This window comes from Streptomyces sp. NBC_00448 (assembly GCF_036014115.1).
Taxonomy (GTDB): Bacteria; Actinomycetota; Actinomycetes; order Streptomycetales; family Streptomycetaceae; genus Actinacidiphila.
In genome coordinates this window covers 2,235,001-2,348,222 of record NZ_CP107913.1, presented here as the reverse complement: position 1 = coordinate 2,348,222, position 113,222 = coordinate 2,235,001, and the positions used below count along the sequence as shown (strand labels likewise).

Genomic DNA, 113,222 nt, shown 5'->3' with positions numbered 1-113,222 from the left:
GTCAGAGCGGCTCGGCCGCGCCGGTCATGAGCGGCTGCCGCGCAGGGACGACAGGACCAGGCGGCCGTAGCGGGTGGTGAGCGCGGCCGCCGTCGCGGCGAGCGAGGCGGCCAGCGCCACCACCAGATCGGTGGCGCTGGTGTCGCCGAGCACCTGGAGGACGGCCAGCGCGGTGGACACCGGGAGGCCCAGCACCGTCAGCACGCCGAGCGCCCCGGCGATCTGCTGGCTCTCCTGGTTCTGCGCGAGCCGCGCGTAGTCCGCGGCCTCGGCGAGGATCTGCGCGAAGCGCTCCGGCAGCCGGTACCTGGCGTGGAACGCGAGCAGCAGGTGGTTGACCGGGCCGTGCGCGCTGAGGTGCTGGCGCCAGTAGGTGCTCCGGAAGACCGCGATACGGCGTTCCAGGTCGGTGACGCGGCGGGCCAGGCCCGCATCGCCGAACACCGCGGAGAGGTCGTCGGTCAACTCGTCGATGTGGTTGCGCTGGGCGGTGCCCAGCAGCAGCGCGTCGAGGTAGGTGCCGCGGGCGTTGCCGAGCGCGTACTCGTAGAAGTCCCCCGGGCCGGTGTCCGGGCGGTGCCCCAGGAACGCGGCGCCCTGGCGCAGCACCAGCGCGCTCCAGTCCGCGGAGATCCGGTTCACCTCCGCCCGCATGGCGTCCAGCGACTCCGGTGCCGGCGGCAGATCCGTCGGGGTGGCGCGCGACGCGAGCGCGTGCAGCAACAGGTCCGCCGCGAGGGGCAGTTCGGCGGTGCCGGGGTCCCGCATCACCCGGGTGAGGGCGGCGGGCGGCGTCAGGAACGCGACGGTGTACGGGCGGGCCAGTGCGAACGGCCCCGCCGGGACCTCCGGGTCGGCGACGCCCGCGAGGAGCGTCGCCGGGGCGAACGGTCCTTGCAGCGGGTCCGGGGCGGTCTCCCCGCGCCTCCTGCCGAGGGCGCGCAGCAGCGGCAGCAGGGGGGCGCCGGTCACCGTGAAGTGCAGTACGGCCAGGGCCTGTTCGGGGGAGCGGGAGCTGGGGGTGCGGAGCAGTTCCATCCCGTCCAGGCGCATCGGACCCTGGACGGGGGCCGGGTCCGTACGGGTGTGCCACCGGCGGTCGTACATGGCGCGGCCGGCCGAGGCCGTGAACAGCCTTCGCCGCGCGGCTTCTTCCGCGGCCGCGCTGTGGTCCGCGATCGGAAGGGGGCCCTTCGGCCACGGCGGGTCCGCCGCCAACCGCACCGGCAGCAGCACCGCCAGCGTCTGCCGGGTGCCCTCCGCCGCCACGAACGCACGCGTCAACTCTTCGTTCCAGCCCCCCGACTCACTCACCCCCACAGCGTCGCCCCCCGCTCCCGCCCATGCAACCGGCCCGCGGGCCCAGCCTCCGCGGCGAGTTCGCCGGACCGTGGGCCGGTGGGGGCTTGTCGCGCGGTTCCTCCCCCAGAGCTTCGCCTGGGAGGTACCCCCGGCGCCGCCGGATGGTGAACGTCTTCCGCGGTGGTGAGCCGTGCGGGCTCAGGCGGGCGGTAGCGGCCAGGTGGGGACATTGAGGGTGATCAGGGACGCGCCGGGAGGGGTGAGGCGGAGCTCGGTGAGGGCGCAGTTGTGGAGGCCGGGGAAGACCCGGCGGTAGGTGCTTTCGGGGAGGCCGAGGAGGCGGCAGAGGACCAGGCGGAAGAGGGTGTTGTGGGCGACGACGAGGACACGGTGCCCGGGGTGGTCATGGGGGATGCGCAGAAGCGCGGCGGCGCCGCGGGCCGCGGCGGAGCGGGGGTCCTCGCCGGAAGGGAAGGGGTGGGCTGCGGGATCGTCGAGGAAGGCGTCCACCTCGCGGGGGTGGGAGGCGCGGAGCTCGCCCAGGGTGCGGCCCTCGGCGACGCCGAAGTCGACCTCCAGCAGGTCCGGTTCGACGACGGGAACGATCCCGGTGGCCCGCGCCGCGGGCTCGGCGGTGCGCCGGGCACGGGACAGCGGGGACGTGAGGATGGCGTCGAGCCCGGCGCCCGCCGCCCATGCCCCGAGCGCCTCGGCCTGTTCGAGCCCGAGCGGGGTGAGCGCGATGTCGCTGACCCCGGTGTAGCGGTTCTCCTCGTGCCAGACGGTCTCACCGTGCCGGGTGAGGAAAAGGGTCGTGGCGGCGGTGGTCATCCGTGCTCCCGTGCGTAGGCGGCCGTCTCCGTGGGGAGCCAGCCGCGGCGTTCCCATTCGTCCACGAGCGCCACGAAGGGCTCGTCGAACCGCCGGCTCACCTCGGGCCGCGGTTCAAGTGTCGTACGCAGCCGCACCATCGGCCGTAGGTCCGACCACGCCGCCGGCTCGGAGTCGCCCGCGGATCGGACGCCGTGCGCGGCGAGCACGGCCATCCCGAGGGCCGAGTCGGCCTGTTCGGGAATGGTGGCCGGCCGGCCGAGCACATCGGCGCGCAACTGGTTCCAGTACGCGCTGCCGGTGGCGCCCCCGGTGAAGGCGACCGGCCCCTCGATCCGGGCGCCCAACTGCCGTACGTAGGAGAGGCAGAGGCGTTCCACGAACGCCACGCCCTGCAGGAGGGAGGCGTGCAGGTCGCCGTCGTCGGCGGGGGTGCCCAGGGTGAAGGGCTCGGCGTCGGGCGCCAGGAACGGGAAGCGCTCGCCGTGCGAGACGAGGGGGTAGGAGAGCACGCTCGCCGGCTCGTGCGCGGCGGCGGCCCGGTCCAGCCGGGCCAGGTCGGCCCCGGGGAACGCCCGGGCCAGCGCGCCGGCGCCGACGCTGGAGGCGCCGCCCGGGAGCCAGTTGCCGTCTGCCGAGCGGTGGTTGTAGAGCACGCCGGCCGGGTCCGCGAGCGGGCGCGCCGTGACGCCCTTGATGACGAGGGTGGTGCCGAGAACGGTGTTCCACTGCCCGATGTCCCAGGCGCCCGAGCCGAGTTGGGCCGCGCAGCCGTCCGTCATCCCGGCGACGACCGGGGTGCCCTCGGCGAGTCCGGTCAGGCCGGCCGCCTCGGCGCAGACGGTGCCGAGTACGGTGCCGGGGGCCACCACCGGCGGGAAGTCCAGTCCGGACAGGCCCAGTTGCTCGTGGACCGCGCGGGGCCAGCTGCGGCCGTGCAGGTCGTATCCGGTCTTGAGGGCGTGGCTGGAGTCGGTCGGCACCGGGTGCCCGACCAGCCGGGTGGTGACGAAGTCCGCCTGGTGGCAGACCCGGGCGCCCCGGAGCGCCGCCGGGTCGCCGCCGCCTTGGCGGACGAGCCGGAGCACCTTCGCCAGCGCCCAGCTCGGCTGGATGCGGTAGCCGAGGGCGTCCCACACATCGGCGGCGGTCTCCTGGGCGTGGCGCGCCTCGGCGGCGGCCCGGCTGTCGTCGTACATCAGCGCGGCGGTCACCGGGGTGCCGCGGGAGTCCGTGAGCAGGACGGTGCCGGAGGTGCCGCACACCGCCAGGCCCCGCACCCGCGCGGGCTCCAGCGGGCGCAGCGTCGCGCGGACCGCCGCGCCGACGCCGTCCCACCAGTCGGAGGGGAGCTGTTCGTGACGGTCGCCGTCCCGGGTGCCGGTGAGCGGGGCGGAGCCCCGGCCGAGCACCCGGCCGTCGCCCGTCACGGCGAGGGCCCGTACGCCCTGCGTCCCGAGGTCGATCCCCAGCCACAGGTCCTGGTCGGGTGTGTCCGTCACGGGCTCCGGTCCTCTCGTTGGTCGTGCGGTGGCGGCGGGGCGCTTTTCACACCGTGACCACAGCCCCGGTCGGGTGCCTGCCCGCGGGGTGCCAGCGGGTTCCCATCTCGGCTCTCACCTGGTGAGAGACCGCCGGGTGGGTCACTCGACGGGTTGACCTGACGGCCGCCGGTAGTGAACACTGCCGAACGTTACATCAGCATTGAATGTTATATCCACAGTGCAGACTGTTATTGTCGGGTCGACGGATCGGAACAGGGCCGAGGGATGTCACAGGACAAGAACCGCCGGGGGCCGTCGCAGCGGCGCCGCGAGCTGTCGGACCATGTGCTGGCCGAGGGCTCGGTCTCCGCGTCCGATCTGGCCGAGCGGTTCGGGGTGAGTCTGATGACCATCTACCGCGACATCGACGAGCTGGAGCGGGAAGGCATCCTGCGCAAGTTCCGCGGCGGGGTCACGGTCCAGCCGTCCGGCGTCTTCGAGAGCAACGTGGCGTTCCGCAAGAAGACGATGCGGGCCGAGAAGGCGGCGGTCGCGGCGAAGGCGGCGACGCTGATCGAGCCCGGCATGTCCGTCATGATCGACGACTCCACCACCGCGCTGGAACTCGCCCGGCTGCTGCCCGGCATAGAACCGCTGACCGTGGTCACCAACTTCCTCGAAGCGCTCAACCTGCTCGCCGACGAACGCGGGCTGCACCTGATGGCGCTCGGCGGCGACTACGACCGGCTGCACGACTCGTTCCTCGGCGTGCCCTGCGTGGAGGCGGTCGAGGCGCTGCGGGTGGACCTGTGCTTCGTCTCCACCTCGTCGGTGTACGGCGACTACGCCTTCCACCAGGAGCAGCGGATCGTGGCGGTCAAGCGCGCGATGCTCAAGGCGGCCAACCGCAGCGTGCTGATGATCGACCACTCCAAGCTGGGGCGCACCGCGCTGCACCGGCTGGCCCCGCTGACCACCTTCGACCTCATCCTGATCGACGACCGCACCCCGCCCGACGTCCTGCGTTCCCTCGACGACAGCGGCGTCCCCTACGAGACCGCTCCGACCCCGGCATGAAGGAGACCTCGGCCATGAGAATCCTCGCAGCGGGCGACCACTTCGTCGCTCCCGACCTGTTCACCCGGGAGCTGACCGCCGAGATCGGCACCGGTCACTCCATCGACGAACTGCGGCTGCCGTGGCCGCTCACCCCCTTCGGCCGGGTCGCCGAGGTCGACGAGGCGTCGGGTGACGAGGACACCATGGTCACCGCGTTGCGCGGGGCGCAGGTGTGCGTCACCCAGATGGCGCCGGTGACCCGGAAGATCCTCGAAGGCGCCCCCGATCTGCGGCTGGTGGTGATCGGCAGGGGCGGCCCGGTGAACGTCAACCTCGAAGCGGCGAAGGAGCACGGCGTCCAGGTCTGCAACACCCCCGGGCGCAACGCGGCCGCCACCGCCGAGTACACCGTCGGGATGATGCTCGCGGCGATGCGCCGCATCCCCGAGACGTCCGCCGCGCTCGCCGCCGGGCGCTGGGCCGGCGAGTTCTACACGTACGACAACTGCGGGCCGGGGCTCGACGGTGCGACCGTCGGGCTGATCGGGTGCGGGGCCGTCGGCAGCCGGGTGGCGCGCGCCCTGACCGCGCTCGGCGCGCGGGTGCGGCTGTACGACCCGTATGCCGACGAGCGGGTGCTGCGCGAGTCCGGTGAGCCCGTCGCCGACCTGGACGACCTGCTGCGCGGCTCCGACGTGGTGTCGCTGCACGCGCGGCTGACACCGGAGACCCGCGGGCTGCTCGGTGCGCGCGAGCTGGCGCTGCTGCCGGAGGGCGCGGTCGTCGTCAACTGCGCGCGGGGCGCGCTGCTGGACGAGGACGCGCTCTGCGACGCCCTGGAGTCGGGGCGGCTGGCGGCGGCGGGGCTCGACGTGTTCGCGGTGGAGCCCCCGCCGTCGGACTCGCGGCTGCGGACCGCGCCCCGGCTGGTCATGACGCCCCACCTGGCCGGTGCCAACACCTCCGTCGCGCACAACGCGGCGAGGATCGCGGCCGCGGAGGTGGGGCGGTTCCTGCGGGGCGAGCCGCTCGCGCACCGCGTCGTGTGAGGCGCTCGCGGCGGGTCTGCGGCGGCGTGGCTCCTGTCGTGTGACGTCCGGGCCGCGGGCTTTGGCCCCCTGACTCCGGCCGCTTGGGTCGCGCTTGCCTCGCTCGCCGTTCGCGCCGTTCGCGTCGCTTGAAGCTTGCGCTGCTTGAAGTTCTCGCCACTTCAAGTTCTCGTCCCCTGATGGTGTTTCAGCCGAAGGTCTTTCAGTCGAGGGAAGGAACGCACGGTGTTCGTCGGACTGGACATGGGAACCTCCGTCGTCAAAGCGGCGGCCTTCGCCGATGACGGCGCGACCCTGCGCGTCGAATCGATGCCGATCTCGCTCGGCGGGCAGGGGGAACACGTCGAGCAGGACGTCGAGGAGGTGGTGCGCGCCGCCACGGGTGTCCTCGCCGCGGTCAGCGAAGGCCAGGCGCCCGCGCTCGTCGCCATCACCGGCCAGGGCGACGGGCTGTGGCTGGTCGACGCCGAGGGCCGGGCCGTACGCCCCGCCATGTCCTGGATGGACGGCCGGGCCGGCGGGCTGGTGGCCGGCTGGATGGCGGACGGCACCGCCGGGCGGCTCTACCGGCGCACCGGCAACGTGCTCTTCCCCGGCTCGCCCGGGCCGCTGCTGGCCTGGCTCGACCGCCACGAACCGCGGTCCCTCGACGCGGCCACCACCGCCGCCTGCTGCAAGGACGTCGTCCACCTGCGGCTGACCGGTGAGCGCGGCACCGACCTGTCCGACGCGTCGGTGCCCTTCCTGGACCCGCGCACCCGCACCTACGCCCCCGAAGCGCTCGCCGACCTCGGCCTCGGCCACCGTGCCGGCCTGCTGCCGCCGATCGCCGCGACCCTGCCGTACGGGCAGGCGCGCGGGCACATCGCGGGCCTGCCGGACGGCACCCCCGTCACCGGCGGCCCCTACGACCTGCCGGCCTCGGCGACGGGCGCCGGGGTGACCGAGCCGGGGGACGGGCTGCTCATCGTCGGCACGACCCTGGCCTGCCAGGTCGTCGTCGAGCGCGTCGCCCTCGACGAGGACCCGGTCGGCTTCCACCTCGCCACGGTCCGGCCGGACCGCCACATGCGGGCACTGCCGGCAATGACCGGCACCGTCGCGCTCGACTGGGTGCTCGGCCTCACCGGCACGACCCACGACCAGCTCTCCGAACTGCTCGACGCCACCCCGCGCGGCGCCCGGGGCGTCGCCGCGCTGCCCTACCTGTCGCCGTCGGGCGAACGCGCGCCCTTCGTCGACCCCACCGCCCGCGCCGAGTTCACCGGTCTCGACCTGCGGGCCACCCGCGCGGACCTGGTCCGTGCCATGTGCGAGGCGATCGCCTTCGCCGCCCGGCACTGCCTCGAAGCGGCCGGCCTGACCGGCCGGTTGGCGGTCTGCGGCGGCGGTGCCCGCAACCCCGCGTGGCTGCGCCTGTTCGCCGACGTGCTGGGCCGCCCGCTGCGGGTCGCGCGGGGACCCGAACCGGGCGCGCGCGGGGCGGTGTTGGCGGGTGTCGCCGCCCACGGGGACACCCTCGGGCGGGAGTTGGACGTGGCGCGGTGGACGGCCCCCGAAGCGGTGATCGACCCGGACCCGGTGGGCGTCGCCTACTACGAACACGCCTACGCGGACTACCTGTTCCGCGTCGAGAGCGCCCGCAACCGCTGGCCCGGCCCGGCGGACGCCAGGGGAGCCGGCCGCCCCTGAGCGCCCGTCCGGTCGTACGGCCCCGCCCGGGCGCGGTCGGGCGGGGCCGGGCGGGGCCGTCGGGCGTGCCTGCCGAGCGGCGCCCTCACAGCGCGAGAGGCCGGTAGGTCAGCGCCTGGTCGACCACCTGCGCGGCGGTCGGCTCGGGCCCCTCAGGCCAGAAGACCAAGCCGGAGACGTAGCCACTCGGGCAGCCCGTCGAGCGTGGCCGTTACCTTGGTGACTCACCTGATCGGACCGACCCCCCGAGGCCCGGTGAGGAGGCGGACGGGGCCCAGGAGGCCGGAGACGCGTTGGCCGGGGAAGACGAAGTGGGTGGGTCCTGCGGCGTCGAGGTGGGGGGCGAGGGTGCCGAACACGGTGACCTCCAGGGTGTGGGGGCCCGGGGCCGCCGTCATTGGGGGCAGGTCGAAGACGTAAGGGGAGCAGATCCGTACGCCGGCGGGGACGCCGTCGACGGACACCTCCGCGGTGCCGCGCACGCGGCCGAGGTCGAGGGTGACCGGGCCGCCCGCGGCGTGGGGCGGTAGGTGCACGGTGCGGCGGTAGCGGACGCCGCCGCTGTACTCGGCGAGGCCGCGGGACTCCCAGTCGCCGACCCTGATCCGGCCGAGGCCGACCTCGCAGCGCAGCGGCCCGGCGAGGGCGGCCCCGCCTTCGTGGCCCGGGTCCGGCTCCAGCCGCAGAGCGGCGCAGCGTACGCCCGTGGGGGCCTCGCCGCCGGCCAGATGGACGGTCAGGGTGTGCGGGCCGGCGCCGCCCGCGGTGCTGCCGCGCTCCTCGCCGTCCACGAACACGGTGGCGCCGCCGTGCACCTCCACCGTCAACCGCGTTGCGCCGGGAGGCAGTTCGCACCACAGCCACTCCACCGACGGCCGGCCGCCCGGCACGGCGAACCCGACGGATACCACGCTGCCGTCGTCGGCGTCCGGGTCCAGCCAGGCGGCACCGGGCAGCGGGTGGGGCCTGCGGCGCAGGTGCAGGGCCGAAGGATCGCCCGCCGGCGCACGGCGTACCACCGACGGCACCCGCTCGCCGTCGCGTTCCGCCCACCACGTGGCATCGCTGTGCGCGGTCGCGAAGAGGGCCGAGGCGTCGTCGTGGCAGACCGCGTCCACCAGGACGGCGAGCTCGTCGCCGCCCGCGCTCTCCACCACGATCTCGTTGTCGCCCGCCCGCAGGGCCGCGGCCACGTCATGGCGCCGCACGCGCGGCACGGCGTGCTCGGCGTACGGGTCGAAACCGCCCTGCCGGCCCACCACTTGACCGTTGACCCGCAGCACGCACCGGCCCCGCGCGGCGACCTGCACCACGGCGCGCGCGGGCGGCCGGGACAGCGACAGCGTCGTGCCGACCCGTACGGTGCCGGAGCCCGCCCCGTCCTCGCCCGCACGCGCGCCCTCACCCGCTCCCGCACCCGTACCCGTGGCGCCCTCGACCGCCGTGCCGGGGGCGGCAGTCGCGGCGATCCACTCGGGTCGCCGGTACCGTGCCGCGTCCCGTACGAGCGCCACGTGCGCCCGCAGATCCGCGTCCTGATCCGGGGTCAGATCCAGCTCCAGGAGCTGCCGGCCGGGCTCCAACCGCACGCGGCCCAGGGCGAGATGGCCGCCGTCGTCCAGGGCGACGGGGCGTCCTGCCAGCCGGACCGACTTCGCGGCGGCGGCGCCGATCGCGAGGTGGCCGTCGAAGGCATCGGCGAGCAGCAGGTCGACGGCCACCCGCCGGGTCGCCCCCGCGGGCGTCGGGCCGATGTGGAGGAACTCCTCGGGCACGTGGCCCTTGGGGCCCAGCACCTCGCGGTGCACCGGGTCCTTGTGGATGCCGCGGGAGTCGGACCACTCCAGGGTCCGGACGGTCTGCCCGTCGGCGCCGCGCAGGACGGCGTGCGGCCCGAACGTGGCGTGCGCGGACGGCTCGGCCGGCACCGCGGCGCTCCCCGGCGCCGCCCACCCGTCGCGTACGCCGTCCTCGCCGGGGCCTTCCACCCGGTGGCGGAAGGTGCGCAGTTCGGTGCGGGCCGGGCCGACCGGCCGGGCCGCGGGGCGGTCGAAGTCGCCCCAGGTGTTGTCGGCCGTCGGCACGAGCCGCATGTCCCAGTCCGCGTCGTCGGGGATCGCGAGCACCTCGCCGCCCCGCGCGGTGACATCGGCAGGCGCCGACTCCCGCGGCAGGTGCCGGAGTGCGCGACCGGCGGGGAGGACCAGCACCGCGGCCGGCCCGGCGTCGAAGGGCACCTCGACCTCGTGGCACCCCGGCTCGCCGGGGACCGCCGTGACCGGCAGGGTGCGGGGCGAACCGCCGAACGGGTCGACCAGCAGGGCGAGTTCGGCCGGTTCGGGGAGCCGGACCCGGACCCGCGCGGTGCGCGCGTAGCGGCCGGGGTCGAAGTCGTAGCGCGCGTCGAGCCAGCCCAGCGCGGCCCCGCGCGCGTCGGGCGCGGCGACGGCCGCCATGGTCGCGCGCGGAGCGGCCGCCGTCAGGAACACCACGGCCGTCTCCGCCACTTGGCGGGCGAGCGCGGGGACCGTCGCCTCGACGACCGGACCCGGCCCGTGCGGCAGATCGGCCAGCAGGTCGGCCGCGGGCACGCACACCGCGCGGCCGTCCGCGAAGCACGCCCGCAGCGCGTCGAGCGCGGTATCGGCGCCCGCGCCGACCACCTCCTCGGGCACCGCCCCCACGGCGACCAGCCGCCCGCCGGCCGCCGCGAACTCCACCAACTTCCGTGCCGTTTCCGCTTCGAGGACGGTGCAAGCGGGCAGCAGGAGCGTCGCGTACCGCTCCTCGGCGACGCACAGCCGGGTGCCGTCCGGCTCGCCGCCGCGCACCGTCGCCCGCGCGAGGGAGGAGTCGTCGATGACGTCGGCGTCGCGGCCGAGCAGGTCGAGCACCCCCGGCCTGGTGCGGAACCAGGTCATGTCGCCGACGAGTTCGAGGTACGTCTCCTGCGCGCGGGCCGCGGCGGCCGAGACGCCGTCCAGGGCGGTGCCGGCCTGCGCGGTCGTGGTGGGCAGCAGCACCGCGACGTCGCACAGGTGGTGGCCCAGGCTCAGGATCGCGCAGAGCCGGGTCACCGCGTCGGCGAAGACCCGGTGGTGGCGCCAGTACGGCTGGCGCCAGTCGGTGCCCGGCGGCGCCCACTCCCACCAGCCGCCCTTGGTCGTGTAGTACACCGCGTGCGGGTTGTAGAGGGTCGCGCCGGCGCGCAGCCACGGCAGCAGCCAGTCGAACGTCTCCTCCAGCGTGCCGCCCCACCCGGTGGAGTGGAACGCCTCGATCCAGGTGCGCCGGCCCCCGTACAGGTGGGCGAGCGAGGAGTGGATACGGGCGTCGCCGTGGTGGTCGGAGCCCGGCGCGGAGAACCAGCGGTGGGTCCTGGCGTAGTCGGCGTACAACTCGACCCCGCCGACCGGGTGTCCGGCGCGGGCGGGGTCCTGCTGGTCGCAGCCGACGAGCAGCCCGTGCCGCTCGTGCCAGCCGGCGAGCGGCCGGAAGAACGCCTCCTCGGCCGCCTCCGCCCGGGTCAGCTGGTAGTCGCGCCGTATCCGACCGGCGTCCGGGCGCGCGCTGTCCGCGTACAGCGCGTCCAGGTGCGGTACGAGGTCGTAGCCGCGCCGGCGCCGGAAGTCCGCGGCGAATCCGGCCGACCAGGTGGGCAGGGACGGCAGTTCGTCCTGGAACGAGCCGACGACCACGGTGCCGAGCCGGTCGCCCAGCCGCCGCTCGAAGGCGCCGTGCACCCGGTCGAGCAGCGCGGCGCACGCCTCGGTGCCGAGGTAGTCGAAGCCGCGCGCCACATGGTGGTGGAGTGTCAGCCGCCAGCGGCCGGGTCCCGGCGGCCGGATCGTCCGGCCGTCGACGGCGAGCGGGACGGCGGGGCCGGTCACCTCGCCTGCCTCGTCCAGCGGTTCCGCGTGGCCGCCGACCGGCTGCCCTTGCGGCGGGCAGCCCAGCTCGCCCTCGCTGTCGACGACCGCGCGTACCCGCGCCAGCGCGCGCCCGGCGTAGCGCGGCTGCTCGTCGACGAGGCGCGCCTGCAGATCGGCGCCGGAGAAGCCCAACTGGTCGTAGAACCAGAGGAACACGCCCAGTGCGGCCGCGTCCGCGCAGACGCCGTCGAGCAGCGCCCACCAGGCGTCGGTCATGAACGCCGGGTCGTCGGCGTCGGACCCGAACAGCGGTCCCGAGGGCGCCAGGTTGAGGATGACCAGGTTGAACACCCCGCCCTCGGCGAAGCGTTGGAGCTGCGCCCGCAACCGGGCCCGGTCCAGCCGCTCCCCGCTCCACCACCAGATGGCGGTGGGCGAGAAGGCTCTGGGTGGTTCGGCGAGGATCGCGGCGATGTCCGCCGGGAGAGCGTCAGCCCTTGAGACCACCTGCGAACCCCTTGATCACATAGCGCTGGAGGAAGAGGAAGATGACGAGGATCGGCAGCGCGGCGAGCACCAGACCGGCGAAGACCAGGCCGTAGTCGGAGACGTACTGGCCCACGAACGAGAAGATCGCCACCGGCACGGTCTCCTTGCCGGAGCCGCCCAGGTACAGCAGCGGGGTGAAGAAGTCGTTCCAGATGAAGACCGCGTTCAGGATGATCACGGTGCCGGTGATCGGCCGCAGCAGCGGGAAGACGATCCGGGTGAACGCCTGCCGGTGGTCGCAGCCGTCGATCAGCGCGGCCTGCGCGTAGTCCCGCGGCAGCGCCCGGATGAAGCCGGTGTAGAGGAAGACGGTGAACGGCATCTGGATGCCGGTGTAGAAGAGGATCATGCCCTGGTAGGTGCCGAGCCAGCCGAGGTCGTCGACCAGCTTGTACAGCGGGATCATGCCGAGCTGGAACGGGAGGATGATCCCCAGCAGGAACAGGACGTACAGCCCGTAGCCGAGGCCGCTCGCGCACCGCGCCAGGTAGTACGCGCCGGTCGATCCGATCACGATGAGCAGCAGCAGGCTGACGGCGGTGATGATCGCGCTGTTCACCAGGGCGGACCCGAGGGACGCCGACGACCAGGCGTTGTCGAAGTTGTGGAAGGTCGGCGAAGTCGGCGGCGACAGCGGCGAGTCGGCGATCTGCGACGGGCTCTTCAGGGCGAGCGTGAGCAGGGCGTACACCGGGAACAGGAAGACGACCGCGGTCGCGATCATCACCAGTTCCAGGAGGTAACGCCCGTAGCCGGGACGCCGTTTGCGGCGCGCGGTGGCGGGGCGCTCGGCCCCGGTGCTGACCCCGCCGGCCGTGACGGTACTCACGCGGTGACCTCCCGGGCGCGCAGATAGCGGAGTTGGACCAGCGAGACGGCGGCCACGAACAGCGCGAGGACCAGCGCCACTGCCGTGCTGTAGCCGAACTTCCCGTACACGAAGGCTTCCTTGTAGAGCACCGTGGACAGCGTCTCGCTCGACGTGCCGGGTCCGCCGTTGGTCGCGGCGTACACCTGGTCGAAGAGCTTCAGGCCGCCGATGGTCGACAGCATCAGGTTGACGGTCAGCGCGGGCGCCAGCAGCGGCCAGGTGACGTAGCGGAACCGCTGCCAGCTGCCCGCGCCGTCGATCCGCGCCGCCTCCAGGAGCTCGGCCGGCACGTCCTGGAGCCCGGCCAGGAAGATCACCATCGAGTACCCGGCGTACTGCCACACCACCATCGCGGCCACCGACCACAGCGTGATCGACGGGTTGCCCAGCCAGTCCTGGCGCAGGCTGCCGAGGCCGACCGCGCCGAGGATGCCGTTGAGGCCCGCGCCGTTGTCGGGGTTGTAGACGTACTTCCACAGGAACGCCACCATCACCGGGCTGACCACGGCGGGCGCGAAGAAGACCACCCGCAGCAGCGTCCTGGACCTGATGTTGGCGTTCACGCCGAGCGCCAGCAGCAGCCCGATGAGGTTCTGCACGACGACGATCGCGACGGTGAGCAGCAGCGTGTTGGTGATGGACTGCAGGGCGCGGTCGTCGCCGAGCAGGGTGTGGAAGTTGGCGAGGCCGACGAACGAGAACGACCCGATGCCGGACCAGTCGGTGAACGCGTAGACCACGCCGGCGATGCTCGGGTAGAGCACCACGAGCGCGTACACGGCCAGCGCGGGCACGACGAAGATCCACGGCGGTACGGTCGGGTCGCGGCGGCCGGGCCGGGGCAGTGCGACGCGCGGTGCCTTCACGACTTCTTCCCGTAGGCCTTGTCCATCTGTGCCAGGGCGCCCTTGACGTCGGTCTTGCCGGCGAGCAGGTCCTGCACGGCGGCGAAGTGGGCCGGCTGCACTTCGGCGTTGGGCCAGCGCTGGTCCATGAACGGCACGGCGTGGTCGGCGTCGATGATCGGCAGGAACTCCGACAGCACCGGATCGATCTTGGTGCTGGAGTCGCGGGAGAAGGGGATGGCGGAGACGTCCGCCGCCCAGGCGTTGATGTTCTCCTGCTTGCCGAGGAACTCGATGAACGCCTTGCCCTTGGCCGCGTTCTTCGCCCGCGCCGACACCCCCAGCCCTACCACGATGCCCGCCGGTATCCACAGGTTCGCCGCGTCGTCCCCGCCGGGGAAGGGGAACATGCCCAGGTCGTCGGGGGACTTGGCGGCCTGCCGGAAGTTGGACAGCACCGAGGACACCTGCACGGCCATGGCCGCCTTGCCGGTGGCGACCATCGAGGTCTGCTGCTCGAACGTGGTGCCGTCGGGGTGGTCGTTGAAGAAGCCCCGCTTCTGCAGGTCCTGGTACTTGCCCATCGCGTCGGCCCAGCCCGAGCCGACGAACGTCGCCTTCCCCGACGCCATCTGGTCGTCGAAGGTGGGGTCCTTGGCGTAGACGGCGTTGGGGACCAGCGCGTAGGTGATCAGCTGGGTGACCCAGGGCGTCTGCGCGCCGAGCGCCAGCGGCACGACGCCCTTGGACTTCAACGTGCCGCACACGTCGAGCAGTTCGGCCCAGGTCTTGGGCGGGGTCACCCCGGCGTCGGCGAACACCTTCTTGTTGTAGATGGCGCCGATGACGCTGCTGCCCGCCGAGTACAGATAGGTCTTGCCGTCGTGGCGGTAGGCGGCGTCGAAGCTCTTCGGGATGGTCCTGGTCCACGCCTGGTCGTCGAGGTCGGTCAGCAGGTCGGCCTTCGCCAGCTCGACCATGGACATCGCGCTGCCGCTGCCGGGGTAGAGCACGTGCACGTCGGGGGCGTTGCCGCCGGCGAGCTGGGTGCGGACCACCGTCTGCACCTGGTCGGTGGGCGCGAAGGAGGTGCTGAACGAGACGCCGGTGTGGCTCTTGCGGTAGGCGGCGATCAGGTCCGTGATCGGCTTCTGCTCGTCGGCGACACCGACCACCCGTATCTTGCCGCCGGAGCCGCCCGAACCCGAGCACGCCGTGAGGACCGAAGGGAGCGCGGCCGCGGCCGCGACCCCACCGCCGACGCGGAGCAGTCCTCGGCGGCTCACCGTGCCCCGGTCGGGCTGACTGCGGGAACCCGTGCTCATGGTGTGTCCTCCTCCTGGGGACCGGCGGACGTGGGCGCCGCCGGAGAGAATGCCGCGGTGAAGTGGTAGGAACCCGAGGCCACTTGGTAGCGGGCGTGGCCGGGGCCGGTGTCGATCAGCGTGGAGTGGGCGCCGTCCTCGGGCGCCGCGGCGAGTTCGCGGACCGAGCGCGGATCGGTGGTGGGTACGAAGACCTCGGCGGTGGCGCCGGGCGGCACCTGCACGCGCAGGGTCAGGCGCTCGCCCTCGCGCCGCCAGGCGGCCGCGACGGTGCCCCGCGCCGACTCGTAGCGGGCGCTCGCGTGGCCGAGCGCGCCGGGGCGGGGCCGGATGCGCAGCCGCCGGTAGGCGACGGAGTCCGCGTTCTGGTCCACACCGGCGACGCCCCGGTAGAGCCATTCGCCGATGGAGCCGAGCGCGTAGTGGTTGAAGGAGTTCATCGCCGGGGCCCGGAAGCCGCCTTCGGGCGTCCAGCCGTCCCAGCGCTCCCAGATGGTGGTGGCGCCGTGCCGCAACGGGAAGAGCCACGACGGCACTTCCGTGCGGCGCAGCAGCGCATGGGCCAGATCCGCGCGCCCGTACGCGTCGAGTACGGGGGCGGCGAGCGCCACCCCGACGAAGCCGGTCTGCAGGGCGGGCCCGGCCGCCTCGACGAGTTCGGCGAGCCGGCGGGCCGCGCCGTCCGCCAGGTGCTCGGGCAGCAGGCCGAAGGCGAGCGCGACCAGGTAGCCGGTCTGAGTGTCGCCCGCCAGCCGCACCTGCCCGGCGGGGCGCGGGGAGTCCTCGGCGGTCTCGGCTCGCCCGGCTGGTGCAGCGCCTTCGGCGTCCCCGGCGGTGACGAAACGTGCCACGAACGCCGCTCTGATGCCGGCCGCCAGCCGGTGGTGCTCCTGCGCCACGTCGTGGTGGCCCAGGGCCTCGGCGGCCAGTGCGGTGAGCCGGGTGCTGTGCGCGAAGTACGCGGTGGCGACGACCCCACGCGGGGTGGGGACGCCGGGGGCGAGCCAGTCCGAGAAGTGCGGGCCCACCCGGTGCCGCCAGATCAGGTCGGGGTTGTGCCGGTGGATCAGGGCGACCCAGGCGCGCATCCCGTCCAGCGCGCGGGAGAGGAACCGCGGGTCGCCGTAGGTGCGGTACAGGTGCCACGGCACGACCACGCCCGCGTCGGCCCAGCCGGGCGCCCCCTCGTCGGCGACGCCGGCCAGCCGCGGCGCGACGTTGGTGAAGCCGCCGTCGGGCGTCCGCGCGTCATCGATGTCGCGCAGCCACTTGGTGAAGAAGGCCGCCACGTCCGCGTTGAGCGCCGCTGTGGGGAGGAAGACCTGTGCGTCGGCCAGCCAGCCGAGCCGCTCGTCACGCTGCGGGCAATCGGTGGGCACGCTCACGAAGTTGGAGCGCTGGCCCCACTCCACGCAGGCGTGCAGCCGGCGGATGTCCGGGTCCGAGCAGTCGAAGGAGCCCGTCCACGCGGTGTCGCTGTGCAGGGCGACGGCCAGCACGGCGTCCGCACGCAGATCCGGTATGCCGCTGATCTCCGCGTAGCGGAAGCCGTGGTAGGTGAACCGCGGCTCGAACGTACGGTGGCGGCGCCCGTCGCCGATCAGGACGTCCGTGGCCGCGGCCGTGCGCAGGTTGGCGGTGTACAGGCGCTGCTTGTCGTCCAGCACCTCGGCGTGCCGGACGACCACCCGGGCGCCGGCGGCGAGGTCGTCGACCCGGAGGCGTATCCGCCCGGCGAGGTTCTGGCCGAAGTCGACGAGGTGCGTGCCGGGGGAGACGCGGGTGACGGACAGCGGCCGGATCTCGGCCATCGCCCGCACGGGTTCGTCGACGGACGCCACCAGCAGCCGGTGGTCGGCGTCCACGACCAGGGCCGGCGACCAGCCGTCGTCGTCGTATCCGGGCGACTCCCAGCCGTCGACGGCCTGTCGCAGGTCGTGGCACTCGCCCATCAGCAGATCGGCGTACCGGATCGCCCCGGTGCGGGTGACCCAGGTGTCGTCGGTGACGACGGTGCGGACGCTGCCGTCGGCGTGGGTGAGGTGCAGTTCGGCGAGGAACTGCGGGAACGTGCCGTAGTGCGCGCCCGCCCGGCGCGGTTCGAAGCCGACGAAGCCGCTCCACCAGCCGTCGGCGAGCGTCGCGGCCAGCACGTTCTCGCCCGGGCCGACCAACTCCGTGACGTCGTAAGTCTGGTACTGCACGCGGCGGGTGTAGTCGGTCCAGCCCGGGGCGAGTTCGGCGTCGCCGACGCGGGTGCCGTTGAGGCGTACCTCGTACAGGCCGCGCGCGCTGACGTAGAGCCTGGCGCGGACCAAGGGGGACGCGGCGGGGGCGTCCGCGGGGTGCGCCGCGCCCGGGAAGGCCCGCCGCAGCAGCGGGCAGGGGGCCAGACCGTGGTCGTCCAGGGCGAGTTCGCCCTCGGTCGGGGCGTCCATCACGGCGATCGGGTTCGGGTCGTGGGTGATCCACGAAGCCCGCCACGCAGGTTCGCCGGGGCGGCTGCGGTCCGCCGCTCGCGACGGCACCGTCATCCCGGTCTCGAACCAGGAGACCGCGCCGGCGGGTTCCTCGCCGGCCGAGGCCGCCCCCGACCACACCTCGACCCGCCAGTGGTAGCGGGTCCTCGGGCGCAGGGCGGGTCCCGCGTAGCCGGCGGCGATCGCCGAGGGGTCCTCCACCCGGCCGCTGTCCCATAGGAGTTGACCACCCTCGGCCAGTGCTTCGGGCCGTTCGGCGACGCGGACCCGGTAGCCGACGGGCGCGTCGCCCCGCAGGTCCGACGCCAGCCGCCACGACAGCAGCGGGGCGGGTTCGTCGATGCCGAGGGGGGTGGTGCGGTGGTCGCACCGCAGGGCGTACGGCCGCAGTGCGGGCACAGGCACGTCCTCCTCTCACACCATCTACGGCGTGAAGATGATCATCCGTGAATGTGAAAACTAACGTCGATTCTGTGGCGTGGAGACTATGAGCCCCTCGCGAGGGGTGTCAAGAGTCCCGTCGGACCCCCGGTCAACCGCCCCCTTTCCGTGACCCACCCCTCACCCGCACCGCTTCGACCGGCGCCACCACGTAAGCGGCGCACCCTTGTGAAGCACGGCCCCTCGGTGATATTCGCGGCGTGATTACCACACGAATGAACGTGAAATCGTCCACGCCCGCGCCCCCGCGCCGTCCGGGTGTGGGGGCTCTCCGCGGAGGGAGCTGGGCATCCAGGGGCGCGGGGAACTGCGCGCTCAGCCACGTGCCGGGCTGAGCCGGGCCGCCGGCCAAGCCCCCGCGGCGGGGTCGCCGGACCACCGGCCGGTGGCGCTGAGCGTGCCGTGTTGCGCACGACCCGCGGGGGTCCGCCACCACGGCGCGTCGCCCGGTTCAGCCCGGCGGCAAGCCACCCGTGTTCGTCGGGCCGTCATCGTGGAAAGGAACCCTGAGGGGAAGGACGGTGGTCGGGGGATGTACTCGATCGACGCTTTGCGCACCGCGGCCGACGGATACCGCTACCTGGACGAGGGCGGCCACGTGTACCTGGACCACACGGGTGCGGGCCTGCCCGCGCGGGCCCAACTGTGGGCCCACGCGGAACGCATCACGACCGGCTGCTACGGCAACCCGCACTCGGTCAGCCCCGCCTCCGCGGCCTCGGGCGAACTCGTGGAGCGCGCGCGACGCAGGGTGCTGGCCCACTTCGACGCGGACCCGTCCGAGTACGCGGTCGTGTTCACGGCGAACGCGACCGGGGCGTGCCGGCTCGTCGGCGAGGCGTACCCGTTCGCACCGGGCACCCGGTTGGTGCTGACACTGGACAACCACAACTCGGTCAACGGCCTGCGGGAGTACGCCAGAAGCCGCGGCGCCGACACGGTCTACGTACCGCTGCGGGCGCCCCGCCTCGGGGTGGACGCGGAGGCGATGGACGCGGTGCTGGCCACCCCGCCGCCGGGCGGCGGCCTGCTGGCGTACCCGGCGCAGAGCAACTTCAGCGGCGTACGGCACTCGCTGGAGTGGGTCACCCGGGCGAAGGCGGCGGGTTGGGACGTGCTGCTCGACGCGGCCGCCTACGTGCCGACCAACCACCTGGACCTGTCCGCGGTGCACCCGGACTTCGTCGCGGTGAGCTGGTACAAGGTCTTCGGCTACCCGACCGGCGTCGGCTGCCTGCTCGCCCGCCGGGACGCGCTCGCCCGGCTGCGCCGCCCCTGGTTCTCCGGCGGCACCATCCACGTCGCGAGCGCGCAGGGCCAGTGGCACCACATGGCCGACGGGGAGGCCGCGTTCGAGGACGGCACTGTCAACTACCTGAGCATTCCCGACATCGAGTTCGGCCTGGACTGGGTACGGGCGATCGGCACCGACGCGATCCACCGCCATGTCACCGCGCTCACCGCGGAGTTGCTGACCGGGCTGGCCGCGCTGCGGCACACCGGCGGCGGACCGCTGGCCCGCTTCTACGGCCCGCCCGACACCGAGGACCGCGGCGGCACCGTGGCACTCAACCTGCTCGACCCGGCCGGGACGGTCATCGACGAGCGGATCGTCGCCCGCGACAGCGCCGCCCGCCGGATCTCGCTGCGCACCGGCTGCTTCTGCAACCCCGGCACCGGGGAGGCCGCGTTCGCGATCGACCGGCACACCCTGGGCGGCGCGGTGCGCACCGCCACCGGCACCATCGACGACTACCTCGGCCGGCTCGGCCTGCCCTCCGGCGGCGCGGTCCGGGTCTCCCTCGGCCTGTCCTCCAGCCGCACGGACGTCGAGGCCTTCCTGGACTTCGTGGCCACCGGCTACCGCGACCACACCCCGGACCCGGGCGGACTCAGCCCTCGGCTGGTGTGCTGAGCGCGACCGCGGGCACCGGGGCCGCCCGGGGCGCCGGCCGGCCGACGGTACGGCACCGGCCGGCCAGCACCGCCCACGCGCCGGCCAGGAACAGTGCGGTGAACCCCGCCAGCAGCAGCCAGTCCACCCACACCGCGCGCCCGAACGAGTTCCCGTACGACGCCAGCAGCGGCGGGCCCAGCGGCGAGGAGCCGTGCGCCCACAGCCCCGGCAGCCCGATCCCGCCGCCCAGCCCCTCGAACGCCCACCGGTTGGTCATCGCCGCGCTCAACACCCGCCCGGCCCAGGCCATTTGTGGCACCGGCACGAAGGCGCCGGAGAACAGCACCTGCGGGAAGCACAGCAGCGGCAGCATCAGCGTCGCCTGCTGCGGCTCGGCCACCGACGCCGACGCCAGCAGCCCGAGCGCCAGCGCCGCGGCCGACGCCAGCAGCACCGTGGTGAACAGCGAGCCGTACGTGTCCCAGCCGGCCGCCGGCAGCCGGTCGAGGCCGCGCAGCACCGCGAGCAGCAGCGCGTCCGCCCCGGCCAGCACCGGCATCAGCAGCGCGGCCTTCGACAGCAGGTACGGGCCCAGCCGCAGCGCGGTGAGCCGCTCCCTGCGCACCACGGGCAGTTCCGTACTGACCTGGAGCAGGCCGTAGGTCAGCCCGAAGAAGAAGCCGCCGAACGCGATCCAGAACAGGATCATCGCCGCGGAACCCGGGCTGGGCGCGGCCGGGTCGAAGGCGCCCGGGCGGAAGAGCAGCGCGAACATCGCGGCGATCACCACCGGTGAACCCACCACCACGGCGGCGGTCAACCGGCTGCGCAGCATCAACTCGGTGCTGCGGCGGGTCAGCAGCCACCACTGGCCGACCGCGCCGAGCGGCCGATCCGGGTCCGGGCTGAGCTTCGGGCCGAGGTTCGGGTCGGGGTGCGGGTCCGGGTTCAGGTTCAGGTCCGGGTCCGTGGCCAGGCCCGGGTCCGACGTTCGGCCGGCGGACTCGGCCGGCAACTCCCTTGCCACGGGGCCGGGTTCGGGCAGCTCCGGCAGCTCGCGCGCGCCCCGGCGGGCCACCGCCGCGTACACCTCCTCGACCGTGGGCACCGCGAACGCCCGCGTCAGGTCCTGCGGGCGACCGAGGTAGCCGGGGTGGCCGTCGGGGGTGAGGAAGAGCACCCGGTCGCAGCGGGCGAGGTCGGCGGGTGCGTGCGTGGTCAGCACGACCGTCACCCCCTCGCCGGCCAAGTCCCGCAGGGTCCGCATGAGTTCGGCGCCGGTCGCCGGGTCGAGCCCGGTGGTCGGCTCGTCCAGGAACAGCACCCGCGGCCGGGTCAGCAACTCCACCGCGATACAGGCCCTGCGCCGCTCGCCCTCGCTCAGCGTCCGCACCCGCTGGGTGGCCCGCGCGGACAGCCCGACCGCGGCCATCGCGCCGTCCACCGCCGCGGTACGCCGTTCCGGGCCGGCGGCCGCCGGCATCCGCAGCCGGGCCGCGTAGGACAGCGCCCGCACCAGCGGGAGGTCCTCGTGCATGACGTTGCCGTGCGGCAGGTAGCCCAGCGCGGGCCGCAGCCCCGCCGGGTCGGCGCCGTCGTGCAGCACCCGGCCGCGCGACGGCAGCCGGATGCCGGCCAGGATCTCCAGCAGGGTGGTCTTGCCCGACCCGCTGCCACCGGCCAGCGCCAGCACCTCGCCCGGCGCGACCGCCAGGTGCACCCCGCTCAGCGTCTCCCGCCCGCCGCGCACCCGCTGCCCCACGCCGTACGCCGCCACCTCGAGACCGATCCCGCCGGTACGGCCGGTGCCGCCCATCGCGCCGCCCCCGCCCGTCTCGGCCATGCCACCCGCGTCGCCCATGCCGCCCGCCTCGCGCCTCGCCCGCCGTCCGGTTCCGCTTCCCGGTCCTGCGGTCCCGTCCCGGAGTCCGGTCCCGCACTCCGTCGGATTCCTACCCCCGGGCGGCACGTAGCGTACGCGAGGCGGGCCGGTGGGCGAGCCGGAGACAGCGGGCCGGCGACCGGTCCTGACGGCCGTGCGGTGCGGTGCCGGGCGGCGGCGTACGGGCCCGGGTCACCGGAGGCGCGGTGAACGGTGTCCCGCGGATGGATGAATACTGTGGGCCGTTGATGATCCACCGACTCGCGGGTACGGGGAGGCGGCGCCGTCGCAATACGCTGGTCCCGCGCGGCCGTTCCGAGCCGCGGCCGAATCTGCCGGGCCCGTGTGGCCGCCGGCGCGGGCCGTTGCGGCGGTGCGCCGCGCCGCCGCCTTGCCCGTATCCTCGCCCTCTCAGCCGAATGGGAGCCCGCACGATGTCCGCAAGTCCCCTTGCCCTGCCACCGGTACGGCTGCTGCCCGCGGACGTGCTCGCCCGGCAGGCGCTGGCCGCGCCGCTGCTGGACCGCGCGCTGCGGCTGACCCGGTGGGCCGGGGAGCAGCGCCGTGTCGACGGCATGGGTGAACTGCTGGACGACGAACTCACCTCCGCCGTGAAGGCGTTGGGCCTGACCGGTGACGAGGGACCGCTCGACGCCTTGCAGGCGTGGGGTGTTGCCGTGGACACCGGGCTGCTCGTGCTGGAGATCGAGGAGGAGGCCGAGGAGTCCACTCCGCCCGGCGAGGCGGCCGGGCAGGCGGTGCCCGGTGAGGTGTACGCGCGGATCGGCCAGGGTGGCGCGGCGGACGGCGCGGACCCGTACGACGTGCTCGACCTGTGGCTCGGCGCGGTGGAGTGCGCGCTGGCCGAGACCACCGCGCCCGACTACGACAACCTGCTCGGGGACCCGGACGGCGACGGCGAGGCGATCAGCCCCGAGGAGGCCGACCGGGAGGCCGAGGAGGAGGCCGAACTCCTCGACGCGGCACTGGTCAACCTGTACGCGCTGTCGGCGCTGGAGGTGGCGGACGCGGAGACCGGGGGAGCGAGCGCGGAGCCCGCGGGTGCGGACGGGGACGGTGCGCGGGACGGCCGGGCCGTGCCGCTGCCCGTGCTCGCGGCCTCCCTGGTGCTCCCCGACGAGATGGAGCAGCCCAGCGAGGCCGTCCTCGAAGAGGTCACCGCCGTCATGCTGCGGCTGGACGAGCACTTCCGGCTGCTGGAGGCCACCGGCCTGGTGGCGTACACGCCGATGGACGAGGCGCTGATCGAGGAGGCCGACGACGAGGGCGTCGCGGCGCTGGGCGAGCCGGACGACGACGAGATCGCCCGCTACGGCGCGGTCCGGCTGACCCCGCTCGGCGTGTACGGCGTGCGAGAGCGGCTCGCCGACGCGGGGGCGTACGCGCCCGTGCTCGGTGACCTCGCGGAGGCCGGCGCGGACGAACTGCTCGGCGCGCTCGGCTCCTACCCGGACCATGCGGTGCGGATCGAGGCGGAGGCGTGGCTCGCCCGGCGCGAACCGGCCGCCGCGGCAGCGGAGTTGCTCGCCGCCGCGAAGGGGGACGGCGCGGACGGGCCCACCCGGCGGCTGGTCTGCCAGCAGGTGCTCGCGGTGCTCGGCGCCGAGGCCGAACCCGCGGTCCGCGACGTCCTCGACGACCCGCACCTCGGCGGACTCGCCCGGGTCTGGCTCACCGAGCGGCACGCGCCCGACGTCCCCGCGCCCACCACCGACATGGTCTACTGGCTCACCATCGACACCGTCGCGGCCCAACTCGCCGCCGACGGCGACTCCGACGAACTCGCCGCCCTCATCACCGAACTCATCGCCCGGCACGAGGAGTTCTTCGCCGACGCCTGGCGCGTCGAGCACCCCGCCACCGCCGCCGTCCTCGAAGCGATCGGCCGCCTCCACCCCGACCGCCCCACCGCCAAGGCCTCCCGCAAGGCAGCCTTCAAGGCCCGCTCCCGGTCCCGCAGCTAGGGCTTTTCGGTCCCTGGCTCCGGGGTTCGTGCCCCGGGCCGGGAGGCGGGTGCGCCGGGTACGAGCCAGGCGGGCAGTGCGGCGGCGACCGCCGAGACGAACAGCCGGCGGTCGCGGGGCGCGGGCAGGGAGATCCACGCCTCGACGACGCCGGCCTCGCCGTGGGCCACGAAGCGGCTGTGGGCCTCGGTGCGCCAGGCGACGGACCCCTCGCCGTCGGGCAGGAGATGCGGGTCGCGTGCGAGGAGGGCGTGCACGGACGCGGTGAAGTGATCGACGAGCAGGCGGTACAGGATCGCACTGCGCTGCCCGGCGAGCCCCGCGGTGTACAGGGCGTCGTGGCGCTCCAGGTGGTCGGCCAGTTCGTTCGACGCGCGCTCCCAGATCTCGTCCGCGGGCAGCCGGGCGGCGACGGTGTCGGCGATCCAGTTCGCCCGGATGCGGTCCAGTTCCGCGTACAGCACCTCCTCGAGGACGTGCGCGGGGCTCGCGGCGTGCTTGTAGAAGGTGGTGCGGTTGACCCGCGCGGCGCGCACCAGGTCCGCCACCGCGATCTCCTCCACCGGTTGCCGCGACGCCAGCAGCAGCACGGCCTCGCGCAGCCGCTGCCGGGTCCGCAGCACCCGGACGTCGACGGTATCCGAGGCGGCGGAACCCTCGGGGGCGGGGCTTTCGGCGCCGGGCGGCGAGGACGCCGAGGGTCGAGGGCGCTGCGAGGACTCCGAGGCTCGCGGCGGCTGAGAAGGCTGCGAAGGCGTGTGCGGCAAGGGCTCCGGCATACCGGGAGTGTAGCCCGCACCGTACCTGACAAGCGCTGATCGACAGGTGTCTCTTTTCTTTTCGGCTCATCGGTGCCACACTTCGAACATGGCGGCGCTGCCTGCGACCACTTCGCGGGGGCTCCCCATCGACCGCGTCCGCGCCGACACTCGCCGAGCCCACCGGCCCCGCGCGGCCTACTTCCCGGTGCCGCCCACCCGGCGGCTCCGACGGTCCGCACACGAAAGAAGCACCATCATGAAGGCATCCGTCACCAAGGGCCTGGGGCAGGGTTTCGTCGTCGAGGAGGTCGAACTCGCCGCCCCGATCGGGCACGAGGTCCGCGTCCAGGTACGGGCCTCCGGCCTGTGTCACTCCGACCTCAGCGTCGCCACCTTCATCGGCGGCGAGTTCCCCGTCGTGCTCGGCCACGAGGTGGCGGGTGTCGTCACCGCGACCGGTCCGGACGTCACGCAGGTGAAGACCGGCGACCATGTCGTCGGCAGCCTGATCCAGTACTGCGGCTCCTGCGTGAACTGCCTCAGCGGTCGTACGCACATCTGCCTGCACCCCGAGTACACGCTGCGCGCCCCCGAGGAGGCGCCCCGGCTGTCCTGGAACGGCGCTCCGGTCGCGCAGGGCATGGGCCTGGGCGGCTTCGCCCAGGAGACGCTCGTCCACGAGAACCAACTCGCCGTCATACCCGACGAGATGCCCTGGGCGCCCGCCGCGCTCATCGGCTGCGGCGTGCTCACCGGCGCCGGCGCCGTGCTGAACAGCGCGAACGTCCAGCACGGCGAGACCGTCGTGGTGATGGGCGCCGGCGGCGTCGGCATGAACGCGGTCAGCGGCGCCCGGCTCGCCGGCGCCGGGAAGATCATCGTGACCGACATCGAGGACGGCAAGCTGGAGCGCGCCAGGGCCTTCGGCGCCACGCACGTCGTCAACTCCCGCGAGACGGACCCGGTCGAGGCGGTCCGCGACATCACCGGCGGGGGCGCCCACCACGTGTTCGACTTCGTCGGCGCCCGCCCGGTGACGGCGCAGGGCCTGCGGATGCTCGGCAGCGGCGGCGGCCTCTACCTCATCGGTGTCGCCGGCAACGACGCGGGCGTCGAGGTCGCCACGATGGCGGCGCTGGGCGGCTCGCAGAAGGTGCAGGGCGTCTACATGGGGTCCTCCCACCTCAAGCGGGACATTCCGTTCTACGCCTCGATGTACCTCCAGGGCCGGATGAACCTCGACGACCTGGTCTCCAAGGAGATCGGCCTGGCCGACATCGAGAAGGGCTACGAGGCGCTGAAGGACGGCACGACCGCGCGCGTGGTCATCACCGACCTGTCCTGACCGGGGGCGAGCCGTCCTGACCGGGGGCGATCGGGGCACGGCCTGTGCCGCGCCCACCCCGCGGGACTCCGCCCCCGGGCCTCCGCCTCCCTCCCCCCGTGGTGAGGGAGGCGGAACGTTCCGGTCGGCCGCCGCCGAGGCGGAACGTTACGGCTAGCAGCCGTTCAGGACCGAGCTGATCGCGGACTTCTCCGCGCTGTCCACGGACAGGCCGTAGTAGTGCTTGACCTGCACGTAGGCGCGCAGGTAGGTGCACTGGTAGGACGCCTGGGGCAGCCACTCCGCCGGGTCGTCGTCACCCTTGGAGCGGTTGGAGTGCGCGGAGACCGCGACGAGTTGGGGGCGGGTGGTGTCGTTGGCGAACGCCTGGCGCTGCGCGGTGGTCCACGCCCACGCGCCGGAGTCCCACGCCTCGGAGAGCGGCACGAGGTGGTCGATGTCGAAGGTCGACGGATCGGTGGTCGTGACACCGTCGTACGGGCTGGTCCAACTGCCGGAAGTGGCCTTGCAGGCGCTGTCGGTCACGACGCCGGAGCCGTCCCGCTTGATGACGTACTCCCGGGTGTCGCAGGTCCCGGAGATCGTGATCCAGGTCGGGAACAGGCTGCGGTCGTACGTCGACGCGTGCGTCTCGGGCGTCGCGGTCATCTCGGAGAGGTACGTGCGCGCCGTGGAGGCGGCGATGGGCGTCGGCAGCGCGGCCTGCGCGGTGCCGCTGCCGGTGAGGAGGATCGTGGCCGCGAGCACGACGGCCCCGGCTGACGCGCAAACGCCGCGCAGGAGACGGGTTTTGGGCATGGCTGAGCGCTCCCGTGACTAGAGGGTCGGAAGGTGCGGGGGAGTTGCCCCTCCAGCGTCCCGGTCTCCGGTCTATGCGGGTAGACAGCCGGCGGTAAATTTTAGGTGACCATGACATTTTGTTCGCCGACGGCATGGCAACGGCCCGGTTCCGTACGGGAACCGGGCCGTGTGTTCGAACGCCAGGGCCCTGCCGCGGAGTTGCGGCAGCCGATCCGGGGTCGGGGCGCGCGGCCGGCGCCCCTCCCGTCGTGCTGCTAGAGCGCGGCCGCGCCCGGCTCGACCATCGCCTTCGCGGTGCGCCCGTCCGCGAAGGTGCCGAGCGCCGTCATCTCCCACTCGCCGGAGTTCTGCTTGACCATCTTGGCCATCAGCACCCCGCGCCGCGCCTCCCCGTGGGTGAGGTCGAAGCGCACCATCTCCTCGCCGGTGACGGCGTCGAAGAGCCGGCAGTACGCCTTCGCGACCTTGTTGAACTTCTGCCCGCTGTAGGAGTTGACGGTGAAGACCAGGCCGGTGGCGTTCGCCGGGAGCGCGCCGAGGTTGATGGAGATGACCTCGTCGTCACCGGAGCCGGCGCCGGTCAGGTTGTCCCCGGCGTGCTGGACCGCGCCGCCCAGGACGCTCAACTTGCCGAAGTAGCAGGTGGCGAGGTGCTCGCGCTGCGGCCCGTAGACGATGACCGAGGCGTCCAGGTCGATGGCCCGGCCGCCGAACGCGGGCTCCCAGCCCAGCCCCATCCTGACCGTCGACAGCACCGGGCGGCCCGCCTTGACCAGCGAGACCGACTGGTTCTTCTGCAGGTTCACCCGGCCCTTGTCGAGGCTGATCTTGCCGGCGCCCGGAGCGGCCGCCGGGGGAGCAGGCGGCGTCGCAGCGGGCGGCGGCGGGAACTGCGCGGCGGGCGCGCCCGCGGGCGGCGGCGGCAGATGCGCGGCGGGCGGGCCGGAAGGGGGCGCGCCGAAGGGCGCCGCCGGGGGCGCAGGCGGTGCGGGCGGAGCCGCGGGAGTGGGAGGTGCGACCGGCTGCGCGGCCGGGGCCGCGGGCTCCTCGACGCTCACCCCGAAGTCGGTGGCGATCCCGGCCAGTCCGTTCGCGTACCCCTGGCCCACCGCGCGGACCTTCCAGGCGCCGCCGCGCCGGTAGACCTCGACGACGACCAGCGCTGTCTCCGGGCCGAGCCCGGACGGCTCGAACGTGGCGACCACGGAGCCGTCGCTGCCGCGGACGGTCGCGGTCGGGGTGGTGCCGGCGAAGACCCCGCCGCCGTCGATGCTGGCGGTCACCACGATCTTGTCGATCTCGGCGGGCACCGCCGCGGTGTCGACCTCGATCGAGTCGGGCGCGGAGCGGCCGCCCGAGTGGTGGGTCACCCCGGGGCCCTCGGGCTGGTTGTAGAAGACGAAGTCGTCGTCCGAGCGCACCTTGCCGTCAGCGGTCAGGAGCAGACCCGAGACGTCGAGCCGCACGGGTGCGGAGACGTCCACCACCACTCGGGGTACGGAGAGCGGCACATTCGAGCCAGGCGTCATTGCGGTCATGTCCTAGGTAACGACAAATCCCTCGTCACGGTTCCATGGCCGGGCGGCCCGGCGGGGCCGCCGTTCCTCCCGTACCCGCGCCCTCGCCCGCACCCGTAGCCGCCCCCGCGGGCCCTCCCGTACCCGGGCCCTCGCCCGCTGCCGCTCGCCGCCCGACAGCAGCCGGCCGCCCCGCCGACCGCGTGCCCGGGCGGACCTGCCTGCCCCGGTGGCGGGCCTGCGTTCCCCGGCGGGCCCGCCGGCAGGGTGCTACTTGTGGTGGTTCCACGGCCCCTTGTCCATGACCACCCTGACCTCCTCCGGCCCCTTGCGCATCAGGCCGCCGCGCTGGAGCCGCAGCGTCGGCCGGCTCTCGGAGTCGGGGCTCGAGTACAGCTCCAGGGCGTGGACGACCACGGCGTCCGGGGCGTTCTCGATCATGCCGGGCACGCAGGTGTACACCAGGTCGTCGTCACTGGCGTTCTCCGCCGCGATGACGACCCTGTCGCCGGCCGTCCCGTTGTCGATCTCCAGGGTGACGCCGTAGCGGAAGAACGAGCCGGTGCCGTTGGACTGCGCCGAGTACGCCACCGGCACCACCGCGCGGATCGTGTCGTTGAGGGCGATCTCGATGACCTCCTCGGCCGTGCCCTGGTGATCGCGGCCGACGTCGCCCAGGTGCTTGACCGCCCCGTCGGCGGTGCTCATCTGCGGCGGGACGTCGTCGGCGCCGAAGGTGGCGACGTGCTCGACGGTGCCGTTCGTTCTCAGTATCAGGGCGTGCAGGTCGTAGTCCGTACTGCTGTCCCAGCGCATCCGGGCGGTGATTCCGGAGGACTTGGCCAGCGGGACCGGGGCGTCGCCCTTCTTCATGTTGATCATGGGAGTCCTGTTCCGACGGGCGGGCGTCGCGCTCGTACCGGGTGATCCGTTCGACCGCGACCTGACTCCGGAACCGTAGGACATCGGCGGATTCCCTGGAACAGGTGGGTACATGGGGGATATCCGCCGCGTCGGGCGAACCGTCCCCGCCGCGCCGGGCGAGCCGTCCCCGCCGCGCCGGCGAACCGTCCCCGTGTCCGGCGGGGCCCGGGCTCCGCCCGGTCAGTGCGGCCAGATCGGCGGGTCCGTGCAGAAGGCGCCGCCGAGGTTCGCCTGCGCGGGGTTGTCCGGGTCCAACTCGCCCTGCTCGGCGACGAGTCGCGCGGCGAACACCTCGGAGTCGTCCTGCGGTTCGTAGCCCAGCGCCCGCGCCGACCCGAGGTCCCACCACAGGCGGGTGTTGGCGGAGGAGCCGTAGACGACGGTGTGCCCGGGGGTGCCCGCGCTCAGCGCCGCGTGGAAGAGCCGGGCGCCGTCGGCGGGGCTCATCCAGACCGACAGCATCCGTACGTTCGCCGGTTCGGGGAAGCAGGAGCCGATCCGGACCGAGACCGTGTCGATGCCGTGCAGGTCGGCGTAGAGCTGGGCCAGGTCCTCCCCGAAGCACTTGGACAGCCCGTAGAAGGTGTCGGGGCGGCGCGGCGTGTCGACCGGGATCAGCGGGTCGCCGTCCTGCGGGCGCGGGGTGAAGCCGACCGCGTGGTTGCTGGAGGCGAAGACGACCCGGGGCGCCGCGCTCCCGGTGCGGAGCCCTTCCTCGCGGACCGCCTCGTAGAGGTTGTGCGTGCCCTGGATGTTCGCCGCCAGGATCTTGTCGAAGGTGGACTCCAGCGAGATGCCGGCCAGGTGCAGCACCGCGTCCACCCCGCGCGCGGCCGCGCGCAGCGCGTCGCGGTCGGCGAGGTCGGCGGTGATCGCCGTGCGCCCCTCGGGCTCGCCCGGCACCGGCTCGATCGGCTGGACGTCGAAGAGCCGCAGGTCGTAGCCGTATGACGGCAGCAGGCCGCGCATCAGGGTGCCCAGGCCGCCGGCGGCGCCGGTGAGCAGGACGGTACGAGGAGCGGGCATGGTGGTCCTCCTGGTTCGACGACGGGCTTCGGGCGGTGGCTCCGGGCGGTGTCCCCGGCTGCCGGGGCCACCGCTGGTGCGGGCGGTGCGGGCGAGACCAGAGAAGTATATCCATGAATGCAGTTCAGATACATAGACGTCTTGCGTTGTTCGACGCGCCGTTCGCGGACTGCTCGCTCGCTTGACCCGCGCCGGGAATCTCGCCTAGCGTGGCAGCGTTCATGAATATAGACATGATTCACGAGGGCGCACATCACGCCCACCGGCTCCGAGGGGGACCCCCGATGACCTCGCCCGCACTCGCCGAGCGACTTGACGGTCTGCTGTTCTTTCCCGTGACGGCGTTCGACGCGGACGGCTCGCTCGACCTCGGCGCCTTCCGCGCCCATGTGCGGCAGGGCGTCGAGGCCGGAGCGGCGGCCGCCTTCGTCTGCTGCGGCACGGGTGAGTTCCACGCGCTGGCCCCCGAGGAGTTCGGCGCCTGCGTGGCCGCGGCCGTCGAGGAGGTGGCCGGCCGGGTGCCGGTGGTGGCCGGCGCCGGATACGGCACCGCGCTCGCCCTGCAGTACGCCGCCATCGCCGAACGGGCCGGCGCCGACGGCCTGCTCGCCATGCCGCCCTACCTGGTGCTGGCCGACCAGGAGGGACTGCTGCGCCACTACACCGCGCTCGCCGCGGGCACCGGCCTGGACGTCATCGTCTACCAGCGCGACAACGCCGTCTTCACCCCCGAGACCGTGGTCGAGCTCGCCCGGGTGCCGAACATCATCGGCCTCAAGGACGGGATCGGCGACCTCGACCTCATGCAGCGGATCATCAGCACCGTCCGCACCGAACTGCCCGGCCACGACTTCCTGTACTTCAACGGCCTGCCCACCGCCGAACTCACCGGCCTCGCCTACCGCGGCATCGGCGTGACCCTCTACTCCTCGGCGGTGTACGCCTTCTCGCCCGAGATCGCGCTCGCCTTCCACCGCGCGCTCACCACCGGCGACGACGCCACCGTCGGCAAGCTGCTCGACGGCTTCTACCGCCCGCTGGTCAACCTCCGCAACCAGGGCCGGGGTTACGCGGTCTCGCTGGTCAAGGCGGGCGTACGGCTGCGGGGGCTGGACGTCGGCGAGGTACGGCCGCCGCTGTCCGAGCCCGCCCCGGCGCACGTCAAGGAACTGGGCGAACTCATCGAGCGCGGCCTGGCGCTGGTCGGCGAGCACTGACATGGCCGCCGCCGACACGCCCCCCGCGGGCCCCTCCGTACCCGCCGGCCCGTCCGCCCCCGGCGAGCCCTCCGCCGGTTCGCCCGCCGCCACGGCCGCCACCATGAAGACCTCCGCCTTCCTCTACCCCTGGGACGTCGTCGGCGACCCGGCCGCCGCCGACCGGGTCGCCGCGCTCGGCGTTCGCCAGGTCACCCTCGCCGCCGCCTACCACTCCACCCGCGCCCTGACCCCGCGCCACCCCGGGCGCCGTGTCGTCACCGCCGAGCACGCCGCCGTGCTCTACCCGCCCGACGCCGAGCGCTGGCGGTCGCACGCCCTGCGCCCGTACCCCGCGGGCACCTGGACGGACGGAGACCAGGACGCCTACGGCACGGCCGCGGCGGCGCTGGCGGCCGCGGGTCTCGACGTGCACACCTGGGTGGTGCTCGCCCACAACTCCCGTATGGGCGCCGAACATCCGGACAGCAGCGTGGTCAACGCGTACGGCGACCGCTACCCGTGGGCGCCGTGCATCGCCCAACCCGCCGTCCGCGCCCACCTGGTGGAACTGGCCGCCGAAGCCGCGCCCCGGCCCGGCGCCCGCGGCACCGAGCTGGAATCCCTCGGCTGGTACGGCCTGGCGCACCTGCACGCCCACGACAAGATCGGCGGCGTGCCGCTCGGCGACGCGGCCCAGTACCTGATGTCGCTCTGCTTCTGCCCGCACTGCCGCGAAGGGTACGCCGGGCTCGGCGCCGATCCGGACCGGCTCGCCGCCGCGGTCCGCGCCGCGCTGGCACCCGCCTGGGCGGGCGGCGCCACCGGCACCGGAACGGACGCCGGATCGGACGGTATCGAGCGGCTGCTGGGTGCCGAGTTCACCGCGCTGACGTTGAACTGGCGTACCCGCACGGCCGGTTCGCTCCAGGCCGAGGCGATCGCCGCGGTCCGGGCGGCGGCCGGCCCCGGCTTCCAGGTGCTGATGCACGCCGACCCGGTGCCGTACCGCTGCGGGGCCAACGCCGGTGTCGATCCCGCGCACATCCTCGGCCACGCCGACGGTCTGGTACTGCCCTGCACCGGCGGGCCGGCCGCGCGCGAGGCGGTCCTCGCGCCGCTCGCCGCGCACCGCCGCGAACACACCGTGCTCGCCGCGAACTTCACGGTCGTGGCCGGCATGGGCGGCAGCCCCCGCACCCTCGCCGCCGACGCGGCGCACGCCGCGGAACTGGGCGCCACCGAACTGCGGCTCTACCACGCGGGTCTGGCGAGCGACGCGGACCTCGTGGCGGTACGGGCGGCGCTGCGGCCGTAGCACCGTACCCGGCGCGGCCCCCGGGGTGTGTCCGGAGCTGGTTCGAGGGGAGTTTCGCCAGGCTCTTCCCGGGGTGTCTTCCGGGGCGCGGCGATCATGGGGGTACCGCCGCGCCCCGGAACCTCCGCCCCCGGCTGGGGCAGGAGGGTCCGTGCGTACCCAAGTCGCCACCGGGGCGCAGGGGGTTGCCGTGGCGGTACAAATATTTCCGGCCGATGTCGCGACCGGACACCGGACGCTCAGAAGGCGCCGCTGGACGAGGCCGGTCCGGCGGCGCCGCCGGCGGTGACGGTGTAGCGGTCGGCCGTGGTGGCGCGGTCGCGCGAGGCGTGGTTGAACTGGCCCGCGAACGTGTACGTGCCCGGCGGCAGCGTCTGGTCGGGGTTGAGCGTCCAGCGGTAGACCAGGTCGCCGCCGCTCGTCGAGACCGTGGTGGTGATCCCGGTCGCCGAGGTGTAGGAGCTGTTGTCGCTGACCCCGCCCGACCGGCCGGAGACGCGCAGTTCCACGGTGAGCGAGGTGAGCGCCACCGTGCTGGTGAGGTTGACGTCGTCCTCGGTCCAGTACGGGTTGCTGTTCGGGTCGACGCTGCCGTTGGACGTCACACCGCCGCTGCCGGCGGCGGGCGCGGACGGGGTGGAGCCGCCGGGGGCCGCGGGCGCGCCGCTCGCGCTGCCGGACGTCGGGCCGGCGGCCGAGCCCGAGGCGTGGCCGGGGGTGTGCCGGGTGCCCGGCGCGGAGTGGCCGGGCCGCGCGTGCTTCTCGGTCGTGCGGGAGCGGGCGGCCGAACCTGAGGTGGCCGACTCCGCGGGCTGCGGCCGCGGCCTCGCGGAGGTCGCGGCGCCGGACGTCACCGCGTCCCGCCCCGGCGTGCCGTCGCCGCCGACCGCGCCCACCGCGAGGCCGCCGATGGCGATCGCGCCGGCCACGGCCGCCGCCACCGCGGTCACCCGCATCCAGGCGGCGGGGGAGTGCTCCCGCGCCGCCGCCGTCGCCGCCGTTGCCGCGGCCAGGTCGGCCGGCTCACAGCCGGGCGTGGCGATCGCGCGCTCCACCCGGGCCAGCATCCGTTCGCGGTCCGGCCGGTGCGCGTCCGCCGCCTCGCGCAGGCGTTGCGGCAGTTGCGGCAGTTGGGCCATCACATTCCCCGTCCCGTGTGCGTACGCGGGCGTGTCGCGGGATTCGTCGACCCCAGTATCCGCGCCGTCGCGCTTCGTTCCGCGTCGGCCCCCGCCGCGGGAGCGCTCCCGCCGGCCGCCGCACTTCCCCCCGTGAGTCCCCGCCGCCCCCCGGCGGGCGCTTCACCGTCCGAGCGGACGGTGGCCAACTCGCCTTTCGCGGTGGGCTGTTGGTCGGCCAGGAGAGTGGTGCCCGGCGCGCCGTCGGCTGCTGCCTCCGCCGGTGTTGCCGGTGCCGTAGCCGTAGCCGTAGCCGTTGCTGTCGCCGCCTCCGACGCTGCGACCTCCGACGCTGCCGCGGTCGCCACGGCCGCGGTCATCGGTGCCGCCGTGGCTTCCGCGGGCGGTCCGAACGCCCCTGCGGTGGGGGGTGGTTGACCGGTGTGCACGCCGCCGGCCGCGGCGAGTCGGCCGCCGACGGTGGGGGCCGGTGCGGGCGCGGGGGCCGGGGCACGCGGCGCCGGCGCACCGGGCGCGGCCGGGCCGGCATCCGGCGCACCGCCGGACAGGGCGACCGCCGCCGTCGGCCGGCCCGTCGCCGGGTCCGGGCCGTGCGGCGCCGCCGGCGGTTCGGCCGGCTGGGCCAGCAGCCGCTCCAACTCCGCCACCCCGCGCGAGGTCTGGCTCTTCACGGTGCCCACCGAGATGCCCAGCGCCTCGGCCGTGTCCTTCTCCGACAGGTCGAACGCGTGCCGCAGCACCACGCACGCCCGTTTGCGGAACGGCAGCCGCTGGAGCGCCTCGCGCAGGTCCAGCACCGCGGGCACGTCGGGCTGCTCCACGACCCGTTCGGTGCGCTGGGACCAGAACAGGGCGACCCGGCGCCGCTCCCGGACCGCGCTGCGGATGCGCGAGCGCGCCAGGTTGGCCACCACGCCCCGCGCGTACGCCGCCGGGTGGTCGGCCCCCTGCACCCGGTCCCAGTGCCGCCACAACGCCACCAGCGCGTCCGCCGCGAGATCGTCGGCCGCGTCCGCCTCGCCCGTCAACAGGTGTGCGAGGCGGGCGAGTTCGGCGTAGTGCCGCTCGAAGAACGCGTGGAATGCGGCCGCGTCGTCGTCGGCCCCGCCGCCGTGCTCGACGGACATGCCCACGGTCACCTCTTCCTGCCCGGACCTCCCCGCCACGGCGCGGCGAGAGCGTAGCAGCGGGACAGGGCCGTGGGCAGAGGTCAGGAACCGGCGATTTCGCGCTTCCCCGACCGTTCGACGCGGGTGATGATCTCCAGGTCGAACTCGCCGCTCGCGGTCTCCGGGCGGGAGCGCAGGTACGTGCGGATTCCCTCGATCAACTCCGCGCGCTCGCCCGGTTCGAGGGTCAACGTGTGCGAGTGGGTCGCGATCGTGTCGACCATCGAGTCGGCGGTGCGCCGCTGCCGGTGCGGGAAGTACGCGTGCTCGACCGGGAACAGCTCCGGGTGCGGCTGGATGCCGCGACCCGGGCTCCAGTCGATGAACGACGTACGGCTGAGCGCCACCTTGCCCAGGCCGGCGATCCACTCCACCCGGTCGTCGTCGGCGTTCCACAGCGCGGCCAGCACCCCGCCCGGCCGCAGCACCCTGCTGATCTCGGGCAGCGCGCGGCTCTGGTCGAACCAGTGCAGCGCCTGCCCGACGATCACCGCGTCCACGGACGCGTTCGGCAGCGGGATCTCCTCCGCGCCCGCCTGATGGGTCGTCAACGTCGGCAAGTACGAACGCAGTTCGCCGAGCATCTCCGGGTCCGGCTCCACCGCGGTCACCCGGTGCCCGAGCGCGGCCGCCACCGCGCTCAACTTCCCCGTGCCGGCGCCCAGGTCCAGCACGTCCAACGTCCCACCCTCCGCCCCCAGTCCACTGGCCAGCGCCGGTTCCAGCGCCCACTTCACCCCGTTCACGGGGTAGTCGGGCCGGTGCGCGGCATACGCGGCCGCCGCCGCCCCGAAGGACCTCGCGCGTCGCGCGATCAGAGCGGGATCGTAGGGGCCGTCACGATCGGTTCGGGCCTCGCCCGCGGTGTCGGTAGCCATACCCCGAATCTACGGCGCCCCCCTCCCCCCCGTGGGGCACCTTTGTCCGTCGCACCCGTTGCGGCGCGCCGCCGGCGGACGCGGTTACCCGTACCCCCCGCGCCCCACGCCACAGGCTCACTTCACTGCGGGTCGGCATCGGCGTGCCTGGCCCAGTCCTCTTGTGCGTCCACCAGGGCGGGGCGGACCTCCCGGTCGAGGCGGTTCGCGACCCATCGGAACGTGGCGGCGAGCCGTGTCAGGTCCTGCGGGCCGAGGTCGGTGAGCCAACTGTCCCCGCACAGGTGCAGGTTGACCAGCGGGGTGCGGGGTTCGGGTGCTTCGGCGTACGGGTTGCAGTCGAGCGTGCAGGAGAAGGCTTCCTCGGCGACGGGTCCCGGGGCCGGGCTGGTGGCGCAGTAGACGGGGACCGTGCGTCCCGGGAAGCGCCGGGTGAGATGGATGTCGGCGAGCCGGTCCTCCCAGGCGCCGGGGGGTACGTTGTGCTCGCTCGGGTCGTTCCCGGCCCACCCGGGCAGATGCCCGGTGAGGGTGCGCCCGTCGGTGGCGGTGAGGGTCCACCGGCGCGGTGCGGTGGGTAAGGCCGAGGGTCCGGTCGTAGCGGAAGAGGTCTTACGGGTCTGCATCTCGTTCCTTGTCGATTCTTGTGGTGCGGCCGGGTTCAGGCGGGCTGAGTTGGTTGCCGTTGCGGCGCGTGCTCCTCCAGCGCGGTGCGGAGGAAGTTCAGCGATTCGGTGGGCGTGAGGGCGGTATCCCGCAGCAAGTCGTACGCCAGGCGCAGCGGTTCGACGTCCTCGGGTTCCTCGACGAGGTGGCCGCTCCAACTGCTCTGCGTGTAGGCGACGGTGCGGCCGTCCTGGAAGAAGATCAGTTCCAGGCAGCTGCGGATGTGGTGCGGTCCGGTGCCGAACGGGACGACGTGCAGGGACACATCGGGCTGTTGCGCGACCTCGATGAGGTGTGCCAGCTGCGCGGTCCACGTCTTCGGGTCGCGGGCTCTACGGCGCAGCACGGCTTCGTCGATCAACGCGCGGTAGTGCACCGGGTTCGGGCCGGTCAGCCGGTCCTGGCGCTTGAGCCGCGCGGCGACCTGGGCGCTCAACTGCTTGATGCTGTGCGGGCGGGCGGTGCGCAGTTGCTCCTCGGCGTAGGCGCGGGTCTGGAGCAGGTACGGCACCGCGCTCACCGCGTACTCCTGCACGCTCACCGCGCCCGCCTCCAACGGCGCCAGTCCGAGGAACGGTCGGTCCTTCGCCTCCCGTTTGGCCAGGTGCCACAGCTTCACCAACAGCTCGCCGGTGCCGTACACCTTGTCCAGCGCGGCAGCCGCCTCCACGGTGCCCAACCGCTGCCCCCGCTCCAGCCGATGCAAGTACGACTGCTCGTAAAGGCATTTCGCCCCGAGTTCCATCAGCGTCAGCCCCGCGCGCTGTCGCCGGTAGGCCAGTTCGCTCGCGTACAACTCCCTTGCCGACAACCACTCCCAGTCGATGAGGTCCTTGCCCCCGTTGTTGCTGTCACTGCTCATGGCTTTCCTCTCCACGGTCTTGAGGGGTGCGAAGTGCGTCTCCGGGCGCGTCGAATCCGGGCGGCCGGGGGTACATCCCCTTGTCAGGGCTTGAACCGGAGTCGTCAGGGGGAGCGCCCGCATCATGGGCGCAGAGGGCGACGGCGGGGGGCGCCAGGCGGGCGCCGCGGCTGTGTGCGACGCGCAGGGCGTCGAGAAGGGCCTCGGTCAGGCGGGCGATGAGGAAACACAGTTCCCCGGGGGACGGCTCGGGGCCGGCGAGCACCGCGCGGACGTTTCGCAGGAGTTCTTCGGCAAGCCCGAGTTGGACGGCCTCCATCTGGTCGGCCAACTTCCACAGTGGTCCTGAGGGGTCGCCGTTCAGGTAGGCGGGCTGCCCGTTCTCCTCGGTCCAGGGCAGTAACCGCGGCGTGGTCCGATCTGCCGCTTCGGTGACGTCGCGGGGGTACTGATGCTCGGAGTCTGAGGTCATCACGGTCCCGGTGTCGAATCGGTGACTGGGTGTCACGACGGTATGAGTGCGCGATGTCGCGCCCCATGGACGGGATGGCCCACTTGTCCGCTCGGCACGGTGCAACCGCTACGCTCCGGCGTAGTTGCTCCCCGTGGCCGGATTTCCCGACTGCCCTCCTGTCTCCGCGCCGTACGCTGAACTGGAGGGCAGGTGAGGATATGTCGGAAGAACTCGCGGACAATGTACGCAGGCACCGGCGAAGGGCCGGCCTCAGCCAGGAGGAACTCGCCCATCAGTCGGGCTTTTCCGTAGCGACGGTCCGTAAGATCGAGCAGGGCGGAAGTGTACGGATCGAGACCCTCCACGCTGTTGCGCGCGGCCTCGGGGTCAGGACCTCGGAGTTACTGGTTTCGGATGCCCCGACGCCGGTTCGCCACAACGATCCGAATGATCTCAACCTTCGTGATCTGCGTATCGCGCTGACCCCGCGAGTGAGGCTGGCCGATGTCCCGCCGCCCACGGGCGACGAACCGAACCTCCGTCTCCTGCGGCGGGCGGTCCGTGATGCTGTGACGTTGTATCCCGCGGGCCGGTACGCGAGTCTCGCGGCGGCACTTCCGCTGCTCATGCGTGACGCCAACGCGGCCGTTGCCTATTACGAGGGGTCGGAGGACGAGTCACGGGAGGCGCTGTTGGCCCGTGCCGAAGTGCTGGGACTCGCCGGACGATATCTGACACAGATCCGGCAGTTCGATATCGCGCACGTGGCGGCTACCGCATCCGTGAACGACGCGGTGACGGCGAAGGACAATGTGGCTGCCGCCAACAGGGTGAGGGGTCTGTGTTTCACGCTGCTGCGGACCGGACGGTTCGACGAGGCGGAAGAACTCGCCGTCGAGGCAATGGATCTGATCGAACCACAGGTCAGCAACGCCGATCCTGATCGCTACTCCGTGTGGGGCGGCGTGGCGATGGAAGCGGCTGCGGCGGCGATACGCAACAACCGCCCACAGGAGGCCAGGGAATACCGCCGGGCGGCTTCCATCGCAGCTGCCGCGGTCGGGCATTCCCAGACGTACGACGTTCTTGCAGCCTTCGGCCCCGTCACGGCGGCGATGAAGTCGCTGGAGGACTTCATGATTATCGGGGATGCCCGCACAGTGGTACGCAGATCCACGGAAGACGAAGCCCTGTCGGCCAAGGCGTGGGGGCGTCTGGGGAAGCCCAGCACGACCGACGGCAGCCGCTACGTGCTCGACTTGGCGCGTGCGCACGTTCGCACGGGGGACGGGTCGGCGGCCATGGACGAGCTGATGCGGCTCTACCGTTCGGTTCCCGAGTGGCTGCGGCACCAGAAGTCGGCTGCCGTGACCATGGAAGAGATCATGAAGAAGCGCAAGCGCACCCTGACCGCGGACATGCGGGTGGTTGCCGACCACCTCTGCATGAGCGGGTAGAGGGCCGTAGCCGCCCGGGCGAGCGTCACCCCGAGGGGCGGGTCCGGGCGACCCGGGTGGGGTGGGGCGCCGTCAGACGTCAGAGGGGGCGGGTGGCCAGGAGGAGGCGGTCGCGGGCGTCGAAGAGGGTGTCCTTGATCATCTGCTCGTGTCCCGGGGTGAGCCGGGCCACCGGCACCGAGCAGCTCACCGCGTCGCGGGCCGGGGTCCGGTAGGGGATCGCGATGCCGAAGCAGCGCAGCCCCAGCGTGTTCTCCTCGCGGTCCACGGCGTAACCCTGCTCGCGGATGACGGCCAGTTCCTCGATCAGCTTCTCGCGGTCGGTGTGGGTGTGCTCGGTGAGCGGTTCCAGCGTCTCCGGAAGGAGCTTGCGCACCTGCTCGTCGGTGTACGTGGCCAGCAGCGCCTTGCCGAGGGAGGTGGAGTGCGCGGGCAGGCGGCGGCCGACCCGGGTGAACGGCCGCAGGTAGTGCTGCGACTGGCGGGTGGCGAGGTAGACCACGTTGGTGCCGTCGAGCCGGGCCATGTGGATGGTCTCGCTGGTCTCGTCGGAGAGCCGGTCCAGGGTCGGCCGGGCGGCGGCCACCACCTCGTCGCCGTCGATGTAGGACGTGCCGACCAGCAGCGCGCGCACGCCGATGCCGTACCGCGTGCCGGTCGCGTCGGTCTCGATCCAGCCCAGCTCGACCAGGGTGCGCAGCAGCATGTACAGGCTGGACTTGGGGTAGCCGACCGACTCCTGCACGGCGGCCAGGCTGTGCATGCCGGGGCGGCCCGCGAAGAACTCCAGCAGCTCCACCGTGCGGACCGCGGACTTGACCTGGGAACCGGCACCCTCGGCAACAGCCATCGCGTCTGACCCCTCTTGTTCGGCCGGGCCGCGTGGACGTAGGCTCGGCGGAGATTCACATGTGAAGACGTTGTTCAGTATAGAGAACAGACCGGAACGACGACGAGCACCGACCGCGTGCAATATGGAAATGTGGAGGTTATTCCGGTGGCAGTACCAGTCTGGAGCGTGGACCCCCGAACCGGGAAGCAGCGCGAGCAGGTCGCCGTCGAGGCCACGGCCGCCGAGGTCGACGCCGCCGTGCGCGCCGCCGCCACCGCGCTCCCCGCCCTCGCCGACCGTAGCGTACGGTCCCGGCTGCTGCGGGCGGCAGCCGGGCTGCTGGAGCGGGACGCCGAGCAGGTGGTGGCCGCCGCCGACGCCGAGACCGCGCTCGGCACCCCCAGGCTCACCGGAGAGCTGGCCCGCACCGCCTTCCAACTGCGGTCCTTCGCCGACGTGGTGGACGAGGGCGCGTTCCTGGACGTGATCATCGACCACCCCGACCCGGACGCGAAGCCCATCCCGCGGCCGGACCTGCGCCGGTACAAGATCCCGCTCGGCGTCGTGGCGGTCTACGCGGCCAGCAACTTCCCGCTCGCCTTCTCCGTGCCCGGCGGCGACACCGCCAGTGCGCTCGCCGCGGGCTGCCCGGTCGTGGTCAAGGCGCACCCGGACCACCCGGCCACCTCCGTGCTCACCGCGGGGCTGCTGCGCGAGGCCGCGGTCTCGGTCGGCCTGCCCGCCGACACCGTGGTGCTGCTGCACGGCTTCGAGGCCGGCGTCGAACTGGTCCGGCACCCGCTGGTGGCCGCGGCCGGCTTCACCGGGTCGATTCCCGGCGGCCGGGCACTGTTCGACGCGGCCGCCGCCCGGCCCCGGCCGATCCCGTTCCACGGCGAGTTGGGCAGTCTCAACCCGGTCGTGGTCACCCCGGCCGCCGCCGCCGAGCGGGCCGAGCAGATCGGCACCGGGCTGGCGGGTTCCTTCACCCTCGGCAGCGGGCAGTTCTGCACCAAGCCGGGGCTGGTCCTCACCCCGGCGGGCGCCGACGGGGACCGTCTCGTCGGCGCGCTCACCGGCGCCGCGCAGGACGCCGCCGCCGGGGTGCTGCTCGACGGCCGGATGCGCGAGAACTTCCTCAAGGGCGCCGCCGCCCGCGCCGCCCTGCCCGCCGTCGCCACCCCCGTCACCGCCGGCAGCGCCGAGGACCCCCTCGCGGTACGCCCCGGCTACGTCGTGGCTGATGCCGCGGAACTGGCCGAACCCGGCGCGTACGACCTGCTGCTGGAGGAGTGCTTCGGGCCGCTCACCGTGGTCGTACGGTACGGCGACGCGGACCAACTCGACGCAATCCTCGACCGGTTGCCGGGGAACCTCACGGCGACCGCGCACCTCGGAGCGGACGAGGCGGTGACCCCGGGCGGGCCCGCCGCCGCGCTCCTGACCCGGCTCGGCGCGCTCGCCGGACGGGTGCTGGTCAACGGCTGGCCCACCGGGGTCGCCGTCACCGGCGCCCAGCACCACGGCGGGCCCTACCCCGCCACCACCTCCACGTCGACCTCCGTGGGCGGCACTGCGATCGAGCGATGGCTGCGGCCCGTCGCCTACCAGGACACCCCGCCGGCCCTCCTCCCGCCGGAACTGCGCGACGACAACCCCGCGGGGGTTCCCCAACGGGTCACGGGACGCCCCTGAGCTCGGGGGCGCCCCGGCCATGCGCTGCCGGCACCTCGCGGTGAGCGGCCCCTGGGCATGCGCGGCTCCCTCCGGAAGCACACGGAACCGCTATCGCGGGGAGCCGTCCTCCAGGGACTCCAGGAGTACGGGGACGTGGCTGTGGTCGGGGTTCTTGACCGCGGTGAGGAGGGTGACGGTTCGGGCCGAGGCGAGCCGTCGCAGATGGTCGAGGTCTCCCCGCAGCTCCGGCGCGGCCAGCTCCGCACGGTAGCGGCGGGAGAACTCGCCGTAGCGGTCCGGTGCCGCTCACCGTGTTCCGCAAGACCAAGATGCGCGAGCAGGCCGAAGTGGATCGCGCCCACGCCGTTCAACGGCTGTGCGAAACCGAGCACCAGGCGGCCTTCGAACACGACCTCTACAGTCGCGACCTCAAGGAGGACTGATGAAGCACAGCGAATGGAGGACCCGCCGCCACCGCCGGCTGATCGGCGAACACCTCGACACGGACCCCGAGTACGACCGCGTCTACGAAGAAGCCGGCCTGGCCATGACGCTGGGCAAGGCCGTCTACGACCGGCGTAAGCAACTCGGCCTGAGCGAGGCCGACCTGGCCGAGCGTCTGCACACCACCACCGACGAGATCGAAGGCATCGAGACCGCCACCGAACTGCCGCCCATCGTCGTCATCATGCGCCTGGCCCGAGCCTTGGACCTCACCGTCGACATGCATCTCGCTCCTGGGGACGAGCCGACTGTCACCATCGTCACCCCGGCCGCCTGACCCCGGGAGGAGCCATGCTTGACGCCCCCACGGCACTCGCCCGCGAACTGGGCCGGCTCGTCCACGACCGGCGCACCGAGCTCGGGCTGTCCCAGGCCGAACTGGCTGAGCGGTGCGGGATGAAGCAGCCGCAGATCTCCCGCTTCGAAGCCGGCGGAACCGTGCCCACGCTTCCGCTGCTGCGCCGCCTGGCTGGTGCCCTTGGCGCCGACTTGACCATCAGTCTCACTCCGCACGACGAAGCCGCTTGACGTGGCCTTCGAACCCGGAAATCCCCTGAACGATCCAGACCGTCGACGGCAGCCCTGACGGCAACACGGTCGCAGATGACCGTCGGATCGTCGGTGTAGTGGATCACGTGGGTATCCCCGGCGCGATCACGGCGGGGAGCCGCCTTCCAGGGACTTCAGGAGTACGGGGACGTGGCTGTGCTCGGGGTCCTTGACCGCGGTGAGGAGGGTGACGGTTCGGGCCGAGGCGAGCCGTCGCAGATGGGCGAGGTCTCCCCGCAGCTCCGGCGCGGCCAGCTCCGCACGGTAGCGGCGGGAGAACTCGTCGTAGCGGTCCGGTTCGGCGTGCAACCACTTCCGCAACTCGCCCGAGGGGGTGAGGGACTTGGGCCACTCGTCGACGGCCGCGGCCTCCTTGGACAGGCCGCGCGGCCAGAGCCGGTCGACCAGGACCCGCACCCCGTCGCCGGACTCGGGCGGGTCGTAGACCCGGCGTACCCGGAACCCGCTGGTGGACGTCATGACGGACCTCCTCGGCCCCCCGCGTTCGGCCTCATTCCGTGCCCCCTCCCAGCTTGCGGCCTTCCGGCCCGGACGGCTCGTTCCGTGGGGCGCGGGGGGCGAGTGCGGTCGCGAGCGCGGTGGCGGCGAGCAGCGCCGCGGAGATCAGCAGCCCCTTCCGCATCCCGGTCACGAAGTGCGTGCGCCCGCCGACCAGCGCGCCGAACACCGCGACGCTGAGCGCGCCGGAGACCTGGCGGGCGGCGTTGAGGACGCCGGCCGCCATCCCGGCCCGTTCGGCGGGCACCGCCCCCATCGCCGCGGCCGTGAGCGCGGGCACCGCGAGCGCGGCACCGAGGCTCAGCGGCATCATCGCGACCGCGGTCAACACCGCCGGTGTGCCGGCGCCCACCGACAGCAGCACCAGCAGCCCGGCCACCGCCACGCTCTGGCCGACGAGCATCGGCGCCCTGGGCCCGTAGCGATTGGTGATCCTGCCCGACGCCACGTTCACCACGGAGATCAGCAGCGTCATCGGCAGGAACATCAACCCCGCGGTCAGCGCCGACTCGCCGCGTACCTCCTGGAAGAACAGGCTCAGCACGAAGACCGCCCCGAAGAAGCCGAAGGTGACCGCGGCGCCGGTCGCGATCGACGTCGCCGCGGTGCCGTTCCGGAACAGCCCCAGCGGCACCACCGGGTGCGGGTGCCGGGCCTCGATCGCCAGGAACCCCGCCAGCGCGAGCGCGGCCACCGCACCCGCCACCGCGCCCGTCCGGCCGCCCTCGATCACCGCGTACGTCAGCGCGGCCAGCGCCACCACCGCGGTGGTCTGCCCGGGCAGGTCCAGCGGGGCCGGGCGGCGCGGGGAGCGGGCCACCCGGGCCGAGAGCACCAGGGCGGCCAGGCCCACCGGCAGGTTGATGAAGAAGATGGCCCGCCAGCTCCACGCCGTGGTCAGCGCGCCGCCCGCCACCGGGCCGAGCGCCAGGGCGGTCGAACCGCCCGCCGCCCAGACCGAGATGGCGCGCGCCCGCTTCCGCGGGTCGGGGAACGCCTGCCGCACCAGCGCCAGCGAGGCGGGCAGCACCACGGCCGCCGCGCTGCCCTGCACCACCCGCGCGGCCACCAGCACCGCCAGGTTCGGCGAGAGCCCGCACGCCACGGACGCGACGGTGAAGACCGCGGTTCCGATCGCGAACGCCCGGCTCGCGCCGACCCGGTCCGACAGCGCGCCGGTGGACAGCATCAGCGACGCGAACGCGAGGGTGTAGCCGTCCACCACCCACTGCAACGCGGCCAGCCCGCCGTGCAGTTCGCGGCCCATCGCGGGCAGGGCGACGTTCACCACGGACGAGTCGAGGGTGACCAGGACGAAGCCGATCAGTGCGGCCGCCAGGGTCAGGGCGGGGGAGGCCGTGGCCGAAGCGGCGCCCGGCGCCGGGCCGGCGCCGTCCCCGCTCGTCGTGCGCGGGAGGTCCCCGCTCGTCGTGCGCGGGAGGTCCAACCGCTCTTCGCACGGCGGAAGATGGGGCTCGGGCGTGATGAGTTCCTCTGGCATGCCCTCAGCCTGCCGACGGCCGGACGCGTAGAGTAGTGGCCGGAATGCCACGCTCCCGGAGGTTCTGGCCATGGCGACCGCAGGGTCCGAAGCGACGCACGAGCCGCACGCGGTGAACGCGGTGAACGCGGCGGGCCAACCCCACGCGACGAAGAAGCGGCCGCACGCACGTCGAACGGCCCAAGGGCCCACCGCGCCCGACGCACCGCGCACCCCGCCGGTGCCCGCCGGACGGCCCGTACCGCCGCCCGCCGCCGCCGAGCCGTTCATCTGCCCGCGCCCCCACCGCGTCGCCGTCATCGCCTCGGAACCCGTCTCGCTGTTCAACCTCGCCCTGCCCGAAATGCTGCTGCTCAAGGTCGAGGTGGACGGCCGGCCCGGCTACGAGGTCGAGCTGTGCACGCCCGACCCCGGGCCCGTCGCCACCAGCGGCGGCGCCGACGTGGTGATCCGCAGCGGCCTGGACGCGCTCGACCGGGCCGACACCGTGATCGTGGCCGGCACCGGCGCCGCCGAGGACCCCGACCCGCGCGTCCTGGAGGCGCTGCGGGCCGCCGCGACGGCCGGGAAGCGGATCGCGTCCATCTGCACCGGCGCCTTCCTGCTCGCCGAGGCCGGACTGCTCGACGGCCTCCACGCCACCACCTACTGGGCGTACACCCGGCAGTTCGCGGAGAAGTACCCCGACGTGGTCATCCAGCCCGACGTGCTCTACGTGCAGGACGGCCGCATGCTCACGTCCTCCGGTTACGCGGCCGGCATCGACCTGTGCCTGCACCTGGTGCGCACCGACTACGGCGCCGCGGTCGCCAACGCCGTCGCCCGCCTCGCCCTGGTCGCGCCCGTACGGCCGGGCGGCCAGGCGCAGTTCACCGACACCCCGCTGCCCGCCGAGACCGGCACGTCGTTCGCCGAGACCCGCGCCTGGGCGATGACCCGGCTCGACCGGCCGCTGACCCTCACCGACCTCGCCCGCCACGCCGCCGTCAGCGTCCGCACCCTGACCCGCCGCTTCCACGCCGAGACCGGCCTCAGCCCGCTGCAGTGGCTGCTCCACCAGCGACTGGAACGCGCCCGCGAACTGCTGGAGACGACCACCCTCCCGGTCGACCAGGTCGCCCGCGCCAGCGGCCTCGGCACCGCCGACTCCCTCCGCCAGCACCTGCTGCGCCGCGTCGGCCTGACCCCCTCCGACTACCGCGCCGCCTTCACCCGCCTCCCCGTGGCCTGAACCTCCGGCGTACCGGGCCGTGACGCGGGCGCCGGAGCGGGGTGGTGGAACCGGAACGGCCCCCCGGCGCGTCACCGTTCCGGTGGCGCCCACCCCCGGGGACGGGCGTGTGCGGGTGTGGGGAGACGGAGCCCGTGGGACGCTGATGTGGTCTTCACCCGTTCTCCGCATATGCTTTCGGAAGGGCTGTAGACATGCGACGGAACGCCGCCCGGCACGGGGCGTCCGATACGGCCGACAGCAGGCCGCACGGAACGACGTTGGGGGAAAGCCGCATGTCCCGCGCCCGCGGTGCCACCCGCACCCGTACCCGTATCGACAAGGCGACCCGTTCCCGCAGGTGGGCGTTGCGCCGCTCGGTGCTGGCGCCCGCGGCCGGGGTGGTCGCGGCGGCGACCGTCGGCGCGCTGCTGGTGTCCAACGCGCGCGGCGCGCACCACGACGACGCGCGGGGCGGCCAGGCGGAGCCCACCGCGTCCGCCGGGCGGCAGGTCGACGCGGCGCACCCGGGCCGGGTCGGCGCCTGGGAGAGCGCGATGAGCGCGGGCGGGCCCTCGTTCCGGCGGCAGACGATACGGATGGTGGTGCACACCAGCGTCGGCGGTTCCGGCCTGCGGATCAGGATCTCCGACCTGCGCAGCGGGCAGGGTCTCGCGGTGGGCGCCGCCGACGTCGCCGAGCAGTACGACGGCGGTCGCGCCGTCGCCGGCACCCACCACCGGGTGACCTTCGGCGGCTCCCGCTCCACCACCGTCGCCGCGGGCACCGAGGAGTACAGCGACGTCATCCCGATGCGGGTCGCCGCCGACCAGAACCTGCTGGTCAGCCTCTACCTGCCGGGACCGACCGGCGCCGCCACCTTCCACCGCGAGGCGTACGAGACGACGTACGTCTCCAGCGACGGTGTCGACCACGCCGCCGACGACTCCGCCGCGGGCTACGCGCGCACCCGCACCTCCTGGTACTACCTGTCCGGCCTCGACGTGGTCTCGCCGACCGCGCACGCGACCGTGGTGGCCTTCGGCGACTCGATCACCGACGGCTACCACTCGACCGCGGGCGCCAACCGGCGCTGGCCGGACCAGCTCGCCCGGCGGCTCGCCTCGGCGCCCGGCGGGCAGCGGCTCGGGGTGGTCGACGCCGGCATCGCCGGAAACCGGCTGCTCACCCAGGCGCCGGAGATCTACCGCGGCCCGAGCGGGGTGCACCGCTTCGCGGACGACGCCCTCAGCGAGCCCGGCGTCAAGGACGTCATCCTGCTCGAAGGCGTCAACGACCTGAGCAACGACCTCAACAGCGCCGGCGGCCCGCTGACCGCGCAGAACCTGATCGACGGCTACCGCACCCTCATCGCGCGCGGGCACGCCGCCGGGGTCCGGATGATCGGCGGAACGATTCTTCCCTACAGCCGGCTCAGCCCGGCGATGAACGCGATCCGCGTCCAGGTCAACCAGTGGATCAGGACCAGCGGCGCGTTCGACGCGGTGGTGGACTTCGACCGGGCCCTGCGCGACCCCTCCCACCCCGACGCGATGGCCCCCGCCTACGACTCCGGCGACCACCTGCACCCCAACGACGCGGGGATGCTGGCGATGGCCGACGCGGTCGACCTCAACGCGCTGGTCTCCTGACGGAGCCGCCGGCCGGGTCAGTACAGTGCCGGTATGGGAGCCGGAGCCGAAGAGGTGCTGCACGTCAGGGGCCGGGTGCTCGCCGGGCCCGACGACGCGGCGGTCAGGGACGAACTGTGGGTGGTCGGCGGGCGGATCACCTACCGGCGACCCGCCGCCGAGGTCACCGCGACCGCCGACGGGTGGGTGCTGCCCGGGCTGGTGGACGCGCACTGCCACGTCGGCCTCGACGCGCACGGCGCCGTGGACGAGGCGACCACCGAGAAGCAGGCGCTGACCGAGCGCGAGGCGGGCGCCCTGCTGCTGCGCGACGCCGGAACTCCCGCCGACACCCGTTGGATCGACGACCGCGAGGACCTGCCGAAGATCATCAGGGCCGGCCGGCACATCGCCCGCACCCGCCGCTACATCCGCAACTACGCCCACGAGATCGAGCCCGGGGACCTCACCGCCTACGTGCGCCGCGAGGCCCGCCGGGGCGACGGCTGGGTGAAGCTGGTCGGGGACTGGATCGACCGCGGGATCGGCGACCTGGCGCCGTGCTGGCCGAAGGACGCGCTGCGCGAGGCCATCGCGGCCGCCCACGAGGAGGGTGCCCGGGTCACCGCGCACTGCTTCGCCGAGGACTCCCTCGCCGACCTGGTGGCCGCCGGGATCGACTGCGTCGAGCACGCCACCGGGCTCACCGACGACACCATCCCGCTCTTCGCCGAGCGCGGCATCGCCATCGTGCCGACCCTGGTCAACATCGCCACCTTCCCGCAATTGGCGGCCGGCGGTGCTGCCAAGTTCCCCCGCTGGTCGGCCCACTTGGAGCGGCTGCACGCGCGCCGCCACCAGACCGTGCGGGACGCGTACGACGCCGGCATCCCGATCTACGCGGGCACCGACGCCGGCGGCAGCCTCGCCCACGGGCTGGTCGCCGGCGAGGTGGCCGAACTGGTGTGCGCCGGGCTGCCGAAGGTGGCCGCGCTGTCCGCCGCGACCTGGGGCGCCCGGCAGTGGCTGGGCCGCGCCGGCCTGGACGAGGGCGCGCCCGCCGACCTGGTGGTCTACGAGGCGGACCCGCGCGAGGACGTCCGGGTGCTGGCGGCGCCGCGCCGGGTGGTGCTGCGCGGCCGCACGGTGGCCTGAGCGGTGGTCCGAACGGCGGCGGCACGGCGCTCTGAACGACGGCGGCGGCACGCCGGTCCGAAGTACGGCGGCGGCCCGCTGGTTTGAGCAGCGGCCCGGATCGGAGCCCCGCCCAGTCTCCCGGGTGAAGCGTACAGAACGGCCGTACGCCGGGAATCGAAGAAGCGCACGGAAACCACCCTTCTGGGTGAACTGGCGCCGTGTAGCCGTCAATTCACCCTCAGTGCGTAAATATTGCCGGGTCGAGGTCCCCGGGTGCTGTCCCCAATCAGCGCGCGCCGGGGGCTCCATCCCATACGTGGGGGTTTCCCAACCGTGTACCGCACCATCAACTTCCGCCTGCCCGCACGCCGTTCGGTCGCCGTCATCGGCGCCGCCACGGCCGTTGCCGCCGGGGCCGTACTGGCCGTCGCACCGGCGGTGCAGGCGACGCCCGCGACCGCGCACGACTCCGGGGCCGCCACGGCCACGGACCTGCGTGCGGGCCTGGACGTGTCCCTGCTCGACAAGACCGTGGACGTGCCGATCAACGTCTCCCTGAACGACGTGCACGCCCCGGCCGATGCCAAGGAGACCGCGCTGACCGTCACGGTCGGCCACGGTGTCGAGGCGGGCCGGGCCGTCAACCTGCTGCGCGCCTCGGTCGCCACCGCGAACGCCACCACCAGCCGCGACAAGGCCGAGGGCGTCGCCAACATCGCCGCTGCGAACCTGCACGTCCCCGGGCTGCCGCTGCTGTCCCTGATCAAGCTGGACGCGGTGACGTCCACGGCGACCTGCCAGGTCGGCCACCGGCCGACCGCGTCCTCGCACCTGGCCGGCCTCACCGTGCTCGGCAAGCGCACCGAGCTGTCGGCGATCGGCGTCACCAAGGTCGCCGTCCCCGGCGTCGGCGAGGTGGACCTGGAACTGACCAACGCCGTCACCACCTCGAACACCGCCGCGGCCACGGCGCTGCACCTCAAGGTCGACATCGACCCGCTGAGCCTCGGCGTCGCCCACGTGACCGGGGACGTCACGCTCGCCCAGGCCACCTGCCGCACCCCGAAGGGCGACAGCGGCTCGTCCGGCGGCTCGTCGTCCGGCGGCTCCGGCAACGGCGGTACCTCCTCGGGGAGTTCCTCCAGCGGGGCGGGCAACGGCGGCTCCACCGGCGGCCACTCCTCCGGAGGTTCCTCCAACGGGGCTGGCACGGGCGGCGGTTCGAGCAGCGGCTCGTCCGGCAGCGGCGGGTCCTCCGGCTCCTCCGGCAGCGGCGGTTCGAGCGGCGGCTCCTCCGCGTCCGGCAGCTCGGGCGGTTCCGGCACCCACACCCAGACCGTCGCCGACACCGCGAGCACCGGCAACCTCGCCGAGACCGGCGCCGGCTCCAGCACGCCCTACCTCGCGGGCGGCGCCGCGGCACTGGTGGCCGCCGGCGCGCTGACCTTCGTCGTCACCAACCGCCGCCGCAGGGGGGCCGGTTCGTCCGCCGACGGCGACGCGTGACCGCCACAAGGCGGTAACAAGCGCGGGGGGCGGCACCGGCGGTGGTGCCGCCCCCCGTACTCTGTTCCTCACACCCGGGGCCGGGGGACCACCGCGCCATGGGCACTGACACGGTGGGGCAACAGGGCGGGCGGGCATGAGCGACGGGCTATTCGCGGGCAGATACGAACTCGCGGAGCTGCTCGGCTCCGGTGGCATGGCCCGGGTGCACCGCGCCCGGGACACCCGGATGGGCCGGGTGGTCGCGATCAAGACCCTGATACCGGAGTTGGCGCAGGACCCCGACGCCCGCCGCCGGTTCGCCCGCGAGGCGCACGCCGCCGGCGTGCTGAACCACCCCGGCATCGTCACCGTCCACGACCAGGACGAGTACCAGGACGGCGACACCGTCGTGCCGTACCTCGTCATGGAGTACGTACGCGGCGGCACGCTGGCCCAACTCGTCCGCGAGCAGGCCCCGTTCGAGCCGGAGCGGGCGGTGCGGATCGTCTGCGACATCCTCGACGCGCTCGCCCACGCGCACAGCCACGGCACCGTGCACCGCGACGTGAAGCCCGCCAACGTGATGGTCACCGAGGAAGGCGCCATCAAGGTCGCCGACTTCGGCATCGCCCGCGTGATGGACACCGACACCCGGCTGACCACGGTCGGCTCCTCCGTCGGCACCCCCAGCTACATGTCGCCCGAGCAGGTCAACGGCGGCGACGTGGACGCCCGCAGCGACGTCTACGCGGTCGGCTGCGTGCTCACCGAACTGCTCACCGGCAAGCCGCCGTTCCACGAGGGCACCCCGCTGAGCCTGATGTACTGGCACGTCCACGCCGAGCCGCCGGCGCCCTCCACCCGCAACCCGCGGGTGCCCGCGGAACTGGACGACCTGGCGCTGGCCGCGCTCGCGAAGGACCCCGCCGACCGCCCCGCCGACGCCGGGATCTACCGGGCCCGGCTGTGGGCCTGGCTGACCGCCGCCCGCTCCGCCACGGTGAACGGGCCGGCCACGCTGCCGCCGAGGGACTTCGGCCTGCCGCCGGCCACCGCCCCGACGAACGCGCCGACCGACGCCCCGGGAGCCGACCCGCGCGCCACCTTCGGCGTCGGCAGCGCGCTGCCCTCGCTCCCCGCCCAGGGCACGCCGCCGCGAACACCCGGCCCGTACCAGGGAGTTCCGGGCACCCCGCAGTTCCCGCAGAACCCGTCGGCGCAGCAAGGGCAGCAAGGGCAGCAGGGCTCGCAGCCCCCGCAGGCGCCCGCGCCCGCGCATCCCCCCACACCCCCGCCGCCGTCACCCGGCCCGGCCGAGCACCCCGCGTACTCGCGCAGCCCGCAGGTGCCGCTGCCCCCGCCGTACCAGCCGAGCACCCCGCCGCCGGTCAACAACGGCGCCGCGCGGCAGCAGCAGCCGCTGATGCAAGGCGGCCCGCCCATGCACGGGGGCATGCCGCCCGGGCCCGGACTCGGCTCCGTCCCCGGCCCCCGTGCCGGCATGCCGCCCGGCCCGAAGCCGACCTGGAGCGGCCGCCGCAAGATCCTCACCGCGGTGGCCGGGGTCGCCGTCGCGGGCATCACCGTCTCCGTCGTGCTGGCCACCGGCGCCCTCGGCGGCGGCACGCCCGACCCCACGCCCGACCCGCACCCGCCGACGACGGCGCCGGTCGACCAGCAGGCCGCCCTCCAGCGGCACGGCGGCAAGCAGGGCGCCGGCTACAACGGCGGCACCGAGGGCGTGGTCCGCCCCTCCGTGCAGACCGGCGGCACCGTCCAACTGGCCACCTCCTACCTCGACGACAGCCTGCTGGACCCCGCCGACACCTACGACCCCGGCGCCTGGAACATCCAGCGGCTGCTCTACCGCAACCTCGTCAGCTACGCGCCCGCGCCCGGCGACAAGGGCCGCGCGCTCCTGCCCGACCTGGCCACCACCACCGGCGACGTCAGCAGCGACGGCCTGACCTGGACCTTCCACCTGAAGAAGGGCCTGCGCTTCCAGGACGGCTCGACGATCACTTCGAAGGACGTCAAGTACGGCGTCGAGCGCAGCTTCGACCGCGACGTGCACTCCGGCGGGGCGACCTACTTCCCCGACCTGCTCGACGAGGGCCAGCACTACCCGGGGCCGTACAAGGACACCGACCCCGACAAGATGGGCCTGAAGTCGGTGGCCACCCCCGACGACAGCACCGTCGTGTTCACCCTCGCCAAGCCCTACGCCGACTTCCCGTACATCCTCGCGATGTCGGCCGGCGCCGTGGTGCCGCCCAGCGCCGACACCGACGGCGGCAAGGGCTACGAGCAGAAGCCGATGGCCAGCGGCCCCTACAAGGTGGCCGGTTACGTCAAGGGCAAGTCGCTGCACCTGGTCCGCAACACCCAGTGGGACGCGACCACCGACCCGGTCCGCTCCCAACTGCCCGCCGGGTACCAGGTGAAGTCCTACGACTCCCAGGCCGAGGTGGAGCAGGCGCTGCTCGACGGCACCGCCGACCTGGACTTCAGCGAGGTGATGTTCGACGACGAGACCGAGGCGAAGATCATCAACAGCTCGGCGCAGAAGTCGAACGTGGATCTCGCCTACACCGGGGCGACCCGCTACCTGAGCCTGCGCACCGACACCGCACCGTTCGACAACGTCTCCTGCCGCAAGGCCGTCGCGTACGCCGTGGACCGCGCCGAGGTGGAGGCCGCGCTCGGCGGCCAGTACGAAGGCGGCGAGGTCGCCACCACGATGCTGCCGCCCAGCAACGACAGCCACGACCCCAAGGCGAACCTGTACTCCAGCAGCGCCGGTGAGGCGGAGGACACGTACGCCAAGACCGAACTCAGCCAGTGCGGGATGCCGAACGGCTTCAGCACCACGCTGGTCGGCCTCTCGGGCGCCTCCAAGAGCGAGCAGGCCATGCAGGCGGTCGCCACCGCACTGGAGAAGGTCGGCATCAAGGTCACCGTCAAGACCCTGGACTCCGGCGCCTTCTACGACACCCTGCTGTCCCCGAGCAAGCTCAAGGCGGCCAAGTGGGGCATGGTGTACACCGGTTGGATCGGGGACTACCCGACCGGCGGCGGCTTCCTGCGCCAGCTCGTCGAGCCGGACTCCAGCACCAACTACTCGGGCCTGGACGACAGCAGCCTCAACGCCATGGTCGACCAGGCCGACGCGCTCACCGACCCGTCGGCCGCGACCGAGGCATGGACCAAGATCGACGCGCGGGTCATGCAGGACGCCGCGATGGTGCCGCTCGTCTACGACCGGCATCTGGTCTACCGCGGCCCGCGCCTCACCAACGTCTACCAGCAGCAGGTGATCGGCCAGATCGACCTCAGCGCGCTGGGAGTGAAGTGAGCACGGCGGACAGCGCGTTGACGAACCCGTCGGTGGTGCGGCGATCCCGCACCGCGACCCGCAGCCAGTCCGGGCCGAGGCCGGGGAAGGTGTCGCCGCGGCGCACCGCGTAGCCCGACTCCCGCAGCGCCGCGCGTACGTCGGCCGCGCCCGGTATCCGTAGCAGGAGGAACGGCGCCGCGGGCGCGTCCCCGGCCGTGCGGACCTGCGGCACCTCCCGCAGCCGCTCCACCAGGTACGCCCGGTCCGCGGTGACCTGCCGGGCCGCCTCGGCGGCCTCCGTACGGGCCCGCGCCGATACGCACGCCTCCGCCGCCGCCAGCGCGGGAGAGGAGACCGCCCACAGCGGCTGCGCCGCCGCCAACTCCGCGATCAGCTCCGGCGCCCCGAGCACGTAGCCGACCCGCAGCCCGGCCAGGCCCCACGTCTTGGTCAGGCTGCGCAGCACCACCAGCCCGGGCACCGTGTCCGCCCCGCCGGTCCCGGCCACCCCGGCCAGCGACTCCCGCTCGCCCGGCACCGCGTCCATGAACGCCTCGTCCACCACCAGCGTGCGCCCGGGCCGAGTCAACTCCCGTACCAGCACCGCCGGGTGCAGCACCGACGTGGGGTTCGTCGGATTGCCGACCACCACCAGGTCCGCGTCCGCCGGGACCCGGTGCGGATCGAGCCGGAACCCGTCCGAGGCGTCCAGCAGCACCCGCTCCACCGCGTGCCCGGCCGCCCGCAGCGCCGCCTCCGGCTCCGTGAACTGCGGGTGCACCACCACGGCACGCCGCGGCCGCAACACCCGCGCCAGCAGCACGAACGCCTCCGCCGCGCCCGCCGTCAGCAGCACCTCCGCGTCCGCCCGGCCGTGCCGCACCGCCACCGCGTGCCGGGCCGCCCGCCCGTCCGGATAGGCCGCCAGCCCTGCCAGCGTCCCCCCGATCACCTCGGCCAGCCACGCCGGCGGTGTCCCCGCCCGCACGTTCACCGCGAGGTCGACCAGGCCCTCGCCGACCTCCGCGTCGCCGTGATGCCGCAGGTCATGGCCATCGGGGTACACGTCTTGTGCTCCAGAGTGCGGAAGGGGGAATGGGACGGAAGCGCGGGCGACGGCGACCGTCGCGTGTGCCGACTTCCGCTTGGCGAGGGCGAGTTCGGCGCCGGGACCGGCCGCGAGGAGCGCCGCGGCCTCGGCGACGGACGGGGTGCCGAGCGCGCCGAGCGCGGCCTCGGACGGCGTCGGCACCGCCACGCGCGCCAGCACGGCCGGGGCGAAACCGACCACCGCCACCCCGAGTTGCTCGGCGGCTCCGGCGATCGCGGGCGCCCGCTCCTTCCCGGTGACGGTGGCCAGCACCGCCACGGAGCATTCGCCGCCCCCGCCGAGCCCGGCGCCGGTGTGCCCAACAGCCTTGTGCGGGAAGGCCGTTGATCCGTCCGGTGGGTCGGGGGAACGGTTCGCCCCGGGGTGCGGCGCCCGCGCCCACGGCAGCAGCACCGCTTCCGCCGGCGCCGCCTCCGCCAGCGCCGCCCGGATCAGGCCCAGCACCTCCGCCGCGTCCGCCGCGCCGCTCGCGCCCACGCCGACGTGGAACCGCTCGCTCATCGAGGCGGCCGGGCGGCGCAGGAGGCGACGAAGCGCCGGGCGAGGGAGGGTGCCGCGGCCCAGTGGGTGTGCAGGTAGGAGGCGTGCACGCGGTGCTGGACGAAGCCCTCGACCCGGCGTTCGGGGCGGACGAAGCCCCACGCCGGTGCCTGGCCCGCACCCGGTTCGACCCGGGTGCGGTGGAACTCGTGCCCCCGGACCCGGGTGCCGGCCGCGGCCAGCACGCTGTCGCCGACCGCGACCGCCTCGCGGTAGCCCAGCGTGAGCCGGGCGTTCATCCCGGCCTTCGCGTCGAGCACCCCGCACATCGGCCGCCCGTCCAACTCCCTTACCAGGTAGAGCAGTCCGGCGCACTCCGCGGCCAGCGGACCGGAGAAGCGGGCGACCTCGCGGCGCAGCGCACCGTTCGCGGACAGCTCGGGAGCGTACATCTCGGGGAAGCCCCCGCCGATCACGACGCCCTGGGTGCCGGCCGGCAGCGCCTCGTCGGTGAGCGGGTCGAACTCCACCACGTCGGCGCCCGCCGCGGTCAGCAGTTCCTCGTGCTCGGGGTAGGCGAAGGTGAAGGCGGCGCCGCGGGCCACCGCGACCACGGGCCGCCGGGCCGTACGCCCCGCCGCCGGTGCGTCCGCCGACGTGCCTGCCGGACGGCCGTCCGCCGCGTCCGTCACCGCGTCCGTCACCGAGCCCGTCACTGCACCCGCCACCTCGCGCGCCGGGTCCCACGCGGGGCCCGCCAGCGGGGGAGCGGTACGCGCCAGCGCCAGCAGCGCGTCCAGGTCGCAGCCGGCGGCGACCCGGTCGGCCACCGCCCGTACCCACGCCAGCGCCTCCGCGCGCCGCTCGGCCACCGGCACCAGCCCGAGGTGGCGCGCGGGCACCGCGAGCACGTCGGAGCGGCCCAGCGCGCCCAGCACCGGAATCCCGACCTCCTCCAGCGCCGCGCGCAGGATCTCCTCGTGCCGTGCCGAGCCGACCTTGTTGAGCACCACCCCGCCCAGCCGCACCCCCGGGTCGAAGGAGGCGAAGCCGTGCACCAGCGCCGCCACCGAGCGGGCCTGCGCGGACGCGTCCACCACCAGCACCACCGGCGCGGACAGCACCTTGGCGACCTGCGCGGTCGAGGCCAGCTCGCCGTGCCCGGTGGCGCCGTCGAACAGCCCCATCACGCCCTCGACCACGGCGAGCCCCGCGCCGGCCGCCCCGTGCAGGAACAGCGGCACCATCCGCTCCACCCCGCACAGGTACGGGTCGAGGTTGCGGCCCGGCCGGCCGGTGGCGAGCGCGTGGTAGCCCGGGTCGATGTAGTCGGGGCCGACCTTGTGCGGCGACACCGCGAGCCCCCGCGCGGCGAAGGCGGCCATCAGCCCGGTGGCGACCGTGGTCTTGCCGCTGCGCGAGGACGGCGCGGCGATCACGAAGCGCGGCACCGAGGCCCGGCCCGCGGCGGAGGCCGAAGGCGAATCCGTACCCGTACCCGTACCCGTACTCGTACCCGTACCCGTGGCGGAATCCGCAGCCCTGCGCGCCGTCCCGCCCGCCGCCGTACCGGCGTCCTCGCTCACCACTCGATCCCCCGCTGCCCCTTCTGCCCGGTGTCCATCGGGTGCTTGACCTTCGCCATCTCGGTCACCAGGTCCGCGTGGTCGAGCAGTTCGGCCGGTGCGTTGCGCCCGGTGACGACCACGTGCTGGCTGCCGGGACGGTCCCGCAGCACCCGCACCACCTCGTCCACCGGCACCCATCCCCAGTGCATCGGGTACGCGAACTCGTCCAGTACGTACAGCCGGTAGGTCTCCGCGGCCAGGTCCCGCTTGACCTGCTCCCAGCCCTCCCGGGCCGCCTCCTCGCTGGAGGCGAGGTCGCGCTGCACCCACGACCAGCCCTCGCCCATCTTGTGCCAGGCGACCGTGCCTCCCTCGCCCGAGGCACCCAGCACCCTCAGCGCGCGCTCCTCCCCGACCTTCCACTTCGCCGACTTGACGAACTGGAACACCCCGACCGGCCAGCCCTGGTTCCAGGCCCGCAGCGCCAGCCCGAACGCGGCCGTCGACTTGCCCTTGCCCGGACCGGTGTGCACGATCGTCAACGGCCGGTTGCGGCGCTGACGCGTCGTCAGCCCGTCCTCCGGCACCACACTCGGCTGTCCCTGCGGCATTACGCGGCCCTCCGTACGTCCTTGACCAGCGCGGACACCGTGTCGGCCCGCAACTCCTGCAGCGTCACCGCGGTGGCGCCCAACTCCCGTGCCAGCGCGCCCGCCAGGCCCAGCCGTACCGGACCGTCCTCGCAGTCCACCACCACCGACGCCGCACCGGACGCGGCCAGCAGTCGGGCCGCGCGCGCCGCCCGCGGCAGCGGCTCGGGTCCGCCGGTGGCCCGCCCGTCGGTCACCACCACCAGCAGCGGCCGCCGCGAGGGGTCCCGCAGCCGCTCCACCCGCAGCACCTCGTGCGCCCGCAGCAGCCCCGCGGCCAACGGCGTACGGCCCCCGGTCGGCAGCTTCTCCAGCCGCGCCGCGCCCGCGTCCACCGACGACGTCGGCGGCAGCGCCAACTCCGCGCCCGCGCCCCGGAACGTCACCAGGCCGACCTTGTCCCGCCGCTGGTACGCGTCCAGCAGCAGCGACAGCACCGCGCCCTTCACCGCGCCCATCCGCCGCCGCGCCGCCATCGAACCCGACGCGTCCACCACGAACAGCACGAGGTTGCCCTCCCGGCCCTCCCGCACCGCCTGCCGCAGATCCTCCCGCCGCACCACCAGGCCGCGCCCGTCGCGGCCCCGCGCCCGCTGGTGCGGCGCCGCCGCCCGTACGGTCGCCGTCAGGTGCAGGGCCGCCAGCCGGCCGTGCGGCTGCTCGGCCCCCGTGGTGCGCCCGTGCGCCGTCCGGGCCCGCGAGCGCCGCCCCGCCGCGCCCTCACCCAGCCCGGGCACGGTCAACGTCCTTGTCTTGTACGGTTCCCCGGCGGCGGACGGCGGCTGCTCGGAGGCGGCGGCGAGCGCGGAGCCGGCTCCCGCTCCCGTGTCCGCTCCCGATTCCGTGCCGGTGCCCGGGTTCGGGGCAGCGGGGTCGGACCCGCCGTCCGGAGCGGGGGAGCCGGCCGCGGGGTCCGCGCCCGGGTCGCGCTGCGGCGGCACCCCGCCACCGCCGTCGGGCCCGCCGTCGTCAGGGCCGCCGTCCGGATCGGAGCCGGGATCTGGGTCGGGCTCCGGGTCGTCCTGCAGGTCCCGGCCCTCGGCCTCGGCCCGCTCCGCCTCCTGCCGCGCCCGCTCCAGCGTCTCGTCCAGCTTCTCCTCGTCGAGGCCGGGCGCGTCGAACGGATTGCGGCGCCGCCGGTGCGGCAGCGCCAGCAGCGCGGCCTGCCGTACGTCCGGGTCCGTCACCTCCGTGCGGCCCGCCCACGCCGCCAGCGCGGTCGCGGTCCGCGCCATCACGATGTCCGCGCGCATCCCGTCCACCTCGAACGCAGCACACGTCGCCGCGATCTGCCGCAGCGCCGCGTCCCCGAGGACCACCGACGGCAGCAACTCCCGTGCGGCCGATATCCGTTCGCGCATCTCCTGCTCGTCGGCCGCCCACCGTGCCGCGAACCGCGCCGGGTCCGCGTCGTACGCCAGCCGCCGCCGTACGACCTCCACCCGCTGGTCGGTCTCGCGCGAGGCGGTGACCTCCACCGTCAGCCCGAACCGGTCGAGCAACTGCGGCCGCAGCTCGCCCTCTTCCGGGTTCATCGTGCCCACCAGCAGGAAGCGCGCCGCGTGCCGCACCGACACGCCCTCGCGCTCCACGTAACTCGCCCCCGTCGCGGCGGCGTCCAGCAGGACGTCCACGAGGTGGTCATGGAGCAGGTTGACCTCGTCGACGTACAGAATCCCCCGGTGCGCGTCGGCCAGCAGCCCGGGCTCGAACGCCTTCACCCCCTCGGCGAGGGCCCGTTCGATGTCGAGCGCGCCGACCAGCCGGTCCTCCGAGGCGCCCACCGGCAACTCGACCAGCCGCGCGGGGCGCTGTACCCCTTCCTCGTCCACCGGGTGCGGCCCGTCCGGGCAGTCCGGGTCCGGGGCGGCGGGGGCGCAGCTGAACCGGCAGCCGGGAACCACCGCGAGATCGGGCAGCAGCGAGGCGAGCGCGCGGACGGTCGTGGTTTTGGCCGTCCCCTTCTCGCCTCGGACGAGGATGCCACCCACTGATGGGTTGATCGCGTTGAGCAGCAGCCCCAACCGTAGATCCTCCTGGCCGACGATCGCCGAGAACGGATAGGGAATGCTCATGAAGTGGTCACTCCTTCGAGTGAGAAGACGTTCGATCGGTCGGAGGTGGGCTCGCACCCACCCTGCTGTGACGCGTGGGCGGGGGTGAACGCGGTCACGGCGCCCCCGGCGGCAGGAACGGCAGGCCGTCCGGCGGGCCCTGCTCGATCAGCCGCAGCAGCGCGCCGGTGTCGGCGTGCTCCTCGATCAGATCGGCCAACCGCTCCAACTGGCCTTCCCGCAGCGCCTCGAAGCGGGTGTCCGGGGCCGGCACGAACCGCCGCCCGGCCGCCGCGGCCACCCGCGTGAGGAACGCCCGCCGGAAGCCGTCGCTCTCCAGCGAGCCGTGCCAGTGCGTGCCCCACACCGCGCCGACCCGGCAGCCGTCGAGGAACGGCTCGTCGCCGCCCAGGAGTTCGGCCACCCCGTGGTGGATCTCGTAGCCGCGCACCGGCTCGCCGTACTGCGTGCCCTCCGGGCGGGCGAGGGTCTTCTCGCGGGCGAAGCGGACCCGGGCCGGCAGCAGGCCGAGGCCCGCGACCGTACCGGCCTTCGACTCCACGTCGTCCTCGATGCGTTCGGCGAGGAGTTGGAAGCCGCCGCAGACGCCGAGCACGGGGCGGCCCTCGGCGGCACGCCGGCGGACCGCGTCGGCCAGGCCCCGTTCGCGCAGCCAGGCCAGCGCGCGGACGGTGCCGCGGGTGCCGGGCAGCACCACCAGGTCGGCGTCGGCGAGTTCGTCCGGGCGATCCACGAACCGCACCACCACACCGGGCTCGGCGGCGAGCGCGTCGAGGTCGGTGAAGTTCGACATCAGTGGAAGCGCGGCCACCGCCACCCGCAACACCTCGTCGCCGTACGGCGCTTCGACCGCGGACTCGCGCACGGCTCCGCGCAGCGACACCCGCAGCCCGTCCTCCTCGTCGATGCCCAGGCCGTGGGCGAAGGGGAGCACGCCGAGGGTGGGGCGGCCGGTGAGGCCGCGCAGCATGTCCAGGCCCGGCTGGAGCAGGGACACGTCGCCGCGGAACTTGTTCACCAGGTACCCCGCGACCAGTCGCTGGTCCTCCGGCGCGAGCAGCGCCGTCGTGCCGTAGAACGACGCGAAGACGCCGCCGCGGTCGATGTCGCCGACCACCATCACCGGCAGCCCGGCGCTCCTGGCCACGGCCATGTTGACGATGTCGGTGCGGCGCAGGTTGATCTCGGCGGGGCTGCCCGCGCCCTCGCAGATCACGGCGTCATGGCCGCGGCCCAGCTCCTCCAGGCACTCCACCACGGTGCCCAGCAACTCGGCCTGCCGGCCGCCGTGGTAGCCGCGGGCGCTCAGCTCGCCGACCGGCTTGCCCAGCACCACCACCTGGCTGCTGTGTTCGCCGCCGGGCTTGAGCAGCACCGGGTTCATCAGCGCCGACGGCTCCACCCGGGCGGCCTGCGCCTGCATCGCCTGCGCCCGGCCGATCTCGGCGCCCTCCCGGGTGACGTACGAGTTGAGCGACATGTTCTGGCCCTTGAACGGCGCGACCCGCAGGCCCTGCCGGGTCAGCCACCGGCAGATCCCGGCGGTCACCACGCTCTTGCCGGTGTCCGAGCCGGTCCCGGCGACCAGCAACCCCTTCACGCCGTGCCTCCCTCGGTCGTGGCCGCGGGCGCCGCCCGGCGCGCTCCGCGTGCCGCCGACAGCAGCACCGACGCGCCCAGCGCCAGCGCGCCGACCCGGCGGGACAGCCGGACCGCGCGCCGGATGTCGGCCGGCGCGGGCGGGCGGAACCCGGCGCCCAGCACCGGGCGGTGCTCGGTGCGGCCGCCGTACGACAGGGTGCCGCCCAGCCGCAGCCGCAGCGCCCCCGCGAATGCGGCCTCGACCGGGCCCGCGTTGGGCGAGGGGTGGCGCGGCCCGTCGCGCCTCGCGGTGGCCAGTGCGGTCCGCGGATACGGTCCGGCCAGCGCGGCGAGCCCGGCGGTGAGCCGGGCGCCCGGGTAGCCGACGGCGTCGTCCAGCCGCGCGGCGGCCCACCCGAACCGCAGGTGGCGCGGGGAGCGGTGGCCGACCATCGCGTCCAGGGTGTTGGCGGCGCGGAAGCCGACCAGCCCGGGCACACCGGCCAGGCCGCCCCACACGAGCGCGCCGACCACCGCGTCCGAGGTGTTCTCCGCGACCGACTCCACGACCGCGCGGGCGATCGCGTCGGCGTCCAGCGCGGCCGGGTCCCGCCCGCACAGGTGCGGCAGCCGGGCGCGGGCGGCGGCCACGTCCCCCGCCTCCAGCGCCGCGCCGATGGTGCGGGCCTCCCGTGCGAGCGAGGTGCCGCCGAGTACGGACCAGGTGGTGGCGGCGGTCAGCGCTACGGACAGCGCAGGGCGGCCGCGCACCGCCCGCTCCGTCAGCGCGGCGGCGGCCACGGCGCCGCCGACGCACAGCGCCGCGTACGCGGTTCCGGTGCCTCGGTCGTCGCGCCACAGCCGCTTCTCCAGGGCCCCCGCGGCCCGCCCGAACCCGGCCACCGGGTGGCCGCGGCGCGGGTCGCCGATCAGGAGGTCGCCGAGGAAGCCGAGCGTGGCGCCGTATGCGAAGGCGCGGTCGGCACGGGTCATGTCCGGGTCGTCTCGGCGGCCGAACGGCCGGCGGCCTGCGTGCAGGGCATCGCGAAGTCCTCACTCAGGGTCCGCGCCCTGGCTCGACGTGACCGGCGGTGAGAGTCTCCTGGCTCCCGGATCTACGCACTCCCGGGCCTTCCAGCCGGGCGAACCGGCCGTGACCTACAGGGTCGGGAGTGCACTCCCCGGTGACAGTGGCGGGACCGCGTCGGATTCGCACCGACTTCCTCTCCTGCCGCCGTATGGCTCCCGGCAGTTCACCACGCCCGCGGAAAGCCCGTCAACCGACCCCCCGAGTGCCCCTGCCTGCGGATTCAGGGACCACCTCCCGGTGGCGGGCTGCCCGCGCCGTTCTCCCCCAGAGCTTCGGCTGGGAGGTACCCCCACGCGGCCCTTGGGTAGCTGCGGCTTCCTCCGCGAAAAGAGCGCCACAAACCCAGGCGAGGCTCTGGGCGGAGAACTCCGCGAGCAGCAGGCCACCGGCCTGCGCGTCCCCGAAGGGGCGCGGGGAACTGCGCGACAAGCCACCGTGGACCGCGAGATGAACGTCGACCGCAAGGGGCAGGGCCTGGGGGCGCCAGGGGAGGGAGCCGCACTCACGTAGGGCGCGGCCCCCCGCAGGGCTACCCGGCGATGAGGTGGATTCCGTAGGCGACGGCGGCAGCACATGCGGCGAAACAGACATACGCACCGGTGCGGGTGAGCACCGCGGTGCCGCCGGTACCGCCCCGCCGGGACAACCCGACGATCCCGAGCGTGAAGACGCCCACGAGGCCGACCGTGGACAGGAGGGTGACGGCGAAGACCGTGCCGAGCGCGTGCCAGTCGATGCTCATGACGTGCCCTTTCAGACCGTGGTGGGAGTGGAGGCGGCAGGCGGCACGACGGCGGGGATCACCGGGCCGGCGGGCGGCACGTCGGGGGAGGGGGTGTGCGCGGGAGGCGCGGGAACGGCGGGAGCCGCCGTGGTGTCGGCGACGGTCACCGGGACGATCTGGACGGCCGGTACGGCCGGGGCGGATATGGGGGCGGGCGCCTCCGCGGCCGCAGCCTCCTGCGTCGTGGCCACCGCACCCACGGGCTCGTTGACGTTCGCGTGCGTGACCGGCTTGCGGCGGGCCGCCGTACGGACCACCACGCACACCGCGAGGCCGAGCACCCCGACCGTGGTGACACCCCAGGTGCCGCGGTCGGCGAGGTAGGCGGCGCCGCCCGCGACCAGGCCGGCCGCCGGCAGGGTCAGCCCCCAGGCGGCGACCATCCGCCCGGCGGTGCCCCAGCGGACCACCGCCCCGGTGCGGCCGAGCCCGGCGCCCAGTACCGACCCGGTGCAGACCTGGGTGGTGGACAGCGCGAAGCCGAGGTGGGAGGAGGCGAGGATGGTCGCCGCGGCGCCGGTCTGCGCCGCGAAACCCTGCTGCGGCTGGATGTCGGTGATGCCGCGGCCGACGGTGCGGATGATCCGCCAGCCGCCGATGTAGGTGCCGAGCGCTATGGCGGTGCCGGCGGAGCAGATGACCCACAGCGGCGGGTTGGAGCCGGGGGCCAGCGAGCCGCCGGCGATGAGCGTGAGGGTGATGACGCCCATGGTCTTCTGGGCGTCGTTGGTGCCGTGCGCGAGCGAGACGAGCCCGGCGGAGGCGATCTGCCCGGCCCGGTAGCCGCGCGAGGTGGCTGCGGGATCGGCGTTACGGCCGAGCCGGTAGGTGAGCCGGGTGGCGAGCATCGAGGCGAGTCCGGCCACGACGGGCGCGGCGACCGCCGGGATGATCACCTTGGTGACGACCGCGTCACCATTGACGCCGTGGGCGCCGACCGAGACGAGGGTGGCGCCGATCAGTCCGCCGAAGAGGGCGTGCGAGGAGCTGGAGGGGAGCCCGGCCAGCCAGGTCACCAGGTTCCACACGATCGCGCCGACCAGCGCGGCGAAGATCATCGCGGGTCTGATTCCGGCCGACTCGTCGACGATCCCGCCGGAGATCGTCTTGGCGACCTCCACCGACAGGAAGGCGCCGACCAGGTTGAGTACGGCTGACATTCCCACCGCGACGCGGGGGCCGAGCGCACCGGTCGAGATGGTGGTGGCCATCGCGTTGGCGGTGTCGTGGAAGCCGTTGGTGAAGTCGAAGACGAGAGCGGTGGCGATCACGAGTCCGATCAGGAGCGTGATGTGTTCCATGGGCCCAGCAATCGTTCGGTCGGGCAGGGGCGAGGCGAACGTACGGATCATTCATGAACGGAAGGTGAACTCGCGGCGGACTCGCGGTGCCGACATGAATCATCGGTGAACGGAGGGGGATCGGGAAGAGGTCGGCGCAGATACGCACAGCTTCACCCCAGCTCGTCCTGCGATCCCTTACCGCAGCGAAGCGAGCCTCGATCAGTGCCCGGACAGCCGGTCCGCCCAGCGCGCCACCGGGTCCGTGGCGGCGCTGCGCCCCCGCGCCTCGCGCCGGTCCGCACCACGGTAGGCCGCGTAGATCCCGCGCACCGCCGCCCATCTGAGCGGCTCCGGCTCCCAGCGCCGCACCCGGTGCCCCACCCACGGCAGCGCGGTCAGCCCGGTGGGCCCGCCCTGTCCGCAGTCCAGCAGCACCAGGTCCCGCAGGGTGCGCGCGGCCAGGTTCGACGTCGCCACCCCGCTGCCGACGTACCCGCCCGCCCAGCCGGTCCCCGTCGTACGGTCCAGGTGCACGCCCGCGCACCAGTCCCGCGGCACCCCCAGCATGCCCGACCAGGCGTGATCGACCGCGACCCCGGCCGCCGCCGGGAACATCCGGACCAGGATCTCCCGCAGCGCGGCCACCGTCGCCGCCGACGTGCTCCCGTCGCTGTCGGTCCGCGACCCGAACCGGTACGGCACCCCGCGCCCGCCCAGCGCGATCCGGCCGTCGGCGGTGCGCTGCGCGTACACGTACGCGTGCGCCATGTCGCCGAGCACCTCCCGGCCCTCCCAGCCGATCGTCGCCCACACCGGCTCGGGCAGCGGCTCGGTCGCGATCATCGAGGAGTTCATCGGCAGCCAGGTCCGCCGCTGCCCGCGCAGGCCCGCGGTGAAGCCCTCGGTGCAGCGCAGCACGTACCGCGCCCGGACCGTCCCGTACGGGGTCGCCACCCGCCCCGGGTGGATCGCGGTCACCGCGGTGCCCTCGTGCACGGTCACGCCCAGCCGCTCCACCACGGCGGCCAGCCCCCGCACCAGCTTCGCCGGGTGCACCCGCGCGCCGTACGGGGTCCAGGTGCCGCCGACCGCGCCGGCCACCCGCACCCGCTCTGCCGTCTCGGCCGCCCCCAGCAGCAGCCGGTCCTTCTCCCCGAACGAGACCTCCGCCTCGTGGTACGCCTTCAGACGCGCCGACTGGGCGGGGGAGTAGGCCACTTCGAGTACTCCACCGTGGTGGATGTCGGCCTCGATCCCCTCCCGACCGGCGACCCGGACCACCTCGCCGACGGTGTCGTTCATCGCCTGCTGGAGCGACAGCGCGGCCCGGTGGCCGTGCAGCGCCGCGTAGCGGTCCCGGCCCGCCACGCCGTTGTAGAGCCACCCGCCGTTGCGGCCCGAGGCGCCGTACCCGCAGAACCGGGCCTCCAGCACGGTGATCCGCAAGGAGGGCGCCGCCTTCTTCAGGTAGTACGCCGTCCACAGCCCGGTGTAGCCGCCGCCCACGATCACCACGTCGGCGTCCGCGTCGCCGGGAAGCGGCCCGCGCGGCACCGGAACGCCCGTGTCCGCGTACCAGAACGAGATGCCGCCGTTGACCGTGCCCATGAGGTTCCCGCGATTCCGTGATTCCGTGTCGGCTCACGTGTGCCCGGCGCGCCGCCCGGGCACGCCGTGGGTGGTGTGGGGACGCTACTGCCGGTCCGGGGGGCTCGGCAACGGTCCGCGGCACCCTCGAACCGTCATGCGCGGCACCAACGGCAGTAAGGGGCACCCTGTGCACAACGCGGAACAGAAGACCTGGTCGGACGTGGTCGACGCGGCCCGCCGCACCGTCGCCGACGGCCTGGTGGTCGGCACCTCCGGCAACGTCTCCGCCCTCGTCGGCGACGACCTGGTGCTCGTCACCCCGACCGGTGTGCCGTACCACCGGCTCGGCCCCGACGACGTGGTCGGCGTCGACCTCGCCACCGGGCGGCAGGTGCGCGGGCTGCTCCGGCCCACCAGCGAACTCCCGCTGCACCTCGCGGTCTACCGCGGCACCTCCGCGCGGGCGATCGTGCACACGCACGCGCCGCACGCCACCGCGGTCTCCACGCTGGTCGCCGAGCTGCCCGCGATCCACTACATGGCCGCGGAGCTCGGGGGGCCGGTGCGGGTCGCGGACTACGCCCTCTACGGCACACCCGAGCTGGCCGACGCCGTTCTCCACGCGCTGCGCGGCGACCGCGGGGCCTGCATCATGCGCAACCACGGGATGATCAGTCTCGGCGACACCCTCGACCGCGCGTACGACCGCGGGGCGCAACTGGAGTGGATGTGCCGGGTGTGGCTCGCCGCCGCCTCCACCGGCGGCACCCCCGCGACCCTTTCCCCCGCCGAACTGGCCGCCGCGGCCACCAAGTTCACGGGTTACGGTCAGCCCTGACCCCCCGGGTGCCCCCGTCCCGTCCGCCCCGGGACCACCCCTCGGTGAAGGGTCCCCGCGCCGTTCCCCGCGCCCCCATGACGGTGCCCCTTGCGGTCGTCCTCCACCTCGCGGTATGCACCGTGGTCGCGCGCGCAGTTCCCCGCGCCCCTGAACAACTGCGGCTCCTTCCGCGGAAGGACGCTCACCCTCCAGGGGCACGAATCTCCGGGGGAGAGCTGCGCGACCAGCAGGCCACCAGCCCGGGGTGAAGGCACGACCGTAAGGGGCAGTCACCCAGGGGCGCGGGGAACTGCGCGGGCAACCGGTCACCGGGCGGTGGTGGGGGTAGGACCGGAAGGGGCAGTGACCCAGGGGCGCGGGGAACTGCGCGACAAGCCCGCCACCGGCCGGTGGTCGGGGTGGAGAGCGGGACCGTAGCGGCGCGTAGCCCGGAGAAGCACCCACCGAGGGGTGGTCCGGGGCGGACGGGACGCGGGCGCCCGGGTGGGTCCGGTGGCGGCCCGAACGTGGGGGGCCGAGACTGGGGGCGATGCGCCTTCGATACGCGGTGGCCGCGGCGGCCACAACGGTGGTGGGTGCCGGCGCAGCCGCATTGGCGGCGGGCCGGTACGGCTCCGGGTTCGCCCTGAACCCGGCGGTCGCGGGCCCCGCCCCGGAAAGCCTGATCACGGTACGCAGCGTGACCCCGGACGAGGTCGTCCTCACCCGCACCCCCGCATCGGAGCGCCCGGGCGTGTACGGCCTGACCGGCGCGGGCGTGCACGCCACCGTCGGACCGGTGGTCGCGGTCGGCGACCGCGGCCACTCCGTCACCCGCACCCTGACCCGCGTGGACAAGGGCTCGCTGGCCGCGGGCGCGTTCGTCCGGATGACCCCGCAGGCGTACACCGGCGACCCGCGCGGCGCGCGCGGATTGGACTTCGGCGAGCCGCAGGTCCCGGGGGAGCTGGGCCCGATGCCGGCCTGGTACCTGCCCGGCGACCGCTCCACCTGGGTGGTCGCGGTGCACGGCGTCGGAGCCACCCGCGAGCAGGCCCTGTCCGTGCTGCCCGCACTGCACCGCTTCCGGCTGCCGGTCCTGATCCCGTCGTACCGCAACGACCCCGGCGCCCCCGCGTCCCCGGACCGCATCGGGCACCTCGGCGCCACCGAGTGGCGCGACCTGGACGCGGCGATGCGGTTCGCGGTGGAGCACGGCGCCCGCGGACTCGTGCTCTACGGCTGGTCGAGCGGCGCCGCGATGGCGCTGCGTGCCCTGCACCGCTCGCCGGTGGCCGGAAAGGTCGTCGGCCTGGTCCTCGACTCGCCGGTGCTCGACTGGCGCGCCACGGTCACCGCCGCGGTGCGCTCGCGCCGCCTGCCCCGCGTGCTGACCCCGCTCGCCGTGCGCGCCGCGGAGGGCCGTACGGGGCTGCGCGGCACGCGGCATACGGAGGCGGCCGCGGAACCGGCCGTGCCGGCCGGGCTCACCGTACCGACGCTGATCGTGCACGGCCCCGACGACACCTTCGCGCCCTGGTCCGCGTCCCGGGCGCTCGCGGACCGCTACCCCGGCAAGGTGGCCCTGCACCCGGTGCCGGGGGCCGCGCACACCGCGATGTGGAACGCCGACCCGGCGGTCTACGAGGAGACGCTGCGCCGCTTTCTCACCCCGCTCATGTGAGCGCGTTCACAGTCGGGTTTGGGATTATGGGCGCCGAGCGGCGAGACTGATCAGGTGACGTCCCGTATCCCGCGAGACACTCCGCTCCGCCTCGTCCCCCGCCGGCCGCTCACCGCGGCCCGCAGGACCGCCACGACGCGCAGGTCGCGACCGGCGCGCCCCCCCGAGGGCACCCCCTCGATCCCCGAACTCGCCCGCTTCGCCAGGGCCGAACTCGCCGCCGCCGTACGCCTCGCACGCTGGGCCGGCACCGGCCCCGGCACCGCGGGCCCGACCGGGATACTGCCGGACGCCACCGTGCGCGAGGCCGCCGCGGTCCTCGGCCTGACGCCCGGCCAGATCCGTGCCGCCTGGGACCGGGCCCGGCTCTCCGGCCTGATCGAACTGCACCGCGGCGCCGCCCGTCCCGGCTGGCGGCTGCGGGCCTGGGACACCGACGACACCGCGGTCCTGCGCGGCTGGGTCGCGCTGTTCGACGCGTGGTCGCTCGCCCACCCGTTCCTCCCGCCGCCCGACACGGAGGCGGGCGGCGGGGCGGGTCCGCACGGCACGGAAGGCGCCGGCGGCACGGCCGGCACCGGCACCGGCAACGGTGGCGGCTCGCTCGGCGCCGACCCCGCGCTGGTCGCCGAAGTCATCGAGGCCGCACCCCAGTTGCTCTCCTTCCTGCACCTGTCGCAGGGCCCGGTGCCGCTCGACACCCTGCTGGACCTGCTGCGGCAGCGCGTCGCCGAACTGCGCACCGAGCGGCACGAACCGCCCGCCGCGGGCGACCCGCTGCCCGCACTTCTGGAGTGGGTGCTGGACGCCGCCACCGACGTGGGGGCGCTGCGCCCGCGCGACCCGAAGCGCCCCGACGAGGCGGCGCTGACCGCGCTCGGCAGCTGGGCGGTGTGGGTCAAGCTGGAGCAGATCTGCGTGGCCGCCCAGGGCCCGGCCGGGAACATGGAGCAGTCCGCCGACACGATGCTGCGCGCCTGCGCCCGGCTCTCCCCGGGGCCGGCCCGCACCGAGTACCGCGCCTGGCTGGCCGCCCGCCCGGTCTCGCCGGCCGTCGCCGAACTGCTGGAGACCGCCCGCGGCGAGGACGCGCTGCTGCGCGGGCTGGCCTTCGAGGCACTGCGGGTGGTCGGCGACCCGGCCGAGCCGGCGGTGCGCGCGGTCGTCAACGAGCCGACGCTGCGCCCCTACGCGGTGCTGTGGCTCGCGGAGTTGGACGGCGGCGACCCGGACACCGCGACCGCGCTGCTGACCCGCGAGGAGGCCACCTGGCTGTGGGTGGACACCGCGGCCGCGGTCGCCGACCACGGCGACGACCACCTGCTCGTCAGCCATCTGGAGACGGCCGTACAGGGCTCGGTGCCCGGGTTGCTCCAGGAGGTCCGCCTGGCCGGCCACCCGCGCACCGTGCAGGTCCTGGTCGCGCTCGCCGCCGCGCACCCCGACCCCGCGCTCGCCAAGGCGGTGCGCAAGGCCGCGTTCCAGGTGCACACCGGGGAGGCGTGAGGGGAACAGGCGTCAGGGCGAGGGGAGTTCGGGGGCGTAGGTGCCGAAGCACCACAGGTTCCCCTCCGCGTCGCCGGCGATGTGGTCGCGCGAGCCGTAGTCGGTGTCGGTGAGGGGCATCACGATCCTGGCGCCGGCCGCGACCGTACGGGCGTAGTGCGCGTCGGGGTCGGCGACCACCACGTACACCGAGGTGGGGCCCAGGTGCTTGGTGGCCTGCCCGAACGCGCCCCAGCTGCGCGGCCGGCGCGGAGCCGGGAAAAGCGGTTGCGGAGCACCCGTAGAATGGACCCATGGCAGTTCTGCTCCTCGATTAGCCGCGTCGACCAGCCGCGGCGTCGACCCATCGGTCCTGACTCATCGGTCCGGGCCCATCGGTTACGACGCCCGCTCCGACCGCCGTCCGCGGGCCGGCTTCCGACGCCTTCGCGCCGCTGCGCCCCGGGTATCTCGTCCTCCGCTGCCGCCCCTCGCGGCGCCCATCGCTCTGGAGCTTTTCCACGTGATCACTGCCACCGGCATCGAGTTGCGCGCCGGCGCCCGCGTCCTCATCGAGTCCGCCTCCTTCCGTGTCGCCAAGGGCGACCGCATCGGCCTGGTCGGCCGGAACGGCGCGGGCAAGACCACCCTCACCAAGGTGCTGGCCGGCGAGGGCCAGCCCGCCGCCGGAAGCGTCACCAACTCCGGCGAGGTCGGCTACCTCCCGCAGGACCCTCGCAGCGGCGACCTCGACATCCTCGCCAGCGACCGGGTGCTGTCCGCCCGCGGCCTCGACGTCGTGCTGCGCAAAATGCGCGAGAACGAGGAGCGGATGGCCAGCGGGAAAGGCGCCACCCGCGAGAACGCGATGAAGAAATACGCGCGGCTGGAAACCGAATTCCTCACCAAGGGCGGATACGCCGCCGAGGCCGAGGCCGCCACCATCGCCGCCGCGCTGGGCCTGCCCGACCGGGTGCTCGGCCAGCCGCTGCGCACCCTGTCCGGCGGCCAGCGCCGCCGGGTGGAACTGGCCCGCATCCTCTTCTCCGACGCGGACACCCTCCTGCTCGACGAGCCCACCAACCACCTCGACGCCGACTCCATCACCTGGCTGCGGGACTACCTCAGGACCTACCGCGGCGGATTCATCGTCATCTCCCACGACGCGGACCTCATCGAGACCGTCGTCAACAAGGTGTTCTATCTCGACGCCAACCGCTCCCGTATCGACGTCTACAACATGGGCTGGAAGCTCTACCAGCAGCAGCGCGAAGCCGACGAGAAGCGCCGCCACCGCGAGCGCGCGAATGCCGAGAAGAAGGCGGCCGCGCTGAATTCACAGGCCGACAAGATGCGCGCCAAGGCCACCAAGACCGTCGCCGCGCAGAACATGGCGCGCCGCGCGGAGAAGCTGCTCTCCGGCCTGGAAGAGGTCCGGCAGGCCGACAAGGTCGCGAAACTGCGCTTCCCCGACCCCGCGCCGTGCGGCAAGACCCCGCTGATGGCCGCCGGGCTGTCCAAGTCCTACGGCTCGCTGGAGATCTTCACCGACGTCGACCTGGCCATCGACCGCGGCTCGCGGGTGGTCATCCTCGGGCTGAACGGCGCCGGCAAGACCACCTTGCTGCGGCTGCTGGCCGGTGTGGAGAAGCCCGACACCGGCGACGTCACCCCCGGCCACGGCCTCAAGCTCGGCTACTACGCCCAGGAGCACGAGACTCTCGACCCGGACCGCACCGTGCTGGAGAACATGCGGTCCTCCGCGCCCGACACCGACCTGGTCGAGATCCGCAAGATCCTCGGCTCCTTCCTCTTCTCCGGCGACGACGTGGACAAGCCCGCCCGGGTGCTGTCCGGCGGCGAGAAGACCCGGCTGGCGCTGGCCGCGCTCGTCGTCTCCAGCGCGAACGTCCTGCTGCTCGACGAGCCCACCAACAACCTCGACCCGGCCAGCCGCGAGGAGATCCTGGGCGCGCTGCACACCTTCTCCGGCGCGGTCGTGCTGGTCACCCACGACGAGGGCGCGGTCCACGCGCTCGAACCCGAGCGGATCATCATGCTGCCCGACGGGGTCGAGGACCTGTGGAGCCAGGAGTACGCCGACCTGGTCGCGCTGGCCTGAGCCGGCCGCGGGGCGACGCGGCCCCGTACTGCGCCGTTGGGCCGGATGATCATGCCGAATCGATCATTCGGCCCATCGTTGATCCTTCATCTGTATGAGTCGGTCTCGTACCGCCCCCTCACCCCGGCCGACGGCCGGCCCGGCCCGGCGTTCAGTGCCGTGACGTCGGGAAACTCCTTACGGACCCGGCTGACCTGCCGGTATTCCCGAAGCTGTGATCTCGGTACGGAATTGGCGACCCGGAAATAGCGCGCGCACCGGGTTCTGCCGGGGCTATCAGGGCATTCAGACGCTGAATGTACGGGGATGGACCTTGTCGAATGGGTGGCCAGGAACGTGGTTAGGGGTGATCATGAGAGTCCATAGCGCACTTCCCTGGAGGAGGCACGGGTGGCCGAGACTCTGAAGAAGGGCAGCCGGGTGACCGGCGCCGCGCGCGAGAAGCTCGCGGCAGACCTGAAGAAGAAGTACGACTCCGGTGCGAGTATTCGAGCCCTGGCCGAGGAGACCGGCCGTTCCTACGGGTTCGTGCACCGGATGCTGAGCGAGTCGGGCGTGGCCCTGCGCGGTCGCGGCGGCGCCACGCGGGGCAAGAAGGCCACCGCGGCCTGATCCCCGCGGGGAATTCCCGCGGGCGGGGGTGGAGCGGACGCGAGCAGCGTCCCCCATCGCCCCGGGGCATGAACGGGCACCCGTCCGTCCGGCGAGCCGACCGAGTGGTTACCCTTCGGTAATCATGTCCGCGGTCCGCTCGGAGGTGCCCGATGCCCGATGCCCACGTCCTGCTCGAACGCGACGGAGTCCGGCTCACCCTGGACGGCGCCGTCGCACACATCACCCTCTGCAACCCGGCCAAGCGCAACGCCCAGACGCCCGCCCTCTGGCGGGCCCTGGCCGAGGCGGGCCGGCTGCTGCCGGGGAGCGTACGGGTCGCGGTACTGCGTGGCGAGGGCGTGTCCTTCTCCGCCGGACTCGACCGGCGCGCGTTCACTCCGGAGGGCTTCGACGGCGAGCCGTCCTTCCTCGACCTCGTGCGCGGCAGCGAGCAGCAGCTCGACAAGGCCGTCGCGGGGTTCCAGGAGGCGTTCACCTGGTGGCGGCGCGCCGATCTCGTCACGGTCGCCGCTGTTCAGGGGCATGCGATCGGCGCCGGTTTCCAGCTCGCCCTCGCCTGCGACATGCGGGTCTGCGCGGATGACGTGCAGTTCGCCATGCGGGAGACCTCGCTCGGGCTGGTGCCCGACCTCACCGGCACGAAGCCGCTGGTCCAGCTGGTCGGGTACGGCCGGGCCGTCGAGATCTGTCTGACCGGGCGGTTCGTGCGCGCCGAGGAGGCCGCGCGGTGCGGGCTCGCGAACGTGGTGGTGCCCGCGGCGGAACTGGACGAGACGGTGGCGGATCTGGTCGCGGCGGTATTGGCGGCGCCGCGGGATGCGGTGATCGAGACCAAGGCGTTGTTGCGTTCCGCGCTGAGCGAGCCGGAGGCCGCCCAGCGCGCGGCCGAGCGTGCGGCTCAAGGGCGCCGCCTCCGCGACCTCGCGGGTGCGGGTGACTGACCCCCAGGGTGCCCCTGTCCTGTCGGCTGAGGGACCACCTGCCGGTGGGGGGTGCCTCCCGCCCTCGGGGTTCCGGGGTCTTCCCGGCCGCAGGCCGGCGGCCTGCTGGTCGCGCAGTTTCCCCCCGAGCTTCGTCTGGGAGGTACCCCCGGCGCCCCTGGGTTTGGAGGGTTCTTTTCGCGGAAGGGGCCGCAGCTGTTCAGGGGCGCGGGGAACGGCGCTCCCCCAGCGCTTCGCCTGGGAGGTACCCCCGTTCGCCCACCACCGGGAGAGGGCCCCTCAACCGACAGGACCAGGGCAGCCGGGGGGGTCGGGGGCACCGTTTATGTGATGTCGGTGATGATGACGGCTGTGGAGACGGGGCCGGGGGCGCCCGGGGTGGTGGCGGTGGTGGCCGCGGTGGCGGCTTCGCGGGCGACGGCGAGCGGGCGGAAGGACCGCGCCGTGGCGATCTGGAGCTGAACGTGCCGGGCCGGCCCGGCCGGCGCCTCGGTGTCGCGGACACGCACCCCGCCCCGCCCGGTCAGCCGCCGCGTCAAGCGGGCGACCCCCGGCACCGCCCGCACCGCGGCCTCCGCGGCCCGCGCCGCTTCCGCGGTGCCCTGGACGCCGTTCTGCCCGCTCTCCTCGTCGTCCGCGCCGTCACCTTCCAACTCCGTCCGGCCGCGGCCGGCCCCGACCGCGGCGGACGGCGCCTCGGGATCGTCGATCAGCCCGGTGACCGCGAGGTCCACGACCCGCACCGGCAACCCCAACCCGTCCTCGCCCGCGGCGGCGAACAGCGCGGTCCGCAGCCGCTCGGCCATGACCGGCAGCGGCTCGCCCACCACGGCCTCGAACCCGGCCTTGATCCGCAGCGGTCGGTGCGGCAGCGCGCCGAGCGGGGCGGCCGCGGGCAGGTCCGGCTCGTCGGCGCCGTCGCCGTTCGCAGCCGGCAGGACGTCCACCCGGCCGAGCCGTACTCCCGGCAGCGCCGCGCAGACCGTCCGCAGAGCCGCCACGGCCGTCCGTTCGGTGATCCACGCCGCGTCCTCGGGCCCGCCGAGCGGCAGCAGCCGACCCAGCGCGACCTGCTCCCGTACCGTCCGAGCCAGCCGGTCCATGGACACCACGCCTCGCCTCCCGCGGGCCGACCACTCGGATGGGGGGTCGGCGACAACCCACTCGCCGCATCCCCCACGCGTGCGGGGGCATGCGCACATAGTGTGGAGCACGGAGCAGCCCAGACGGAGGGACGACTCGCGATGACTGACACCGCACAGCAAGGCACCCCGGAGCCGAACGGCTCCTCCCTGTCCGAGGGCAGGACGCTGGACAAGGGAAATTCGGGCGGCCGCAAGGCGCTTGGAGATCCCGCCACCCGAGGGCGTACCACGATCGCCGACGGCGTGGTCGAGAAGATCGCCGGCCTCGCCGCTCGCGACGTCCTGGGCGTGCACGCGATGGGCACCGGCCTGTCCCGCACGTTCGGCGCGGTACGCGACCGGGTGCCCGGCGGCGGCCGTTCGGTGTCGCGCGGGGTCAAGGCCGAGGTCGGCGAGGTGCAGACCGCGCTCGACCTCGACATCGTGGTCGAATACGGCGTGTCGATCGTCGAAGTCGCCCGCGCCGTACGGGAGAACGTGATCGCGGCGGTCGAGCGGATGACCGGCCTCGAGGTCGTCGAGGTCAATGTCGCCGTCGGCGACGTGAAGTTGCCCGACGAGGACGATGACGACGATCGCGAGCAGCGGGTCCAGTAGCGGGCCCGCAGGGACGGACCCGGTTCCAGCACAGGCGGAGGCGGTCATGGCTGAGGGGACGGAGAGCGCGGAATGAGTATGGCGGTGATCGGCCTGGCCGTGGGAATGGCGCTCGGATTCGCCGGATGGTTCGGCGGGTTCGGGGCTTTCCTGCTGGTGGCGGCGCTCGGAGTGGTCGGATTCGTGGCGGGCAAGTTCCTGGACGGTGACATCGAACCGGGCGAGTTCTTCAGGACACGTGACCGCGACCGTGACCGGCGGCGCTGATGGCGGGAGCCGTACCCGCCCGGATGCCGGCCGCGGAGCGCGGCGCACTGCGGATCGCGGACCGGGTGATCGCGAAGATCGCCGCGCAGGCCGCCGGTGAGGCGCTCGTCGGCGCACCCGGCGCCGACCTGGTGCCCGACATCGCGCGGCCGCACGCCACGGTGTCGGTGCGCAAGGAGACCGCCCGGCTGCGGTTGGCCCTCGAACTCGGCTATCCCACCGACATCGGCGCGGTCTGCGGCAACGTGCGGCGCCATGTGACCGGCAGGGTCGAGGAGTTGACCGGCATGGCGGTGCCCGAGGTGGCGGTCGAGGTCGAACGCCTGCACTCGGCCGCCGGCCGCCGCAAGGACGAAGGGAGGGTGCGGTGAGCGACCACGGCTCCGGTCCCGACCGGCCCGCGGACCGGCACGGCGACGCCGGCGGCGGGGACAGCGGTCGCGGCCCCGGCGGCGAGGGCGGCGGCCCGTCCTACGGCCCCGGCCCGGACACCGGCCCCGGCCCGTCGTACCGGCCCGGCTCGGACAGCGGCTTCGGCTGGTCCGACGAACCCGAGCCGACCGTCAAGCTGCCCACCCTCGACACGCGCGAGCCCGAGCCGGACACCGGCGCGATCCAGTACGCCCCGGCGGCCGGTGAACCCGGCGCGGTGCGCGCCAAGCGCTTCTGGTCCGGCCGCCGTGTCCCCGCGGCCATCACCGCCGCCCTCTGCACCGCGCTGACCGGCCTGTTCCTCTACGACATCGCCGCGGTGCGCACCGACCGCAAGGCGATGGCCTGGCGCAAGACGCTGGCGCGCGAACTGGCCACCCGTCACCTGGACAACGTGTGGATCATCGTCGGCGCCGCGGTGGCCGCCGTGGTCGGACTGTGGCTGCTGCTGCTCGCGGCCACCCCGGGCGAGCGCGGGGTGCTGCCGATGGCGCGCCGCGGCTCGCAGGGCGTGCGCGCGGGGCTCGACCGGCACGCGGCCGAACTGGTGCTGCGCGACCGGGCGATGGAGGTCGCCGGAGTGCGCTGGTCGCGGGTGAAGGTGAGCCGCCGCAAGGTCAAGGCGCGCGCCACCTCGCACTTCCGCGAACTGGACGACGTACGGCGCGATCTGACCGCTGCTCTGGACACGGCGGCCGGGCAGCTCGGGCTCGCCAAGGCGCTCGGGATGCGCGTGCACGTCCAGCGGGCCGAGAAGAAGGCGTGAGGAGAGGGCGCATGCGCACCACACTCAACCGGGTCATGCTCGGCCTGCTCGGTCTGCTGCTGCTGGTGGTCGGGCTGTCGGTCCTGGTCGGCGGCCTGAACCTGGAGAAGCACTGGAACTTCACGATGCCGCACTGGTGGCCGTGGAGCGGGCCGAAGGACGTGCTGCTCAGCACGCACGACCGGACCCGTTACCGCTCGGACGGCTGGTGGTGGCCGGTGGTGATCGCGGTGCTCGCGGTCCTGCTGCTGATCGGCCTGTGGTGGCTGTTCGCGCAGGCGCGCAGGCGGCGGGTGCGGCAGGTCCGGGTGGACAGTGGCGACGGCCAGGGCGCGCTGCTGCGCGGCCGGGCGGTGGAGGACGTGCTGCGCTCGGAGGCGGAGGCGTACGACGGGGTGGCGTGGTCCGGCGCCCGGCTGGTGGGCAAGCGCGGCAACCCCTCGGCGCGGCTGGTGCTCGGACTGGAGCCGCACGCCAACCCGAAGGAGGTCGTGGCGGGGCTGGACTCCTCGGTGCTGGAGCGGGCCCGCACCTCAGCCGGGCTGGAAGAGCTGCCCGCCGAGGCCCGGCTGCGCGCGGTGCGCCACCGGGCCCGCCGGGTGAGCTGACGCGCTCACAGCCGTCCGAGGATCGCCATGTTGCCGATCGGCCCGACCAGCACCACCGCGGCCGTGAACGCCAGCGCCATCCAGAGCATGTAGCGGGAGGACTCGGGGCCGGCCCACGACTGCTCCTTGCGGTTCATGGCCGCGTACTTCTCCGGGTACTCGACCATGAACTTCCGTCGGGCCCGCTGCCCGCGGACGGCCCAGCGAATCATCAGCCACGCCATCACGCCCAGGTCGGCGGCCCACCACAGTCCCACCCATATTCCCGTCACGCCGGCCGAGCCTACCCCCGGGGTGCCGCTCCGGCGCCCCGTCGGTCAGGCGGTGGTGTCTTCCCGCCGGCCGGTCAGCGCCAGCGCGCTGTTGACCAGGCCGATGTGGCTGAACGCCTGCGGGAAGTTGCCCAACTGCCGCCCTGCGACCGGGTCCCACTCCTCGGCGAGCAGCCCGACGTCGTTGCGCAGCGAGAGCAGCTTCTCGAACAGGTCCTTCGCCTCCTGCGGCCGCCCGGTGGTGTGCAGGGCGTCCACCATCCAGAACGAGCAGGCCAGGAAGGCGCCTTCGGTGCCGGGCAGGCCGTCCACCCCGGCGGCCTCCGGGCTGTAGCGGCGGACGAAGCCGCCGAGGTCCAGCTCGGCGCGGACCGCCTCCACCGTGCCGACCACCCGGGGGTCGTCCGGCGGCAGGAAGCCGACCTGCGGGATCAGCAGGGTGGCCGCGTCCAGTTCCCGCGAGCCGTAGGACTGGGTGAAGGTGTTGCGGTCGGCGTCGTAGCCCTTCGCGCACACCTCGGCGTGCACCTGGGCGCGCATGGCGCGCCAGCTGTCCACGTTGCCGCGCAGTTTGGGCTGGGCCTCCATGGTGCGCACCGCGCGGTCGGCGGCGACCCAGGCCATCACCTTGGAGTGCACGAAGTGCCGGCGCGGGCCGCGTACCTCCCACAGGCCCTCGTCGGGTTCGCGCCACTTGGACTCCAGGAAGTCCATCAGGGAGCGCTGGAGGTTCCAGGCGTGCGACTCGGCGGCCAGGCCGCGCTCGCCGGCGAGGAAGAGGGAGTCCATCACCTCGCCGTAGACGTCGAGTTGGAGCTGTCCGGCGGCGGCGTTGCCGATCCGGACCGGGGCCGAGCCCTGGTAGCCGGCCAGCCAGGGCACTTCGTACTCCGGCAGCCGGCGCTCGCCCGCGATGCCGTACATGATCTGGAGGTCGGCCGGGTCGCCGGCGACCGCGCGCAGCAGCCAGTCCCGCCAGGCGTGCGCCTCGTCCAGGTAGCCGCCGGCGATGAGCGCGTTGAGGGTCAGGGCCGCGTCGCGCAGCCAGCAGTAGCGGTAGTCCCAGTTGCGGACGCCGCCGATCTCCTCGGGCAGCGAGGTGGTCGCGGCGGCCGCTATGCCGCCGCTGGGGGCGTAGGTGAGCGCCTTGAGGGTGATCAGGGAGCGCAGGACGGCGTCGCGCCAGGGGCCTTCGTAGCGGCACTGCGAGGACCAGGACTCCCAGTCCTTGAGGCAGTTGTCGAGGGCCGCGAACGGGTCGACCTTGCGCAGGTGCCGGGCGTGCGAGGCGTTCCAGGTGAGCACGAAGCCGACCCGCTCGCCCGCGGAGACGGTGAAGTCGGCGTAGGTGCGCATGTCCTTGCCGTACATCGGCACGTTGGGGGTGCTGCGCAGCCATACGGAGTCGGGGCCGGCGGTGGCCACGCGGTGGCCGTCGATGCGGCGCATCCAGGGCACCACGTTGCCGTAGTCGAAGCGCAGCACCAGTTCGGCGTGCATGGCGACCTCGCCGGATATGCCCTCCACGACGCGGATCACGTCGGGCGCCTTGTCGCGCTGCGGCATGAAGTCGGTGACCTTCACGGTGCCGTTCGGGGTCTCCCACACCGTGTCGAGGACCAGGGTGTCGCCGCGGTAGGAACGGGTGGCGCAGTGCGAGGAGTTGACCGGGGCTATTCGCCAGCGGCCGTTGTCGCGGTCGCCGAGCAGCGCGGCGAAGCAGGCCGCCGAGTCGAAGCGGGGCAGGCACAGCCAGTCGATCGAGCCGTCCCGGCCGACGAGTGCGGCGGTCTGGAGGTCCCCGATGATCGCGTAGTCCTCGATGGGTGCTGCCACGTGTCCGCCTCGCCGCCTTCTTCTGGCCGTCGTCGGCCGTCACCTGGTGCAGTCGCCCCTTGACCGTACAACTCGGCGGCGGGGGGCCGGTGGCCGGGTGGGACGGCGGGCGGCGGCGACCCCGGCGCGGCCGGCGGCCGGCGGGGCGCGGGTGGGCGACGGCGCGGGGGCGGCCGCGCCGGCGCGCGCAGGGGCGAGGAGGGCGCCTCGGCGGGTGCGGAGCCTGGGCGGCGCGGGCCTAGGCTGGTGCGGTGCCTAGGCGGGCGCCGCCGTCCCGACCCGGTCGACGATCCCGGCCGCGCCCTCCGCCTTGGCGCAGTGCGCGCAGCAGTAGAAGCGGCCGTCGACCGCCACTCCGTGGCCGACGATCTGCACGCGGCAGTGCTCGCAGATCGGTGCCATCCGGTGGATCGCGCACTCGAAGCTGTCGAAGACGTGCACCACTCCCTGGGCGTGCACCTCGAAGCTCAACTCGTAGTCGTTTCCGCAAACCTCGCAACGGGCCATGGGGCACAGGGTGCGGAACGGCCCGCCGGTGGGCAACACAGCTCGCGGTACGGCGGCGTGCCACGGTGCCGCTTTCACCCGTACGGCGGTGTACGGCACCCAGGTGTCAGCCGTGTACACCCTCGGCGGGCCTGACCGCCTTGAGCAGCTCGGCGAAGCGCTCCTCGTCGATGATCGGGGTGCCCACCTGCCGTGCCTTGATCGCCTTGGTGGTGGGGGAGTCGGGGTCGTTGGTGACCAGCAGGCTGGTGAGGCGGCTCACCGAGGAGGCGACGTGCAGGCCGGCGTCGGTGGCCCGGTCCTCCAGCAGTTCGCGGTCGATGCCGGTGTCGCCGGAGAACGCCACCCGCATGCCCTGCACCAGCGGCCCGTCCGGCGTCAGCCGCCCGGGGTTCGGATACGGGCAGGCCGGCCGCTTGCGGGCCGGGCGCCAGCCGGAGTTGCCGTAACCGTAGCCGTGGATGCGGCCGTAGCGCGGGGCCGGCACCGGGCCGTCCTGGCCGGGGTGGGCGGCGCCGGCCGCGGTGTCCTTCCACTCGGTCAGGGGGCGGCAGGCGTGCAGCGGAAGCGGCAACTCGGCGGCCGCCGCCAGGTGCAGGCTCGGACGGAACGCCTCGGCGAGCACCCGGGCGTCGTCCAGCGCGTGGTGCGCCCGGCGCTGCTGCACGCCGTAGTGCGCGGCGAGCGTCTCCAGCTTGTGGTTGGCCAGCGGCAGTCGCAGCTCCTTGGCCAGCACGATCGTGCACAGCCGGTGCTCGACCGGGGCGGTGGCCTGCGCGCGGGCGAACTCCCTTGCCAGCATGGACCAGTCGAAGACCGCGTTGTGCGCGACGAGCACGCGTCCGGCCAGCCGTTCGGCGAGGTCGTCGGCGATCTCGGGGAAGAGCGGCGCCTTCGCGAGCATCGCGCCGGTGAGGCCGTGAATCCACACCGGGCCGGGGTCGCGCTGCGGGTTCACCGGCGAGTACCAGTGGTCCTGCACCTCGCCGTACGCGTCCAGCCGGTAGACGGCGGCGGACACTATCCGGTCGTCCCTGCTGAGTCCGGTGGTCTCCACGTCGACCACGGCGTATCCCCCGGGATAACCGGAGGGCCACGGCGTCGGCGTCGGTGACGGGCTCGGCATCGGCATCTGCGTCGGCCCGCGGGGGGCAGGAGGCGGCTCGGTCCGGTTGTCCAGCATGGTCATTGAGGATAAGGGCCGTCGCCGACAGCGTTTCCCACCCGCCTCCGCGCAAGCCGGCTCTACCAGTGGGTAACAACGTCTGGCATACCCCGGGTAACAGCCTCTATGGTGCGTTCATGCCAGATCTGCCGAACGTCGTGCTGTGGTCGGTGCCGGCCTTCGTGCTGCTCACCGTCGTGGAGTTGGCGAGCTACCGGTTCCACCGCGACGAGGACGCCGCCGGGTACACCGGGAAGGACACCGTCACCAGCCTGTCCATGGGCGCGGGCAGCCTCTTCACCGACGCGATGTGGAAGATCCCGATCGTGGCGGTCTACTCCGCGCTCTACTCACTGACTCCGCTGCGGGTGCCGCTGCACTGGTGGACCCTGCTCCTGGCGCTGCTGGCCCAGGACTTCTGCTACTACTGGTCGCACCGCGGGCACCACGTGATCCGCGTGCTGTGGGCCTGTCACGTCGTGCACCACTCCAGCCGGAACTTCAACCTCTCCACGGCGCTGCGCCAGCCCTGGACCAGCCTCACCTCCTGGCCGTTCTACCTGCCGATGGTCGCGCTCGGCGTGCACCCGGCGATGCTCGCGTTCTGCACGTCGGTCAACCTCGTCTACCAGTTCTGGATTCACACCGAACGGGTCGACAAGCTGCCGCGCGCGGCCGAGTTCGTGCTCAACACCCCCTCGCACCACCGGGTGCACCACGCCTCGCAGGGCGGCTACCTCGACCGCAACTTCGGCGGCATCCTCATCGTCTGGGACCGCCTGTTCGGCTCCTTCACCGCGGAGACGGAGCGGCCGGTCTACGGGCTGACCAAGAACATCGCCACGTACAACCCGCTGCGGGTCGCCACGCACGAGTACGCGGCCATCGCCCGCGATCTCGCCGCGGCCCGGACCTGGCGCGACCGGCTGCGGCACCTGTGCCTCGGCCCGGGCTGGCGGCCGGCGGACGCGGCGGCGGGCGTCGGGGGAGGTGGGGGCGTCGGGGGAGGGGCGCCGAACCAGCGACTTCAACAAACTGTTGCAAAGGGCGTGGAGTCGCGTACGCTGCCGCGGTAGCAGCTTCCACACCCGCGAGACGCCGTATCGCCCCCGGCGCCATCTAGTGTGGGGGTGGGGAAACGGCAGCGGGCGCCACGCGGGCGCCCCGGCGGGAGAGGAGGAGCCGTGCTCGTCGACACCTACGGTCGGGTCGCCACGGACCTCCGGGTCTCGCTCACCGACCGCTGCAACCTGCGCTGCACGTACTGCATGCCCGAGGAGGGCATGCAGTGGCTGGCCAAGCCCGACCTGCTCACCGATGACGAGATCGTCCGGCTGATCCGCGTCGCCGTCACCGAACTCGGCGTCACGGACGTGCGCTTCACCGGCGGCGAACCGCTGCTGCGCCCCGGCCTGGTCGGCATCGTGGAGCGCTGCGCCGCCCTGCGGCCGCGCCCCCGGCTCTCGCTGACCACCAACGGGATCGGGCTCGGCCGTACCGCCGCCGCCCTGCGCGCCGCCGGCCTGGACCGGGTCAACGTGTCGCTCGACACCCTGCGCCCGGACGTCTTCCGCACCCTGACCCGCCGCGACCGGCACCACGACGTGCTCGCCGGCCTCGCCGCCGCCCGGGCCGCCGGGCTCACACCGGTCAAGGTCAACACCGTGCTGATGCGCGGGGTCAACGACGACGAGGCGCCCGACCTGCTGAGCTGGGCGCTCGCCGAGGGCTACGAACTGCGGTTCATCGAGCAGATGCCGCTCGACGCCCAGCACGGCTGGCAGCGCTCCGACATGGTCACCGCCGACGCGATCCTGGCAGCGCTCCGGACCCGCTTCGCGCTCACTGCCGAGGGCGACTCGGTCCGCGGCCACGCGCCGGCCGAGCGCTGGCTGGTGGATGGCGGCCCGGCCCGGGTCGGGGTGATCGGCTCCGTCACCCGGCCGTTCTGCCGTGCCTGCGACCGGACCCGGCTGACCGCCGACGGTCAGGTGCGCAACTGCCTGTTCGCCCGCGAGGAGTCCGACCTGCGCGGCGCGCTGCGCTCGGGCGCGGGGGACGGTGAGGTCGCCGCGTTGTGGAAGGCGGCGATGTGGGGCAAGAAGGCGGGCTCGGGCCTGGACGATCCGGCCTTCCTCCAGCCGGACCGGCCGATGTCAGCCATCGGCGGCTGACCGGGCTTCCCACTGCGTCAGCGTCACCACGTCCTTCAGGAAGCCGCGCACCCCGAGGAACTGGGAGAGCTGCTCGCGGTGCTCCTCGCAGGCCAGCCAGGTCTTGCGCCGCTCCGGCGTGTGCAGCTTGGGGTTGTTCCAGGCCAGTACCCACACGGCGGCCGTCCGGCAGCCCTTCGCCGAGCAGGTCGGCCTCTCGTCGCTCATGGCACCCATGTAAACATGGCGACGCCGGGCAGCCACGGGGGGAGCCGCCCGGCGTCGGTCCATCGCTCCGACGGGGGATACGGAGCGCGTACCGCAGTATGTCACGCGGTCTGCCGCGCGTGGAGGGGGAACCCGATGATTGATCTGAGCTTTTCTTGAGCTTCCCCGGCCGACTGCCATAGGTCTGGACCAGTCATGGACGAGGTGGCCGGGTCAGCCCGCTTCCGGGTGTTCGCCGACCGGCTCCTCCACCCGTTCCGGGACCCGCTCGGCGGCCGCCTCGACCCTCGACGGCTCCAGGGCCGGCCGGGCCAGCGGCGGGACATAGGAGGAGGTCGGCAGGTTCGGGGTGTTCTCCCGTCCTCCGTTGGCGAACACCACGGCCACGTACGGCAGCAGCACGCCCACGATGAGCGTCGCCCAGGCCAGCGGTCGCTCGATGTTCCACAGCACCACCGTGAGGATCACCGAGACGGTGCGGATCGACATCGAGATGATGTACCGCCGCTGGCGCCCGCGTACGTCGTCGGTGAGCCCGGTCCGTGCACCGGTGATCTGGAAGATCTCCGGCCCGCCCTGCTTCCCCATCCCGCTCCACCGCCTGCTCCATACACCGGGTTGTGCCGATCACGGGTCACGACACCTGCTGCCCGGTAGCTCCAAGGTACGCCGCCGGGCCGCCGCGCAGCAGGGCGGGGCGGGCGCGGGTGTGCGGTGCCGGGTCTGCGTCCCGCTCGGTAGGCAGCCGCCCGACATGCGGCGTAGACCACTCGGACGGACACTTGCGGGACGGCTGCCGGGCATTCGCCGTCCGGCCGGAGGAGGCGAGCGGCATGGGTTGGTTGTGGGCGATCATCGTCGGCCTGGTGCTCGGTCTGATCGCGAAAGCGATCATCCCGGGCAAGCAGAGCCTGCCCCTGTGGCTCACCTTGATCTGCGGTATGGGCGGCAGCGCGTTCGGCAACGGCGTGTCCCGGTGGCTCGGCGTCCGCGACACCAAGGGCATCGACTGGACCCGGCACGTCCTCCAACTGATCGGCGCGATCGTGCTGGTGGCGCTCGGCGACGCGCTGTGGGCCGCGCACAGGCGGCGCAAGCGCACCACGTCGGTGTGACGCCGGGAGGTCCGGACGGCAGGGCCTTACGGCAACTGCCGCAGCCACGGTGGTGGACGGCGGGCGTCTTACGGCAACTGCCGCAGCCACTGCGGTGGTACCCGGTCGGTGAGCCACACTCCGTTCGCGCTGAGCCGGAACTCGCCTCCCTCCGCGGCCAGTCCCGCCGCGTCCACCGCCAGCACCACCGGACGGCCGTGCCGCGAACCCACCCGCGCGGCCGTCTCGGTGTCCGCCGACAGGTGCACGTCCTGCCGGGACATCGGCCGCAGCCCGTCCCGCCAGATGAGCGGCAGCGTGGCCGCCGCGGTGCCGTGGTAGAGCACCGCCGGGGGATCGGCGGCGGCCAGGCCCAGCTCCACGGGCACCGAGTGGCCCTGGCTGGCCCGTATCCGGCGGCCGTCCGCGGAGTAGGCGAACCTGCGCTTGTTGTTCGTCGCGACCACGTGGTCCAGGTCGGCGCGCGAGATCCGGCGGCCCCTGGCGGCGCACCCGGCGAGCAGCTCGTCGACTCCCACCCAGCCCGCCTCGTCGAGGGTGATGTTGGCTGCCTGCGGGTTGTGCCGTAGCACCAGCGACAGGAACTTCGAGACCTTGACCGTCTGCTTCTCGTCGAGCATGTGCCCCCCTCCGCCGGGGCCGGCCGGGTCTGTCCCGGCCGGCCCGTGCCGGTCAGACCCCTTGGCTGACCGAACTCATGTTGAAATCGGGAATCCGCAGCGCCGGGGTGGCGGCACGGGTGAAGTAGTCGCCCCACTCGCGGGGCAGGGTGCGCTCGGTGCGGCCCGCCTCGGTGGCCCGGCCCATCAGGTCGACCGGCGACTCGTTGAACCGGAAGTTGTTCACCGCTCCGGTCACCTCGCCGTCCTCCACCAGGTACACGCCGTCGCGGGTCAGGCCGGTCAGCAGCAGTGTCGCCGGGTCCACCTCGCGGATGTACCACAGGCAGGTCAGCAGCAGGCCGCGCTCGGTGTCGGCGACCATCTCCGCCAGCGACCGGGTGCCGCCGCCGTCCAGCACCATGTTGTCCACCGCGGGTGCGAGCGGCACCCCGGTCAGCTCGGCGCTGTGCCGGGTGGTGACCAGCCGGTTGAGGGTGCCCTCGCGCACCCAGTCCACCGGGCCGAGCGGCAGCCCGTTGTCGAAGACCGACGAGTCGTCGTCCGACGCGTGCGCGATGACGAACGGCGCTGCCTCCAGGCCGGGTTCGGCCGGGTCGCTGCGCAGCGTCAGCGGCAGTGCGGCGATCTTCTCGCCGATCCGGGTGCCGCCGCCGGTGCTGGAGAAGACCGTGCGGCCCTCGGCCGCGTCGCGGGCCCCGGACGACCACAGCTGGTAGATCATCAGGTCCGCGACCGCGGTGGGCGGCAGCAGCGTCTCGTAGCGCCCGGCGGGCAGCTCCACCTTGCGCTCCGCCCAGACCAGCCGCTGCGCCAACTCGGCGTCCAGCGCCAGCGGATCGACGTCGGTGAAGTCGCGGGTGGAACGGCCCGCCCACGCGGAGCGGGTGCGGTCGGGCGACTTCGCGTTCACCTCAAGGGTGCCGGACGGCTGGTCGTGGCGAAGCCGCAGCCCGGTGGAGGTGCCCAGGTAGGTGGAGGTCACGTAGTGGTGCGCGAAGCCGTACAGTTCGCGCCCGCCGGCCCGGGCGGTGCCGAACGCCTCGCCCAGCGCGGGCGCGAAGGCCGCGAACACGTCGGAGGAGGTCTCGGCGGGTGGCGCGGTGAAGTCGGCCGAAGGGGCGCCGCCGGCCACCAGCGGCTGGGCGTCCTCCGCGGGCCCGGCCTCCCTGGCCGCCGCCTCCGCGGCCCGCACCAGCGGCTCCAACTCGTCTGCGGTCACCGCGGACCGCGACACCATGCCCGAGGCGGTGCCCTGGGCGCCGTCGACGGTGGCGATCACGGTGAGGGTACGGCCGCGGGTCACGCCGTTCGTGGTCAGGGAGTTGGCCGCCCAGCGGAGATTGGCGCTTGACTCCTCCTCCGCGATCACCACGCAGCCGTCGGCCCGGGACAGCTCCAGGGCCCGCTCGACGATCTCGTGCGGCTTGGTCGCCGCGCTGCTGGCGCTGCTGGTCATCGGCCGGCCTCCTGCGTGGTGTTGAGAATGCTGACGTCCTGGAAGAGGGCCGACGGGCAGCCGTGGCTGACCGCCGCGACCTGGCCCGGCTGGGCCTTCCCGCAGTTGAACGCGCCGCCGAGCACGTAGGTCTGCGGGCCGCCGACCGCGGCCATGGAGCCCCAGAAGTCGGTGGTGGTGGCCTGGTAGGCGACGTCCTTGAGCTGGCCGGCGAGCTTGCCGTGCTCGATCCGGAAGAACCGCTGGCCGGTGAACTGGAAGTTGTAGCGCTGCATGTCGATGGACCAGGAGCGGTCGCCGACCACGTAGATCCCGTGGTCGACCGAGCCGATCAGCTCCTCGGTGGAGGGGCCGTCCGGCGCGGGCTGCAGCGACACGTTGGCCATGCGCTGCACCGGGACGTGGCCGGGGGAGTCGGCGTACGCGCAGCCGTTGGACCGCTCGAAGCCGGTGAGCTTCGCGATCCGCCGGTCGAGCTGGTAGCCGACCAGGACGCCGTCGCGCACCAGGTCCCAGGAATGGGCGGCCACGCCTTCGTCGTCGAACCCGATGGTGGCCAGGCCGTGTTCGGCGGTGCGGTCCCCGGTCACGTTCATGTGTGAGGAGCCGTACTTCAAGGTGCCGAGCTGGTCGAAGGTGGCGAACGAGGTGCCCGCGTAGGCCGCTTCGTATCCCAGCGCGCGGTCCAGCTCGGTGGCGTGGCCGACCGACTCGTGGATGGTCAGCCAGAGGTTCGACGGGTCGACCACCAGGTCGTACCGGCCGGCCTCCACCGAGGGGGCGCGCATCTTCTCGGCGAGCAGGCCCGGGATCGCGGCCAGTTCGCCGTCCCAGTCCCAGGTGTCGCCGGTCAGGTACTCCCAGCCGCGGCCGACCGGCGGGGCGAGGGTGCGCATCGAGTCGAAGTCGCCGTTGTCCGGGTCGACCGACACGGCGGTCAGCGACGGGTGCAGCCGAACCCGCTGCTGGGTGGTGCTGGTGCCGGCGGTATCGGCGTAGAACTTGTTCTCCTGCACGGTCAGCAGCGACGCGTCCACATGGGAGACGCCCTCCGCGGCCAGCAGCCGCGAGCTCCACTCGGCGAGCAGGGCGGTCTTCTCCGCGTCGGGCACGTCGAACGGATTGACGTCGTAGGACGAGACCCAGGTGCGGTCCGGGTGCACCGGCTCGGCGGCCAGTTCCACCGGGTCCTGCGCGCCGGCGGCGGCGATCACCTTCGCCGACAGCTTCGCCATCGCGACGGCCTGCGAGGCGACCTTCGCCGCGCCGTCCATCGTCAGGTCCACGCCGGCGGCGAAGCCCCACGCCCCGCCGTGCACCACCCGCACCGCGTACCCCAGATCCGTGGAGTCGGAGGCGCCGGCCGGGCGGGCGTCCCGCAACCGCCACGCCGCACTGCGCACCCGCTCCAGCCGGAAGTCCGCGTGCTCGACTCCCAACGCCCGCGCCCTGGCCAGCGCGGCGTCGGCAAGCGCGCGCAACGGCAACGCCATGAACGACTCATCCACCTCATGCGGCACGACGATCTTCCCTTCCTTCGCGTCTTCGCAGTGAACCATGTCCGCGCCGTCCCGGGGCGGACGTTTTCGCCCGCCTGTGGATAACTCGGCGACCGGCCATCCCGGCGGCCGGGACGCCGCGCTCGGACGGACCGCCGCGCCCGTGCCTGCCGCCCGGCGGTTCGGCCGAATCCAGGGCGGTGTCCGCGATCGCGGTCCATCCGGTGAATCCTGACGGACCGCCGGATGTACGCCCCCCGGAGATGCCGTCCGGAATGCGGAATTGCGGAGAGCACCGTCCGGCTGCTTTCGCGGGTGAGCCGGGGCCGACTCGTCGGTTCGACTTGCTCCTCGGGCCGGTTCCTCCGATGTGCCGACATGGCTGGTTTTCCCGTACGACGTGATTTCCGATCGGCCGGTGATGGTAATGCGGTGCCCGCTTCTTCTTCTCACCGGCACAACTTGTTCGATTCCCTTGCCTCTGGCTAGAGTCGGCCGCCATGACCGTAGACCCTTCGCTGATCCGTAGCAGTTTCAAGGTTGTCGAGCCGAACGGCTCGCAGGTGACTGCATATTTCTACGAGCACTTGTTCGCCAACCACCCCGAGGTGCGCCCGCTGTTCGCGCCGCACATCGACGAGCAGCGCGATCGCCTGTGGGCCGCTCTGGGCGCCCTGGTGGCGAACATCGAGAACCCCGAGACACTGACCGGCATGCTGCAGAACCTGGGGCGGCGGCACGTGGGTTACGGCGCGCTGGCCGAGCACTACCCGGCCGTGGGCGCCAGCCTGATAGCCACCTTGCAGCACTACGCGGGCGACGCGTGGACGCCCGCCGTCGAGGAGTCCTGGACCGGGGTCTACGGCGTGATCAGCGACACCATGGTCGCGGCCGGCGATGCGGCCGCCCGCTGACCGAGCCGTCAGCGGCTCGTCGCGGCGAGCCGCCGAACGGCCCCCAACTGCACGGAGGTCACCCCTGATGTCGGATGCCGGTGGGTGGTCGTGAGCGATACCCAGGCGTTGCGAGACTCCTTCGCCCTGGTCGGCAAGTCCGGGGACGAGGTACCGCGGTACTTCTACTCCTACCTGTTCCTCATCGCGCCGCAGGTCCGGCCGATGTTCCCGGTGTCCATGGGCCAGCAGCGCGACCGGCTGGTCGCGGCCCTGGGCAGGATCGTCGCCGACGTGGACGATCCGGACCGCCTCGTCCCGTACGTCCAGCAACTGGGCCGCGACCACCGCAAGTTCCAGGTGGTGGCCGAGCACTACGACGCGGTGGGACAGGCCCTGCTGGCCACCCTCGGCTACTTCCTGGGCGAGGCGTGGACCCCGGAGTTGCGGCGTGGCTGGACCGACGCCTACGGGCTCGTGGCCCGCACCATGTTCCAGGCCGCCGATGCCGACAGCGCGGTGAACCCGCCGTGGTGGAACGCCGAGGTGGTGCGGCACGAGCAACGCGCCTTCGACATCGCGGTCGTCACCCTGCGGTTGGACCAGCCGATGGCGTACGCCGCCGGTCAGTCCGTGATGGTGGAGACCCCGATACTGCCGAGCACCTGGCGGTCCTTCACCCCGGCCAACGCGGTGCGCGCCGACGGCAGCATCGAGTTGCACGTGCGCTCCATCGACGGGGGGCTGGTCAGTCCGGCCGTGGTCTACTCGCTGCGGCAGGGCGACGTGCTGCGCCTCGGGGCCCCGGTCGGTGACCGGCTCGGGCTGCGGCGGTCGCAGGGCCGGGACCTGGTGCTGGTCGCCGGCGGTACCGGGCTGGCCCCGCTGCGCGCCCTGATCGAGGAGATCGCCTGGTACGGCCCGCCGCGCCGGGTGGACCTGTTCTTCGGGGCGCGCGACGCGAACGGCCTGTACGACATGCCCGCGCTGCGGCAACTGGCCGAAGCCCATCCGTGGTTGCGCGTCACCCCGCTGGTCGGCGCGGACTTCGGCAGCTTCGAGAACCGCAGCCTGGCCGGTCCCGTCCTGCGCTCTGGGGCCTGCCGCGGGCGCTCGGTGTACGTCTGCGGCTCGCCGGCGATGGTCTCCGCGACGGTGCGCGATCTGGCGGCCGGCGGCATCCCCCACGACCTGCTGCACTACGAAGACGCTCGGTGATCGGAGACATGTGAACGAGACACGAGCACACCACCCGGAGGAGCGCCGGGTGACGCCCGAGACGCTGCGCTCGATGACGTTCCCCCGCGCCCCCCTGACCCGTCGCGGCTACCACGAGGAGGCGGTGCACGACGCGCTGCGCCGCTGCGCGGCGGAACTGACCGCGCTGGCACAGGAGAACGACCGGCTGCGGACGGACATGCAGCGCCACCGGGACTGGATACGGGCGAACAACATCAGCGACGGCACCAACCTCACCGGTGTGCCGACCGTGGACGCGGTCCTGCAGCAGGCCCGCGCCCAGCAGTCGGCCGAGCAGACCGTCGTCGCGGCCCGCGATCAGGCGCGCACCATGGTGCGCGCCGCCCGGGTGCAGGCCGAGGCGATCCTGCAGCAGATCCGGGAGCAGGACGGCAAGTCGAGCGGCGCCGACCAGGAGGAGACCGAGCGGCTCATCTCCTACCTGCGGCAGATCGCGCAGTCGCTGACCGTCACCGTGGACCAGTACGCCACGAAGCACACCTCCACCGACCTGCCGGCCGGCACCGGCCCGCACGGCACCTGACCGCCTCCCGCGTCGATGGGACGTATCCGCAGGCCCCAGGCACGCCGGGCACTGTAGGAACCCCACAGGGACCTCGTGAGCAGCCTGTACGGGGCGATTCCCCGGAACGCGACCGGTACCGATAGTTTTCAGGCAGACAGCCACGACCCATCGACGCAGGAAAAGAGTGATCCGTTGAGCCGCTCGGTTCTCGTCACCGGAGGAAACCGGGGCATCGGCCTCGCCATCGCCCGGGTCTTCGTCGACGCGGGCGACAAGGTCGCCATCACGTACCGCTCGGGTGAACCGCCTGCGGAACTGGTCGAGTCGGGCGTGCTCGCGGTGCGCTGCGACATCACCGACAGTGAGCAGGTGGAGCAGGCGTACAAGGAGATCGAGGAGAAGCACGGCACCGTGGAGGTGCTGGTCGCCAACGCGGGCATCACCCGCGACCAGCTCCTGATGCGGATGTCCGAGGAGGACTTCACCACGGTCCTCGACACCAACCTCACCGGCACCTTCCGCGTGGTCAAGCGCGCCAACCGCGGCATGCTGCGGGCCAAGAAGGGCCGGGTCGTGCTGATCTCGTCCGTGGTGGGTCTGCTCGGCAGCGGCGGACAGGCCAACTACGCCGCGTCCAAGGCCGGCCTGGTGGGCTTCGCCCGCTCGCTCGCGCGTGAACTGGGCTCGCGCAACCTCACGTTCAACGTCGTCGCCCCCGGCTTCGTCGACACCGACATGACCCGGGCGCTCTCCGACGAGCAGCGGTCCGGGATCGTCGCCCAGGTGCCGCTCGGCCGGTACGGCCGGCCCGAGGAGATCGCCGCCACCGTGCGCTTCCTCGCCTCGGACGACGCCTCGTACATCACTGGAGCCGTCATCCCGGTTGACGGCGGATTGGGCATGGGTCACTGATCACCATGAGCGGAATCCTCGAAGGCAAGCGCATCCTGATCACCGGCGTGCTGATGGAGTCGTCCATCGCCTTCCACGCCGCCAAGCTGGCTCAGGAGCAGGGCGCCGAGATCATCCTCACCGCGTTCCCCCGGCCCACCCTGACCGCCCGGATCGCCAAGAAGCTGCCGAAGCCGACGAAGGTCATCGAGCTGGACGTGACCAACGCCGAGCACCTGGCGGGCCTGGAAGAGGTCGTGCGCAAGGAACTGGGCGGGCTCGACGGGGTCGTGCACTCCATCGGCTTCGCCCCGCAGGACGCGCTCGGCGGCAACTTCCTCGACACGCCCTTCGAGTCGGTGTCCACCGCGATGCACGTCTCGGCGTTCTCCCTGAAGTCCCTCACCATGGCGCTGCTGCCGCTGATGACCGAGGCCGACGGCCCGGACGCGGTGAGCGGCGGCTCGGTGGTCGGGCTGACCTTCGACGCGCAGTTCGCCTGGGGCCAGTACGACTGGATGGGCCCGGCCAAGGCCGCGCTCGAGTCGACCTCCCGCTACCTCGCCCGCTACCTCGGCGAGCAGAACGTGCGCTGCAACCTGGTGTCGGCCGGCCCGCTCGCCTCCATGGCCGCCAAGTCCATCCCCGGCTTCGGCGACCTGGCCGCCACCTGGGACACGCGCTCCCCGCTGGCGTGGGACCTGACCGACCCGGAGCCGGCCGGCCGCGGCATCGTGGCGCTGCTGTCGGACTGGTTCCCCAAGACGACCGGCGAGATCATCCACGTGGACGGCGGTCTGCACGCGGTCGGTTGATCCGACCGGCCGGGGGCGCGCCGCGCGCCCGGCCCCTCGCGTACCCAGCTGGTGCACCCGGCCTCCTTGCCCGCGCGGGCAAGGAGGCCGTGCTCATGACCGGTACGTGAGGAACCGGCAGGAGAACGCGTGGTCGCGGGCCTCGGCGGCGGCGCCGTCGGCGTCGCGCGCGCGGATGGCGGCCAGCAGCCGGGCGTGGTCGACGTGGTCCTCCGGGCGCAGCTCGGTGCCGACGTCGGCGCGCAGGAAGTCGCGCAGCACCTCGCCGAGGTCCGCGTACAGCGCGGTGATCACGTCGTTGTGCGAGGCGGCCGTCACCGCGAGGTGCCAGGTGGCGTCGGCCTGGACGAAGTCCTCGGTGCTGCCGGAGTCCCAGGCCCGCTCGCGACGTTCCAGCAGCGTGTCGAGCTTGCGCAGGTCCTTGTCGTCACGGCGTTCGGCGGCCAGCCGGGCCGCACTGGCCTCCAGGGAGCTGCGCAGCTCGGCGACGTGCAGCGGATCGGCGTCGGCGAAGCGGCGGTGCATCACCCCGGCGAGTTCGCTGGTCGCGACGACGTAGGTGCCCGAGCCCTGGCGGATGTCCAGCAGGCCGTTGTGCGCCAGGGCGCGGACGGCCTCGCGGACGGTGTTGCGGGCGACGCCGAGCAGCGCGACCAGCTCGGACTCGGTGGGGATGCGCGAGCCGACCGGCCAGCTCCCTGCGGCGATCTCCGCGCGCAGCCGCGCGATGACCTGGTCGGCGAGGGGCGCTGGACGAGGCACGGGTCCGAGATTCATCCCATCATTCTATGATGGGCTCATGCACGATGACGAATCCCTGACCCTCGACCCCGCCGCGGCCGCACCGGAGCGCGCCGCGGGCCCGGCCGACGCCACCCGCGCACCCGCCCCCGCGGACCGTCCGACCCTGCCCGTCCCCTGGGTGCGCCGGCTCGTCGTCGTCGCCCTGATCCTCGCCGCGGTCAACCTGCGCCCCGCCGTCACCAGCCTCGGCCCCCTGCTCAAGGAGGTCCGCGACGACCTCGGCATGAGCGGCACCATGGCCGGGCTGCTCACCTCGGTGCCCGCCGCGTGCTTCGCGCTGTTCGGCTTCACCGCGCCCCGGCTGGCCCGCCGCTTCGGCCCCGGCGCGGTGGTCTGCGCCGGGATGGCCGCCATCGCCGGCGGCCTGCTGCTGCGTCCGCTGGCCGGCAACACCGCGGTCTTCCTGGGCACCAGCGCGCTCGCGCTGGCCGGGATCGCGGTCTCCAACGTGCTGATGCCGGTGATGGTCAAGCGCTACTTCCCCGACCGGGTCGGCACCGTCACCGGCGTCTACTCGATGGCCCTGTCGCTGGGCACCGCAGTGGCCGCGGCCGTCACCGTGCCGCTCACCGACGCGCTGGGCGGCAGCTGGCGGTGGGGCCTGGGCGTGTGGGCCGGGCTCGCCGCGGTGGCGGTCGTGCCGTGGCTGCCGCTGATACGGGACCGGTCGGGCCAGCGCCCGGCGACGCGGACCAGGACCGTACGGGACCAGGCCGCAACCCCGTCGGCATCCCCGTCGGCATCCGTACCCGCGCCCGCGCACGGCGAGCACGGCCGGATCAGCCGCAGCCGTACCGCCCGGATGCTCGCCTGCTACTTCGGGCTCCAGAGCACCGCCGCCTACGTGACCATGGGCTGGATGCCGCAGGTCTTCCGGGACGCCGGGCTGTCCGCGGACAAGGCGGGCCTGCTGCTGGCCCTCACCATGGTGCTGGGGGTGCCGCTGTCGTTCGTGCTGCCCCCGCTCGCCGCCCGGATGGGGTCACAGGGACCGATCGTCGTCACCCTCGCGGTGTTCCAGCTCGCCGGGTTCGCCGGGCTGTGGGCCGCGCCCGCCGCGGCGCCCTGGCTGTGGGCGCTGCTGCTCGGCTTCGCCAACTGCGCCTTCCCGCTGGTGCTGACGATGATCGGGATGCGTGCGCGCAGCGGCGCCGGCGTCGTACGGCTGTCGGCGTTCGCGCAGAGCAGCGGCTATCTGATCTCCATCCCCGGACCGATCCTGGTCGGCACGCTCAACCAGGTCAGCGGCGGCTGGGGCCTGCCGATGGCGCTGATGATCGCACTGGTGGTGCCCCAGGCGCTGTGCGGCGTGCTGGCCGGCCGCAACCGCCATATCGAGGACGAACTGTGACCCCGGTGCGGGCCGTCCAGGAAGCGGTGCCAGACTGAACGTCATGCCCGTACTCGAACCGAATCCCCCGCAGCCGCAGCGGCGGTTGCTCATCGTCTTCGGCCTCATGATGGGCGTCCCCGCGATCGTCGCGGTCGTCGCCATCATCGCCGCCCGCATGGGTTAGACCGGCTCCGGCCCGGACCCCGACCGCGACCCTGAGGAGGAGGGTGGGGAGAACCCCACCTTCCCTAGGGGGCCAGGGTCAGGGTCAAGTGGGTGGACGACCGGATGGGCCGCCGCACCCCGCCGCCGTAGCGTCGAACTGCACCTGGAAGAACAGCGATCCGGCAGTTCGACGGACCCAGCACGGAGGCGGTCACCGTGACCACGCAGTCCCCGCACCTGTACGAGCGGCAGCCCCGGTCCGCCGCCGCGCCCCGTGCCGACCGCGGCCCGGGCAAGGCGTCCACCGCGCAGACCAGGGTGCCGTGGTGGGCGGTGGCGCTGCCCGTGGTGGCGTTCGCCGTGCTGCTGGCGCTGCTCAGCGGCGGGACCGCTGACGCCTCGACGGCCGCGTCGCACGGCGACCTGTTCGGACGGCTCGGCGCGGTGTTCAGCGCGCTGGTGCACCACCTGATCTGAGCCGGGCCCGGGCCTGGCGTGGATCGGGCCCGGACCCGGCGTGGATGCGGCCTGGAGCGGGCCCCGACCCGGCCCGATGCGCGTCCGGCCCGCCCCTGCCGTTATCGGCGGTCACCGGCCGTCACCGCCGGGGTGGGGTGTTTTCCAGGTGCGGCGGAAGCCCGCTGACCTCGGGAGACCGGCCAGCCCGCGCCCGCCGGCCGGAATTCTGGAAAGCTGAAGGACATGACCGCCGATTCGACCCGCACCATCGTCCTGCTCAGGCACGCCAAGGCCGACTGGCCGTCCGTGCCGGACCACGAGCGCCCGCTGGCCGACCGCGGCCGGCTGGACGCGCCCGCGGCCGGCCGCCGCTTCACCGACGACGGCATCACCCCCGACCTCGCCCTGTGCTCCACCGCCACCCGCACCCGCGAGACGTGGAAACTCGTCGCGCACGAGATGACGCACCGCCCCAAGACCGTCTACGAGGAGCGGCTCTACGACGCGAGTCTCGGCGACCTGCTGGCCCTGATCGGGGAGACCCCCGACAGCGTCGGCTCGCTGCTGCTGGTCGGCCACAACCCGGGCATGCACGCCCTCGCCGAGGCGCTGGCCGGCTCGGCGGACAGCGACGCGCTGTCCCGGATGCACCGTGGCGGCTTCCCCACCGCGGCCTTCGCCGTCCTCACCTTCACCGGGCCGTGGAAGTCCGCCGAGCACGGCGTGGCCCGGCTCACCGGGTTCTGGGCGCCGCACGAGGGATAGCGAGCGCGAGGAGCCCGCGGGAGTGCGGCGCGCGGGCGGCCGGATCGCGCGCCCGGCCCGTCCCGGCTCAGTCGGTGACCGTGCCGTCCAGCGCGTCGGCCGCCTCGATCTCCTCGCGGGTGATCCCCAGCAGGTACAGCACGGTGTCCAGGAAGGGGACGGTCACCGCGGCGTCGGCCGCCTCCCGCACCAGCGGCTTCGCGTTGAAGGCCACGCCGAGGCCAGCGGTGTTGAGCATGTCCAGGTCGTTGGCGCCGTCGCCGACGGCCACCGTCTGGCTCAGCGGCACCCCCGCGAGCTGCGCGAAGGAGCGCAGCAGCCGTGCCTTCCCGGCGCGGTCCACGATCGGCCCGGTCACCTTGCCGGTCAGCCGCCCGTCGACGATCTCCAGGGTGTTGGCGGCCGCGAAGTCCAGCCCCAGCCGCTCCTTGAGGTCGTCGGTCACCTGGGTGAAGCCGCCCGAGACCACGCCGACCTGGTAGCCGAGCCGCTTGAGCGTACGCACCAGGGTGCGGGCGCCGGGGGTCAGCCGCACCTCGGCGCGCACCTTGTCCACCACGGACGCGTCGAGACCGGCCAGCAGCGCCACCCGCGCGTGCAGCGACTGCTCGAAGTCCAGCTCGCCGCGCATCGCCGCCGCCGTCACCTCGGCGACCTGCTCCTCGCACCCGGCGTGCGCGGCGAACAGCTCGATCACCTCGTCCTGGATGACGGTGGAGTCCACGTCCATGACCACCAGCCGCTGCGCCCGGCGCTGGAGCCCGGACGGCACCACGGCCACGTCCACCCCGCGCGCGGCGGACTCCAGCGCCAGCGCGGAGCGCAGCGCGGTGTGCTCGGCGCCGGACACCGCGAACTCCACCGCGGTCACCGGGTACTTCGCCAGCCGGAAGATACGGTCGATGTTCCCGCCGACCTCGGTGATCAGAGCCGCTATGGCCGCGATGGACTCCGGTACCAGCGGCCGGCCGAGCACCGTGACATGGGAACGGCCCGCGCCGCGCGGGCTGTTGTCGCCGATCCCGGAGATGATCTCGGCCTGCATCTTCATCGACTCGGCCCAGCCGTGCACGGTGACCCGCAGCTCGCTCTCCGCGCCACGGGCGGTGGGGGCGGTGACCAGCGCGCACAGCACGATCCGGCCACGGGTCACCACCTGCTCGATGTCCACCACGGCCACGTCGTAGCCGGCGAGCGTCTCGAAGAGCCCGGCGGTGAGCCCGGGCCGGTCCTTGCCGAAGATCTTGACCAGGAGGGTCGGCGCGTCGGCCGCGGGAAGCGTGGGGACGATCTCGTCCGCGGCGGCTGCCGGTGGGGTCTGCGGGGCGTCGTTCATGGTGGTCCCACCGTATCCGCCGTCCGCCGGCCGGGCACCAGCTGTCCCGGCTGGCGGACACCCGGGGCGCCGGGGGAGCGGGTGCCGTACGGCGGGACGCGGGGCGCGCGGCCGGACAGGGACCGTACGGCCGGGTCGGGCCAGGGCGGTACGGCGGGACGCGGGTCGTGCGGTCCGGCGCGGGGCGCCCTGCCGGGGTGGTACTACTTATCCGGCACTCGCCGAACCGGGTCGGACCGAAGGCGTCGCGGCGCGGAACCGGGGGTGCGCAGGGTGCGTCGTGGGGCGTGGAGGGTGGCAATCGGTGACCGATCCGAGCCTGAAACAGTTCCTCCCGATGTTCGCAATCCCTAGACTGCCCCTCCATGGGGGACTTCGGGGGACAACAAATGGGGCATGGGGTGCCTGAACTCGTACTCGAACTCAACGGACAGACCTGGCCGCTGGACCCATCCCGGTCCTACAGCCTCGGCCGCGACCCGCAAGGCGACCTCGTCCTCGACGATCCGAGGGTGTCCTGGCGGCACGCCACGATCCGCCGCGGTGAACGCGGCTGGCTGCTGGAGGACTTGGGCAGCACCAACGGCACTTTCGTGCAGGGCCGGCGGGTCCAGCACGCCGACGTCGGGCCCGGCGCCGCGGTCCACCTCGGCAACGCGACCGACGGGCCCCGGCTGGACTTCACCGGTCCCGCGGGTGTGGGCGCCGGAGCGGGTGTGGGCGCGGCGGCCGCGGGGGCCGCCTCGGCCCAGGCCGCGCCGCAGTCCGCACCTCAACAGGCCCCGCAGCAGGCGGCCGCCTACCAGCAGGCACCGCCCCAGGCGCGCCCGCAGCAACCGCCACAACCGCCGCAGCCGCAGTACCAACCCCCGCAGCAGCAGCCGCAGATGTACGCGGGACAGCCGCAGGGCGTCCCGCAGCAGGGGCAGCAGGGCGCGGGGGGTTGGGGCGCTCCGCCCGCGCAGGTCCCACCGCAACAGCCGCCGCAGCAGGGCTGGGGCCAGCCGCCCCAGCAGCAACCGCAGCCGCCCGGCCCGCAGATGCAGCAAGCCCCGCAGCAACCACCGCAGCCGCAGCAGTCTCCGCAGCAGCAGCCGCAGGGCGGAGCGCCCGGCTACGGCGTGCGCAGCCCCACCACCTTCCACCAGCTCGCGCTGGGCCGGGTGATGAAGATCGGCCGCGCGCTGGAGAACGAGCTGGTCGTCTCCGACCTCCAGGTCTCCCGCTACCACGCGGAGTTCCGCGCGCACCCGGACGGCCGCTACGAGATCGCCGACCTGGGCAGCCACAACGGCACCTACGTCAACGGCCAGCCGGTGCAGCGCCATCTGCTGGGCCCCAACGACATCGTCGGCGTGGGCCACTCCACCTTCCGGCTGGTCGGCGACCGGCTGGAGGAGTTCGTCGACACCGGCGACGTGTCGTTCTCCGCCCGCCGCCTGTCGGTGACGGTGCCGCACGGCAAGACCACGAAGACGATCCTGCGGGACGTCTCCTTCGGGGTGCCGGAGAAGTCGCTGATCGGCGTGATCGGCCCGTCCGGCTCCGGCAAGTCGACCCTGCTGCGCGCGCTGACCGGCTACCGGCCGGCCGACCAGGGCGAGGTGCTGTACGACAACCGCAACCTGTACAAGCAGTTCGCGGAGCTGCGCCAGCGCATCGGCCTGGTCCCGCAGGACGACATCCTGCACAAGGAGCTCCAGGTCAGGACCGCGCTGCGGTACGCCGCCAAGCTCCGCTTCCCCGGCGACACCGCGACCGCGGAGCGCGAGGCGCGGATCGACGAGGTGCTGCGCGAGCTGAAGCTCGACATCCACGCCGACAAGAAGGTCACCTCGCTCTCCGGCGGCCAGCGCAAGCGCGTCTCGGTCGCCCTGGAGCTGCTGACGAAGCCGTCGCTGATCTTCCTGGACGAGCCGACCTCCGGCCTCGACCCGGGCATGGACCGCGACGTGATGAAGCTGCTGCGCGGCCTCGCCGACGACGGCCGGACCGTCCTGGTCGTCACCCACTCGGTGGCGGAACTGGCGCTGTGCGACAAGCTGCTGGTCATGGCGCCGGGCGGCGCGGTGGCGTACTTCGGCCCGCCGGACGAGGCGCTGACCTTCTTCGGCTACGACAACTGGGCCGACGTCTTCTCCGCGTTCGAGAACTACCGCGACTACGACTGGTCCGGCCGCTGGCGCGGTTCGCAGCACTACCAGACGTACGCGGCCGAGCTGGACCAGGCGGCCCCGCAGGCCGCGCACTACATCCCGTACCAGGCGGCGCGGCCGCCCAAGCCGCAGGGCTGGGGCTCGCAGCTGGTCACGCTGGTCCGGCGCTACCTGTCGGTGATCGTCTCCGACCGGGGCTTCATCGGGCTGATGGTGATCCTGCCCGCGGTGCTCGGCGTGGTCAGCATCCTGATCCCCGCCGACTACGGCCTCGGCCTCGGCAAGGCGCCGTACTTCCAGAACAAGGACGCGGGCACCATCCTGATGATCCTCGCGGTCGGCGCGTGCTTCGCGGGCGCGGCGAACTCGGTCCGCGAGCTGATCAAGGAGCGGGTGATCTACGAGCGGGAACGCGCGGTCGGGCTGTCCCGGTCGGCGTACCTGATGTCCAAGGTCATCGTGCTCGGCCTGATCACCGCGCTGCAGGGCGCGATCATCTGCGGCATCGGCTTCGCGCCGCGCAAGATGCCCACCCAGGGCGTCGTCCTGCACAGCCACCCGGGCGTGGAGATGACGCTGGTCATCATCGTGTTCGGCTTCACCTCGATGATGGTCGGCCTGATCATCTCGGCGCTGGTGAAGACGGCGGAGAAGACCATGCCGCTGCTGGTCATGTTCGCCATCGTGCAGATCGTCTTCACCGGTGTGCTCTTCCAGCTCTACGGCAAGCCCGGGGTGGAGCAGCTGTCCTGGCTGATGCCGGCCCGCTGGGCGGTGGCCGGGGCGGGCGCCACGGCGAGCCTCAACACGCTGCTGCCATGGGACCCGACCCGCAGGACGCATGACGCGCTGTGGCAGCACACCGCGGGCACCTGGACGTTGGACGTCGTGGTGCTGCTGGCGATGTCCGTGCTGTGCGGCTTCGTCGTCGCCCGGCTGCTGCGCCGGCACGAGCCGGAGGTCATGCGGAAGTAGCCGGGCCGCGGCCTTGCCGCGGGCAGTTCAGGGCAGGCAAAAGGGCGGTGGGACGCATGCGTCCCACCGCCCTTTCGGGTTCCCGCATTCGGCGGATCGTTCGATCAGTACGCCGAGTTCACGTTGTCCATGCCGCCGTACACGTGGTACGCGTAGTTGCAGGCGGCGGCGATGTTCGCGACCGGGTTGTAGACGTTCCACGAGGTGCCGGAGACGTGGTACGCGTTGAACGTGGGGTCGATGGTCTGGAGCAGGCCCTTGGAGGGAATGCCCTTCGCGGCGTTCGAGTCCCACAGGTTGATCGCGTTCGGGTTGCCGGACGACTCCCGAATGACGTTGCGGTAAATGCCGTTGTACGTCGGGACCGGAATGTTGTGCGCGGCCAGGGTGGCCCGGGCCTCGCGAATCCAGCCGTCCAGGTTGTTCGGGTAGGTCACCGCGGCCGGTGCCGCGGTCGTGGCCTTCGCGACCGGAGCGGCCTTGGTGACCGGGGCGGCCTTCTTGGCCACCGGCGCGGTCTTCTTGATCACCGGCGCGGTCTTCTTGATCACGACGCGCTTGGTGGAGCGGTTGGCCGCTTCCTTGGCGCGCGCGGCGGCCTCGTCGGCCGCCTTCTTCTTCGCCGCAGCCGCGTCCGCGGCCTTCTTCTTCGCGACGGCGTCCGCAGCCGCCTTCTTCTTCGCCGCGGCGTCCGCGGCGGCCTTCTTCTGAGCAGTGGCCTGGTCGGACATGGCCTTCTGGGAGGCCATGCCGGACTCGGGGCTGATGCTCTTGACCTGGTCGCCGGTGGAGACGGAGAACCCAGTCGGGTCGCCTGCGGCGACAGCCGACCCACCAGCGGTCGCCTCGAGACCGGTGACTGTCAGTGCAACGGCCGCGGCGGCGGCGACACCGGCCACCGTGATCTTGTGCTTCCTGGACAGTCGGTCGATCTTCGGGATCGTGGGGAGCTGCATGCGGGATTACCTCTTCCGATTGGGACCCGAGAATTGTTAGAGGGTCGGAAATCGGGGGTCAATGAGCCCTGCTACGAGCCGAACTCGTAGATGCGGCCGGCGCCCGCGCCGGAGTTCCCGGGTTTTCTCCCGGAGTTTCGGGACCCGAATTCCACTAAGCGCCTTAGTATGTGACGCAGGTCCTATAGGTGAGGTCACAAGGGGGCACCCCCTGCGTCGCGGAAGGTGACGGAGGGGGTGCTTTATGTGACGCTTATTCGGGGGCCGAAAGCCCTTATGGCAGCAGCAGGTTGACGTCTCCGAACTCGTGCCAGAGATAACGGCCGCGCAACGCTTCCGCGTAGACGCGGGTGAGCAGCCCGTCGCCCGACAGGGCCCGCAGCATCAGCAGGTGGGACGCCTCCGGCTCGTGCAGCCCGGTCAGCAGGCCGTCCACCGCGCGCACCCCGCGCTCCGGGGTGATCACCAGCTCCGTCCAGCCGTGTGCCGCCCGCACCACCCCGCGCCCGTCGGCCGCCGACTCCAGCGCGCGCACGGCCGTGGTGCCGACCGCCACCAACCGCCCGCCGGCCGCCCGGGCCGCGTTCACCTGCCACGCGGTGCTGGCCGGCACGGTGTACGGCTCCGCGTACGGCGGTTCGTGCGCCTCGGCGGACGCCACCCCGGTGTGCAGCTCGATCGGTGCGATCTGCACCCCCCGGCTGACCAGCTCCGTGACCAGCGACGCGGTGAACGGCCGGCCCGCGCTCGGCATCTCCGCCGAGCCCCGCCCGTCGGCCGACGGCGTGCCGAAGACCGTCTGGTACGCCGACAGCGGCTGGTCGCGTGCGGTGTACGCGTAGCGGATCGGCCGCCCGTGGCGGCGCAGGTGCCGCACCACGTCCGGCACCCGTACGGACGCCACCCACAGCCGGTCGGTGGCCGGGTCGAGCGGGCGCTCCAGCACGAGCCGACCGCCGCCGGCCAGCCGCACCTCGGCCCCGGCCGGTCCGCCGGGCCTGCGCACGGTCGAGCCGTGCCCGTCGGGGGAGCGCACTTCCACCACCCAGCGGCCGTCGTCGCGCCGGGTGGAGAAGTGCACCACCACGGGCGGGCCGGCCTTCGAGGCGGCCCGGGCGCCGGCGGTCCCGCCGGTGCCCGGGTCCGCCGCCCAGCCGTCCAGCGCCGCCGGCAGCGTCCTCGACGTGTTGACCACCAGCACGTCCCCGGCCCGCAGCAGCCCGGGCAGCTCGCGGAACCCGTGGTGGGTCACCTCGCCGCTGCTCCGCCGCCCGACCAGCAGCCGTACCGCGTCCCGGCGCGGCGCTGGCACCGCGGCCGACAGTTCCGGCGGCAGCCGGAGGTCTGCCAGGGCCCCGGTGTCCACACGGGCCGCCTCGGCGTCGCAGGTCTCGCAGACCAGGGCCGGTGCCGCCGCGCTCATCGCGCCTCCTTCGGGCCGGTCAGTTCGGCGGCGACGTAGCGGCCGCTGCCGGCCGGGCCGTCGAGCAGCCGCAGCACCGCGGGCGCCACCTGCTCCGGCAGCGGCCGCTCCGCGAAGTCGGGGTCGTCCGGCACCGCCGCCGCGTACAGCTCGGTCCGCAGGTCGCCGGGGTCCACCCACCACACCCGGACCGCGGGTTCCTCCTCGGCCAGCACCGCCGACAGGTGGTCGAGCGCGGCCTTGCTGGCGCCGTACCCGCCCCAGGTGGGATACGCCGCCACGGCCGCGTCCGAGCTGACGTTCAGCACCGCGCCGCCTGCCGCCCGCAACCCCGGCAGCACCGCCCTGACCAGGGCGAAGGGCGCCATGACATTGGTCTCCAGCGCTTCGCGCAGCCCGTCCTCGGCCAGCTCGGCCAGCGGCACCAGTGGCTCCGCGCCCAGCGAGCTCGCGTTGTTGACCAGCAGGTCCGGGCCCGCGCCGCCGCCCAGTTCCCGGGCCGCCGCGACCAGCTCGGCCCGGTGCTCCGGGCGCGTCACGTCGCCGGCGACCGCCCGTACCCGGCCGCGCGCCGGCCGGTCCGGTGCTGTGCTTCCGCCCTCTGGACCCCGCGCACCTTTGTCCCCTATATAGGAGGCATTGCGAGGTTCGCCCGATTTGAGGGTTGTCGGATCGTCGGTTCGGTCGCGCTCCAGGTCCCGTACCGCCGCCCGCAGCCTGTCCGCGTCGCGGCCGTCCAGCACCAGGTCCCAGCCTCGGCCGGCCAGCTCCTCGGCCAGCGCCCGGCCCAACCCGCGCGACGCGCCCGTGATGATCGCCACCGGCATGGTCCCCGCCTTCCGCCACGGCCCGGCGCGGTCGCCGGACCCGATGCCCTCACCGTAGGAACGCGACCGCGCCGCCCGCCTCGGGCGGCCGCCGCAACCGGCGCGGGCACTTGGCCCTAGTCCACAGGGACCAGGACAGTCCGTCCTGCGGCGCATACGGCCCGTCACCTGCGCCGGGTACCGTTGAGGGCATGTCCGAACGGGCGCCGCGAGGCGGCATCGAAGCGGTCAGCGCCGCGATCGTGGCGATGAACCGGCGGCTGGAGGTGCGCGAGGTCCTGCAGACCATCGTGGCCTCGGCCCGGGAACTGCTGGGCGCGCAGTACGCCGCGCTCGGCGTGCCCGACGACCAGGGCGGCTTCGCCCAGTTCGTGGTCGACGGCGTCAGCGACGAGGAGTGGAAGGCGATCGGCCCGCTGCCCCGGCAGCACGGCGTGCTCGCCGCGATGCTCCACGAGGCCACCCCGCAGCGGCTCACCGACGTACGCGACTTCGAGAGCTTCGCCGGCTGGCCGCGCGCCCACCCGGTGATGAAGGACTTCATCGGCATGCCGGTGGCCGACGGCGACGAGATCCTCGGCGCGATCTTCCTCGCGAACAAGAAGGTCCCCGCCGAGCGCTCCGGCAACGCCGACAGCTCTGGCAACGCCGACAGCCCCGGCAGGGGTGCCGACTCCGACTCCGATGCCGGCGCCGACATCGGGACCGATGCCGGCGCGGGCTCCGCTCAGGACCCCGCGGACCGGACCTGCCCGGCCGGCTTCACCCAGGACGACGAGGACCTGCTGCGCATCCTCGCCGACCACGCCGCGATCGCCCTCACCAACGCACGGCTGCACGAACGCAGCCGCGAGCTGACGCTGGCCGGCGAGCGCGCCCGGATCGCCCACGAACTGCACGACGCGGTCTCCCAGAAGCTCTTCTCGCTGCGGCTGACCGCCCAGGCGTCGGCCGCACTGGTCGACACCGACCCCGGCCGCGCCAAGGAGGAGATCCGGCAGGTCGCCACGCTCGCCGCCGAGGCCGCCGACGAGCTGCGGGCCGTCGTCGTGGAGCTGCGGCCGGCCGCGCTGGACGAGGACGGGCTCGTGGCCACCCTGCGCACCCAGGCCGACGTCCTGGACCGGGTGCACTCCGCCAGCGTGACCTTCCGCGCCTTCCGGATGCGCGCCCTGCCCGCGCCCCAGGAGGAGGCCCTGCTGCGGGTCGCCCAGGAGGCCACCCACAACGCGCTGCGGCACGCGGCCCCCCGCACGGTCGCCGTCACCCTCGAAGGACACGGCAGGGGCGCCCGGCTGCGCATCCGCGACGACGGCCGCGGCTTCGACCCCACCGCCGTCCGCCGGGCCGGCCGCCACCTCGGCCTGGTCTCCATGCGGGACCGCGCCGACGGCGTCGGCGGATCGCTGAGCGTGCAATCGGAGCCCGGCAAGGGCACCGTCATCGAGATGGAGGTGCCAGGTGGCTGACAAGGTGATCCGGGTGCTGCTCGTGGACGACCACCAGGTGGTCCGCCGCGGCCTGCGGACGTTCCTGGAGGTCCAGGGCGACATCGAGGTGGTCGGCGAGGCCGCCGACGGCGACGAGGGCGTGGCCCGCGCGCTGGAGCTGCGGCCCGACGTGATCCTGATGGACGTCAAGATGCCCGGCACCGACGGCATCGAGGCGCTGCGGCTGCTGCACGAGGCGGACAGCCCCGCTCGGGTCCTCATCGTGACCAGCTTCACCGAGAAGCGCACCGTGGTCCCCGCCCTGCGGGCCGGCGCCGCCGGTTACGTCTACAAGGACGTCGACCCGGTCGCGCTCGCCGACGCGATCCGCTCGGTGCACGCCGGGCACGTCCTGCTCCAGCCCGAGGTGGCCGGGGCGCTGCTCGCCCCGGACCAGCCCGCCCCGGGCAGCGGCCGCGGCAACGCGCTGACCGAACGCGAGCGCGAGGTCCTCGGCCTGATCTCCGACGGCCGCTCCAACCGCGAGATCGCCCGCGCGCTGGTGCTCTCCGAGAAGACCGTGAAGACCCACGTGTCGAACATCCTCATGAAGCTGGACCTCGCCGACCGCACCCAGGCGGCGCTGTGGGCGGTCCGCAACGGTATCGGTGACTGACCGTAGGCGTCCGGCCGTGGGCGACCGATCGTCGGCGGCTGACCGCCGGCGACCGGCACGCGCCCGCTGGGGCACCTGGCGCGCGTGGACCGTCGGCGCGCTCCCTCGGGCGCCGGCGCGCCACGCCCGCACACCCGCGCTTGGCGGAGTGAGATTCATACTGTCGGGTGTATGTCTCCCGGGTCGCGCATCCGATGCGGCGGCGATCCGTTCTGCATGGCGTGTCGCGGCGGCTGGCCGCGACGCGTCTCGCAAGGAGGAAGTTCGAAGTGAAGAACCTGAAGAAGGCCGCGACCATCACCCTCGTGGCGGGTGGCCTCATCGCCGCCGGCGCCGGTGCGGCCTCGGCCGACTCGGGCGCGCACGGTGCCGCCGTGAAGTCCCCGGGCGTGGCCTCCGGCAACCTCGTGCAGGTCCCGGTGCACGTCCCGGTCAACGTGGTCGGCAACACCGTCAACGTGATCGGCCTGCTCAACCCGGCCTTCGGCAACACCGGCGCCAACCTGTGACACCGGCCGCCGCCTGAACCTCGGGCGGCACCAACCCGCGCGGGCCCCGCGGCCGACGTCCCCGTACGTCGCCGCCGGGCCCGCACGGCTGTCGGGGCGGTACGGGTCACGGCCGCGGTCGCGAACCCCGCGGCCGGCCCCGGGGGCTACGGTCGGCGCCGCTCCGCCTCCTCCACGTACGCGTTGTACGCCGCCACCTGCGCGCGCCGCGCGGTCCGCTCCACCGGCCGCAGCAACTCCGCGCGGGCCGCGATCTGCGACGCGCTCACCGCGCCGCCGTGCCCGTCGGACGCTATCGACACCAGCGCCGCCACCCGCTGCGCCAGCTCCAACACCCGCACCGCGCGCGGCGGGTAGCCCGGCGCGAGCACCTCGCGGCCGCGCTCCGCCCGTGCCCGGTACGCCTCCAGCGCCGCCTGCGCAACCGGACCCGCGCCGGCCACGTCGAGCTGCGCCAGCGCGTCGGTGGCGTCGCGCAGTGCCTCGGCCAGCTCCCGCTCCGCCTCGCCGAGCGAGGGCACGTCGGCCGGCGGGGAGTCGCGTACCGGCAGGCACTGCCACTCCACGTCCACGTGCAGGTCACCGGCCGGCCCGGCCTCGTAGACCTCCGGGACCAGGCCGAGCGAGACCGCGCCCGCCGTCAGCACCGCCTCGCCGGCCGCCATCGCGCGGGCGTTGAACTCGGGCGGGCCGGACAGCCCCAGCGGGTGCCCCGCCACTGGCAGCGCGAGCCGCAGGCCGGTGACGCCCAGGGCGCGGAGTCTGCCCAGGCCCAGGGTGAGCCCGACCGGGGCCGGTTCGCCCGGCAGCCCGACGACGCGGTGCACCGCGTCGTCGGCCGAGATCCGCTGAGCAACGTCATCAGGGGCGGCAAGTCCGGCAAGCAGGGCATTTCCCCACGCCGCCAGCCGTCCTGAACGAGGTTCATCAAGCATGCCCCCAGCCTATGGACTGGACCGCTCGTGTGGTGGCGTAAGTTTTCCTCGGGGGTTGTTCCTTCCGGCCCGTGCCGATCCCGGCACACCGACATGCCGAGACTGCCGAGATGCAATGGGAGACAGCGCGCTCATGAGCGATGTACTGGAGCTGGTGGACGTATCCGTGGTCCGCGACGGACGCGCTCTGGTCGAAGGGGTCTCCTGGTCGGTCGCCGAGGGCGAGCGCTGGGTCATCCTCGGTCCCAACGGCGCCGGCAAGACCACCCTGCTGAACGTCGCGTCCAGCTACCTCTTCCCGAGCGCGGGCACCGTGCAGATCCTCGGCGAGAAGCTCGGCAGCGTCGACGTCTTCGAGCTGCGGCCGCGGATCGGCGTGGCCGGCGCCGCCATGGCGGAGAAGATGCCGCGCCGCCAGACCGTCCTGGAGACCGTGCTCACCGCCGCCTACGGCATGACCGCCACCTGGAACGAGGGGTACGAACAGGTCGACGAGGAGCGGGCCCGCGCCTTCCTCGACCGGCTCGGCATGACCGAGTTCCTCGACCGGAAGTTCGGCACCCTCTCCGAGGGCGAGCGCAAGCGCACCCTGATCGCCCGCGCGATGATGGTCGACCCCGAGCTGCTGCTGCTCGACGAGCCCGCGGCCGGACTCGACCTCGGCGGCCGCGAGGACCTGGTGCGGCGGCTCGGCCGGCTCGCCCGCGACCCGATCGCGCCCTCCATGATCATGGTGACCCACCACGTCGAGGAGATCGCTCCCGGCTTCACCCACGTGCTGATGATCCGCCAGGGCAAGGTGGTCGCCGCCGGCCCGCTGGAGACCGAGCTCAGCTCCCGCAACCTGTCGCACTGCTTCGGGCTCCCGCTCGTCGTCGAGCGCCGCGGCGACCGCTGGACCGCCGCCGGTCTGCCGCTGAAGTAGGAACCCGGCAGCAGATCCCCGACGTAGGTGTCCGGCTTGCGCACTGCCGCAACTGGGCTGTGTACGCCTACGATTGGCGTCGTGGACGCATGGGTGTGGTGGTTGGTGGCCGCGGTGGGGCTGGGCATCCCGCTGGTGATCACGGCGATGCCCGAATTCGGCATGTTCGCGGTCGGAGCGGTCGGCGGAGCCGTCACCGCGGGAGCCGGCGGCGGCATCGTGGCCCAGGTCATCGTCTTCGTCGTGGTCTCCGTGGCGCTGCTCGTCTTCGTCCGGCCGATCGCCTACCGCAACCGCCAGCGTCCCGAGCAGCGCAGTGGCGTGGACGCGCTCAAGGGCAAGCGGGCCGTCGTGCTCGAACGCGTCGACGACGGGGCGGGCGGAAGGATCAAGCTCGCCGGGGAGATCTGGTCGGCCCGCGCCCTGGAACACGACCGCGTCTTCGACCCCGGCCAGCAGGTGGACGTCGTGGAGATCGACGGCGCGACCGCGGTCGTGATGTAGGCCCGAAGGACCCGCGGCGAGCCCGCGGCACGGAAGTACCCGCAGCATCGAGGGACCGCAGCACCCGAAGTATCGAGGGACCGCAGCACCGCAGAGCTGGACCGCACAGCACCACCGCAGCAGTCAACGAGCCGCCGCAGACCGGGAATTCGCCGAACCCCGCACGCGGTACGCCTACTGTCTGCGACAATTGATCATGTCGTAGTACATGCTCCATCCGCACTCAACCGGCGCCGGAGTGACCATGCAGCCCATCATCATCGTCCTCATCATCCTGGTGGTGCTCGTCTTCATCGCGCTGATCAGGACGGTCCAGGTCATCCCCCAGGCCAGCGCCGCCATCGTCGAGCGCTTCGGCCGCTACACACGCACCCTCAGCGCCGGGCTGAACATCGTCGTCCCGTTCATCGACACCATCCGCAACCGCATCGACCTGCGCGAACAGGTCGTGCCGTTCCCGCCGCAACCGGTGATCACCCAGGACAACCTGGTGGTGAACATCGACACGGTCATCTACTACCAGGTCACCGACGCCCGGGCCGCCACCTACGAAGTCGCCAGCTACATCCAGGCGATCGAGCAGCTCACCGTCACCACGCTCCGCAACATCATCGGCGGCATGGACCTGGAGCGGACCCTCACCTCGCGCGAGGAGATCAACGCGGCGCTGCGCGGCGTCCTCGACGAGGCGACCGGCAAGTGGGGCATCCGCGTCAACCGCGTCGAGCTCAAGGCGATCGAACCGCCCACCTCCATCCAGGACTCGATGGAGAAGCAGATGCGCGCCGACCGTGACAAGCGCGCCGCGATCCTCACCGCCGAGGGCATCCGGCAGTCCCAGATCCTCACCGCGGAGGGCGAGAAGCAGTCCTCGATCCTGCGCGCCGAGGGTGACGCGAAGTCCGCCGCCCTGCGCGCCGAGGGCGAGGCGCAGGCGATCCGCACCGTCTTCGAGTCGATCCACGCCGGCGACCCGGACCAGAAGCTCCTCGCCTACCAGTACCTCCAGATGCTCCCGAAGATCGCCGAGGGCGACGCCAACAAGCTCTGGATCATCCCCAGCGAGCTCAACGACGCCCTCAAGGGCCTCGGCGGCATGGTCAACATCCCCGGCCTGAGCGGCAACGGGGGCAACGGAGGCAACGGCGGCGCCCCGGCCAACGGCACCGGCGCGAGCCCCGCCACCCGGCCCGCGGCCACCCCCGCGCCCCGCCGCGAAGCCCCGCCGTTCGACAAGGACTGACCCGGCGAGGAGCGCTGAGAAGCACCGGGGGGCGCCGCCGGCCAGGACCGGGCACGCCCCTCGAAGCGCGCGCACCGGTGTGGCATGATCGCTGCGCACCCCTCGACCGTCAACGGCGGGGAGGACGCGCACCGATCATGGAGGGCCGATGTCGCCAGCGGAAGCCGTCGCCGTGCTCGCTGCCGGAATCGGGGCCGGCACCATCAACACCATCGTCGGCTCGGGCACCCTGATCACGTTCCCCGTCCTGCTGGCCGTCGGCCTGCCACCCGTCACCGCGAACGTCTCCAACACCCTCGGCCTGGTGCCCGGTTCGGTGGCCGGCGCCATCGGCTACCGCCGCGAACTGGCCGGCCAGCGCGAGCGGCTGCTGCGGCTGGGCGTCTTCTGCCTGATCGGCGGCTCGGCCGGCGCCATCCTCCTGGTCAACCTGCCGTCCAAGGCGTTCCACGCGATCGTGCCCGTGCTCATCGCGCTCGCCCTGGTCCTGGTGGTCCTGCAACCGCGCCTGACCCGCGCCATCCAGGCGCGCCGACAGCGCAGCGGGTCCGCCGCCCCCGTGAACGGCGGACCCTTCCTCCCGCTCGGCATCCTCCTCGCCAGCGTGTACGGCGGGTACTTCGGAGCCGCGCAGGGGGTCCTCTACCTGTCCCTGATGGGACTGCTCCTCGACGAGACGCTCCAGCGGATCAACGGCCTGAAGAACGTGCTCGCCGCGATGGTCAACGGCGTCGCCGCGCTGTTCTTCATCGTCATCGCCCACATGGACTGGGTCGCGGTCGCCCTCGTCGCGGCCGGCGCCACCATCGGCGGGCTGATCGGCGCCCGGGTGGGGCGCCGCCTCCCGCCGATGGCACTGCGCGGCCTCATCGTCGTCGTCGGCATCGCGGCGATCGTCCAACTCCTGCTGAAGTGAACCCCGGTGACCGGCTCAGGCCGGCACCGCCAGCCACTCCGGCAGGTCCGCACGATCCCGGACACCCAGCGCCAGCAGCAGCGCGTCGGCCGGAGTGGGCTCGAACGGCCGCACCAGCAGCCGCATCCCGGCCTGCTCCGGCGTACGGTCCGCCTTGCGCTGGTTGTCCTCACCGCACGCCGCCACCGTGTTCAGCCAGGTGTCGCCGCCACCGCGCGACTTCGGCTGCACGTGGTCCACGGTCGTGGCCCGCCGCCCGCAGTACGCGCAGCGGTGCCGGTCACGCACCAGCACCCCTCGCCGCGACCACGGCGCCCGTTGTCGAAATGGCACCCTGACATACCGGCACAGCCTGATCACCTGCGGCATCGGCATCTCCACCCGCGCCGCACGGACCCGAAGACCGGGGTGGGCCTGCTCGACGACCGCCTTGTCCTGCATCACCAGCACGACCGCACGCCGCAGCGACACCGTCGACAGCGGCTCGAAACTCGCATTCAGCACCAGCGTCTCACGCATTTCCGCCCACCTCCCGGGGTCTTTCAGGTGGGACCACTGTGCCCGCGACGCCCGCGCCGGACAACGGAGTTTTCCGCCGGGGTACGTGCCTCGGCAGGTGCCGGGGACGCGCCTCAGGCCGCGTCGGCCGGCACCTCGTAGACACCGATCAGCTGGGCCCGCGCCAGCGCGTGGAACCGGAGGTTGAAACCGACCACCGCGGGCGACGCGTCCGCGTCCGGCCCCAGCTTCTCCGCGTCCACCGCGTACACGGTGAACACATAGCGGTGCGGGCCGTCCCCGGGCGGCGGCGCGGCGCCACCGAAGTCACGGGTGCCGTAGTCGTTGCGCACCTGCAGCGCGCCCGCCGGCAGCCCGGCGAAGTCCCCGGACCCGGCGCCCGCGGGCAGCTCCGTCACCGACGCCGGGATGTCGAACACCGACCAGTGCCAGAACCCGCTGCCGGTCGGCGCGTCCGGGTCGTAGCAGGACACCGCGAAGCTCTTGGTCCCCGCCGGGAACCCCTCCCACCGCAGCTGCGGCGAGGTGTTCCCGCCCGCGAACACCTGGGCGTCCTTGAGCGCCGCACCCGGCGCCACATCGTCGCTGACCACCGTGAACGCCGGCACCGGCGGGTGGAAGTCATGGGGGAGCGGCCGTCGCGCTTGCTCGGTCACCTCGACACCTCCTGTTGGGAACGAAGCCCCCGCCGGCACCGGGCTCCTACCAGGAACCGGGCCCGCCGGGAACGGAGCGAACTGGCTCCGAGCCTAGGGCCTGCCGAGTGGATCTCCACGGCGTCCGCGCCGCCCACTCGGCCCCGGCCCGTCCACTACGCTCCTGCCTCGTGACCACTCCACCGGACCGGACCCCGCTGAAGCGCTCGTTCTTCGACCGGCCGGTCCTGGAGATCGCCCCCGACCTGCTCGGCCGCACCCTCGTCCGCGCCACCGACGACGGTCCGATCGAGCTGCGGCTCACCGAGGTCGAGGCGTACGACGGCCCCAACGACCCCGGCTCGCACGCCTACCGCGGCCGCACCGACCGCAACGCCGTGATGTTCGGCCCGCCCGGCCACACCTACGTCTACTTCACCTACGGCATGTGGCACTGCCTGAACCTGGTCTGCGGCCCGGCGGGCACCGCCAGCGGGGTGCTGCTCAGAGCCGGCCGGATCACCGCGGGCGCCGCCCTCGCCCGCCCCCGCCGCCCCACCTCCCGCAAGGACGCCGACCTCGCCCAGGGCCCGGCCCGGCTCGCCACCGCACTCGGCGTGGACCGCACGCTCAACGGCGCCGACGCCTGTTCCGCCGGCGGCGGCCCGTTCCGCGTCCTCACCGGCACCCCGCCCGCCGCGGGGGCGATCCGCAGCGGTCCCCGCACCGGAGTCGGCGGCGACGGCGCGATCCACCCCTGGCGCTACTGGATCGACGCCGACCCCACCGTCAGCCCCTACCGCCCGCACACGCCGCGCAAGCGCGGATAATCGACTCGCCGGAACCACGTACCCTCGGGCACGCTGGTACCAGGAATCCAGGCACCCGGGCGCAGGCCGCCCTGGCGCTCGGCGACCCGGGCGGCCAGGCACCGAACCGAGCAGGTAGCAGACCCGAGCAGATCCAAGGAGACATGGACACCGTGACGGACATCGTCGACGAGCTGCGGTGGCGGGGCGTACTCGCCCAGACCACCGATGAGGAAGCCCTGCGCAAGGCGCTCGCGAACGGTCCCCTCACCCTCTATTGCGGGTTCGACCCCACCGCGAAGAGCCTGCACGTCGGCCACCTCACCCAGATCCTGGCGCTGCGCCGCTTCCAGCTCGCCGGCCACCGGCCGATCGCCCTGGTGGGCGGAGCCACCGGCCTGATCGGCGACCCGAAGCCCAGCGCCGAGCGGGTGCTCAACGACGTCGAGACCGTCCAGCAGTGGGTCAGCGCGCTGCGCGGGCAGCTCTCCGCGTTCCTCGACTTCGACACCCCCGGCCCGACCCAGGCCGTGATGGCCAACAACTAC

Annotated in this window: 99 protein-coding genes, 4 pseudogenes and 1 riboswitch (1 of these 104 running past the window's edge); of the genes and pseudogenes, 51 read left to right on the top strand and 52 right to left on the bottom strand. The window is 73.5% G+C overall.

The window, feature by feature from the left end:
- Positions 1-24: 24 nt before the first annotated feature.
- From OG370_RS10015 to OG370_RS10005, 3 genes are all read right to left on the bottom strand, one after another.
- On the bottom strand, positions 25-1,314 hold the full coding sequence (locus OG370_RS10015; RefSeq protein WP_328462716.1) for a hypothetical protein: 1,290 nt from the start codon (positions 1,312-1,314) through the stop codon (positions 25-27).
- A gap of 186 nt (positions 1,315-1,500) precedes the next feature.
- On the bottom strand, positions 1,501-2,133 hold the full coding sequence (locus tag OG370_RS10010) for a histidine phosphatase family protein (RefSeq protein WP_328462714.1): 633 nt from the start codon (positions 2,131-2,133) through the stop codon (positions 1,501-1,503).
- Entirely contained in the window at positions 2,130-3,635 is a 1,506-nt protein-coding gene (locus OG370_RS10005) for an FGGY-family carbohydrate kinase (RefSeq protein ID WP_328462712.1), read from the bottom strand. Before OG370_RS10005 ends, OG370_RS10010 begins: the two co-directional genes overlap by 4 nt.
- Positions 3,636-3,902: 267 nt before the next feature.
- Between OG370_RS10005 and OG370_RS10000 the strand changes: the two genes are divergently transcribed.
- The 3 genes from OG370_RS10000 (at position 3,903) to OG370_RS09990 (ending at position 7,417) form a co-directional block, all read left to right on the top strand.
- Positions 3,903-4,694, top strand: a complete 792-nt coding sequence (locus OG370_RS10000) for a DeoR/GlpR family DNA-binding transcription regulator (RefSeq protein WP_328462710.1) — start codon at positions 3,903-3,905, stop codon at positions 4,692-4,694.
- Between the two features lie 14 nt (positions 4,695-4,708).
- Complete coding sequence (locus tag OG370_RS09995) at positions 4,709-5,725, top strand: 2-hydroxyacid dehydrogenase (protein ID WP_328462708.1); 1,017 nt, start codon at positions 4,709-4,711, stop codon at positions 5,723-5,725.
- A 225-nt stretch (positions 5,726-5,950) separates the two neighbouring features.
- The gene (locus tag OG370_RS09990; protein ID WP_328462706.1) at positions 5,951-7,417 is read left to right on the top strand and encodes an FGGY-family carbohydrate kinase; all 1,467 of its coding nucleotides are present in this window, start codon (positions 5,951-5,953) and stop codon (positions 7,415-7,417) included.
- Positions 7,418-7,641: 224 nt separating this feature from the next.
- Here the strand turns inward: OG370_RS09990 and OG370_RS09985 are convergent, their stop codons facing one another.
- Genes OG370_RS09985 through OG370_RS09965 form a run of 5 tightly spaced genes read right to left on the bottom strand, consistent with a single transcriptional unit; the run spans position 7,642 to position 17,764 of the window.
- The gene (locus tag OG370_RS09985; RefSeq protein WP_328462704.1) at positions 7,642-11,796 is read right to left on the bottom strand and encodes a glycosyl hydrolase; all 4,155 of its coding nucleotides are present in this window, start codon (positions 11,794-11,796) and stop codon (positions 7,642-7,644) included.
- Positions 11,780-12,667, bottom strand: a complete 888-nt coding sequence (locus OG370_RS09980) for a carbohydrate ABC transporter permease (RefSeq protein ID WP_328462702.1) — start codon at positions 12,665-12,667, stop codon at positions 11,780-11,782. Before OG370_RS09980 ends, OG370_RS09985 begins: the two co-directional genes overlap by 17 nt.
- Entirely contained in the window at positions 12,664-13,575 is a 912-nt protein-coding gene (locus tag OG370_RS09975) for a carbohydrate ABC transporter permease (RefSeq protein WP_328462700.1), read from the bottom strand. Before OG370_RS09975 ends, OG370_RS09980 begins: the two co-directional genes overlap by 4 nt.
- A complete protein-coding gene (locus OG370_RS09970) occupies positions 13,572-14,879 on the bottom strand; it encodes an extracellular solute-binding protein (protein WP_328462698.1) in 1,308 nt (435 codons plus the stop codon). Before OG370_RS09970 ends, OG370_RS09975 begins: the two co-directional genes overlap by 4 nt.
- Positions 14,876-17,764, bottom strand: a complete 2,889-nt coding sequence (locus OG370_RS09965) for an alpha-L-rhamnosidase (protein ID WP_328462696.1) — start codon at positions 17,762-17,764, stop codon at positions 14,876-14,878. The genes OG370_RS09970 and OG370_RS09965 overlap by 4 nt, the downstream gene beginning before the upstream one ends.
- 568 nt (positions 17,765-18,332) lie before the next feature.
- Between OG370_RS09965 and OG370_RS09960 the strand changes: the two genes are divergently transcribed.
- Positions 18,333-19,715, top strand: a complete 1,383-nt coding sequence (locus tag OG370_RS09960; protein ID WP_328462694.1) for an aminotransferase class V-fold PLP-dependent enzyme — start codon at positions 18,333-18,335, stop codon at positions 19,713-19,715.
- Here the strand turns inward: OG370_RS09960 and OG370_RS09955 are convergent.
- Positions 19,693-21,558: an ATP-binding cassette domain-containing protein gene (locus OG370_RS09955; RefSeq protein WP_328462692.1), complete on the bottom strand. Its 1,866-nt coding sequence runs from the start codon at positions 21,556-21,558 to the stop codon at positions 19,693-19,695. The two genes, OG370_RS09960 and OG370_RS09955, sit on opposite strands and share 23 nt — an antisense overlap.
- Positions 21,559-22,013: 455 nt before the next feature.
- On the opposite strand from OG370_RS09955, the gene OG370_RS09950 reads away from it, so the two are divergent.
- A complete protein-coding gene (locus OG370_RS09950; RefSeq protein ID WP_328462690.1) occupies positions 22,014-23,564 on the top strand; it encodes a hypothetical protein in 1,551 nt (516 codons plus the stop codon).
- Here the strand turns inward: OG370_RS09950 and OG370_RS09945 are convergent.
- Positions 23,561-24,343 carry a TetR/AcrR family transcriptional regulator gene (locus OG370_RS09945; protein ID WP_328462688.1) on the bottom strand — a complete coding sequence of 261 codons (783 nt, stop codon included), beginning with the start codon at positions 24,341-24,343 and terminating at the stop codon, positions 23,561-23,563. The genes OG370_RS09950 and OG370_RS09945 overlap by 4 nt on opposite strands.
- A 238-nt stretch (positions 24,344-24,581) precedes the next feature.
- Between OG370_RS09945 and OG370_RS09940 the strand changes: the two genes are divergently transcribed.
- Positions 24,582-25,670, top strand: a complete 1,089-nt coding sequence (locus OG370_RS09940; protein ID WP_328462686.1) for a zinc-binding dehydrogenase — start codon at positions 24,582-24,584, stop codon at positions 25,668-25,670.
- Positions 25,671-25,823: 153 nt separating this feature from the next.
- Here OG370_RS09940 and OG370_RS09935 read toward each other — a convergent pair whose 3' ends face one another.
- The 4 genes from OG370_RS09935 to OG370_RS09920 all read right to left on the bottom strand — a co-directional run bounded on the left by OG370_RS09935 (position 25,824) and on the right by OG370_RS09920 (position 29,938).
- On the bottom strand, positions 25,824-26,468 hold the full coding sequence (locus OG370_RS09935; RefSeq protein WP_328462684.1) for an HNH endonuclease family protein: 645 nt from the start codon (positions 26,466-26,468) through the stop codon (positions 25,824-25,826).
- A gap of 257 nt (positions 26,469-26,725) precedes the next feature.
- Positions 26,726-28,000: a TerD family protein gene (locus OG370_RS09930; RefSeq protein WP_328462682.1), complete on the bottom strand. Its 1,275-nt coding sequence runs from the start codon at positions 27,998-28,000 to the stop codon at positions 26,726-26,728.
- A 258-nt stretch (positions 28,001-28,258) separates the two neighbouring features.
- Positions 28,259-28,870: a hypothetical protein gene (locus tag OG370_RS09925; protein WP_328462680.1), complete on the bottom strand. Its 612-nt coding sequence runs from the start codon at positions 28,868-28,870 to the stop codon at positions 28,259-28,261.
- Between the two features lie 222 nt (positions 28,871-29,092).
- Positions 29,093-29,938 (bottom strand): NAD-dependent epimerase/dehydratase family protein, encoded by an 846-nt coding sequence (locus OG370_RS09920; protein ID WP_328462678.1) that lies wholly within the window; start codon positions 29,936-29,938, stop codon positions 29,093-29,095.
- A gap of 284 nt (positions 29,939-30,222) precedes the next feature.
- Here OG370_RS09920 and OG370_RS09915 point away from each other — a divergent pair, with 284 nt between their 5' ends.
- Complete coding sequence (locus tag OG370_RS09915) at positions 30,223-31,155, top strand: 5-dehydro-4-deoxyglucarate dehydratase (protein WP_328462677.1); 933 nt, start codon at positions 30,223-30,225, stop codon at positions 31,153-31,155.
- Between the two features lie 103 nt (positions 31,156-31,258).
- The gene (locus OG370_RS09910) at positions 31,259-32,452 is read left to right on the top strand and encodes a hypothetical protein (RefSeq protein WP_328473952.1); all 1,194 of its coding nucleotides are present in this window, start codon (positions 31,259-31,261) and stop codon (positions 32,450-32,452) included.
- 239 nt (positions 32,453-32,691) lie between these two features.
- Here OG370_RS09910 and OG370_RS09905 read toward each other — a convergent pair whose 3' ends face one another.
- The 6 genes and pseudogenes from OG370_RS09905 to OG370_RS09880 form a co-directional block, all read right to left on the bottom strand.
- Positions 32,692-33,591, bottom strand: a complete 900-nt coding sequence (locus OG370_RS09905; RefSeq protein WP_328462675.1) for a hypothetical protein — start codon at positions 33,589-33,591, stop codon at positions 32,692-32,694.
- A gap of 605 nt (positions 33,592-34,196) precedes the next feature.
- A pseudogene (locus OG370_RS09900) lies at positions 34,197-34,718 on the bottom strand (SigE family RNA polymerase sigma factor); the annotation flags it as partial.
- An 83-nt stretch (positions 34,719-34,801) separates the two neighbouring features.
- Positions 34,802-35,638, bottom strand: coding sequence for a class I SAM-dependent methyltransferase (locus OG370_RS09895; protein ID WP_328462673.1), 837 nt, complete (start codon positions 35,636-35,638; stop codon positions 34,802-34,804).
- Between the two features lie 122 nt (positions 35,639-35,760).
- A complete protein-coding gene (locus tag OG370_RS09890; protein ID WP_328462671.1) occupies positions 35,761-36,264 on the bottom strand; it encodes a DUF6907 domain-containing protein in 504 nt (167 codons plus the stop codon).
- A gap of 35 nt (positions 36,265-36,299) precedes the next feature.
- Positions 36,300-37,166 carry a helix-turn-helix domain-containing protein gene (locus OG370_RS09885; RefSeq protein ID WP_328462669.1) on the bottom strand — a complete coding sequence of 289 codons (867 nt, stop codon included), beginning with the start codon at positions 37,164-37,166 and terminating at the stop codon, positions 36,300-36,302.
- The gene (locus OG370_RS09880; RefSeq protein WP_328462667.1) at positions 37,156-37,638 is read right to left on the bottom strand and encodes a hypothetical protein; all 483 of its coding nucleotides are present in this window, start codon (positions 37,636-37,638) and stop codon (positions 37,156-37,158) included. The genes OG370_RS09885 and OG370_RS09880 overlap by 11 nt, the downstream gene beginning before the upstream one ends.
- Positions 37,639-37,838: 200 nt before the next feature.
- Between OG370_RS09880 and OG370_RS09875 the strand changes: the two genes are divergently transcribed.
- Positions 37,839-39,077, top strand: a complete 1,239-nt coding sequence (locus tag OG370_RS09875; RefSeq protein WP_328462665.1) for a helix-turn-helix domain-containing protein — start codon at positions 37,839-37,841, stop codon at positions 39,075-39,077.
- 79 nt (positions 39,078-39,156) lie between these two features.
- Here OG370_RS09875 and OG370_RS09870 read toward each other — a convergent pair whose 3' ends face one another.
- Positions 39,157-39,927, bottom strand: a complete 771-nt coding sequence (locus OG370_RS09870; protein ID WP_328462663.1) for an IclR family transcriptional regulator — start codon at positions 39,925-39,927, stop codon at positions 39,157-39,159.
- Between the two features lie 147 nt (positions 39,928-40,074).
- On the opposite strand from OG370_RS09870, the gene OG370_RS09865 reads away from it, so the two are divergent.
- Positions 40,075-41,604, top strand: coding sequence for an aldehyde dehydrogenase (NADP(+)) (locus OG370_RS09865; RefSeq protein ID WP_328462661.1), 1,530 nt, complete (start codon positions 40,075-40,077; stop codon positions 41,602-41,604).
- A gap of 90 nt (positions 41,605-41,694) precedes the next feature.
- Here the strand turns inward: OG370_RS09865 and OG370_RS09860 are convergent.
- Positions 41,695-41,871, bottom strand: a pseudogene (locus OG370_RS09860) (DUF488 family protein, N3 subclade); the annotation flags it as partial.
- A 14-nt stretch (positions 41,872-41,885) separates the two neighbouring features.
- Here OG370_RS09860 and OG370_RS09855 point away from each other — a divergent pair.
- The 3 genes and pseudogenes from OG370_RS09855 to OG370_RS09845 form a co-directional block, all read left to right on the top strand.
- The gene (locus OG370_RS09855; RefSeq protein ID WP_328462659.1) at positions 41,886-42,029 is read left to right on the top strand and encodes a DNA-binding protein; all 144 of its coding nucleotides are present in this window, start codon (positions 41,886-41,888) and stop codon (positions 42,027-42,029) included.
- Positions 42,029-42,367: a helix-turn-helix domain-containing protein gene (locus OG370_RS09850; RefSeq protein ID WP_328462657.1), complete on the top strand. Its 339-nt coding sequence runs from the start codon at positions 42,029-42,031 to the stop codon at positions 42,365-42,367. The genes OG370_RS09855 and OG370_RS09850 overlap by 1 nt, the downstream gene beginning before the upstream one ends.
- Positions 42,368-42,402: 35 nt before the next feature.
- Positions 42,403-42,618: pseudogene (locus tag OG370_RS09845) on the top strand (helix-turn-helix domain-containing protein); the annotation flags it as partial.
- A gap of 126 nt (positions 42,619-42,744) precedes the next feature.
- On the opposite strand, the gene OG370_RS09840 reads toward OG370_RS09845, so the two are convergent.
- The gene (locus OG370_RS09840) at positions 42,745-43,119 is read right to left on the bottom strand and encodes a DUF488 domain-containing protein (RefSeq protein WP_328462655.1); all 375 of its coding nucleotides are present in this window, start codon (positions 43,117-43,119) and stop codon (positions 42,745-42,747) included.
- Between the two features lie 31 nt (positions 43,120-43,150).
- A complete protein-coding gene (locus tag OG370_RS09835) occupies positions 43,151-44,659 on the bottom strand; it encodes an MFS transporter (protein WP_328462653.1) in 1,509 nt (502 codons plus the stop codon).
- A gap of 70 nt (positions 44,660-44,729) precedes the next feature.
- Here OG370_RS09835 and OG370_RS09830 point away from each other — a divergent pair, with 70 nt between their 5' ends.
- The 5 genes from OG370_RS09830 to OG370_RS09810 all read left to right on the top strand — a co-directional run bounded on the left by OG370_RS09830 (position 44,730) and on the right by OG370_RS09810 (position 53,480).
- A complete protein-coding gene (locus OG370_RS09830) occupies positions 44,730-45,890 on the top strand; it encodes a GlxA family transcriptional regulator (protein WP_328462651.1) in 1,161 nt (386 codons plus the stop codon).
- 275 nt (positions 45,891-46,165) lie between these two features.
- Entirely contained in the window at positions 46,166-47,521 is a 1,356-nt protein-coding gene (locus OG370_RS09825) for an SGNH/GDSL hydrolase family protein (protein WP_328462649.1), read from the top strand.
- 33 nt (positions 47,522-47,554) lie between these two features.
- Entirely contained in the window at positions 47,555-48,655 is a 1,101-nt protein-coding gene (locus OG370_RS09820) for an amidohydrolase family protein (RefSeq protein ID WP_328462648.1), read from the top strand.
- 315 nt (positions 48,656-48,970) lie between these two features.
- Positions 48,971-50,143, top strand: coding sequence for an SCO1860 family LAETG-anchored protein (locus tag OG370_RS09815; RefSeq protein ID WP_328462646.1), 1,173 nt, complete (start codon positions 48,971-48,973; stop codon positions 50,141-50,143).
- 136 nt (positions 50,144-50,279) lie between these two features.
- Positions 50,280-53,480 carry an ABC transporter substrate-binding protein gene (locus OG370_RS09810; protein WP_328462644.1) on the top strand — a complete coding sequence of 1,067 codons (3,201 nt, stop codon included), beginning with the start codon at positions 50,280-50,282 and terminating at the stop codon, positions 53,478-53,480.
- On the opposite strand, the gene cobC is transcribed toward OG370_RS09810, so the two are convergent.
- From cobC to OG370_RS09765, 9 genes are all read right to left on the bottom strand, one after another.
- Positions 53,458-55,074 carry an Rv2231c family pyridoxal phosphate-dependent protein CobC gene (gene cobC, locus OG370_RS09805; protein WP_328462641.1) on the bottom strand — a complete coding sequence of 539 codons (1,617 nt, stop codon included), beginning with the start codon at positions 55,072-55,074 and terminating at the stop codon, positions 53,458-53,460. The genes OG370_RS09810 and cobC overlap by 23 nt on opposite strands.
- A complete protein-coding gene (locus OG370_RS09800) occupies positions 55,071-56,504 on the bottom strand; it encodes a cobyrinate a,c-diamide synthase (protein WP_328473948.1) in 1,434 nt (477 codons plus the stop codon). The genes cobC and OG370_RS09800 overlap by 4 nt, the downstream gene beginning before the upstream one ends.
- A gap of 131 nt (positions 56,505-56,635) precedes the next feature.
- Positions 56,636-57,232: a cob(I)yrinic acid a,c-diamide adenosyltransferase gene (gene cobO, locus OG370_RS09795; RefSeq protein ID WP_328462639.1), complete on the bottom strand. Its 597-nt coding sequence runs from the start codon at positions 57,230-57,232 to the stop codon at positions 56,636-56,638.
- On the bottom strand, positions 57,232-59,346 hold the full coding sequence (locus OG370_RS09790; RefSeq protein ID WP_328462637.1) for a putative cobaltochelatase: 2,115 nt from the start codon (positions 59,344-59,346) through the stop codon (positions 57,232-57,234). The genes cobO and OG370_RS09790 overlap by 1 nt, the downstream gene beginning before the upstream one ends.
- A 94-nt stretch (positions 59,347-59,440) precedes the next feature.
- On the bottom strand, positions 59,441-60,946 hold the full coding sequence (locus OG370_RS09785) for a cobyric acid synthase (RefSeq protein ID WP_328462635.1): 1,506 nt from the start codon (positions 60,944-60,946) through the stop codon (positions 59,441-59,443).
- Positions 60,943-61,920 (bottom strand): cobalamin biosynthesis protein, encoded by a 978-nt coding sequence (locus tag OG370_RS09780; protein ID WP_328462633.1) that lies wholly within the window; start codon positions 61,918-61,920, stop codon positions 60,943-60,945. The genes OG370_RS09785 and OG370_RS09780 overlap by 4 nt, the downstream gene beginning before the upstream one ends.
- 102 nt (positions 61,921-62,022) lie before the next feature.
- A riboswitch (cobalamin riboswitch) is annotated at positions 62,023-62,153 on the bottom strand.
- Between the two features lie 393 nt (positions 62,154-62,546).
- Complete coding sequence (locus OG370_RS09775; protein ID WP_328462631.1) at positions 62,547-62,759, bottom strand: hypothetical protein; 213 nt, start codon at positions 62,757-62,759, stop codon at positions 62,547-62,549.
- Between the two features lie 11 nt (positions 62,760-62,770).
- Complete coding sequence (locus OG370_RS09770; protein ID WP_328462629.1) at positions 62,771-64,102, bottom strand: inorganic phosphate transporter; 1,332 nt, start codon at positions 64,100-64,102, stop codon at positions 62,771-62,773.
- Between the two features lie 201 nt (positions 64,103-64,303).
- Positions 64,304-65,692, bottom strand: a complete 1,389-nt coding sequence (locus tag OG370_RS09765) for an NAD(P)/FAD-dependent oxidoreductase (RefSeq protein WP_328462627.1) — start codon at positions 65,690-65,692, stop codon at positions 64,304-64,306.
- Positions 65,693-65,828: 136 nt separating this feature from the next.
- Here OG370_RS09765 and OG370_RS09760 point away from each other — a divergent pair, with 136 nt between their 5' ends.
- The 3 genes from OG370_RS09760 to OG370_RS09750 all read left to right on the top strand — a co-directional run bounded on the left by OG370_RS09760 (position 65,829) and on the right by OG370_RS09750 (position 69,684).
- Positions 65,829-66,512 (top strand): class II aldolase/adducin family protein, encoded by a 684-nt coding sequence (locus tag OG370_RS09760; protein ID WP_443060641.1) that lies wholly within the window; start codon positions 65,829-65,831, stop codon positions 66,510-66,512.
- Positions 66,513-67,044: 532 nt separating this feature from the next.
- Positions 67,045-68,178: an alpha/beta hydrolase gene (locus OG370_RS09755; protein WP_328462623.1), complete on the top strand. Its 1,134-nt coding sequence runs from the start codon at positions 67,045-67,047 to the stop codon at positions 68,176-68,178.
- A gap of 54 nt (positions 68,179-68,232) precedes the next feature.
- On the top strand, positions 68,233-69,684 hold the full coding sequence (locus tag OG370_RS09750) for a hypothetical protein (protein ID WP_328462621.1): 1,452 nt from the start codon (positions 68,233-68,235) through the stop codon (positions 69,682-69,684).
- A gap of 12 nt (positions 69,685-69,696) precedes the next feature.
- Here the strand turns inward: OG370_RS09750 and OG370_RS09745 are convergent, their stop codons facing one another.
- A complete protein-coding gene (locus OG370_RS09745; protein ID WP_443060855.1) occupies positions 69,697-69,984 on the bottom strand; it encodes a VOC family protein in 288 nt (95 codons plus the stop codon).
- 202 nt (positions 69,985-70,186) lie between these two features.
- Between OG370_RS09745 and OG370_RS09740 the strand changes: the two genes are divergently transcribed.
- From OG370_RS09740 to OG370_RS09730, 3 genes are all read left to right on the top strand, one after another.
- Entirely contained in the window at positions 70,187-71,785 is a 1,599-nt protein-coding gene (locus OG370_RS09740; protein WP_328462619.1) for an ABC-F family ATP-binding cassette domain-containing protein, read from the top strand.
- A gap of 390 nt (positions 71,786-72,175) precedes the next feature.
- Positions 72,176-72,397 (top strand): helix-turn-helix domain-containing protein, encoded by a 222-nt coding sequence (locus OG370_RS09735; protein WP_202232978.1) that lies wholly within the window; start codon positions 72,176-72,178, stop codon positions 72,395-72,397.
- Between the two features lie 152 nt (positions 72,398-72,549).
- Positions 72,550-73,341 carry an enoyl-CoA hydratase/isomerase family protein gene (locus tag OG370_RS09730; protein ID WP_328462615.1) on the top strand — a complete coding sequence of 264 codons (792 nt, stop codon included), beginning with the start codon at positions 72,550-72,552 and terminating at the stop codon, positions 73,339-73,341.
- A 323-nt stretch (positions 73,342-73,664) separates the two neighbouring features.
- Here the strand turns inward: OG370_RS09730 and OG370_RS09725 are convergent, their stop codons facing one another.
- Positions 73,665-74,444: a nucleopolyhedrovirus P10 family protein gene (locus tag OG370_RS09725; RefSeq protein WP_328462613.1), complete on the bottom strand. Its 780-nt coding sequence runs from the start codon at positions 74,442-74,444 to the stop codon at positions 73,665-73,667.
- A 141-nt stretch (positions 74,445-74,585) separates the two neighbouring features.
- On the opposite strand from OG370_RS09725, the gene OG370_RS09720 reads away from it, so the two are divergent.
- The 5 genes from OG370_RS09720 (at position 74,586) to amaP (ending at position 77,156) form a co-directional block, all read left to right on the top strand.
- Entirely contained in the window at positions 74,586-75,083 is a 498-nt protein-coding gene (locus OG370_RS09720) for an Asp23/Gls24 family envelope stress response protein (protein ID WP_328462611.1), read from the top strand.
- 72 nt (positions 75,084-75,155) lie between these two features.
- Positions 75,156-75,350, top strand: coding sequence for a hypothetical protein (locus tag OG370_RS09715; RefSeq protein ID WP_328462609.1), 195 nt, complete (start codon positions 75,156-75,158; stop codon positions 75,348-75,350).
- Complete coding sequence (locus OG370_RS09710; RefSeq protein WP_328462607.1) at positions 75,350-75,721, top strand: Asp23/Gls24 family envelope stress response protein; 372 nt, start codon at positions 75,350-75,352, stop codon at positions 75,719-75,721. Before OG370_RS09715 ends, OG370_RS09710 begins: the two co-directional genes overlap by 1 nt.
- Positions 75,718-76,548 carry a DUF6286 domain-containing protein gene (locus OG370_RS09705; protein WP_328462605.1) on the top strand — a complete coding sequence of 277 codons (831 nt, stop codon included), beginning with the start codon at positions 75,718-75,720 and terminating at the stop codon, positions 76,546-76,548. Before OG370_RS09710 ends, OG370_RS09705 begins: the two co-directional genes overlap by 4 nt.
- An 11-nt stretch (positions 76,549-76,559) precedes the next feature.
- The gene (gene amaP / locus OG370_RS09700; protein ID WP_328462603.1) at positions 76,560-77,156 is read left to right on the top strand and encodes an alkaline shock response membrane anchor protein AmaP; all 597 of its coding nucleotides are present in this window, start codon (positions 76,560-76,562) and stop codon (positions 77,154-77,156) included.
- Positions 77,157-77,161: 5 nt separating this feature from the next.
- Here the strand turns inward: amaP and OG370_RS09695 are convergent, their stop codons facing one another.
- From OG370_RS09695 to OG370_RS09680, 4 genes and pseudogenes are all read right to left on the bottom strand, one after another.
- The gene (locus OG370_RS09695; RefSeq protein ID WP_328462601.1) at positions 77,162-77,428 is read right to left on the bottom strand and encodes a hypothetical protein; all 267 of its coding nucleotides are present in this window, start codon (positions 77,426-77,428) and stop codon (positions 77,162-77,164) included.
- Positions 77,429-77,473: 45 nt separating this feature from the next.
- Positions 77,474-79,276: pseudogene (locus OG370_RS09690) on the bottom strand (glycoside hydrolase family 15 protein); the annotation flags it as partial.
- A 243-nt stretch (positions 79,277-79,519) separates the two neighbouring features.
- On the bottom strand, positions 79,520-79,771 hold the full coding sequence (locus tag OG370_RS09685; protein WP_328462599.1) for a hypothetical protein: 252 nt from the start codon (positions 79,769-79,771) through the stop codon (positions 79,520-79,522).
- A 106-nt stretch (positions 79,772-79,877) separates the two neighbouring features.
- Positions 79,878-80,960 carry a DEDDh family exonuclease gene (locus OG370_RS09680; RefSeq protein ID WP_443060640.1) on the bottom strand — a complete coding sequence of 361 codons (1,083 nt, stop codon included), beginning with the start codon at positions 80,958-80,960 and terminating at the stop codon, positions 79,878-79,880.
- A gap of 113 nt (positions 80,961-81,073) precedes the next feature.
- On the opposite strand from OG370_RS09680, the gene OG370_RS09675 reads away from it, so the two are divergent.
- Both OG370_RS09675 and moaA read left to right on the top strand, forming a co-directional pair.
- A complete protein-coding gene (locus OG370_RS09675) occupies positions 81,074-82,012 on the top strand; it encodes a sterol desaturase family protein (protein WP_328462597.1) in 939 nt (312 codons plus the stop codon).
- A gap of 108 nt (positions 82,013-82,120) precedes the next feature.
- A complete protein-coding gene (moaA, locus tag OG370_RS09670; protein WP_328462596.1) occupies positions 82,121-83,110 on the top strand; it encodes a GTP 3',8-cyclase MoaA in 990 nt (329 codons plus the stop codon).
- On the opposite strand, the gene OG370_RS09665 is transcribed toward moaA, so the two are convergent.
- The gene (locus tag OG370_RS09665) at positions 83,093-83,317 is read right to left on the bottom strand and encodes a hypothetical protein (protein ID WP_328462595.1); all 225 of its coding nucleotides are present in this window, start codon (positions 83,315-83,317) and stop codon (positions 83,093-83,095) included. The genes moaA and OG370_RS09665 overlap by 18 nt on opposite strands.
- A 213-nt stretch (positions 83,318-83,530) precedes the next feature.
- Positions 83,531-83,905 (bottom strand): DUF3099 domain-containing protein, encoded by a 375-nt coding sequence (locus OG370_RS09660; protein WP_328462594.1) that lies wholly within the window; start codon positions 83,903-83,905, stop codon positions 83,531-83,533.
- Between the two features lie 245 nt (positions 83,906-84,150).
- Between OG370_RS09660 and OG370_RS09655 the strand changes: the two genes are divergently transcribed.
- Complete coding sequence (locus OG370_RS09655; RefSeq protein ID WP_328462592.1) at positions 84,151-84,432, top strand: GlsB/YeaQ/YmgE family stress response membrane protein; 282 nt, start codon at positions 84,151-84,153, stop codon at positions 84,430-84,432.
- Between the two features lie 68 nt (positions 84,433-84,500).
- Here the strand turns inward: OG370_RS09655 and OG370_RS09650 are convergent, their stop codons facing one another.
- Genes OG370_RS09650 through OG370_RS09640 form a run of 3 tightly spaced genes read right to left on the bottom strand, consistent with a single transcriptional unit; the run spans position 84,501 to position 88,031 of the window.
- On the bottom strand, positions 84,501-85,052 hold the full coding sequence (locus tag OG370_RS09650) for an RNA 2'-phosphotransferase (protein WP_328462590.1): 552 nt from the start codon (positions 85,050-85,052) through the stop codon (positions 84,501-84,503).
- Positions 85,053-85,104: 52 nt separating this feature from the next.
- A complete protein-coding gene (locus OG370_RS09645) occupies positions 85,105-86,511 on the bottom strand; it encodes a TldD/PmbA family protein (protein WP_328462588.1) in 1,407 nt (468 codons plus the stop codon).
- On the bottom strand, positions 86,508-88,031 hold the full coding sequence (locus OG370_RS09640; protein ID WP_328462586.1) for a TldD/PmbA family protein: 1,524 nt from the start codon (positions 88,029-88,031) through the stop codon (positions 86,508-86,510). The genes OG370_RS09645 and OG370_RS09640 overlap by 4 nt, the downstream gene beginning before the upstream one ends.
- A gap of 479 nt (positions 88,032-88,510) precedes the next feature.
- Between OG370_RS09640 and OG370_RS09635 the strand changes: the two genes are divergently transcribed.
- From OG370_RS09635 to fabI, 5 genes are all read left to right on the top strand, one after another.
- On the top strand, positions 88,511-88,924 hold the full coding sequence (locus tag OG370_RS09635) for a globin family protein (RefSeq protein WP_328462584.1): 414 nt from the start codon (positions 88,511-88,513) through the stop codon (positions 88,922-88,924).
- 90 nt (positions 88,925-89,014) lie between these two features.
- Positions 89,015-90,121: a globin domain-containing protein gene (locus OG370_RS09630; RefSeq protein ID WP_328462582.1), complete on the top strand. Its 1,107-nt coding sequence runs from the start codon at positions 89,015-89,017 to the stop codon at positions 90,119-90,121.
- Positions 90,122-90,170: 49 nt separating this feature from the next.
- Positions 90,171-90,686: a DivIVA domain-containing protein gene (locus OG370_RS09625; RefSeq protein ID WP_328462580.1), complete on the top strand. Its 516-nt coding sequence runs from the start codon at positions 90,171-90,173 to the stop codon at positions 90,684-90,686.
- A gap of 174 nt (positions 90,687-90,860) precedes the next feature.
- Positions 90,861-91,580: a 3-oxoacyl-[acyl-carrier-protein] reductase gene (fabG, locus tag OG370_RS09620; protein WP_328462578.1), complete on the top strand. Its 720-nt coding sequence runs from the start codon at positions 90,861-90,863 to the stop codon at positions 91,578-91,580.
- 5 nt (positions 91,581-91,585) lie between these two features.
- Entirely contained in the window at positions 91,586-92,374 is a 789-nt protein-coding gene (gene fabI, locus OG370_RS09615; RefSeq protein ID WP_328462576.1) for an enoyl-ACP reductase FabI, read from the top strand.
- A 93-nt stretch (positions 92,375-92,467) separates the two neighbouring features.
- Here the strand turns inward: fabI and OG370_RS09610 are convergent, their stop codons facing one another.
- Complete coding sequence (locus OG370_RS09610) at positions 92,468-93,151, bottom strand: FadR/GntR family transcriptional regulator (RefSeq protein ID WP_328462574.1); 684 nt, start codon at positions 93,149-93,151, stop codon at positions 92,468-92,470.
- A gap of 22 nt (positions 93,152-93,173) precedes the next feature.
- On the opposite strand from OG370_RS09610, the gene OG370_RS09605 reads away from it, so the two are divergent.
- From OG370_RS09605 to OG370_RS09590, 4 genes are all read left to right on the top strand, one after another.
- Positions 93,174-94,529 carry a CynX/NimT family MFS transporter gene (locus tag OG370_RS09605; RefSeq protein ID WP_328462572.1) on the top strand — a complete coding sequence of 452 codons (1,356 nt, stop codon included), beginning with the start codon at positions 93,174-93,176 and terminating at the stop codon, positions 94,527-94,529.
- A gap of 43 nt (positions 94,530-94,572) precedes the next feature.
- A complete protein-coding gene (locus OG370_RS09600) occupies positions 94,573-94,695 on the top strand; it encodes an SGM_5486 family transporter-associated protein (protein WP_328462570.1) in 123 nt (40 codons plus the stop codon).
- Between the two features lie 197 nt (positions 94,696-94,892).
- The gene (locus tag OG370_RS09595; protein ID WP_328462568.1) at positions 94,893-95,153 is read left to right on the top strand and encodes a hypothetical protein; all 261 of its coding nucleotides are present in this window, start codon (positions 94,893-94,895) and stop codon (positions 95,151-95,153) included.
- A 225-nt stretch (positions 95,154-95,378) separates the two neighbouring features.
- Entirely contained in the window at positions 95,379-95,900 is a 522-nt protein-coding gene (locus OG370_RS09590) for a SixA phosphatase family protein (protein ID WP_328462566.1), read from the top strand.
- A 67-nt stretch (positions 95,901-95,967) separates the two neighbouring features.
- Here the strand turns inward: OG370_RS09590 and serB are convergent, their stop codons facing one another.
- Positions 95,968-97,236 carry a phosphoserine phosphatase SerB gene (serB, locus tag OG370_RS09585; protein WP_328462564.1) on the bottom strand — a complete coding sequence of 423 codons (1,269 nt, stop codon included), beginning with the start codon at positions 97,234-97,236 and terminating at the stop codon, positions 95,968-95,970.
- Positions 97,237-97,625: 389 nt separating this feature from the next.
- On the opposite strand from serB, the gene OG370_RS09580 reads away from it, so the two are divergent.
- Positions 97,626-100,367, top strand: coding sequence for an FHA domain-containing protein (locus OG370_RS09580; protein ID WP_328462562.1), 2,742 nt, complete (start codon positions 97,626-97,628; stop codon positions 100,365-100,367).
- A 104-nt stretch (positions 100,368-100,471) separates the two neighbouring features.
- Here the strand turns inward: OG370_RS09580 and OG370_RS09575 are convergent, their stop codons facing one another.
- From OG370_RS09575 to OG370_RS09565, 3 genes are all read right to left on the bottom strand, one after another.
- Complete coding sequence (locus OG370_RS09575) at positions 100,472-101,323, bottom strand: transglycosylase SLT domain-containing protein (protein WP_328462560.1); 852 nt, start codon at positions 101,321-101,323, stop codon at positions 100,472-100,474.
- 274 nt (positions 101,324-101,597) lie between these two features.
- A complete protein-coding gene (locus tag OG370_RS09570; protein WP_328462558.1) occupies positions 101,598-102,746 on the bottom strand; it encodes an S-adenosylmethionine:tRNA ribosyltransferase-isomerase in 1,149 nt (382 codons plus the stop codon).
- Positions 102,743-103,573 (bottom strand): SDR family NAD(P)-dependent oxidoreductase, encoded by an 831-nt coding sequence (locus tag OG370_RS09565; protein ID WP_328462556.1) that lies wholly within the window; start codon positions 103,571-103,573, stop codon positions 102,743-102,745. The genes OG370_RS09570 and OG370_RS09565 overlap by 4 nt, the downstream gene beginning before the upstream one ends.
- Before the next feature lie 191 nt (positions 103,574-103,764).
- Between OG370_RS09565 and OG370_RS09560 the strand changes: the two genes are divergently transcribed.
- The 3 genes from OG370_RS09560 (at position 103,765) to OG370_RS09550 (ending at position 106,188) form a co-directional block, all read left to right on the top strand.
- Positions 103,765-105,042, top strand: a complete 1,278-nt coding sequence (locus OG370_RS09560) for a GAF domain-containing sensor histidine kinase (protein ID WP_328462554.1) — start codon at positions 103,765-103,767, stop codon at positions 105,040-105,042.
- Entirely contained in the window at positions 105,035-105,679 is a 645-nt protein-coding gene (locus tag OG370_RS09555; RefSeq protein ID WP_328462552.1) for a response regulator transcription factor, read from the top strand. Before OG370_RS09560 ends, OG370_RS09555 begins: the two co-directional genes overlap by 8 nt.
- 269 nt (positions 105,680-105,948) lie before the next feature.
- Positions 105,949-106,188 (top strand): chaplin family protein, encoded by a 240-nt coding sequence (locus tag OG370_RS09550; protein WP_328462550.1) that lies wholly within the window; start codon positions 105,949-105,951, stop codon positions 106,186-106,188.
- 146 nt (positions 106,189-106,334) lie between these two features.
- Here OG370_RS09550 and OG370_RS09545 read toward each other — a convergent pair whose 3' ends face one another.
- Positions 106,335-107,123 carry a hypothetical protein gene (locus OG370_RS09545; RefSeq protein WP_328462548.1) on the bottom strand — a complete coding sequence of 263 codons (789 nt, stop codon included), beginning with the start codon at positions 107,121-107,123 and terminating at the stop codon, positions 106,335-106,337.
- Between the two features lie 133 nt (positions 107,124-107,256).
- Between OG370_RS09545 and OG370_RS09540 the strand changes: the two genes are divergently transcribed.
- The 4 genes from OG370_RS09540 to OG370_RS09525 all read left to right on the top strand — a co-directional run bounded on the left by OG370_RS09540 (position 107,257) and on the right by OG370_RS09525 (position 110,711).
- On the top strand, positions 107,257-108,048 hold the full coding sequence (locus tag OG370_RS09540; protein ID WP_328462546.1) for an ABC transporter ATP-binding protein: 792 nt from the start codon (positions 107,257-107,259) through the stop codon (positions 108,046-108,048).
- Positions 108,049-108,120: 72 nt separating this feature from the next.
- A complete protein-coding gene (locus OG370_RS09535) occupies positions 108,121-108,552 on the top strand; it encodes an NfeD family protein (RefSeq protein WP_328473944.1) in 432 nt (143 codons plus the stop codon).
- A gap of 244 nt (positions 108,553-108,796) precedes the next feature.
- Positions 108,797-109,795 carry an SPFH domain-containing protein gene (locus OG370_RS09530; protein ID WP_328462544.1) on the top strand — a complete coding sequence of 333 codons (999 nt, stop codon included), beginning with the start codon at positions 108,797-108,799 and terminating at the stop codon, positions 109,793-109,795.
- A 148-nt stretch (positions 109,796-109,943) separates the two neighbouring features.
- A complete protein-coding gene (locus OG370_RS09525; protein ID WP_328462542.1) occupies positions 109,944-110,711 on the top strand; it encodes a sulfite exporter TauE/SafE family protein in 768 nt (255 codons plus the stop codon).
- Between the two features lie 15 nt (positions 110,712-110,726).
- Here the strand turns inward: OG370_RS09525 and OG370_RS09520 are convergent, their stop codons facing one another.
- Both OG370_RS09520 and OG370_RS09515 read right to left on the bottom strand, forming a co-directional pair.
- Positions 110,727-111,230 carry an HNH endonuclease gene (locus OG370_RS09520; RefSeq protein WP_328462540.1) on the bottom strand — a complete coding sequence of 168 codons (504 nt, stop codon included), beginning with the start codon at positions 111,228-111,230 and terminating at the stop codon, positions 110,727-110,729.
- Positions 111,231-111,343: 113 nt separating this feature from the next.
- Complete coding sequence (locus OG370_RS09515) at positions 111,344-111,886, bottom strand: YbhB/YbcL family Raf kinase inhibitor-like protein (protein WP_328462538.1); 543 nt, start codon at positions 111,884-111,886, stop codon at positions 111,344-111,346.
- A 170-nt stretch (positions 111,887-112,056) separates the two neighbouring features.
- Between OG370_RS09515 and OG370_RS09510 the strand changes: the two genes are divergently transcribed.
- Positions 112,057-112,695, top strand: a complete 639-nt coding sequence (locus OG370_RS09510; protein ID WP_328462536.1) for a DNA-3-methyladenine glycosylase — start codon at positions 112,057-112,059, stop codon at positions 112,693-112,695.
- Positions 112,696-112,847: 152 nt separating this feature from the next.
- Positions 112,848-113,222, top strand: partial view of a tyrosine--tRNA ligase gene (gene tyrS, locus OG370_RS09505; protein ID WP_328473942.1) — the beginning only. 900 nt of this gene lie beyond the right edge of the window; the window shows 375 of its 1,275 coding nt (coding positions 1-375); it begins with the start codon at positions 112,848-112,850; the stop codon falls past the right edge of the window.

What these genes read in the sequence shown, in the direction of transcription:
- OG370_RS09820 (WP_328462648.1), top strand. Translation starts at nt 47,555, where the DNA reads ATGGGAGCCGGAGCCGAAGAGGTGCTGCACGTCAGGGGCCGGGTGCTC.
- fabI (WP_328462576.1), top strand. Translation starts at nt 91,586, where the DNA reads ATGAGCGGAATCCTCGAAGGCAAGCGCATCCTGATCACCGGCGTGCTG.
- OG370_RS09810 (WP_328462644.1), top strand. Translation starts at nt 50,280, where the DNA reads ATGAGCGACGGGCTATTCGCGGGCAGATACGAACTCGCGGAGCTGCTC.
- OG370_RS09890 (WP_328462671.1), bottom strand. Translation starts at nt 36,264, where the DNA reads ATGCAGACCCGTAAGACCTCTTCCGCTACGACCGGACCCTCGGCCTTA.
- OG370_RS09720 (WP_328462611.1), top strand. Translation starts at nt 74,586, where the DNA reads ATGACTGACACCGCACAGCAAGGCACCCCGGAGCCGAACGGCTCCTCC.
- OG370_RS09830 (WP_328462651.1), top strand. Translation starts at nt 44,730, where the DNA reads ATGGCGACCGCAGGGTCCGAAGCGACGCACGAGCCGCACGCGGTGAAC.
- OG370_RS09540 (WP_328462546.1), top strand. Translation starts at nt 107,257, where the DNA reads ATGAGCGATGTACTGGAGCTGGTGGACGTATCCGTGGTCCGCGACGGA.
- OG370_RS09560 (WP_328462554.1), top strand. Translation starts at nt 103,765, where the DNA reads ATGTCCGAACGGGCGCCGCGAGGCGGCATCGAAGCGGTCAGCGCCGCG.
- OG370_RS09665 (WP_328462595.1), bottom strand. Translation starts at nt 83,317, where the DNA reads ATGAGCGACGAGAGGCCGACCTGCTCGGCGAAGGGCTGCCGGACGGCC.
- OG370_RS09775 (WP_328462631.1), bottom strand. Translation starts at nt 62,759, where the DNA reads ATGAGCATCGACTGGCACGCGCTCGGCACGGTCTTCGCCGTCACCCTC.
- OG370_RS09570 (WP_328462558.1), bottom strand. Translation starts at nt 102,746, where the DNA reads ATGAGCGCGGCGGCACCGGCCCTGGTCTGCGAGACCTGCGACGCCGAG.
- OG370_RS09905 (WP_328462675.1), bottom strand. Translation starts at nt 33,591, where the DNA reads ATGGCCCAACTGCCGCAACTGCCGCAACGCCTGCGCGAGGCGGCGGAC.
- OG370_RS09840 (WP_328462655.1), bottom strand. Translation starts at nt 43,119, where the DNA reads ATGACGTCCACCAGCGGGTTCCGGGTACGCCGGGTCTACGACCCGCCC.
- OG370_RS09600 (WP_328462570.1), top strand. Translation starts at nt 94,573, where the DNA reads ATGCCCGTACTCGAACCGAATCCCCCGCAGCCGCAGCGGCGGTTGCTC.
- OG370_RS09870 (WP_328462663.1), bottom strand. Translation starts at nt 39,927, where the DNA reads ATGGCTGTTGCCGAGGGTGCCGGTTCCCAGGTCAAGTCCGCGGTCCGC.
- OG370_RS09835 (WP_328462653.1), bottom strand. Translation starts at nt 44,659, where the DNA reads ATGCCAGAGGAACTCATCACGCCCGAGCCCCATCTTCCGCCGTGCGAA.
- OG370_RS09935 (WP_328462684.1), bottom strand. Translation starts at nt 26,468, where the DNA reads ATGCCCAAAACCCGTCTCCTGCGCGGCGTTTGCGCGTCAGCCGGGGCC.
- OG370_RS09875 (WP_328462665.1), top strand. Translation starts at nt 37,839, where the DNA reads ATGTCGGAAGAACTCGCGGACAATGTACGCAGGCACCGGCGAAGGGCC.
- cobO (WP_328462639.1), bottom strand. Translation starts at nt 57,232, where the DNA reads ATGCCGCAGGGACAGCCGAGTGTGGTGCCGGAGGACGGGCTGACGACG.
- OG370_RS09825 (WP_328462649.1), top strand. Translation starts at nt 46,166, where the DNA reads ATGTCCCGCGCCCGCGGTGCCACCCGCACCCGTACCCGTATCGACAAG.
- OG370_RS09635 (WP_328462584.1), top strand. Translation starts at nt 88,511, where the DNA reads ATGACCGTAGACCCTTCGCTGATCCGTAGCAGTTTCAAGGTTGTCGAG.
- OG370_RS10000 (WP_328462710.1), top strand. Translation starts at nt 3,903, where the DNA reads ATGTCACAGGACAAGAACCGCCGGGGGCCGTCGCAGCGGCGCCGCGAG.
- OG370_RS09755 (WP_328462623.1), top strand. Translation starts at nt 67,045, where the DNA reads ATGCGCCTTCGATACGCGGTGGCCGCGGCGGCCACAACGGTGGTGGGT.
- OG370_RS09575 (WP_328462560.1), bottom strand. Translation starts at nt 101,323, where the DNA reads ATGCAGCTCCCCACGATCCCGAAGATCGACCGACTGTCCAGGAAGCAC.
- OG370_RS09950 (WP_328462690.1), top strand. Translation starts at nt 22,014, where the DNA reads ATGTCCGCAAGTCCCCTTGCCCTGCCACCGGTACGGCTGCTGCCCGCG.
- OG370_RS09710 (WP_328462607.1), top strand. Translation starts at nt 75,350, where the DNA reads ATGGCGGGAGCCGTACCCGCCCGGATGCCGGCCGCGGAGCGCGGCGCA.
- OG370_RS09715 (WP_328462609.1), top strand. Translation starts at nt 75,156, where the DNA reads ATGAGTATGGCGGTGATCGGCCTGGCCGTGGGAATGGCGCTCGGATTC.
- OG370_RS09660 (WP_328462594.1), bottom strand. Translation starts at nt 83,905, where the DNA reads ATGGGGAAGCAGGGCGGGCCGGAGATCTTCCAGATCACCGGTGCACGG.
- OG370_RS09915 (WP_328462677.1), top strand. Translation starts at nt 30,223, where the DNA reads ATGACCTCGCCCGCACTCGCCGAGCGACTTGACGGTCTGCTGTTCTTT.
- OG370_RS09525 (WP_328462542.1), top strand. Translation starts at nt 109,944, where the DNA reads ATGTCGCCAGCGGAAGCCGTCGCCGTGCTCGCTGCCGGAATCGGGGCC.
- OG370_RS09565 (WP_328462556.1), bottom strand. Translation starts at nt 103,573, where the DNA reads ATGCCGGTGGCGATCATCACGGGCGCGTCGCGCGGGTTGGGCCGGGCG.
- OG370_RS09645 (WP_328462588.1), bottom strand. Translation starts at nt 86,511, where the DNA reads ATGACCAGCAGCGCCAGCAGCGCGGCGACCAAGCCGCACGAGATCGTC.
- OG370_RS09885 (WP_328462669.1), bottom strand. Translation starts at nt 37,166, where the DNA reads ATGAGCAGTGACAGCAACAACGGGGGCAAGGACCTCATCGACTGGGAG.
- amaP (WP_328462603.1), top strand. Translation starts at nt 76,560, where the DNA reads ATGCGCACCACACTCAACCGGGTCATGCTCGGCCTGCTCGGTCTGCTG.
- OG370_RS09590 (WP_328462566.1), top strand. Translation starts at nt 95,379, where the DNA reads ATGACCGCCGATTCGACCCGCACCATCGTCCTGCTCAGGCACGCCAAG.
- OG370_RS09770 (WP_328462629.1), bottom strand. Translation starts at nt 64,102, where the DNA reads ATGGAACACATCACGCTCCTGATCGGACTCGTGATCGCCACCGCTCTC.
- OG370_RS09530 (WP_328462544.1), top strand. Translation starts at nt 108,797, where the DNA reads ATGCAGCCCATCATCATCGTCCTCATCATCCTGGTGGTGCTCGTCTTC.
- OG370_RS09780 (WP_328462633.1), bottom strand. Translation starts at nt 61,920, where the DNA reads ATGACCCGTGCCGACCGCGCCTTCGCATACGGCGCCACGCTCGGCTTC.
- OG370_RS09765 (WP_328462627.1), bottom strand. Translation starts at nt 65,692, where the DNA reads ATGGGCACGGTCAACGGCGGCATCTCGTTCTGGTACGCGGACACGGGC.
- OG370_RS09730 (WP_328462615.1), top strand. Translation starts at nt 72,550, where the DNA reads ATGCCCGATGCCCACGTCCTGCTCGAACGCGACGGAGTCCGGCTCACC.
- OG370_RS09930 (WP_328462682.1), bottom strand. Translation starts at nt 28,000, where the DNA reads ATGACGCCTGGCTCGAATGTGCCGCTCTCCGTACCCCGAGTGGTGGTG.
- OG370_RS09995 (WP_328462708.1), top strand. Translation starts at nt 4,709, where the DNA reads ATGAGAATCCTCGCAGCGGGCGACCACTTCGTCGCTCCCGACCTGTTC.
- OG370_RS09945 (WP_328462688.1), bottom strand. Translation starts at nt 24,343, where the DNA reads ATGCCGGAGCCCTTGCCGCACACGCCTTCGCAGCCTTCTCAGCCGCCG.
- OG370_RS09610 (WP_328462574.1), bottom strand. Translation starts at nt 93,151, where the DNA reads ATGAATCTCGGACCCGTGCCTCGTCCAGCGCCCCTCGCCGACCAGGTC.
- OG370_RS09655 (WP_328462592.1), top strand. Translation starts at nt 84,151, where the DNA reads ATGGGTTGGTTGTGGGCGATCATCGTCGGCCTGGTGCTCGGTCTGATC.
- OG370_RS09680 (WP_443060640.1), bottom strand. Translation starts at nt 80,960, where the DNA reads ATGACCATGCTGGACAACCGGACCGAGCCGCCTCCTGCCCCCCGCGGG.
- OG370_RS09545 (WP_328462548.1), bottom strand. Translation starts at nt 107,123, where the DNA reads ATGCTTGATGAACCTCGTTCAGGACGGCTGGCGGCGTGGGGAAATGCC.
- OG370_RS09955 (WP_328462692.1), bottom strand. Translation starts at nt 21,558, where the DNA reads ATGGGCGACGCGGGTGGCATGGCCGAGACGGGCGGGGGCGGCGCGATG.
- OG370_RS09580 (WP_328462562.1), top strand. Translation starts at nt 97,626, where the DNA reads ATGGGGCATGGGGTGCCTGAACTCGTACTCGAACTCAACGGACAGACC.
- OG370_RS09685 (WP_328462599.1), bottom strand. Translation starts at nt 79,771, where the DNA reads ATGGCCCGTTGCGAGGTTTGCGGAAACGACTACGAGTTGAGCTTCGAG.
- OG370_RS09940 (WP_328462686.1), top strand. Translation starts at nt 24,582, where the DNA reads ATGAAGGCATCCGTCACCAAGGGCCTGGGGCAGGGTTTCGTCGTCGAG.
- OG370_RS09650 (WP_328462590.1), bottom strand. Translation starts at nt 85,052, where the DNA reads ATGCTCGACGAGAAGCAGACGGTCAAGGTCTCGAAGTTCCTGTCGCTG.
- OG370_RS09880 (WP_328462667.1), bottom strand. Translation starts at nt 37,638, where the DNA reads ATGACCTCAGACTCCGAGCATCAGTACCCCCGCGACGTCACCGAAGCG.
- OG370_RS09960 (WP_328462694.1), top strand. Translation starts at nt 18,333, where the DNA reads ATGTACTCGATCGACGCTTTGCGCACCGCGGCCGACGGATACCGCTAC.
- OG370_RS09790 (WP_328462637.1), bottom strand. Translation starts at nt 59,346, where the DNA reads ATGAGCATTCCCTATCCGTTCTCGGCGATCGTCGGCCAGGAGGATCTA.
- OG370_RS09970 (WP_328462698.1), bottom strand. Translation starts at nt 14,879, where the DNA reads ATGAGCACGGGTTCCCGCAGTCAGCCCGACCGGGGCACGGTGAGCCGC.
- OG370_RS09920 (WP_328462678.1), bottom strand. Translation starts at nt 29,938, where the DNA reads ATGCCCGCTCCTCGTACCGTCCTGCTCACCGGCGCCGCCGGCGGCCTG.
- OG370_RS09605 (WP_328462572.1), top strand. Translation starts at nt 93,174, where the DNA reads ATGCACGATGACGAATCCCTGACCCTCGACCCCGCCGCGGCCGCACCG.
- cobC (WP_328462641.1), bottom strand. Translation starts at nt 55,074, where the DNA reads ATGAGCGAGCGGTTCCACGTCGGCGTGGGCGCGAGCGGCGCGGCGGAC.
- OG370_RS09520 (WP_328462540.1), bottom strand. Translation starts at nt 111,230, where the DNA reads ATGCGTGAGACGCTGGTGCTGAATGCGAGTTTCGAGCCGCTGTCGACG.
- OG370_RS09910 (WP_328473952.1), top strand. Translation starts at nt 31,259, where the DNA reads ATGAAGACCTCCGCCTTCCTCTACCCCTGGGACGTCGTCGGCGACCCG.
- OG370_RS09925 (WP_328462680.1), bottom strand. Translation starts at nt 28,870, where the DNA reads ATGATCAACATGAAGAAGGGCGACGCCCCGGTCCCGCTGGCCAAGTCC.
- OG370_RS09850 (WP_328462657.1), top strand. Translation starts at nt 42,029, where the DNA reads ATGAAGCACAGCGAATGGAGGACCCGCCGCCACCGCCGGCTGATCGGC.
- OG370_RS09725 (WP_328462613.1), bottom strand. Translation starts at nt 74,444, where the DNA reads ATGGACCGGCTGGCTCGGACGGTACGGGAGCAGGTCGCGCTGGGTCGG.
- OG370_RS09760 (WP_443060641.1), top strand. Translation starts at nt 65,829, where the DNA reads ATGCGCGGCACCAACGGCAGTAAGGGGCACCCTGTGCACAACGCGGAA.
- OG370_RS09675 (WP_328462597.1), top strand. Translation starts at nt 81,074, where the DNA reads ATGCCAGATCTGCCGAACGTCGTGCTGTGGTCGGTGCCGGCCTTCGTG.
- OG370_RS09895 (WP_328462673.1), bottom strand. Translation starts at nt 35,638, where the DNA reads ATGGCTACCGACACCGCGGGCGAGGCCCGAACCGATCGTGACGGCCCC.
- serB (WP_328462564.1), bottom strand. Translation starts at nt 97,236, where the DNA reads ATGAACGACGCCCCGCAGACCCCACCGGCAGCCGCCGCGGACGAGATC.
- OG370_RS10010 (WP_328462714.1), bottom strand. Translation starts at nt 2,133, where the DNA reads ATGACCACCGCCGCCACGACCCTTTTCCTCACCCGGCACGGTGAGACC.